This window comes from Streptomyces sp. NPDC005728, assembly GCF_040630895.1.
GTDB lineage: Bacteria > Actinomycetota > Actinomycetes > Streptomycetales > Streptomycetaceae > Streptomyces.
This window is the reverse complement of the sequence record NZ_JBEXYL010000003.1, coordinates 1-111,612: the sequence shown is the minus strand read 5'-3', so window position 1 is coordinate 111,612 and position 111,612 is coordinate 1. Positions and strand designations below refer to the sequence as shown.

Sequence of the window (111,612 nt, the reverse complement as noted above, 5' to 3'; positions counted from 1 at the left end):
GCACTCCACACCCTCGACCACTCCGATCCCGGTGACCAGGGAGGCGCCGACCGTGTAGTCGCTGCCCCAGGCGGCCAGCGGGGACAGCTCCAGGAACGGGGTGTCCGGGTCGAGGAGCAGCTCGATGCGCTCCCTGGCGAGCAGCTTGCCGCGTTTGCGGTGCCGTGCGACGTACTTCTCGCCGCCGCCCGCGAGCGTCTTGGCGTGCTCGGTCTCCAGGTCGGCGAGCTTGGCGAGCATGGCCTCGCGGTGGGCCAGGTAGTCCGGGCCGTTGGTGTCCAGGGCGGAGGGAAGGACCGTCACAGCAGGGTCTCCGGTATGTCCAGGTGGCGGGAGCGCAGCCATTCGCCGAGGGCCTTGGCCTGCGGGTCGAAGCGGTGCTGGGCGGCGACGCCGGCGCCGAGGATGCCTTCGACGACGAAGTTGAGGGCACGGAGGTGGGGCAGGGCGTGCCGGGTGACGGGCAGGTCGCGGCTCTCGGGGATCAGCTGCCGGAACCTTTCCGCGGTCAGCTCGTGCGCGAGCCACCGCCACGCCTCCTCCGACCGCACCCACACCCCTGCGTTGGCGTTTCCTCCCTTGTCCCCGCTGCGGGCCCCGGCGACCAGGCCGAGGGGCGCCCGGCGGGTCGGTCCGGCCGGGAGGGGCTCGGGCAGGGGTGGCTGCGGTACATCGGCCAGGGCGCCTGTCTCCTGGGGCGGGGGCACAGGGATACGGCGTCCGTCGTGGAGGACGGCCACATGGTCGACGGCACCATGGGGCGCATACACATCCTCGAAGACCCCATAAGGCGCGCCCTTTCCGGGTGGCGCCAGCACATGGAACCCGGGGTAGCTGGCCAGGGCCAGCTCGACGGCGGCTCCGGTCAGTGCGCGCCCCACGACCTGCTGGTCCGGGTCCCGTACGACGAGCCGCAGCAGGGCGCCGGCCGTCTCCTCGGTGTCCGCGTCGGCCCGGTCGGTGCGGACGAGTTCCCACCGCACCTCGGCGGGCGGCGCCTTGGCGAGCGCGTCGGTCAGCTGCTCCCGTACGAGGGCCGCCTTGGCCTCGATGTCGAGCCCGGTGAGGACGAAGGCGACCTCGTTGCGGAAGCCGCCGAGCCGGTTGAGACCGACCTTGAGCGTCGGCGGCGGAGCCTCTCCGCGCGCGCCCTCGATCCGTACCCGGTCCGGCCCGTCCTGGCTCAGCCGTACGGTGTCCAAGCGGGCCGTGACGTCGGGGCCGAGGTAGCGGGCGCCGCCGGTCTCGTAGAGCAGCTGCGCGGTGACCGTGCCGACGTCGACGAAGCCGCCGGTGCCGGGGTGCTTGGTGATGACGCTGGTGCCGTCCGCGTGGATCTCGGCGAGCGGGAAGCCTGGGCGGCGTACGTCCCCCTCGCCGAAGAAGGAGTAGTTCCCGCCGGTCGCCTGCGTCCCGCACTCCAGCACGTGACCGGCCACGACGGCACCGGCGAGGCGGTCGTAGTCCCCGGGCTGCCAGCCGAAGTGGGCGGCGGCCGGCCCGGTGACGAGCGCCGCGTCGGTCACCCGGCCGGTGATCACGACGTCCGCGCCGGCCCGCAGGCACTCGGCGATGCCGAACCCGCCGAGGTAGGCGTGGGCGGCGAGGGCGCCGGGGTGGGCGCCGGTCAGGTCGTCGCCCTCGACGTGCGCGACGCGCACCGGGATGCCGAGCCGCTCGGCTGACTGCCGTACGGCGTCGGCGAGTCCGGCCGGGCTGAGGCCGCCCGCGTTGGTGACGATCCGCACCCCGCGCTCGTGCGCGAGGCCCAGGCAGTCCTCCAACTGGCGCAGGAAGGTGCGAGCGTATCCGGCGGCCGGGTCCTTCAGGCGGTCGCGGCCGAGAATGAGCATGGTGAGTTCGGCGAGGTAGTCGCCGGTGAGGACGTCGACCTCGCCGCCGGTGAGCATTTCGCGCAGGGCGTCGGCGCGGTCGCCGTAGAAGCCCGAGAAGTTGCCGATGCGCAGGACCGTCATGCCGGGTCCTCCTTCGGCGGGCGGCCGGTGCCGGGCGGGCCCGCGAAGGCCTGCGCGATGTCGAGCCAGCTGTCGGCGTCCGGGCCCACGGCCGTCAGGGCGAGGTCGGCGCGGTGGGCGCGCTGGGTGACCAGGAGACAGAAGTCGAGGGCGGAGCCGGTGACGCGCTGGCGGGCGTCCTCGGGGCCGAACGTCCACATCTCACCGTCGGGTGCGGTCAGTTCCACGCGGAACTCGTCCGCAGGCGGGGTGCGGCCGTGGACGGTGTAGGCGAAGTCGCGGGTGCGCACCCCGAGCCGGGCCACATGCCGGAGCCGGTCCGTGGGTGGGTACGCCACACCCAGAGCGTCGGCGACATCCAGTGCGTGGGCCCAGGTCTCCATGAGACGGGCAGTGGCCATGGAGGCGGCGGACATGGGCGGGCCGTACCAGGGGAAGCGGGCGCCGGGTGGTGCGGTGCGCAGGGCGCGGTCGAGGGCGGTGCGTCCCGTACGCCACGACGCCAGCAGTTCCGCGGTCGGGAGTTGTGCGCCCTCCTCCGCCCCTTCGTCCACGAACGAGTCGGGGGCGGCGAGCGCCTTCTCGACCAGCGTCCGGAAGCCGTCGGCGTCGGTGACGGACAGCAGCGCGGAGCGGTCGGTCCAGGCGAGGTGCGCGATCTGGTGGGCGACGGTCCAGCCGGGCGCGGGAGTGGACAGAGCCCACTGGTCGGGACTCAACTCGGCCACGAGCTGGTCGAGTTCGTCGCTCTCGGCACGCAGGTCGTCGATGACGGGCGTCGGGTCGGCCATGAGGGGGAGCATGGCAGCGAGGGAAGAAACAATCAAGCATGCTTGCATTAATTTGTGGCCGCAGCCCGACCGAATCAGCCCTCCGCCGGTGACCGGCGCAGGGCTGAGACAGGGGCTGCGGCGTACGGCGGCGGCGCCTACGAGTGGTACAGCACCCTGACCACCATCGTCTCGGGCGGCAGGGAGTCGAGGTAGGTGTTGAACAACCGGCGGTACTCCGGCCCGCCCTCCTCGATCCACCGGCCGTCCAGCGTGAGCAGTGCGGGCGTTGGCAGCACCCGCGAGACGCAGTCCGCCACGAACTCGTCCCGGTCGGGGCCGAAGAAGGCGATCGGATCGTACGGGAACCGTTCCCGCAGCTCAGGGTCCTCGGACATGGCCCGGATCAGCGGCTGGGCGGCGTACTCGGCCCGGGCGCGCTGCTCGGGGTAGCCGACGGGATCGAGATATGCGCGGTCGAGGTAGTGGCCGGCGGGCAACGCCGGCGGGTGGCCGGCGGCGAACCGTGACCAGTCGTCCCACCGCCCGGCTGCCTCCTGCGCGGCGGTCACCCGGTCGGCGTCCAGGTCGAGGAGGGCTCGAGGCCCGCCGTGGCAACGGTCCCAGGGAAGTTCCTCCGACGATTCCTTCCACTCGTCGTACCGGACCAGCCGTGGGTCGTCCTCGTGACCAGGGAGAATCACGAAGCCGCAGTTGGCGCCGGAGATGAACCAGTAGTCCCACTCGCCCACCCAGCCGGGGTGAGGAATGTCCTCCCGGTCGTAGCAGTACGGCGCCATGGCCTCCCCGATCGCCCGGCGCAGGGCGTCGGGGCCGGCAGGGCCACCAGGCGGCTGGATGCAGACGGTCATGCGCTGTTTACCCATGCTGTTCTTCTCGTGTCGTCGGGACGGGTGCTGGGCGGGGGCCCGGCCCTCGGGGCCGCCCGCCCTGCATTCTCGACCGAACGTCTCAACCGGTGGGCGCCAGATCCAGCTCGACCCGCTGCCGCGTGCCCCAACCGGTGCGGTAGCACGTCGCCATGGCGTACCAGCGGACCACGCGGAAGACGGTGAACGCGAAGATCTGCGCCACCGGCGCCGCCGCGAACGTCAGGAGCTGGGCGGCGAAGGGGTCGTCGCTCCGCCGGAAGCTCAGATACCTGAGCGATTGGCCGTATCCCACGAGAACGGGGATGAGGAGCAGCTCCCATGCCCAGACACCGCGTACGAGCGGCAGGTACAGGAAGAGGGCGACGAAAATGACGGTGGAGAGCGCCATCTGGATCCAGCCGATGAGGTGGCCCCAGTAGGCGTAGTTGTTGAGCCGCAGGTAGCGGAAGCGCCAGAACGTCCGGATGAAGGCTCCGCGCATCCAGCGGGTGTACATGCGGAAGAGCTGCGAGAAGTTGTCCGGCATCAGGGTGGTGGCGAAGGCCGTGGGCTGCTGGACCGCCTTGCCGTGCTGCAGGGCGTAGATGGTCAGCATGGAGTCGTCGGAGAACTCGACCTTCCGGCCGAGGAAGGTCTCGTTGAGATAGCCGTCGAGGTTGTCCTCGACGACGTGGGCCCGGTAGGCGGCCAGCACACCGGAGTTGACCAGGACACCGCCCAGGGCCGACTGCGCCGATCGGTCCACCAGCTGCCCGACCACGAACCACAGGTCGGTGAGCCGGACGAGCGCGTCCCGCCAGCGCCTGCGCTCGCCCTTGGCGTTCACGTTGCCACGCAGGTTGGAGGCGAGCACGATGCCGGCCACGGACTGGATCGCACGGTCCGCGAAGGGCTTGAGGATCTCCGCGATCGCCTCGCAGTCCAGGTTGGCGTCGGAGTCCACGGTGACGTAGACGTCCGTGACGATTCCGGCCCGCTGTGCGGCCGCCAGGGCCATGCCCTGTGCGTGGCGCTTGCCCGGCACCGGCGTGCTCTCCCAGAGCAGGGGGACACCCCGCTCCGCACACACACCCTCGAACCAGGAACGGACCGCCGTGTAGTCGACGGAGTTGTCGTTCTCCACCACGACCACACAGTGCGGAAGGCGCGTCTGATCGACGATGGACGCCAGGCAGGCCTTGAAGGCGTTGGGGCCCTCGTTGCGCACCGGCACGGGTACGGTGACCCGCAACGCGTCCAGCTGTGTCTGCTGCTCGGGCGTCACCTTCCTCGGCCGCTCGCAGAAGTAGAGCATGCACTGCCACATGAGCAGCAGGAACGCGAGGGCGTACACCGTTGCGAAGTGCTGCCCGTGCCCCTCCCATGTGCTGATGCCCGAGTAGATGTGCCGGACCAGCCAGACGGAGAGGGCCGCCACGGAGAGGGCGGCCCCCACCAGAATGCGGGTCCGGGTACGGCGCACCCGGATCGTGTTCATCGCTCGTGTACCGCCTTCCCCCGGCGGAACGACGTGCGGACGAGCACGGCACCGAGGCCGACCACGACGGCCGCCAGGCCCAGCAGCCACAGCTGCTGGAAAGCGATCCCCCCGATCGTGATGGCCCCGGCCCCCGTTGCGGCGAGTGAGCCGCTCCCCCCTGTGTAGTTCATCCAGCAGCCTTTCTTCGGTGTTCTTGCTCGAAACACAGAGTCAGGCCAGGGCCATGGGCGTGTCCGGCTTTTCCCCTTTCGCGCGAGGACTGTCGATCAAGTTCGAGACGCATTTCGATCATGCTCCAGCCGGGGAGCCGGAGCGGCAGCGGATCCTGGAGCGCGCAGATCCGCGGGCGGGAGAAGCCCGCCGGCTGAGCCCGAAGGGGGCGGTCAGGCCTCGGGGGCTCGGACCGGCGCCTTGCCGCGTCCCACCTGGGTCCGCACCGCGCCGATGCTCGCCGCGATGACGAGGGCGATCGCTGCGGCCTCCGTGGCGGACAGGGCCTGGCCGAGGATCAGGAACCCGGCGGTGGCCGCGATGGCCGGCTCCAGACTCATGAGGACGGCGAAGGTATGGGCGGGCAGGCGGCGCAGGGCCAGGAGTTCGAGCGTGTACGGGAGCACCGAGGAGAGCAGGGCCACCGCCGAGCCGAGGGCGACGGTGGTGGGGTCGAGGAGCCGGGTGCCTGCCTCGGCAATGCCCACGGGGAGGAAGAGCAGGGCCGCCACGGCCATCGCGAGGGCCAGTCCGTCCGCCTGCGGGAAGCGGCGGCCCGTACGGGCACTGAAGACTATGTAGGCCGCCCACATGGCGCCGGCACCCAGGGCGAGGGCGACACCTATGGGGTCGAGGTCGCCGAAGCCTCCGCCGCCCAGTAGGAAGACGCCCGCGAGAGCCAGGCCCGCCCACACCGCGTTGACCGCGCGGCGGGACGCCAGGACGGACAGGGCCAGCGGCCCGAGCACTTCGAGGGTGACCGCGGTGCCGAGCGGGATACGGGCGACGGCCTCGTAGAAGAGGCCGTTCATCGCGCCCATGGTGATGCCGAAGACGACGACCGTGCCCCAGTCGCTGCGGGAGTGGCCGCGCAGCCGGGGGCGACAGACCAGAAGAAGGACCACGGCCGCGGCGAGGAGCCGCAGGGTGACGACGCCGAGCGCGCCCGCCCTCGGCATCAGGGTCACTGCGAGCGCCCCGCCGAACTGGACCGAGATCCCGCCGGCCAGCACCAGCCCGACGGGCCCGAGCGAGCCGAAGCGGTGCGGGGCGCCACCCGCGGGTACGGGCGCATGCTGCGTCGAGGGTGCGGTGGCGCTGTCGGTGCTCACGGGCGGTCCTGGGGGCTGGCTCGGATCGAGTCATGTTCATCTCGATGTACTACCGAGTCCAGGGTAATGGACCCCGTCAGGAGTGTGAACCCTTTACGTAACTGTCCTGGATGGTGAGATGCGCCGCGGTCAGATGCCGGGCCAGGGCTCCTCGTCCCGGAACAGGGGGTGCCCGTCGGGGAGTGTGGTGGGGACCGACATGGGGGCCTCGTACACAGGCTGGGGCCAGGAAGTGGGGTCGGCCGCGTACGGGGCGGCGGCGTACGGGGCGTAGCCCTGCTCCCCATAACCCGGCGCGTATGCATACGCAGGCGCCGGCGCGGGGGCCTGCGCCTCCTCGAACAGGGGCAGGCGCAGCTCGCCGGTGTCCATGGACGCGTTGTTCTGCGAGCGGTGCAGCCGCGCGTACGCCCCGCCCCGCGCGAGCAGTTCCTCGTGGCGGCCCGCCTCGACGATGCGCCCGCGGTCCACGACGAGGATCCGGTCGGCGTCCGGGGCGAGGTTGAGGTCGTGGGTGATCATGATCGTCGTACGGCCCGCCATCAGCCGGCGCAGCGGCTTGACCACCCTGCGGGCGGCCATCGCGTCCAGGCCGGTCGTCGGCTCGTCCAGGACCAGCACCGGGGCGTCGCGCAGGATGGCGCGGGCGATGGCCAGGCGCTGGAGCTGGCCGCCGGACAGCCGGGCCGAGTGGGGGTCGACCCTGGTGTCGTAGCCATCGGGGAGCCGGACGATGAAGTCGTGGGCGTCGGCCGCCCGCGCCGCCTCCTCGATCGCCTGGTCGCTGGCGCCGGGCCGGCCGCAGGCGATGTTGGCGCGGACGGTGTCGTGCAGCACCAGGGTCTCCTGCGGCAGCAGGGTGACGTACTCGCGCAGCCGGGCCAGCGGAAAGTCGCGCAGGGGTACGCCGTCCAGCAGGACCTCGCCGGCGTCCGGGTCGTAGAAGCGGAGCAGGAGCTTGGAGACCGTGGACTTTCCGGCGCCGCTCGGGCCGGTGATGATCACCAGTTCGCCGGGGCTGACGGTGAAGGACAGCCCTTCGAGGGCCGTGCGGTCGGCGCCCGGGTAGCGGAAGGAGACGTCCCGGGCCTCGACCGTGCCGTCCGGGCGGCCGTACTCCGTGCCCCGCCGCGGGTCGGCGACCGAGGGCCTCACGTCCAGGATCTCGATCAGCCGCTCTGCGCCCGCCGTGGCCGCGGTGACCGTGAGCCCGAGCTGGGCCAGGCCGCGCACCGGCGGGTAGAGGTAGCCGAGGAACGCGGCGAAGGCGAGCAGCTGGCCGAGTGTCATCCGGCCGGTGGAGATCTCCCAGGCGCCGATGCCGATCACCGCGAGCACGCAGACCGTCTCGATGACCTGGACGAGCTGCTCGTAGGCCTCGTTGAGCCGGGTCGAGCGGACCGAGGCGCGGAACCAGGCGTTCGCCTCCTCGCGCAGCCGCCGGCGCTCGGCGTCCCGGCGGTCGTAGGCCTGGGTGAGCACGATGTTGCCGAGGGACTCCTCGACCACGGAGGTGATGGCCCCGTCGGCGACCCGGCCCTCGCGGGAGACGTCCTTGATGGAGCCGGAGAAGCGGCGGGCGGCCAGCCAGAACAGGGGCGCGAGGACGAAGGTGGCGGCGGCCAGGTCCCAGCGCAGCCAGAACGCGGCGGCCGCGTAGAAGAGGGCGGAGAAAGCAGCCGAGGCGGCGCCCACCAGACCGGACACGACCATCGTCTCGATCGCCTCGACGTCGCTGGTCAGCCGGGAGAGCAGATCGCCCTGGCGGTGGCTCTGGAAGAAGTGCGGGGGCAGCTGCTGCACATGGTCGAAGACGTGCTCGCGCAGCCGCATCACGAAGCGCTCGGTCACCCACGCGGCCAGGGAGTTGCCCGCGTACGCGACGAGCGCGCCGACCACGGCGATGCCCAGCCACTGCACGGCCGGACTCCAGAACGCGGCGAGCGAGCCCTTCTGCAGGGCGTGGTCGGTGAGGTCGCTGAAGAGCAGGATGGCCGCGGTCTCGGCGAGCGCGGCGAGCACCGTGCACACCCAGATGAGGACCAGCCAGCGGCGCAGTCCCCTGGTCAGCGGCCAGAAACGGCGGAACGCGGTGCGGGCCGGAATGGTCGGGGTGTCCTCGTGTTCGAGTTCCTCGTCCTCATCGATCCGATCGATTTCCATTCACGTTCCCTCCGCTTTCCATCACTCGTCCCGCCAAAATTCAGAAACTCATGGGAAAAGGGGCCGACGGTGCACCATCGACCCCTTTCTGATCAGCTTCGGATCACTGGTCCCGGCCGGGCAGCGGCTTGGGAAGCGGCTTGTGCGCGTGCTTCTTCGGCTTCGGCTTCGGCGGCGGCGGGAGCTGCTTCGACTTGGGCTTGGGGGGCAGCGGGGCAAGCTTCTTGAAGCTCATTCCGACTCCTAGAGTTTCGCAGTTCTGTGGTCCGTGAATTCCGCGTCCGGAACCCGACATCGAAGAACCTACACGCCACCCGGGCGACCGAACGGCAAAAAAGGCAAAGGGGCGCTGTGAGTACCTTTGCGATTCCTGAGGGACGCCCCCGAACCTGAGAATTCTCTTATGAACCTGAGAGCCGCCTTACGAATCCGGGCCGCCGGCGAAGTCAGCCCCTGCCGTCCCTGGGTCCGAACACCGCCAGCGCCTCCGTGTCCGTCACACGGGCGTTGAGGTAGAAGTCGGCCCACTCGGCGATGTCCGGGTAGGCGCACTCGGCGGTGAGCCGGGTGATCGCCGACGGGATGTCGTACGACGTCACACGCAGGTCGGCGCCGGGCCCGAGGAGACACCAGTGGGCGCCCGAACGGCCGTAGGGCATGCCCACGCTGCCGGGGTTCACCACCAGCCGGCCGTGAGCCAGGCGGACGTAGGGCATGTGGGTGTGGCCGCAGACGACCGTGCCGTTGTCGGGGCCGAGGCCGGCGAAGACCTCGGCCCAGCGCTCGGGACGGGAGTCGACCAGCACCACCTCCTCGTCGTCACGCGGGGTGGCATGGCAGAACAGGACCGTGCCGAGACCGCGGACGCGCAGGGTGTGCGTCCTGGGCAGGGCGGCGAGGAAGTCCACCTGGTCCTCGCGGAGCGCCCGGGCGGCGAAGGGGCCGATGGGGTCCGGTATCTCCGTCCGCTCGCCCCGCCGGTACTCCACCAGCTCCCGGTCCGCGTTCCCGCCGACCCACAGCACGCGGTCGCCCTGCGCGCGCAGCAGGTCCAGCACCTCGGCCGGCTGCGGGCCCGCCGTGATGTCCCCGGTGAGGACGATCCGCTCGGCGGCGACCACCTCGGGCTCCGCGAGCACGGCCTCCAGGGCGGGGAGTACTCCGTGGATGTCGGAGAGAACCGCCAACCGGCCGTATTCCTCGGTCACTTGCCCATCTCCGCTTCCTTCTCCAGTCCCTCGGCCAGCACCTCCGCCAAGTGCCGCCCCCGCACCCCGGCCAACTGCTCCAACTGCGTCCGGCACGAGAAGCCGTCCGCCAGGACCACCGTTGCTTCGGTCCTGCCCCCTACCGAGGGCAGGAGCTGCTCCTCCGCGCAGGTCTTGGACACCTCGAAGTGGCCTTTTTCGAAGCCGAAGTTGCCCGCCAGGCCGCAGCAGCCGCCGCTCAGTTCGCCGGTCAGGCCCGCGGACTCGCGCAGTCTGCGGTCGGCGGTGTCGCCGAGGACCGCGTGCTGGTGGCAGTGGGTCTGGCCGACGACCGGGCGGTTCACGGCGGGCGGGGTCCAGTAGGGGGCGTGTTGCTCAAGTGCCTCGGCGAAGGTGCGGACCGCCGACGCCAGCCGGGCCGCGCGCGGGTCGTCGTGCAGCAGTTCCGGCAGGTCGGTGCGGAGGGCGGCCGCACAGCTCGGCTCCAGGACGACGACCGGGACCCCGGCCCGCAGCACCGGCTCCATCAGGTCCAGGGTGCGGCGCAGCACCGCGCGGGCACGGTCGAGTTGGCCGGTGGAGACATACGTCAGCCCGCAGCAGACGTTGCCCCGGCGGGCCGTCAGCAGGGAGAGCGGGGACCTCGACCTTCCGTCGGCCAGGGCAGGGCCGCGCAGGTGCAGGGTGGGCGGGAGTGCCACCTGCAGGCCGGCCGCCTCCAGCACGCGGACGGCGGCCCGGCCTACGGACGGCGAGAGATGCTCGGTGAAGGTGTCCGGCCACAGCACGACCAGGTCTCCGGAAGCCGAGCCGGCGGGCCTCCTTCCGCGCCACCACCGGGTGAACGGCTCCCTCGCCAGCTCCGGGATCTCCCGCTCCGGCGCGATCCCGACCAGCCGTTTCCCGGCTCGTGCGAACAGCCCCACGGACACGAGCCTGTTGAGCAGCGGGGCCGTGCGGGTCCGTGCCACCCAGCGCAGCCACATCGGCAGCCGGCCCATGGAGTAGTGAGCGGCGGGGCGGCGGCGGCCCTCGTAATGATGGTGGAGGAACTCGGCCTTGTAGGTGGCCATGTCGACGCCGACCGGGCAGTCCGAGCGGCAGCCCTTGCAGGACAGGCACAGGTCCAGCGCGTCCCGGACCTCCGTGGACCGCCAGCCGTCCGTGACCAGCTCGCCCGCGAGCATCTCGTGCAGCAGCCTCGCCCGCCCGCGCGTGGAGTGCTCCTCCTCTCCGGTCGCCCGGAAGGAGGGGCACATCACGGCAGGTCCGGCCGCCGTGCTCGTACGGCACTTGGCGACGCCGACGCAGCGGCGGACGGCCGCGCGGAAGTCGCCGTCGTCGGCCGGATAGCCGAAGACAACGTCCACCGGGCGGCGGGGCAGGACGGCGAAGCGGAGGTTGCTGTCCAGCGGGGCCGGGCGGACCAGCATGCCGGGGTTGAGCAGGTCGTCGGGGTCCCAGACCGCCTTGGCCCGCTCGAAGAGCCGGACCGTCTGCGCGCCGTACATCCGCGGCAGCAGCTCCGCGCGGGCCTGGCCGTCACCGTGCTCCCCGGACAGCGAGCCGCCGTGGGCGACCACCAGGTCGGCCAGTTCCCCGGAGAAGCGCCGGAAGCGGCCGACGCCCGCCTCGGTGAGCAGGTCGAAGTCGATGCGGACGTGGATGCAGCCGTCGCCGAAGTGGCCGTACGGTGTGCCGCGCAGGCCGTGGGCGGCGAGCAGGGCGCGGAAGTCACGCAGGTAGGCGCCGAGCCGGGCGGGCGGCACCGCGCAGTCCTCCCAGCCGGGCCAGGCCTCGCTGCCGTCCGGCGTCCGGGTCGCCGTACCGCTCGCGTCCTCGCGGATGCGCCACAGAGCCCGCTGGGCGACCGGGTCCGTCACCACCAGGGAGCCGACGACGTCGGCCGCGCGGACGATCGCCTCCGCACGCGCGCGTGCCTCGGCCGCCGTCTCCCCGCCGGTCTCCACGAACAGCCAGGCACCGCCCTCGGGCAGCCCGGCCGGCGAGCGCACCAGGTCGGCCGCCATGCCCTCCACCGTCAGCGGCCCGAGCGGCAGCAGCCCCGCCGCGGCCTCGGCGGCCCCGCCCTCGTCGCCGTACGCCAGCACCGCGAGGGCACGCGCGCGGGGGGCCTCCACCAGCCGTACGACCGCCTCGGTCAGGATGCCGAGGGTGCCCTCGGAGCCGCAGAAGGAACGGGCGACGTCGGCGCCTGTCTCGGGCAGCAGGGCGTCCAGGGCGTACCCGGAGATGCGGCGGGGCAGGTCCGGGAAGCCGGTGCGCAGGCGGGCCAGGTCGCCCTCCACGAGGGCACGCAGCCCGTCCGGAGCGCCGCCCCAGCCCTGCCCGAGCCGCAGCCGCTGCCCGCGCGCGGTGATGACGGACAGCTCCCGCACGCTGTCCGCGGTGGTCCCCCAGGCGACCGAATGCGAGCCGCACGAGTTGTTGCCGATCATTCCGCCGAGGGTGCACCGGCTGTGGGTGGACGGGTCGGGGCCGAAGCGCAGGCCGTGCGGGGCGGCGGCTTCCTGGAGGCGGTCGAGGACCAGGCCGGGCTGCACGACGGCCGTGCGCGTGCCCGGGTCCAGCTCCAGCAGGCCGTTCATGTGACGGGTGAAGTCCAGCACCACGCCCGTGCCGGTGGCCTGCCCCGCGATCGACGTGCCCCCGCCACGCGCCACCACCGGCACTCCGCGTGCGCGGCACACCTCCAGCACCGCCGCCACGTCGTCGGCGTCCCGCGGGGCCACCACTCCCGCCGGGACACGCCGGTAGTTGGACGCATCCATGGTCACGAGCGCCCGGGCGGTGACATCGAAGCCGACCTCACCCCGGACGACCTCGCGCAGCTCCGCCTCAAGTCCGGAAAGACCCGCGTGATCCGTCATGGGTCCAGCATGCATCCGATCACACACAGTCACCGTGACTTTTCCACAGCGTCCCATTTTTCGTCGTACAACCTCACAAGTCCACGGCTTGGCGATCTTGTCTCATCGGACGGACACGGTTCCGTCCCGTTTCGCGTAGCGGATACCCTCCGACTCGTGGCCGACATCCAGATTCCCGCTGACATCAAGCCCGCCGACGGACGATTCGGCGCGGGCCCCTCCAAGGTGCGCACCGAGGCGCTCGACGCGCTCGCCGCGACCGGAAGCTCCCTGCTCGGCACCTCCCACCGCCAGGCCCCGGTCAAGAACCTGGTGGGCCAGGTCCGCGAGGGCATCAGCTCTCTGTTCTCCCTCCCCGAGGGCTACGAGGTCGTCCTCGGCAACGGCGGGTCGACCGCCTTCTGGGACATCGCCACCCACGGACTGATCGAGAACAAGTCCCAGCACCTCAGCTTCGGCGAGTTCTCCTCGAAGTTCGCCAAGGCCGCCAAGCTCGCTCCCTGGCTGGCCGAGCCCACCGTCATCGCCACCGACCCCGGCACCCACCCCGAGGCGCAGGCCGAGGCGGGCGTCGACGTCTACGCCTTCACCCACAACGAGACCTCCACCGGTGTCGCCATGCCGATCAAGCGCGTGGCCGGCGCCGACGAGGGCGCGCTCGTCCTCGTGGACGCCACCTCCGGCGCGGGCGGCCTCCCCGTCGACGTGGCCGAGACCGACGTCTACTACTTCGCCCCGCAGAAGTCCTTCGCCTCCGACGGAGGCCTGTGGATCGGCGTCTTCTCCCCGGCCGCCGTCGAGCGCGCCGAGCGCGTCCACGCGAGCGGCCGTCACGTCCCGGAGTTCTTCTCGCTCCCCACCGCGATCGACAACTCCCGCAAGAACCAGACGTACAACACCCCGGCCCTCGCCACCCTCTTCCTGCTGGGCCAGCAGCTGGAGTGGCTCAACGGCCAGGGCGGCCTGGCCTTCTCCACGGCCCGTACGAAGGACTCCTCGACCCGCCTCTACACCTGGGCGGAGGAGTCCAAGTACGCCACCCCGTTCGTCTCCGACCCGGCCAAGCGCTCCCAGGTCATCGGCACGATCGACTTCTCGGACGAGATCGACGCGTCCGCCGTCGCCAAGGTGCTGCGCGCCAACGGCATCGTGGACACCGAGCCGTACCGCAAGCTCGGCCGCAACCAGCTGCGGATCGCGATGTTCCCGGCGATCGACCCGGCGGACGTCGAGGCCCTGACGAAGTGCATCGACTACGTGATCGAGAAGCTGTAGTCGTTCTCGTACGACAGTGAGGGCGCCCGGTGTCGCACCGGGCGCCCTTCTTCAACCCCGCTGGATGCCGCTGGTGTCCAGCAGGAGCCCGCGGCTGCCGTCCTCGGTCTGCGCGATCAGAGCGGCACCGCGTTGATCGACGGCCAGGTACCAGGTCCCGGGCACAAGTTCCGCGAACGGGGTCACCGACGAGCCGTCCTCCTTCACCAGGGGACGAGACACCGGCACGGCGAACCAGAACGGCATGAAATCCGGCTCCGGCACGGCCCCGACGGCCTTGGCGAGTTGCTCGGCACTGTGCAGGTTCTCCCGGATGCGCGCCCGGGCGCTCATCTGCCTCGACCTCTTCGCAGCGGCACTGCCGGAGCCCGCAGCCTCCTTCGCCGCACCGGACGTCGATGTCGTCCCGTGCTGGATTCCCCCGGTGTCGAGCAGGATTCCCCGCCTGCCGTCCCCGGCCTGGGCCACGAGGGCATCACCGCGTCGCTCGACCGCCAAGTACCAGTTCCCTGTCGCCAGTTCCGCGACCAATGCCATCGACCCGTCCTCGCTCATGAGCGGACGAGGCACCGGCACGGCGAACCAGAACGGCGCGAAATCCGGCTCCGGCACGGCCCCGACGGCCTTGGCGAGTCGCTGAGCCGTCTCCAGCGTCTGCCGGGCGCGCAGCTCCGACTGCCGCAGCTCCTCGGTCTCCCGGCGCAACCGCTCGGTCCTGGCCTCCATCTCGGCAAGCCGCTTCTCGGCGTCGCTCTGCCGGGCGGCCGACGCCTGCGCATCGCTGCCCTGACCGCTCGCACCGCCCGGCTCGCCCGTCACCGGCGCAACCGGAACGGCCCGGTTACGGGCGATCGCTATCAGACCGCCGACGTTACGGTTCCGCTGCTGCGGCAACGGCCGCGCCTTGGCCAGCAACCTCTGGTAGAGGTGCCGGTAGAGGGAGTCCATGTCGAGCGGATCAGGGCGACCGGCGACGCCTTCGGTGAAGGTCGTGACGAGTTCGCCGGTGAACGCGGTGTACGTCTCTCCCGGCGGCGACAGCGCGGGGCGGGTCTCCGCGGAAGCGGTGATCACACAGGTTCCGTCCACCACGGCCCGGTCGGCGACATGCGCGCTCGCGCTCATCTGCCCGATCAGGGCACGTCCGCTGTAGCAGCAGTCGAGGATGAGCACGGTGCGCTGAGCGGACGCCGAGGGGTCCAGCAGGGTCCGCCGCAGGTACTCGTACCGGAGCGAGGTGTATGCGCGCTCCGGGTCCGAGTCGGGCAGCGCCAGGTACAGCTCGTCCGTGTGCGGGTCCGTCAGGCCGTGCCCCGCGTAGTACACGACCAGCGTGTCCTTGGCCAGGCGGGCCTTCTCCCGCACCGTGTCCAGCACGTGGCCGGCCGTGGCCGGCTGCGCGATCACCGTGCAGGCGTCGTCGGCCAGCCCCCACACAGCGGGATCGGTGAACGCCGTGCGAAGCCCTTCGAGATTAGCGGCGACCGACGGAAGGTCCTCCAGAACGGTGTAGCCGTGCACGCCCACCAGAACCGCCTGGGAGCGCGTCGGATCGGACAGTACGGCCTCGTCCACAGCTACTCGCCGTCTGCGTTCACGGCGGGCGGATCGAGGGGCGCAGCCGCGGGCGGATCAGTGGTCGCGTCGGGCCCCCCGGCCGCGTTCCACTCCCGCAGGATCCGCTCGACCAGTTCCGGTGAGCCGTCGTACAGGGTGACGAGCGAACCGTCGCGTTCCAACGTGAGCCGCGGCGGCCGCGGTCGTGAGCTGCGCCAGGTGAGCACAGCGGTGATCAGGGAACCCAGGGCGATGCCGTTGCTGAGCACGACGTTCACCACGTCCAGCGCCCCGCCCATCTGCCCCTGCTCCTGCACGGCGGGCCGGACGGAGACCACGGCGTGCCCCCGTAACGTCCGCTCCGCCATGAGCCAGCGGTGCAGCGAGGACGCGTCCGCAGAACCCTCGCCGCACGTGATGGTGATCTCCAACAGGCTCGACTCCCCCTTCGACGACCACCGACGCCGCTCATCGTAGAGGGGGCCGCCCGGCACGGTCGCGGTTCCGGGCGACCCCCGGAGCGCGGACTGGCCGCCGGGAGGGACGTCAGCCCCTGGACGGGGTCTCGAAGTCGAACCAGTTGATCCCGGCGATACGCACCGGCTGCCCGGCCGCGTCCAGGATCTGCCGGCCGCCGGTGTGCCAGTAGCCGGCTCCGGAGGTGGCGTCCGCCTGCGCCGCGTGCGCGCACGTCAAGACCGTCGGCGCCCGCCGGTTCAGCCCCTGCGCCGCAGCCGCCGCAGGCCGAAGAGGGCGGCTGCGCCGACGGCCACGATGACGGCGCCGACCTTGAAACTCCCGCTGCCGGCGCCGCTGTTGCCGTCACCGGAAGCGGAACTTCCGCCGCTGGAGGGCGTCTTGCTCGCCCCTCCTCCGGCCGGTGCGTCCTCCGCCTGCACCGCGCTGTCGGCCCCCTCGCTGCCGTACATCAGCCTGGTCCCGTCGGCGGAGTACGTGACGGACTCCCCCTGCCCCTGCAGGGGCACGTCGAGCCGGCCCACCCGCTTGATCGTCCCGCCGTTCCAGTCGTAGGAGATGCCGCCGAAGTACCCCCGGACCACCAGCCGCCGGCCGTTCGGCGAGAAGGCGGCGTCGGTGGCCCAGAGGTCGACGGGGGCGACGGGCTCGAAGATGTTCGCGCCGGACGTGGAGAGGTGCGCGGGTCCCTCGTACAGATGCCCGCCGTCCTCCTTCTTGTCGATGATGTAGACCCGCCCGGTCCGGGGATGCACGACCAGCGACTCGGCGTTCCTCGCTCCGTCGGAGTACTTCACGACGTACTGCGCCGCCGTGACCGTCCGGTCCTTCAGCACCTTCGGCTCGGGCAGCCGGTAGATCCAGACGTACGGCCACTTGCCGTCGAGGTTGTCTCCGATGTCGCCGACGTAGATCTGGTTGTCCGGCCCGATCGAGATGGCCTCGACATCGCGCGGGGAGCCGACACCGCGCAGGGTCAGCGTGGCGACGGTCTTCCCGGTCGCGCTGTCCACGGCGTAGAGGTACGGCCCGTCGTCGCTGTCGTTGTGCGTCCAGTAGATGCCGGGGTGCAGACGGGAGGCGGCCAGGCCGCTGGACTCGGTGATCCGGGGGTCCTTGATGGTGAACCCCTGGTCACCGGCACGGTCACCACCGGCGGCGGAGGCGGGCAGCACACAGGCACCCGCGAGCAGGACCCCGGCGAGCAGGGCGAACGGTCGGCGCATGCACCAAGCCTGCCATCCCCGGGGCGCGTTCACGGGGCGTGGTGGGCCTCACACCCCACGCACCTCCGTGATCGTCCATCATGACCGGATGCTTAGGTTCATGCCCGTGGGCGACTCCATGACGATCGGGAGCGCGGGCGAGCACACGTGGCGTTACCGGCTGTGGCGACACCTGTGCGACTCGTACGGCTGCGCGTTCACCTTCGTCGGCCCGCGCGAGGAGCTGTACGACAAGACGGCCGAGGCGCCGACGTCGTACGCGTACGCCGAACCCGGCTTCCCCCGCTCCCACCTGGCCGGCTGGGGCGAGGGCTGGCTGCACATGGCCCCGCTGATCGGGGAGGCGGTACGGAAGCACAGGGCCGACGTGCTGCTCGTCTCCCTCGGCCTGATCGACCTGGGCTTCTACACCAACGCCGAGCAGACGGCGGACAACGTACGGGCCTTCGTCGCGGGCGCCCGTGAGGCCGACCCGCGCATCCGCATGGTGCTGCTGCCGGTGATCCCGAACATCCGGGCCGCGGCGGACGCCTCCTTCGCCGAGCAGGTGGACCGGTTCAACGTCCTGCTCGCCAAGACGGTCGCCGACCTGGACGAGCCCCGGTCGCCGCTCCTGCTGGCCTCGCCGCCGGAGTCGTACGACATCCACGCCGACACGTACGACGGGACGCATCCCAACGCGAGCGGGGAGCACCGGATCGCGGAGGCGTTCGCGGGGGCGATGTGGGAGGCGTGGGGGGTCGGACAGGCGTACGCGGCTGGAACAGGCTGACCTGTTTCCGGCGTCTCCCGGTCACCGTGCGTATCGTTGTACTGCGCGGCTGCACCTGTCCGTGGGGCAGCCGGGGAGGAGCGCCACGATGACCGTCCTTGAAGACAGGATCGAGATGGCCGAGGAGAGCGGCGAGCTGACTCTGGACGACCTGTTCGAGTCGCTTGAGCGGACCACCCCCGAGGGATACAAGGTCGACATCGTCGAGGGGGCCATTTTCATGTCGCCGCAGCGGGACACCCACTGGGAGATCATCGCCGACATCTACGAGCAGTTGCGCACCAAGTACCCCCGCAAGCGCGTCAAGTCGGACGTCCGCATCGACTACCCGGGCCACCTCAACGGCTTCTGCTCCGACGTGACCCTGGTGGCCGAGGGCGCCGAGAAGACGCCCGGGGGCCTCTGGCTCTGTGACGACGTCGAGTTCGTCGCAGAGGTCATCTCGAAGGGCACGGGACACAACGACTACGGCCCCAAGAAGACGGCCTACGCCACTGCCGAGGTTCCCGTCTACCTCGTCACCGATCCCTACCAGGGCAAGTGCCACCTCTACAGCCAGCCGAAGAACGGTGAGTACATCAGCGAGCTGACGGTCGCCTTCGGAGCGGACATCGACCTGACCGCCACCGACCTGGGCCTCACCCTCAAAACCGACGACTTCCCCCGCGACTAGAACCCAAGTCGCTTGCATAGAGCGCACTCCAAGCCGTTGGCTGGTTGCCCATGAAGTACACGCAGCTAGGACGCACGGGACTCAAGGTCAGCCGACTCGTTCTCGGCACCATGAACTTCGGCCCGCAGACCGACGAGGCCGACAGCCACGCGATCATGGACGCGGCGCTGGACGCGGGCATCAACTTCTTCGACACCGCCAACGTGTACGGCTGGGGCGAGAACAAGGGCCGTACGGAATCGATCATCGGCAACTGGTTCGCCCAGGGCGGCGACCGGCGCGACAAGGTCGTCCTCGCCACCAAGGTGTACGGCAACATGGCCGCCGACGGCGACGCCTGGCCCAACCACGACAAGCTGTCCGCCCTCAACATCCGGCGGGCCGTGGACGCCAGCCTGAAGCGGCTGCAGACCGACTACATCGACGTCTACCAGTTCCACCACGTCGACCGCCGGACCCCCTTCGAGGAGATCTGGCAGGCCATCGACGTGCTCGTGCAGCAGGGCAAGATCCTGTACGTCGGCTCCTCCAACTTCCCCGGCTACAAGATCGCCCAGGCCAACGAGGTCGCCGCCCGGCGAGGCGGCACCATCGGGCTGGTCAGCGAGCAGTGCCTGTACAACCTGGCCGAGCGCCGCGCCGAGATGGAGGTCGTTCCGGCCGCGCAGGAGTACGGCCTCGGGGTCATCCCCTGGTCGCCGCTGCACGGCGGTCTGCTCGGCGGAGTGATCAAGAAGGAGGCACAGGGCGGGCGCCGCGCCTCCGGCCGGGCCGCCGACTCGCTGGCGAACACCACCATCCGCGCACAGATCCAGTCCTACGAGGACCTGCTCGACAAGCACGGTGTGGAGCCCGGCGAGGCCGCCCTGGCCTGGCTGCTCACCCGCCCCGGCGTGACCGGCCCGATCGTCGGCCCGCGCACCGCCGAACAGCTCGACTCCGCCCTGCGCGCGGTCGAGCTGGAACTGAGCGAGGAGCTGCTGGCCGGCCTCGACGAGATCTTCCCGGGCCCGGGTCCGTCACCCGAGGCCTTCGCCTGGTAGACGCCGGCGAGGGGAACGCCCTCCGGGACGGCGGGGCCGCATGCGCCGTGCGGCCCCGCCGTGGGGGCGCGACCGGTCGCACAGGCCGGGGAGCTACCTGACCGCCGCCGACAGGGCAACCACCACAAACATCAGCACAAGTACACCGGCCATGATCCGGTTCCGGGTTTTCGGGTCCACGTACCCGAGCCTAACCGGCGCCGCCGAGCGCCCAGCGGGCGACCGTCTCGTACCGGGGCTGTTCCCCGGGCACCCCGGACCTCGGCAGGTTGCTGCGCACCAGGGCGAGGTCGGCCACGGTCCAGGTGCGGCTCGTGAAGGCGGCGAGGGCGGTGACGTACGGCCGTACGTCCACCGCGTCACGGCTGCGCGCCACCGTCAGGTGGGCCTTGTAGCGCCGGTGCTCCCCCATCGGCACCCCGGCCTTCCGCGCCGCCGCCTCCGCCCGGTCGGCCAGCAGGCGCAGGGTCTCCAGATCGCCGGAGGCGCCCGCCCACAGGGCCCGCCCGTGCCCGAACTGCCCGCCGCCGGAGACGGCGAGGGGGAAGGAGGCGGTGCGGTGGGCGGCACGGGCCAGCCGGTCCGAGAGGTCCGGTACGAGTTCGTCGTCGACCTCGCCGTAGAAGGCGAGCGTGTAGTGCCAGCCGGGGCGGCCGGTCCAGCGCAGTCCGTCGGCGCCCGGCAGCCCGTGCAGCAGGGCCACCTCGGCGGCGACTTCGTTCGTCACGTCCTCCGGGGGCAGCACGGCGGCGAAGAGTCTCATGACGTCACCCTGCCAGGGAATTCGCCCTGCAAGGCACAAAGCCGCTGACCCGACCGGCCCGGCCCGGCATGATCGACTGCATGGAGAAGAACGGGAAGATCAGCATCAGAGAAGGCGGGCCGGACGACATCCCCGTGATACTCGGCATGTTCGACAGTGCCGTCGCGTGGCTCGTGGCGCAGGGGCGTACCCGGCAGTGGGGCACCACGCCCTGGTCGGAGAACCCCAGGGCGGTGGACATGATCACCCGGTACGTCACCGAGGGCGCCCCCTACATCGCCGAGTACGACGGTGTCCCGGCGGCCACGCTCACCCTCACCGACACGCCCGGCGACTACCTGGAGCCCGCCGACGAGCCCGAGCGGTTCATCCACATCCTCGCCTCCGACCGCCGCTTCCAGGGCCACGGCACCGGTGCCGCGCTGCTCGCCCACGCGGCCGAGGAGACCCGCCGGGCCGGGATCTCGCTCCTGCGCGTGGACTGCTACGCGGGCGACGACCGCAAGCTGGTCGCCTTCTACGAGCGCAACGGCTTCATCCCGACCGAGTCCTTCACCGTCAGCACGGTCGGCGACGACGCCTGGCCGGGGCAGGTGCTGGCCCGGAGGGTCCTGTAAGGACCCCCCGGAGGGCAGGGCCGCTCAGGCCGCCGTCGCCAGCTGCTCCCGCTCACGCGGGACGAACCGCACCTGCGGATGGCCGTGGTGCCATCCCACGGCCAGGCGCAGGTCGCCGATGCGGACGAGGACCAGTCCGATCGCGGCGGCCGCCACGGCGGAGATGACGCCGCCGAGGGCGAAGCCGACGCGGGGGCCGTAGGTGTCGGTGATCCAGCCGACGACCGGCGCGCCGAGCGGCGTACCGCCCATGAACACCATCATGAACAGGGCCATCACGCGGCCGCGCATGGCCGGGTCGGTGGCCATCTGCACGGCGGTGTTCGCGGTGACGTTGACCGTCAGGCCGAAGATCCCGATCGGGACCATGAGCAGGGCGAACAGCCAGTACGAGGGGGCCAGCGCGGCCACGACCTCCAGCGTGCCGAAGGCCACCGCGGCGGCGATCAGGACGCGCAGGCGGGCGGTGCCGCGGCGGGCGGCCAGCAGGGCGCCGCCGAGGGAGCCGACGGCCATCAGGGTGTTGAACAGGCTGTAGGCGCCGGCGCCGGCGTGGAAGACGTCGTCGGCGTAGGCCGAGAGCCACACCGGGAAGTTGAAGCCGAAGGTGCCGATGAAGCCGACGAGGACGATCGGCCAGATCAGTTCCGGGCGGCCCGCCACGTAGCGCAGGCCCTCCCTCAGCTGGCCCTTGCCGCGCGGGGCGCGCTCCACCACGTGCAGTTCGCGGGCGCGCATCAGGAGCAGTCCGGCGATCGGGGCGACGAAGGACAGGCCGTTGAAGAGGAACGCCCAGCCGGTGCCCACGCCGGTGATCATCAGGCCGGCGACGGCCGGGCCGACCAGGCGGGCGGACTGGAAGTTGGCGGAGTTCAGGCTGACCGCGTTCTGCAGCTGCTCGGGGCCGACCATCTCGGAGACGAAGGACTGCCGGGCCGGGTTGTCGACCACCGTGGCGAGGCCGACGGCGAAGGCGGCGACGTAGACGTGCCAGACCTGGACGTGGCCGGTGAGGGTCAGCGCGGCCAGCGCGAGGCCCGTGACGGCCATGGCGGTCTGGGTGACGAACAGCGTGGGCCGCTTGGGGAGGCGGTCGACCAGGACGCCGCCGTAGAGACCGAACAGCAGCATCGGCAGGAACTGGAGGGCCGTCGTGATGCCGACGGCCGCGGAGGAACCGGTGAGGCTGAGCACGAGCCAGTCCTGGGCGATGCGCTGCATCCAGGTGCCCGTGTTGGAGACGACCTGGCCCAGGAAGAACAGGCGGTAGTTCCGGATCCTCAGCGAGCTGAACATCGAGGACTTGCGGGAGGTGGGGGTAGTAGTGACCGGTGCGGGGGCGGAAGGTGCTCCGGGTCCCGTACTCAAAAGGGTTCGCCTCCTTGGGTGGCTTGCTTACAGATGCGCGAGTTTCTCCAGCACGGGGGCGGCGGCGCGCAGTTTGGCCCACTCGTCCTCGTCGAGGTCCTCGACCAGGCCGGCCAGGAACGCGTTGCGCTTGCGGCGGCTCTCCTCGAGCATCGCCTCGGCCTGCTCGGTCCTGCTGACGACCTTCTGGCGCCGGTCCTCGGGGTGTGGCTCCAGACGGACCAGCCCCTTGGCTTCGAGCAGCGCGACGATCCGGGTCATCGACGGCGGCTGGACGTGCTCCTTGCGGGCCAGCTCGCCCGGCGTGGCCTGGCCGCAGCGGGACAGGGTGCCGAGCACCGACATCTCGGTGGGGCTCAGCGACTCGTCGACCCGCTGGTGCTTGAGCCGACGGGACAGCCGCATCACGGCGGAGCGGAGGGAGTTCACGGCGGCAGCGTCGTCGCCATGGGTAAGGTCCGGCATGTTCTTTAGAGTAACTCATTACTCTCGCTAAAGACCAGCGCGACACGCCAGAATGCCCGTGACGCACGCCACTGAACCGCCCGATCACTCATATGAGTGAGTCGATTGCGGGAAGTGACACATCGGACGGCCGGATGTGGCGACCCTCATAGGCATGGGGACCAGTGTGCTCAGCCTGCGGATAGACGGGGAGCTGCTCGAGAGGCTCCGGCACCATGCGGCGAAAAGAGGAATGAGCGTGCAGGACTACGTGATCCGCACGCTCATTCGGGACGACTTCGACGAGCGGTTCCAGACCGCCGTCGAGGAGACGGAGAAGTTCTACGGGGTCACCTGAGGACTCACGTCAGACCCAGGGCCGGCATCAGGTAGTAGAAGGCGAAGACCGCCGAGACGACGTACATCGCCACCGGGACCTCCTTCGCGCGGCCGGCCGCCAGGCGCAGCACCACGAAGGTGATGAAGCCCATGCCGATGCCGTTGGTGATCGAGTAGGTGAACGGCATCATCAGCATCGTCACGAAGGCCGGGATCGCGATGGTGTAGTCCGCCCAGTCGATCTCCTTGACGGAGTTCGACAGGATCAGGAAGCCCACCGCGACCAGGGCCGGCGTGGCCGCCTGGGACGGGACCATCGTGGCGACCGGGGTGAGGAAGAGGGCCACCGCGAAGAGGCCGCCCGTGACGACGTTCGCGAAGCCCGTGCGCGCGCCCTCGCCGACACCCGCCGTGGACTCCACGAACGCGGTGGTGGCCGAGGAGGAGCTGGCGCCGCCCGCCGCGACCGCGAGGCCGTCCACGAAGAGGACCTTGTTGATGCCGGGCATGTAGCCCTGGGCGTCGGTCAGCTTGGCCTCGTCGCTGACGCCCATGATCGTGCCCATCGCGTCGAAGAAGCACGACAGCAGGACCGTGAAGACGAACAGGATCCCGGTCAGCACGCCGACCTTGGAGAAGCCGCCGAACAGGCTGAACTGGCCGATCAGGCCGAAGTCGGGGGTGGCGACCGGGTTGCCCGGCCACTTCGGGACGGTCAGGCCCCAGGTCGTGACCGTGGCGAGCGAGTTGATGATCAGTGCGAGGACGGTCATGGAGACGATGGAGATCAGGATCGCGCCCGGCACCTTGCGCACGATGAGCGCGAAGGTGAGCAGCGTGCCCAGGACGAAGATCAGCACCGGCCAGCCGTCGAGGTGACCGTTGCCGCCGAGCTGGAGCGGGACGGTGGTCTGGGCGGCGTCCGGGATGCGGGTGACGAAACCGGAGTCGACCAGGCCGATCAGCATGATGAACAGGCCGATACCGATGGAGATCGCCTTGCGCAGGCCGAACGGTACGGCGTTCATCACGCGCTCGCGCAGACCCGTGGCCACCAGCAGCATGACCACGAAACCGGCCAGCACGACCATGCCCATGGCGTCCGGCCAGGACATCCGGGGCGCCAGCTGGAGCGCGACGACCGAGTTCACGCCGAGACCGGCGGCGAGCGCGATCGGCACATTGCCGATGACACCCATCAGGAGCGTGGTGAACGCCGCCGTCAGGGCGGTCGCCGTGACCAGCTGGCCGTTGTTCAAGTGGTGCCCGTACATGTCCTTCGCGCTGCCGAGGATGATCGGGTTCAGCACGATGATGTACGCCATCGCAAAGAAGGTGGCGAAACCGCCGCGGATCTCGCGGGCCAGGGAGCTGCTGCGCTCGGAGATCCGGAAGAAGCGGTCGAGCGCACCGTACGTGGGAGCTCCGCCCGGCTGTTCGGGAGCGGGGACCTTGGCGGGAGCCGAGGTGGACATGCGGGACCTCATCACCAGCGGGGTTCCCCCGAGCCCTGTTGGAGTTTCATACGAGCAGAAGTGGACAAAGACAAACGGTTTCAGTATGAACGTATGAGTCAGAGATCGCTATCTCCGCGCGTAGACATTCCATCTCCCGACTCGCCTCGTAAGCTGTGCCCCATGGCTAAGTGGACCCCCAAGCACGAGGCGCCGGAGCCCCTGGAGGGCCCCGTGGTCGCCACCATCACCGGCGGCACGATCGTGTGGTTCGTCCTCTTCCTGGTCCAGCTCCCCTTCTACGGCTGGTTCGACGACCACGGCCACCTCTGGTGGGTGTGGACCTGCCTGGCCGGGGGCGGGCTGGGGCTGATCGGCATCTGGTACGTCCGTAAGCGGGACGCGGCGATCAAAAGGGACGCGGCGCTGAAGGCGGCTGCCGCCACGGAGTAGCCGGCGGCCCGGCTCTACAACCAGGGCACGACTCGGCTCCTCCCCAAGTCGGAACTTCCCCCCACTCGGCAGGTGAAGGCGCAAAACCGCACGTACCGTCGAATGCATGACCCATATCGACGCGGGCGCCGAACTCGACCCCGTGCATCCGGTGGCCCTGCCGGGTGTGCCCTCGACCGGTCTGACCGGCGCCCAGGTCGCCGAGCGCGTCGCGCGCGGGCAGGTCAACGACGTGCCGGTGCGCAGCAGCCGCTCCCTGGGCGAGATCGTCCGCGCGAACGTCTTCACCCGGTTCAACGCGATCATCGGTGTGCTGTGGCTGGTCATGCTGTTCGTCGCGCCGATCCAGGACAGCCTCTTCGGCTTCGTGATCCTCGCCAACACCGGCATCGGCATCGTCCAGGAGTGGCGGGCCAAGCAGACCCTGGACTCGCTCGCCGTGATCGGCGAGGCCCGGCCGACCGTCCGCCGCGACGGGAACGCCGTCGAGGTGGCCACGAACGAGATCGTCCTGGACGACCTCATAGAGACGGGCCCCGGGGACAAGATCGTCGTGGACGGGGTGTGCCGGGAGGCCGACGGGCTGGAGATCGACGAGTCGCTGCTCACCGGTGAGGCCGATCCGGTCGTCAAACACCCCGGCGACCAGGTGATGTCCGGCAGTTTCGTGGTCGCGGGCGGTGGCGCCTTCCAGGCGACCAAGGTGGGCCGCGAGGCGTACGCGGCCCAGCTCGCCGAGGAGGCCTCCCGCTTCACCCTCGTCCACTCCGAACTGCGCTCCGGCATCTCCACGATCCTCAAGTACGTGACCTGGATGATGGTCCCGGCCGCGATCGGCCTGGTCGTCACCCAGCTCGTCGTCAAGAACAACGACCTGAAGGACGCGGTCGCCCGCACGGTCGGAGGCATCGTCCCGATGGTCCCGGAGGGGCTGGTGCTGCTCACCTCCGTGGCCTTCGCGATCGGGGTCATCCGGCTCGGCCGGAAACAGTGCCTGGTCCAGGAGCTGCCCGCCATCGAGGGACTGGCCCGCGTCGACACCGTCTGCCTGGACAAGACGGGGACGCTGACCGAGGGCGGCATGGACGTCACCGAGCTGAGGACCCTCGACGGGTACGACGAGACGTACGTACGCAGGGTCCTCGGCGCCCTCGGCGAGTCCGACCCGCGCCCCAACGCCTCCCTCCAGGCGATCATCGACGCCTACCCGGACAGCGAGGAGTGGCGCTGCATCGAGTCGCTTCCCTTCTCCTCCGCCCGCAAGTACAGCGGCGCCGCGTTCAGCGAGGGGGACGGCGAGGCGAGCACCTGGCTCCTGGGCGCCCCCGATGTGCTGCTCACCGCCGAGGACCCGGCACTGGCCGAAACCGAGCGCCTCAACGAGCAGGGCCTACGGGTCCTGCTCCTCGCGCGTGCCACCTGCGACCTGGACGACCCCGAGCCGGCCCGGGGCGCCCGCCCCACCGCCCTGGTGGTCCTGGAGCAGCGGCTGCGGCCCGACGCCGGCGACACCCTGCGCTACTTCGCGGACCAGAACGTCCGGGCCAAGGTCATCTCCGGTGACAACGCGGTGTCGGTCGGAGCGGTCGCCGCCAAGCTGGGCCTGTCCGGTACGGCGGTGGACGCGCGCCGGCTGCCGGCCGACCGACCGGGGATGGCGCAGGCACTGGACCAGGGGACCGTCTTCGGCCGGGTCACCCCGCAGCAGAAGCGGGACATGGTGGGCGCGCTGCAGTCGCACGGGCACACGGTCGCGATGACCGGCGACGGCGTGAACGACGTGCTGGCCCTCAAGGACGCCGACATCGGCGTCTCGATGGGCTCGGGTTCGGAGGCGACCCGGGCGGTCGCACAGATCGTCCTGCTGAACAACAGCTTCTCGACCCTGCCGTCGGTGGTGGCCGAGGGCCGCCGGGTCATCGGCAACATCACCCGCGTGGCGACCCTGTTCCTCGTCAAGACGGTCTACTCGGTACTCCTCGCGGTGCTGGTGGTGTGCTGGCAGGTCGAGTACCCCTTCCTGCCGCGCCATCTGACCCTGCTCTCCACCCTCACCATCGGCGTCCCGGCCTTCTTCCTGGCCCTGGCCCCCAACAAGGAACGGGCCCGCCCCCACTTCGTCCGCAGAGTCATGCGCTACTCGATCCCGGGCGGGGTGGTGGCGGGAGCGGCGACCTTCGTGACGTACCTGGTCGCCCGCCACCACTACACCGGTCCGGGCGCCCTGGAGGCGGAGACCAGTGCGGCGACCCTGACCCTGTTCCTGATCTCCATGTGGGTCCTGGCGATCATCGCCCGCCCCTACAGCTGGTGGCGCGTCGCCCTGGTGGCCGCGATGGGCGCGGCCTTCGTGTTCGTGCTCGTGGTGCCCGCCCTGCAGAGCTTCTTCGCGCTGAAGCTGGTGGGCATGGAGATGCCGTGGACTGCGGTGGGGGTGGCGGTGGCGGCGGCGGCCGTCCTGGAGTTGCTGTGGAGATGGGTCGACCGCCGCTTCCCGGCCTGATGGTTCAGACCGAGGGCCACATGGTCCGGCCCGCCGCGAGCCCGCCCTTGCCGTCACCGGCGTACAGGCGCAGGTCGCCGCTGGAGGACAGAGCGGCGAGGTCGGCCTTGCCGTCGCCGTCGAAGTCGCCGCCGAGCACGCGGTCCACGGTGCCCCAGGACTTGTCGGGCCACATCGAGCGGCCCTTGTCGAAGGTGCCGTCGGCCTTGCCCGGGAAGAGGCTCAGGGAGCCGTCCGCGGCGACGGCGGCGATGTCGTCACGTCCGTCGCCGTTGAAGTCGCCCGTGGCGATGTGCTTCTTCTTCCAGGTCTTGTCCGGCCACATCGACTTCTTCTGGTTCACGAGATTGCCGTCGGCATCCCTCTTGTACGTGTAGAGGGAGCCGTCGGGCCACTGGAACAGCAGGGTGTCGCGTCCCGGGGTCGCGGTGTGCAGGGCGGCGACGGGCAGGCCGTCCTTCCAGGCGGCGTCGGTCCACAGCTTGGCCCGCGTACACACCGACGGAATCAGGGAGTGCTTCGAGGCCAGGAAGAGATCCCCGCCGTCCTCCACGGTGATCACTTCGAGCCCCTTTCCGGCCTCGAAGTCGCCCGCGACGAGTTCCTTCTGGCCGGTGCGGCCCAGGGAGTTCAGGTAACTGCCGTATTCCAGCGTGCCATCGGGGCGGCTGGTGAAGACGTGCGCGGTGCCGTTGACCAGGCGGGCCGCGATGTCCGTGCGCCCGTCGCCGGCACCGGCATCCGCCACTGGAAACAGTTGTCGGACAGCCAGCAGCAGCCGGCGGTGGACCACCTGTTCACCCTGCTGATCGCGTTCCTGTCCGAGCGGGACGCGTCTTAGCGCGACGGCCGCGCCACCGGTACGACACCGGTGGCGCGGCCGTTCGTCTTGCTGAGGGGACTTACTGCACGTCGACGTAGTCGCCCTTGGCGCTGACGGACGACGTGGTGGAGACGCCCGCGAAGCTGTAGCGGTAGTAGCCGTCGGAGCCGGCCGTGACCGTGGTCTTCAGGGCGCCCGTGGAGGACGTCGTGAGGGTCTTGACGGTGGTGTAGGTGGTGGTGCCCGCCTTCGCGAACTGGAGCTTGACCGACTGGCCGCCGAAGGCGATGTACTTGCCGGTCTCCCAGTTGGCGCGGGTCAGGGTGCCGGTGATGGTGAGGGTCTTGCCCTTCTTGACCGGCTCGGGGGTGGCGTCGGCGGTGAGCCTGGCGGCGCGGCGGACCGGGATGGTGCCCAGGTCGTTCTGCCACTTCGTGGCGTAGGTCGTCTTGTTGACGGCGAGCCCGCCGGTCTTCCAGGTGCCGGCGTCCGAGTTCAGCAGCTCGTCGGCGGGGAGGACGATCGTGGCCGAGCAGTTCAGGGTGGTCGAGGAGACCTTGGTGCAGGTGCCCGGCTCGTCGCTGATGACCTCCGAGTCGGCGCCCTTGGCCGATGTGCCGCGGTAGAGCACCGGGCCGGTGTCGATGTTGCTGACGGAGACGGTGGAGGGGTGCGTCAGGGTGTAGGTCGCCTTGACCTTGACCGTCGACGTCGCGCCGATGGTGATGGCCTTGCCGCCGTTGACCTTCATGTGGGAGAAGGTGACGTTCGGCGCCGTGGTGGCCGCGTGTGCGGCGGGGACGGCGAGGGCGGAGAGGGCCAGGGCGCCGGAGACGGCGGCCACGGTGGCACGTATGCGCATGTGCGTTTCCCCTGGAGGGAGAAGTGAACGTGGAGTCGGTTGACTCACGCGATCAGATCCGTGAGGGGTGTGGCTGGTTGTACGGCAAGAGCGCTTCCCAGCCAGATTTTGACCCTGGATTGCCACCCCATGGCACAAGCGAGAGGGAACGTTCCGGCCCCGAAAACGGAAGGTGTCCGGAGCCGGAACTCGGTGCTTACTGCACGTCGACGAAGTCACCCGTGACGTCGACCGCCGAGGTGGACGTGAAGCCCGCGAAGGAGTAGCGGAAGTAGCCGTCGGCCGTGGCCTTGGTCGTCGTCTTCAGGTAGCCCGTGGAGTCCGACTTGATGGTCTTCAGCGTGGTGTAGGTGCTGGAACCCTTCTTGCGGAACTGGAGCTTCACCGGCTGGTTGCCGAGGCCGGCGTACTTGTGCGACTCCCAGTTGGCGCGGGACAGCTTGCCCGTGACCGTGATGGTCCTGCCCTTCTTCACCGGCTCCGGCGAGGCGTTGACCGTCAGCGTGGAGTTGCGCTGCACCAAGGTGGTGCCGAGGTCGAACTGGACGGCGCTCTTCTCGCTGTCGAAGTCCAGCGCGACCGCGGCGGCGTGCCAGGTGCCGGCCTGGGAGTTCTTCAGCTCCGAGCTGAACTCGCCCGACGGGTAGATGTCGATCCGCCCCTTGCAGGTGGCGGTGGTCGCCGAGGCCTTCGTGCAGGTCGCGGGCTCGTCGCCGCTCAGGTCGTTGTCCGGGGCACTGGAGGAACCGCGGTAGAGGGCCGGGAGGCTGAAGAACGAGTCCGAGGTGATGTCGAGTCCGGCCTCGTGGGTCAGCGTGTAGGAGACCGCCACGGAGACGTGGGCGGTCGGGCCGACCTTGATCGCCTTGGCGATCTTGAAGTTGGAGAAGGAGACCTTCAGGTCGCCGACCGGGGCGGAGGCGGCGCTGAACGCGGTCCTGCCGGACGCGTGCTGCGCGAGGACGCTGGCGACCTCTGCGCGGTACGAGGTGCCCCCGCCGGCGGCCTGCGCGGCCGGCACGGCGAGGGCGGAGAGGGCCAGGGCGCCGGAGACGGCGGCCACAGTGGCACGAATGCGCATGCGTTCCCCTGTATGGAGAAAGGTGGACACGAAGTCCAAGTGATCGTGGAGTCAGTCGACTCGCGTGATCAGATCGCCGCCGCGCGGGAATAGTTGTAGAGGATTGGAAAATTTTGGATTGAACCAGTGAAGCGGTGCGCCAGGTGCGCCAGATGCGTCTGATGCGTCAGTCGAACCACCGATCCCGCGCCAGCTCCTCCGTCCGCGACGGGTCCTCCAGCAGTGCCGCCACCTCGAAGCGGCGTGGCCACTGGCCCGCCGCCCAGGCAAGGCCCGCGGCGACGCCCTCCAGGGTGGCCGCGTGCAGGACGCCGTCGTCGGTCAGCCGCCAGTCGATCTCCACGCCGTCCACGACCAGTTCCTCGTGCTCGACGTAGGTGGCGGGGGTCCGCGGACCGAGCAGCACCCGCACCGACTCCGGTACGTCGTGCTCGGCGCCCTCGGAGTGCACCGCGCCGGTGACGGACTCGCTCAGCCGCCGCACCTGGAACAGCTCCGCCAGCTCGGCGGCCCGGGAGGGGCGGACGGGCAGCAGCGGGACGCCGGAGGCGAACGGCAGCAGGTCGGGCGAGTCGACCACCACCGCGTCGGCCGCGTCCACCACGGTCACCCGACCGTCGGCCACGGCCCGCAGGTCGTCCGGCAGGGTCACCTGCTCCGGATCCAGCTCGGCCAGCGCGCCGTACAGGCCGTGCAACTGGGCCGGGGTGACCGACCGCTCGGGGTCGGCGAGGCGGTCCAGCAGTTCGGCGGCGCCGCCGGGCTCGTCCAGCAGGGCGGACACGGAGGTCCGTACGCCCAGCGCGCGCAGCACCTGCTCGTCGTCGAAGCCGGTGGCGTCGGCCTCGTCGTACAGGCCGTGCAGGAGCGGGTCCCCGCCGGCCGCGAGCAGGCCGGCCGGACGGCGGCCGTCGAGCACCGGGTGCCCGCGCAGCCACCACGCCGTGTACGGCCGTACGACCTCGTGGGTGCCGTCGGGCAGCAGGATCCGCACCGGCTGGGTGAGGGCGTCGCGCAGCGGCGGCCGGGCGAGCAGGGAGAGGGCCTCGGGCCAGTGGTCGTCGTCCACCAGGTCGAGGTCGCGTACGGCGACCAGTTCGGTGGCGACCGGAGGCACCGGGCTGTCGGGGAAGCGATCGAGGATGTCCTCGCACCACACGTCCACGGCATCCAGCAGGCCCGCGTCGTCCGGCTCGGCGAAGTCGCCCTCGCGGGGCTCAAGTTCGTCCGGGTCGAGGACGACGTCCGTGGCGCGGACGAGCGCGAAGTCCGCGAGGACACCGCACGCGGTCAGCGGCTGCTCGCCCCACTTCTCGGCCAGGTCGGCGTCCACGGCGGCCAGTTCGCCCTCGCGGATCACGCGGGCGAAGGGGCTGCCGGGAAGGACCAGCTCGCCCGCCGGGGCGAGTTCGCCGTCCTCGTCGGGCAGCGCCAGGGCGCCGAGCCAGGGCTCGTCACCGGGCTCCAGACCCGCGTCGCGCACCAGGGCGAGGACGGTGTCGGCCAGTTCCTCGGCGTCGGGGACGTCCTCCTCCCACAGCGCCCCGCCCTCGTCGTCCAGCGAGGCGGCGACGGCGGCCCGCACCTGCGGGGTGGTCAGCACCGCGCGCGGGCTCGCGGGCAGCGCGCCCAGCTTCTCCAGCAGCGGGTGCGCGGCGTCCGCATGGGCGACCTTGAGCCCCAGCCGGCCGAGGATGTCCGGGTCGATGAAGGCGGCGTCCGGGGTGGGCAGGAGCACCTGCCGGGGCCCGATGCTGGTCCTGCCGTCCGCGAGCGGCACCGGAAGTCCCGAGAGCCGGTCGGGGTCGACCCCGGCGAGGCTGTCGTAGAGCCGCCGCCACCAGTCGGGGTCCTTCTCCAGACCGGCGAGCCGGTCGACGGCATCGGCGAGCGGCAGCCGGGCGACACCGAGGGTGCGCAGCTCGGCGCGGCGTTCGAGCCCGGCGGGCAGGAGGGTGGGCAGCACCTCCGCGAGGACCCGTACGGTGTCCGCGCCCGCGCCCTCCACCACTTCGGCGTCCCTCGGCCGCAGTGCCTCGGGAAGCTCGTCGTCGCCCTTCGCGTCGACGGCCGGAGGCAGAAACGCCGTCCGCGGCAGCCGCTCCAGGACCGCCTGCCGCAGCGCGCCGTCCAGCTCACCCTTGCCCAGCGGTCCGGGTACGAGGTCGATCACGCCCTCGGTCACCGGCCGCCACTCGGCGAGGAGTTCGGTGTAGGCGTCCGCCGCCCGCTGCACCAGGAAGTCGGTCAGCGGACCGGGAGCCGCGTGCCGCCGGGTGGTGTCCAGCGGGAAGGAGGCGATGAGCAGGGCGGGAACGCCGAGGGGCTCGTCGCTGGGGGTGGGCGCGTGCACGACGGGGCTGGTGCGGGGACGGACGGGAGCGCCGTAGGCGTCGACGGGCACGGCCCAGGTGACGGACCAGTGGGGTCGCAGGCGCTCCTCGACGGGCCGGTCGGCGAGGAGGTCCGGCGTGAGGGGGCCGTGCGCGGAGACGGAGCGCCAGTGGGTGACGCCGTCGCGGGAGTCCTCCACGACGGTGAAGGCGCCGTCGGTGCGGCGGCTGAGGGTGCGCGGGGCGTCGTCGTTGACCTCCACGACTACTTCTTCCAGGCCCGGCAGGGCGAGGAGCAGGGCGTCGTCCACGGCGGTGAGGAGGCGCTCGGCGAGGTCGGCGGCGGCCGTGTCCCGCAGGGGCAGGATGACGGCGGTGTCGTACGGGTCCGGGGCGGAGCCCTCGGCGGCGAACGGGAGCCGGAGGAGGGGTACGTGCCCGTCGCGGCGCCGGATCTCGTCCCCGAGTCCGGGGCTGTGCCGGGCGGTGTCGACGGCCAGTTCACGCGCCTCGGCCAGAGACCAGCGGACCCCGCCGTGACGGCCGACGAGGGCGGGCTCGTCGGTGACGGCGATGACGGCGGCGAAGCCGACACCGAACCGGCCGACGGCGCCCTGCGTGTCCTGGGCGCCACGCTTGGCCGAGGCACGCAGAGTGGACAGCGACTCGACTCCGGCCGCGTCCAAGGGGGCGCCGGTGTTCGCCGCGACCAGCACGCCGTCGCGGAGAGTGAGCCGCAACCGCCCCGGCGTCCCGGCCCGTGCGGCGGCGTCGGCGGCGTTCTGGGCCAGCTCCACCACGAGCCGGTCCCGGTAGCCGCCGAGGACCAGGTCCTCCTCGGCGTTGGCGTCCTCACGGAACCGGGCGGGGCTGGTGGCCCAGGCGTCGAGGACACCGCGGCGCAGACGGGCGGTGCCGAAGGGGTCGGCGCCCTCGGCCGCCGGCCGCACGTACTTGCTCACGTTCACTCTCCTCGTCGACTTGAGGATGAAGGTACAGCGCGAGCGGGGTGGCCGGGGCTCGGGCGTCGGCGGGCGGCCGGGCGGGGGACTCCCTTCAGCCGCCGAGTACGGGCAGGGAGAGGCCGCACTGGACGGGCTGTGCGTGGGCCGGGTCGAGGGCGTTGCCGACGAGCTGGAGAGCGTTGCTGTCGTACGCGATCGACAGGTGCTCGGACTTGTCCTGAGGGCAGACCTCTTGGATCGTGATGTTCTTGACGGTCGCGCCGGGTCCCGCGGTCAGGAACTGATGCGTGTAGGGGGTGACGACCTCGTCGTACCGGGTGGCGATGACGGTGTAGTCGACCCCTCGCTGCGTGTCCCCGTCCCGGTCCAGCGCCGTGTTCACTCCGGACCCGACCATCTGGTCCGCGTACGCCTGGCCGGCGAGGAGGGACACCGGCTGGTTGAGACCCAGCTCGGTGGTGAGTGTGCCGAGGCCGGAGGCGGTCGTCCCGTGGTTGGACGGCGCCAGGCCGATGAGGCTGTGCACCTTGTTCCGTTCCGGGTGCGCGGTGTCCGTGCCGCCGGCGAACCGCAGGTACCAGCGGGGCGTCAGACCGCCGCCCTGGGAATGCCCGACGAGGTCGACCTGGTGGGCGCCGGTGGCCTTCAGTACGCGGTCGACGTAGGCGGCGATCTGCCGGGCGGAGTCCGGGACGTGTGCGGTGGCCTTGATCGGAGAGCCGGGCGCCCCGCCGTAGTTGGGCGCGAAGACGCAGTAGCCCGCCTCCTTCAGCCACGGGGCCATCAGGTTCCAGCTGTCATAGGCGTTCGCGAAGGTCCCGTGCAGCAGGACGACCGGGCGCGGATGCTCACGCGTGGGCTTGCAGCTCCAGTCGTCGGCTCCGGGCGGCGACGCATCCGGGTGGACGAGCGAGCCCACCGCCGCCACGGGAAAGTCGAGGATCTGCCCCCGCGGTACCGGAGGCGCGGGGCTGGCGGACGCGGCTGCCACGCCCTGCCCCACGGCCAGCGCCAGGGCGAGCCCCGCGCAGACCGCGGCCCCGCGGCGCCGCCGGTTCGACCGTTCTTCCGACATGGGGCCTCTCCTCGCCTCACCGCCGGCCGAGCGCCGACTTCGGTGATGATCGAGGAGCGGGGTCCTGCGGGGCTTGGCGACGGGGCGCAGCACCCCTTATGGAGCAGGCCGGTTCATCCGGTCAGCGGCTCATCGGGTCAGCTGTTAGAGGCGTAAGTCAGGAAATCCGACCAGGCGGTGGGGGTGACGGTGAGGATGGCTCCGCCGGTTTGCTTGGAGTCTCGGATGTGGATGGTTTCGGGGTGGGGGCGATCTCTATGCAGGAGTCGCCGTCGGGACCGCGCCCGGATGGTGCCGTACCGCAGCTCAAGGATGCGCAGCTGCCTCAGGTCCTCGACCGGGCGGCCATTGAAAGCGCCATCGGAACGCCCCACAGCCGTACCGTCATTGAACTTCAGCAACTCGATCCTGCCGCTCATTCCGGGGTGCGGCCCACTGTCCATCGGCATCAGCAGCGTGACGTTGCTCAACCGCCCCACTTCCAGTAAGCGTTCGAACTGCTGCCGCCGCACCATTGTGCCCCCCCACCGCTGCGGCGCAGTGTCGCCTCTTCCAGGAACTCAGGCCGGGGGATCCGCATCCCGCCCTCGATCTTGTGGACCATGTCCTCGCCATAGCCGACAACCTTGGCGAAATCGGCCGCACGCATCCCGACCGCCTCGCGCCGCAGCCTCAACTGCCGCCCTACGGTCGTCATGACCGCCACTCCCCAGTCATCGTCCGGGTCGACCTCCCAACCCGGCTCCTCCTCTTCGCTCATAGCGCGCCCCCTACCCGTCCGCACCGTTCCGACTGACCGGACACCACCGAACAAGCTCCGAACAGTGACCCTACGTATCGACAACGTCACTGTTCACGCTAGGCGCACGCCGCCACGCTGAGTGATGTGAACCAGGAAATCTCCACCCTCATCCCCCACTTCTGCGTGCGCCTGTCCCCCACGCCCCGCGGAGCCCGTCTCGCCCGACTCCTCGCCACCGAGCAACTGCGCTCCTGGGGACTCCCGTTGGACCAGGTGATCGTGGCCGAGTCGGCGGCGAACGCGGCCACGCCACCTGGCCCCCGGCGTCGCCTCCTGGCTCGAACGGGACGTGACACCCACGGCCGTACGACACGCCCTGACCACGGGCCTCCCGGATGAGCCCCTGTGCCGCCCGGCAGCCCTGCCGGCCCGCCGCCTGACGGATCAGCTGCCTCCCGTGCCCCCGTTCCGTGCCCCGGCACCCCCATCGACGGTCCGGCACCCCCTCCAGAACTGCGACAACTGCGACCGGGCGTTCCACTCGCCCGCGCCGGGCCACTGCCGTGACTGCCGAACCGATCTCCCGGAGGCCGCCTAGCACGAACGGGACGATCCTTGCCCCGGGCACATATGAGGAGCGAGCGCCATGACCATCGCCCCGGACAACGCGCAGCAGGGCGCTTCCCACCGGTACCGGGCCATGCGAGATTTCGTTCAGTCGATGGACGACACCCTGCCCGGCAAGTTCGAGGTCACCGAGGAAGGAATCGTCCACGACATGACGGCGCCCGTCGGTCCGCACGAGCTGACCACCCTGCACCTGCGGAAACGCCTCGAAGAACTGATGCCGGACGAGATCGTGGCCCATACCGGCGAGCCGGATTCGAGGACGAGCCCGAGGGCATCATGCGGCACCCCGACGTCATGGTGATCACCCTGGCCGACATGGAGGTCCCGGGGAGTGTCGCTCCCCGTACGCTCATCGCTGCCATCGAGGTCGTCTCCCGCTCCAACCCTGACAACGACTGGGTGAGCAAGACGCGCGACTACCCCCTCATCGGCATCCCGATCTACGCGATCTTCGACCCCCGCACCGGCACCGGTGCCGTCCTCACCGACATCCACCCCACCCCCGAGGGGCCGCGCTATGCGACCCGCAAGGACTTCGTCCACGGCGAGGCCGTCACCATCGGGGAATGGACCATCTCGACGGACGGCCTGCCGCTCTACGAGTGACCCAGTTCCGCCGTCTCCTCGTCGCCCGTCTCCGGAACCGAGCCCGAGTCGCGGGCCGGGCGGAGGGGGAACACATCGACCTTCAGCTCGTCGATCACCGGCGCGGCCGGCTGGGGCGGCTTCGGCATGACCGCCGCCTCCGAGTGGCCGCCGCAGCCGTACGCCAGCGAGACCACGCGGCCGTCGGCCGGGGAGAACTCGTTCGCGCAGACGCCGAACGCCTGGCCCAGGGAGCCGCCGATGGGGCTGAGGAAGCCGCAGGTCAGACATGTCGCCGGGGCCGCCTGGGCCATCGGCGTCTTGGGGCCGAACCCTTCCTCCCAGCGGTCGGCCGCGGTGTGCAGGCCGTAGCGGGACAGGACGCGGGCGCGGCGCAGGCCCAGTTCCTCGGCCACCGCGGCGATGGAGCCGCGGAGGGGGGCCGTCGGCTGGACGGCGGGTGCGCCGGGCCTCACGTCGGCGTCCTCCGCCTCCGCCAGTTCCACCATCTCCTCCGACACCACGGAGTTCGGCGGGGGCTCCTCCTCGCCCGTGTAGCCGGGCTCCAGACGCAGGTCCTCCTGGTCGGTGGGGAGCAGGTCGCCGGGGCCGAGGTCGCCGGGGCGCAGACGTTCGCTCCACGGGACCCACTCGGGGGCGAGGAGGGCGTCGGGGCCGGGGAGCAGGACCACCTCGTCCAGGGTCACGATCTTCGCGCGGGAGGCCCGGGCCACGGTCGCCGCCCAGCGCCAGCCGCGGTAGCCCAGCTCCTTGCACTCGAAGAAGTGCGTGACAACTCGGTCGCCCTCCGACACGAGGCCGACGTGCTCACCGACCACACCGGGCGCCGCTGCTTCCTCGGCGGCGGCGCGGGCGAGGTCCACGGCCTCGGCGCACAGACGGTCGGGGGTGCGGCTTCGCGTTGTCGCTGCGCTCACAGGTATCGCTTCTCTCCTACGCCGTCTCTGAGTGCGGCTGCCTCCGGCGGTGGAGCGGACGGAGCGGACCTGGGGACCGCATCAACGTCTGCACTCCGATCGCGCTCGGGCGCACCTCTGCCATCTATTCTGCTTGATGGCTGAGATACGCACGCTACCCCGTCGTCGGTCGTCGGGGACAGTCCGCCGCTTCGCGGCGATGTTTCCTACCCTCCCACCCGCCTCGCCCGGACGAGAAGCCGACCCGCGTGTCGCGGCCCGCTCGGCCGGGAAACCGGGCCCCGTGTCGCGGCTCAGGAGGCTGAGAAGGTGCTCCGTGTTCTGGGTCGGGCGGCTGTGAAAGCCGTGGCTCTGCCGACTCGCTTGGTTTCAAACCGCACTATGGGGCCGACTCTCGGGGCACTATGAACGACGTGGCAGCCGCGGACAGGGGGAGCGTTCGGGGAGGCGGTTCGGGCCGGGTCGGCGGTGCCGTCCGCGCGGTCGGGCGTGCCCTCCACTTCCCCGTGACCGGCACCGCCCGCGGGATCCGGAAGGCCACGCACGCCCATGGCGCCGGCGAGTCGGGGCTCGGCAAACTGATCGAGCTGCACGCGGTGAACGGCGCCGGGGACGTCATGATCACCGTGGCCCTCGCCTCAACGGTGTTCTTCTCCGTGCCGACCGACGAGGCCCGGGGCCGGGTCGCGCTCTATCTCGCCATCACCATGGCTCCCTTCACCGTCCTCGCCCCCGTCATCGGGCCGCTTCTCGACCGGCTTCCGCACGGGCGCCGCGCCGCCATGGCCGGGGCGATGCTGGCTCGGGCGCTGCTCGCGCTGATCATTTCCGGGGCCGTGGCCAGTGGGAGTCTGGAGTTGTATCCCGCCGCGCTGGGGGTGCTGGTGGCGTCGAAGGCGTACGGCGTGGTGCGCAGTGCCGTCGTGCCTCGGCTGCTGCCGCCCACCTTCTCCCTCGTGAAGGCCAACTCCCGGGTCACCCTCGCGGGGCTGCTCGCCACCGGTGTGGCCGCACCGGTGGCGGCGGGGCTGCATGCCGTCGGGGACCCCTGGCCGCTCTACGGCGCCTTCGTGATCTTCGTTGCAGGGACGTTCCTGTCCTTCTCCCTGCCGCCCAAGGTGGACTCCGCCAAGGGCGAGGACGTGGCGCTGCTCGCGGCCGACGAGCAACATCTGCACGGGCCGCGCCGGAAGGAGCAGGTCAAGCGGCGGCCCGGGCTGCGGACGGTGGGGCCCGCGGTGACCCATGCGCTCGGTGCCAACGCCGCCCTGCGCTGCCTGTCCGGCTTCCTGATCTTCTTCCTCGCCTTCCTGCTGCGCGAGCACCCGCTGACCGGGGAGAGCGCGGCGGTCTCGCTGGGGATAGTCGGTGTCGCGGCCGGAGTGGGGAACGCGCTCGGCACCGCGGTGGGGGCCTGGCTGAAGTCCAAGGCGCCGGAGATCATCATCGTGACCGCCGTCGCCGTGGTGCTCGGTACCGCGATCGTGGCCGCCCTGTTCTTCGGGGCCTTCCTGGTGACCTGCCTGGCCGCCGTCGCCGGGTTCGGGCAGGCGCTGGCCAAGCTGTCCCTGGACGCGCTGATCCAGCGGGACGTGCCCGAGCTGGTGCGGACATCGGCGTTCGCGCGCTCGGAGACGCTGCTGCAGATGGCGTGGGTGTTCGGCGGCGCCGTCGGCATCGTGATGCCGCTCAACGGCGCTCTGGGACTGGCCGTGGCCGCCGTGATCATGGCCGTCGGCTGGCTGACCACGCTGCGCGGTCTGCTCGCCTCGGCACGGCACAGCGGCAGGCAGCGGGCGCGAGTGGCGTAACGAACCGGGCACGCCGCACCCCACATGGGCGGGCGGCTCCTGGGGCCCGATAGCCTTCGGCCATGACCACGCTGCAATCCGCTGTGCGACGCCGCCGCGCCGTCGCCGCCGCCGGCGCCGTTTCCGCCGGACTGCTCGTCCTCTCGGCCTGCGAGAAGCCGACGCCCGTCGCAACGATCACCGTAGGCCGAAGCTCGGTCAACTCCGAGGCCCTCTGCTACAACGACGGCAAGGCGCTGGACGCCAAGTCGCTGGCGAAGTGCGCCAAGAAGGCCGAAGACATCGAGTCGATCAAGGTCGACCCGGACGAGACGGTCCGCTTCGGTGTCGATCCGAAGATCGCCGACAACGGCTGGATCATCCTGGTGAACGGCCGTCAGTTCACCGACGTGAGCAAGAAGACCTACACCACCATCCCGGGCAGCGCGTTCTTCAACGCCCAGTACGGCACCCAGGGCACCAGCAACACGGTCTCCATCCAGATGGGTCAGAGCCCGGCCAAGGGCCTGTGGTCCTTCAAGCTGAAGAAGGCCTGACCACGCCCCCCGCACGCGTTCTCGTAGCCACCGCCGTCCCGGCCGAACGGGACGCGGTGGCACGGGCGTTCCCGGGGGCGGCCGAGGAGGTGCCCCTGCCCGGGGGGTCCGTGCTGCGGACCGCCGCCGGGTACGACCTGCTGGCCGCCGGTGTCGGACCCGCCCTCGCCGCCGCCTCCACCGCCGGCGCACTCACCGCCGCCGCCCTCGCCCACAGCCCCTACGGCCTCGTCGTCTGCGCCGGGATCGGCGGCGGCTTCCAGCCGGAGGCACCGGTCGGCTCGCTCGTCGTCGCCGACGCGGTCACCGTGGCCGATCTGGGCGCCGAGACCGCCGACGGCTTCCTCCCGGTCACCGAACTCGGCTTCGGGACGGTCACCCATCGGCCGCCGAATTCACTCGCACGAGGCGTGTCCGAGGCCATCGGCGCCCGCCCCGGCACCATCCTGACCGTCTCCACCGTCACCGGCACCGCCGCCCGAGCCGCCGAGCTGCGCGCCCGCCACCCGCATGCCCTCGCCGAGGGCATGGAGGGGTTCGGCGTGGCCGAGGCGGCAGCCAGGCACGGCGTGCCCGTGCTGGAGATCCGCGCGGTGTCCAACCCGGTCGGCCCGCGCGATCGCGCCTCCTGGCGCATCGGCGACGCGCTCGCCGCCCTCACCGAGGGCTTCGGGAAGCTCGCACCCGCTTTGGAGAGTTGGAACACGCATGACCAGTGATGCGCTGCAGATCGCTTACTCGCCCTGCCCGAACGACACGTTCGTCTTCGACGCCCTCGCCCACGGCCGCGTCCCCGGCGCCCCCGCCCTGGACGTGACCTTCGCCGACATCGACATCACCAACGGCATGGCCGAGCGCGGCGAGTTCGACGTGCTGAAGGTGTCGTACGCCGTGCTGCCGTACGTCATGGACGAGTACGCGCTGCTGCCCTGCGGCGGCGCGCTGGGGCGGGGCTGCGGGCCGCTGGTGCTCAGCCGGGAGGCAGGGGCCGACCTCACGGGGCGTACGGTCGCCGTGCCGAGCGAGAAGTCGACCGCCTACCTGCTGTTCCGGCTGTGGGCCGCGGACACGCTGCCGGCGGGCGTCGGCGAGATCGTCGTCATGCCGTTCCACGAGATCATGCCGGCCGTACGGGACGGCAAGGTGGACGCCGGACTCGTCATCCACGAGGCCCGCTTCACCTACCAGAACTACGGGCTGCACAAGCTCGCCGACATGGGCGAGCACTGGGAGCGCACCACCGGGCTGCCGATCCCGCTCGGCGCGATCATCGCCAAGCGCTCGCTGGGCGCCGAGACCCTCGGCCGGCTCGCGGACTCCGTCAAGGCGTCCGTACAGGCCGCCTGGGACGACCCCGAGGCCTCCCGGCCCTACGTCATGGAGCACGCCCAGGAGATGGATCCGGCCGTCGCCGACCAGCACATCGGGCTGTACGTCAACGAGTTCACCGCCGACCTCGGCGAGGACGGCCGTGCGGCGGTCCGCGGGCTGCTCACGCGCGCGGCGGCCGAGGGGCTCGTACCGCCCCTCGGCCCTGATGCGCTCGCTTTTCCCTGAGGGTCACACGTCCAGCTGGTCGGCGACCGCGCGCAGCAGACCGGCGATCTTCTTGCCGGAGGCCTTCTCCGGGTAGCGGCCCTTCTCCAGCATCGGCGTGATGTTCTCGAGAAGGGTCGTCAGGTCCTGCACGATCGAAGCCAGCTCGTCCGGCTTCTTGCGCTGCGCGGCCGCGACGGAGGGCGTCGGGTCGAGCACGGTCACGGAGAGCGCCTGGTCACCGCGCTGACCGGCGACGACGCCGAACTCCACGCGCTGTCCCGGCTTGAGCGCTTCGACTCCGGCGGGGAGAACCGAGGAATGGACGAAGACGTCACCGCCGTCGTCGCGGGAGAGAAAGCCGAAGCCCTTCTCACTGTTGAACCACTTGACCTTGCCGGTAGGCACGTCTGTCCTCGTCCTCGTACTCGTCGGAAAACTACTTCGGAAACGGCTCTTGATAGCACTGAGCGGGTCGACCATGACCCGCCGCTACCAAGGCTAATGGTCTTCGGGCGGGTGACAAGACGTCCCCCGGTTGTTCTCTCGCGCTGGGAACTACCCTGGTCCGGTGCGTGACAAAACCCAAACGAATTCCGCCGGGCCCGGTGACCGACTGATCCGCGCCGGTGTCGTCGTGTTCTTCCTCGGGGCCGTGGCCACCCTCGTCACGGTGACCCCGCTCTTCCTCGGTGCGAAGCCTTTTCCGACGTACATGTTCGGCCTGAGCATGCTGATGGCCGTCGGCTTCCTCATCGCGGGGGCGGGTGTGCTGCGTTCGGTGGCCGCCGGCCGACGTCAGGCGCGGGGCGCCTCGCGGTAGCCGGCCAGCCAGGCCGGGAAGGCGGAGAGGTCGTCCAGTACGACATCCGCCCCTGCGGCGCGCAGTTCGTCGCCGTCGCAGGGCCCGGTGACCACGGCGACCGACAGCGCGCCCGCCGTACGGGCTCCGCGCACGTCCCCGACGTGGTCGCCGACGTAGACGCCCGCGCCGTACTCGCGCAGGGCGTCCGCCTTCTGCTCGGCCCACAGGTCACCCACCACCACGTCGGGCTCTATGCCCAGGTGGTCGAGGTGCAGCTTGGCGTTCGGCTCGTACTTCGCCGTGACCACCATCGTCCGGCCACCGGCCGCGCGCACCGCGTCGATCGCCTCCCGCGCGCCCGCCATCGCGGGTGTCGCGGCGATGGCGATCGACGGGTACATCTCCCGGTACAGGTCGGCCATCGGCGCGATCTGCTCCGCCGGGAACCAGTGAACAAGCTCCTCCACGAGCGGGGGCCCCAGCCGGGTGATCGCCAGATCGGCGTCGATGTACGTCCCCGTTCGCTCCGACAGCGCCAGGTAGCAGGCGTGGATGCCCGGGCGGGAGTCGATCAGGGTCATGTCGAGGTCGAAGCCGACGGTGAGGGCGGGGGTGGAGGTCATGGGGGACATTGTGCCGGGCGCAGCTGTGCGGCCGGCTAGCCCTTCCGCTGTGAGCGCCAGACCAGGAACAGGGCCGAGGCGACGGCTGCGCCGCGGACCGTCCAGGGCCAGGTCTCGGCCAGGGCGTCGTTCATGTGCCCCTGGGCGATGGGGGCGCCCCAGCGGCCGTGGTCCCGGCCCCACAGCCACAGCAGGCCGGCGGCCAGGGCGAGGCCGGGGATGCCCAGGACGGTCCACTTGGTCTCCGCCGGGGTCAGCCGACGGGAGCCGTAGGCGATCAGCCAGCCCAGGAGCAGCGCGAACCAGGTGCCGAGCACGGCGCCGGCGACCAGTGCGGCGGCGGCCAGGAGCAGAAGGGGATTGGTCCAGCCCGCGGCGGGGCGTGGCAGCAGGCGGCGGGCGGGCGCGGGGGCCTTGCGTGCGAACAGACGGCGGCGTGGGGCGGGCGGGGCCCCGGGCTGTTCCGTCGCGTCCGCCTGATCCTCCGGCCGGGGCTTCTGCTCCTCCTCCGTCTCCTTCCGGGGACGCCTGAGCAGGTCGGGGATCTCCACCCCGCCGACGAACCCCGGCACCGCGTCACCGGCCGCCGTACCGAACGGGCTGCCGTCCACGCGCCACCAGTCGGGCTGTGTCGCGCTGTCCCCGAGTTCGTGTGCGGCGGCGAGATGCGGCGGTGAGGGTGCGGGGCGCGGGGCTGGCGTCTGCGGCTCGGCGGGGCGCGGCCGGGGTACGACCCTGCGCAGCCCCTTGGGCCGGTCCTCCGCCTCCGTCTCCCGCTGCACGGGCACGGCGGTGGCCGGCGGCTGCGGCGTGCCCGCGGTGCCGCCCGCGGCCTCGACCACCTCGTCCGGGGTGCCGAGCCGGTCCAGGATGCGGCGTACGGCGGCGGGGCTGTCCACGGGCGCCTTGCCCCGGGCGCGGTCGATCTCGTTCCGCAGCTCCGACACCAGCCGCATCCGTGTGGACGACGGCAGTTGCCGCTGGTGCGCCACGTCTCCGACGCGGCTCAGATACTCGTAGACGACCTGGTCGCTTTCGATCCCCACGGAACCCCTCCGGGGCGACGCCGATGAACCCCGTGAGGAAGGTACCGCTTCCTCCCTGTTGCCCGGAGCCGCTGTGCCCGCCCCGAGGGCTGGGGTGTCGGCTACCGTTGGCCGGATGAGCCCCGAGGCCCCCTCAGCCCCCCGGTCCCTGGCGGAAGCGCTCCGCGCGAGGGACGACGCCTCGCTGGCCGCGCTGTTGCGCAGCCGACCCGATCTCATCACCCCCGTCCCCACCGACCTCACCCAGCTGGCCACCCGGGCCGGCACCCGCGCCTCGGTCCTGCGCGCGCTGGAGCGACTCGACCGGTTCGCGCTGCAGACCGCCGAGGCGCTCGCCGTGGCCCCGGACCCGGCGTCGTACGAGACCCTGCTCGGCCTGATGGCGGGGGACGCCCGGGAGGAGGCCGTCGCCGCCGCGCTGCCCCGCGCCGTCGCCACCCTGCGCGAACAGGCCCTGGTGTGGGGCGACGACGAACGGCTGCGGCTGGTGCGGACCGCGCGGGAGCTGCTCGCGCCGTCCGCGCAGCACCCCTCCCCCACCGGTCTCGGCCCGAGCGTGCAGGAGGCCACCGCGGGCATGTCCCCGGGACGGATCCAGGAGATCGTCGCGGCCGCCGGGCTGGCCTCGACGCACGACTCGGTGTCCGCCGTGGCCGCGCTCACCGCCCTGTTCGCCGACCGGAAGAGGATGGCCGCGCTGCTCGCCGGGATCCCGGAGGCCTCCCGCGAGGTGCTGTCGCGGCTGGTGTGGGGGCCGCCGTACGGGCAGGTCACCGCCGAGCCGGCCGCCCATCTGCGTCGGCTGCTGGACCTCGGCCTGCTGCTGCCCACCGCGCCCGGCACGGTCGTCCTGCCCCGCGAGGTGGCCCTGCACCTGCGCGAGGGCCGCGCGCACCGGGCGCCCGAGCCGCTGCCGCCCGCCGTCGAACCGGCCGCGACCCACAGCCCCAGGATCGTGGACGCCACGGCGGCCGGGCAGGCGTACATGGCGCTCGCCACCGTCGAGGAGCTGCTGAAGGACTGGGACGAGGGCGGTCCGGCCGTGCTGCGGGCCGGCGGGCTGAGCGTGCGGGACCTGAAGCGGACCGCCGTCGCCCTCGACGTGCCGGAGCCGGTCGCCGCGTTCTGGGTCGAGCTGGCGTACGCGGCCGGCCTGCTGGCCTCGGACGGCGAGGCCGAGGAGCGGTACGCCGCCACCCCCGCCTACGACGAGTGGCTGGAGCGGCCCGCCGCCGAGCGCTGGGCCCGGCTCGCCGAGGCCTGGCTCACGGCCACCCGGACGGCGGGGCTGGTGGGCGGCCGGGACGCGAAGGACCGTACGTTGTCCACGCTGGGCCCGGGACTCGACCGGTCCGCCGCGCCCGAGGTACGGCACCGGGTGCTGAGCCTGCTGGCCGGCCTGCCGCAGGGCGCCGCCCCCGCCGCCGAGTCGGTGCTGGCCCGGCTGGGCTGGGAACGGCCGCTGCGCGGTCCGCAGCGCGACGGCGAGGACGATCTGCGCACCCGGCTCGCCCGCTGGACCCTCTCGGAGGCGGAGCAGCTCGGTGTCACCGGGCGGGGGGCGCTGTCGGCGCAGGGGCGGGCGCTGCTCGGTGCCCCGGCCGCCGGGCCGGCCGCCGAGGCCCCGGAACCCTCCGGGCCGGGCGACAAGCTCCCCGTCCACCACCACCGCCTCGCCGCCCTCGAACCCCTCTCGGCCGCCGAGCAGGCCGTCGCCACCGCCGCCGCGTCCCGGCTCCTCACGCCCCTGCTGCCCGAACCCCTGGACCACGTCCTCCTCCAGGCGGACCTGACCGCGGTGGCCCCCGGTCCGCTCCAGCGTCCGCTCGCGGAGATGCTCGGGGTCCTCGCGGACGTCGAGTCCAAGGGCGGGGCGACCGTCTACCGCTTCACCCCGGCCTCGGTACGCCGTGCCCTGGACGCCGGCCGGACCGCCGCCGACCTGCACGCCTTCCTCACGGCGCACTCCCGCACGCCGGTGCCGCAGCCGCTGGCGTACCTCATCGACGACGTGGCGCGCAAGCACGGCCATCTGCGGGTGGGCGCGGCCTCGGCGTACGTACGCTGCGACGACGACGCCCTGCTGAACGAGATCCTCGCCGACAAGCGGGCGGCCGCCCTGCGGCTGCGCCGGCTGGCCCCGACCGTCCTCGCGACCGTGTCGGACCCGGCCACGCTGCTGGAGGGTCTGCGCGCGATGGGCTACGCGCCCGCCGCCGAGTCCGCGGAGGGCGATGTCCTGATCACCCGGGCCGACGCCCACCGGACCCCGCCGCGCACCGCGCCCGAGCCGGTGCCGGAGGGTCCGCCGCCGCCCGATGCCACGCTCCTGGCGGCCGCGATCCGCGCGATCCGGGCGGGGGACCTGGCCGCCACCGCCCCGCGCAAGCCCTCCGACTCCGCGCTCGCGGGCGGCGAGCTGCCCCGCACCAGCTCCGCCGAGACCCTGGCCACCATGCAGGCCGCCGTCCTGACCGGCGAGTCCCTGTGGATCGGCTACGTCAACGCCGAGGGCACCGCCAGCCAGCGCGTCATCGCCCCGATCCGCGTCGAGGGCGGTTTCGTGACGGCGTACGACCACACGGCCGACGAGGTACGGACGTATCCGCTGCACCGGGTCACGGGAGTCGCCGAGCTGGCGGAGGAATAGGGCCGGCCCGGTCCGCGGAAGAGGCCGGGTCAGCAGTCCTTGACCGGAGCGTCGGCGGGCAGGCCGAAGTGGTCGCGGGCGGCGGCCTCCAGGCCGGCGGACGGCATCTCGTCGGCGGAGCCCGGCTCGGCGAAGTAGCTGAAGTGGTCCTCCACCCACTTCCCGTACCCCTCGCCGTCCGGCGGTTCCTCCCGCGACACCACGCGATAGCCGCCGGGCGCGCCCGTGTCCCGTTTCAGGCGCACCACCTGCGGGCCCGCGGCGCCGGAGCACTCCACAAGAACGCCTTTCCGCACCCCGTACTCCACGCACAACGTGGTCACGCCCGCCCGGACGACGCCGTCGTGCTCGTCGAGGTCCCGTGCCTTCGCCCCGCAGAACCACTGCGCCCGCAGAGCGGGCTGCGTCTCCCCGTACCCGTCGCCCTTCGAGTCGGCCACCAGCCGGGCCTCGACCACCGGCCGCACCTCGCTCCACAGGTGCTCGTCGACGCCCGCCGGCCACACCGCCCAGGCCCCCGCCGCCACGAGCACCACCGCGGCTCCCAGGCCGGTCCCCCACCTGCGTACCGACATCGCCCCCGGCTCCTCCCCGGACCGCGCCCCCGCGCCGCCCCCGCGGATCAAGACCCGCGCCCGGGGCGCATGGTTGCAGCGGCCCCGCCCTGATCATCCGCCGGTAGGGCACACTGGACGTTTGGCCGTGCGGAAGGGAAGTGCGTAGGTGAACGGACCGCTGATCGTCCAGTCGGACAAGACTCTGCTCCTGGAAGTCGATCACGAGCAGGCCGACGACTGCCGTCGGGCCATCGCGCCCTTCGCCGAACTGGAGCGGGCCCCGGAACACATCCACACCTACCGGGTCACGCCGCTCGGCCTGTGGAACGCGCGGGCCGCGGGGCACGACGCCGAGCAGGTCGTGGACGCGCTGGTGCAGTACAGCCGCTATCCCGTGCCGCACGCGCTGCTCGTGGACATCGCCGAGACGATGGACCGGTACGGGCGGCTCACCCTCAGCAAGCACCCGGCGCACGGACTCGTCCTCACCAGCACCGACCGGCCGGTGCTGGAGGAGGTGCTCAAGTCCAAGCGGGTCATCCCGCTGGTCGGGGCGCGGATCGACCCGGACACCGTGGTCGTGCACCCCTCCGAGCGCGGGCAGATCAAGCAGATACTGCTGAAGCTGGGCTGGCCGGCCGAGGACCTCGCCGGGTACGTGGACGGCGAGGCGCATCCGATCGAGCTGCTGGAGGACGGCTGGGCGCTCAGGCCGTACCAGAAGCAGGCCGTGGAGAACTTCTGGCACGGTGGCAGCGGCGTGGTCGTGCTGCCCTGCGGTGCCGGTAAGACGCTGGTCGGCGCCGGGTCCATGGCGCAGGCGAAGTCCACCACCCTCATCCTCGTCACCAACACCGTCTCGGCCCGGCAGTGGAAGCACGAGCTGGTGAAGCGGACCTCGCTGACCGAGGACGAGATCGGCGAGTACAGCGGGACGCGGAAGGAGATCCGCCCGGTCACCATCGCCACCTACCAGGTGCTGACGACCAGGCGGAAGGGTGTCTACCCGCACCTCGAACTCTTCGACTCCCGGGACTGGGGGCTCATCGTCTACGACGAGGTGCACCTGCTGCCGGCCCCCGTCTTCAAGTTCACCGCCGACCTCCAGGCGCGCCGCCGCCTCGGTCTGACCGCGACCCTGGTCCGCGAGGACGGCCGCGAGTCGGACGTGTTCTCCCTCATCGGGCCGAAGCGGTTCGACGCGCCCTGGAAGGAGATCGAGGCGCAGGGCTACATCGCACCCGCCGACTGCGTCGAGGTACGGGTGAACCTGACCGACTCCGAACGGCTCGCTTACGCCACGGCCGAGACCGAGGAGAAGTACCGCTTCTGTGCCACCACCGCGACCAAGCGGAAGGTCACCGAGGCGATCGTCCGCCGGTTCGCCGGGCAGCAGATCCTCGTCATCGGCCAGTACATCGACCAGCTGGACGAGCTGGGCGAGCATCTGAACGCCCCCGTCATCAAGGGCGAGACGTCCAACGCCCAGCGCGAGAGGCTCTTCGACGCCTTCCGTGAGGGCGAGATCAGCGTCCTCGTCGTCTCCAAGGTCGCCAACTTCTCCATCGACCTGCCGGAGGCGACGGTCGCCGTCCAGGTGTCCGGCACCTTCGGTTCGCGCCAGGAGGAGGCCCAGCGCCTCGGCCGGGTCCTGCGCCCCAAGGCCGACGGGCACCAGGCCCACTTCTACTCGGTCGTCGCCCGCGACACCATCGACCAGGACTTCGCCGCCCACCGGCAGCGCTTCCTGGCCGAGCAGGGCTACGCCTACCGGATCGTGGACGCGGACGAGATCCTCTCCGAGGGCTGAGCGGCAAGGACCTGGTGCCCGGCCACGGCCGACACCAGCAGCGCCAGGCCCAGCAGCGGGTACGGCGAGGCCAGCGGCTGCTCCCACCAGGGCAGGTGCAGGTCCCGGTCGCCCTCGTGGGGGACCAGCCACAGGGTGCGGGCGGTGAACACCGCCGCCGTCACGGCGGCCAGATGCCGACGACCGCCGGCAAGGAGTACCGCGAGGAGCGGTACGCACCACACCCAGTGGTGGGACCAGCTGATCGGGGAGATCAGGAGGGCGGTGAAGGCGGTCAGGAGGATGCCGTGGCCGTCCTGGCGGGCGCGGGTCGCCAGGTAGAGGCCCGTCACTCCCACGGCCGCCGCCGGGAGGGCCCAGGCGAGGCCCGGTGCCGGGTCGCCCAGCGCCCTCGCGATCAGTCCCCGCAGGGACTGGTTGTCCACGAGCCATGTCTTGCCGACCCTTCCGGTCTCGTAGAGGCGCCGCGTCCAGAAGCCGGCGCTCGCGGAGGGGAGCAGCAGGGCGCCGAGGAGAACGGTGGCGGTGAAGGCGGCCGTGGCCGTCGTCGCCTCCCGTCTGCGTCCGCGCAGGAAGAGGTGGACGATGAACACCGCCGGGATGATCTTGATTCCGGCCGCGAGGCCGAGGGCCAGGCCCTGGGCGCGGGCGCCGGGTGAGCGTGTGAGGTCCCACAGCACCAGGCAGGTGACGGCCAGGTTGACCTGGCCGAACAGGAGCGTCTGGAAGACCGGTTCGAGCCACAGGGCGACAGCCGTGGCCGCGCACAGCCACGGCATGGGGAGCGGACGGCCGGCGAGGCGGGCCGAGAGCACGACGAGAACACCGAGCAGGAGCGCGTTGCCCGCCAGGAAGGCCGTCTTCAGGACCGGGACGGGGAGCCAGGTGGCCGGGATGAACAGGATCGCCGCGAAGGGCGGGTACGTTGCCGGGAGCCGCCACTCGGTGACCGTGAAGCCGTACAGGTCGCCGCCGTGGGCCGCGGCGGCACCCTCGGCCCGGTACACCAGCAGGTCGGCCATCGGGGTCCGCTGGAGGACGCACAGGGTGGTCAGGGAGCAGAGAGAGACCGCGAGGAAGAGGATGGACACCGTCCGTTTCGGCACGGAGGTGACCCTATGTCGCTACTTGCGGCGTATGCCCGCTTCCTCGCCGTACTCGCCGAGGATCACGACGCGGAACGCGGCCTCCACGAACACCTTGATGGCGCGTAGGGCGTTGCCCAGGAGGTGGTGATGGGGGCCGCCCACGGCCGTGGCACCGGACGGCGGCCGGACAGGGACCGGAGAGAAGGTTGCTGCGCTCATGTCTCCATGGTGGAACTTCGGGCAGGCATCCGGCATCGGTCTGCGGGTCCAATCCCGAAGACCCTCGCGTAGGCCTCCGGGTGGACGCCCGCCCTACGCCTGAAGGGCCGTGTCCCCTAGGGGTCCACATCCGGGATCGCGGCCCGGCGGGCGGAGCACGCCCCCGCAGATCCTCCCGCGCCCCCTCCGGTCCGGGCATCGTCGCCGGGTCCACGGTCCATCTGGAAACGTTCCTTCGGCACACACCCCCGGCACCTGCGGAGTGCGCGCGGCCATCGGAGCGGCTCCCGCTCAGCGGTCGAACAAACCACCAATGAAGAGAATTTACAGACAATAGGATCGTTTGTTTTCATCTTGCCGGGTCGCTGCTTTTCCTCGCTAGCTGGTGACACGCCGCCCTCGGTGGGCGGAGAGACAATCCGCGAGGAAAAACAGGTCATGAAGAAGGCATACGAAGCACCGACTCTCGTCCGTCTGGGGTCCTTCCGGAAGGAAACCGGACTCCTGCAGCGCCACGGCAACGACCGACTCATCCTGAGCAAGAACTGAACGGCGGACGAGCGACGAGCTCCACTGCGACGTCATGACTGATCTGCACTCACGTGCGGGGACGGGCCACGGCGACGCGCACTTCGCGGTCTTCGCCGACCGCGCGGACGCGGCCGCCGTGGCCCGCTCCTTCGCCCGCCCCGACACCCGCAGCCTCGACCACGCCTCGGGCCGGCCCTGGCTCGTCGGCCACTGGAACGACCAGGAGATCGTCAGCGCGCGTGTCGGCTCCGCCGCCCTCGCCCTCATCGGCTGTGTCCCGGTCGACAGCACCGAACTGGAAAAGGTCGCCCGTGCACCGCGCGACCTTGTCGCACTGGACGCATGGACCCGTTCGCTGCCCGGCAGCTGCCATCTCGTCGCCGCCCTCGACGGACAGATCCGCGTGCAGGGCACGGCGTCCGGTCTCCGGCTGGTCTTTCACGCCCAGGTGCACGGCACCCGGGTGGCCGCGACGCGGGCGGACGTCCTGGCCACCGCGCTCGGTGCCGAACCGGCGCCGGAGCGCCTGGCAGCGCGGCTGCTCTGGCCCGCTCCGCACCCCCTGCTCGACGAGCCACTGTGGCCCGAGGTCACCGCCGTCGCCCCGGACGAGGCGCTGATCCTCGCGCCGGACGGACGAGGCGCACGCCACACCCGGTAGTGGACGCCCCCGGAACCGGTCGTTCCGATGCGCACGGGCGCTCCCCTGGTCCGCGAGGCCCTCAGCGCGGCCGTCGGCGCCCGCACCCGGCACGGCACCACCGTCAGCTGCGACCTCTCCGGCGGCCTCGACTCCACCTCCGTCTGCTTCCTCGCCGATCGCTCACCGTCCCACGTCGTCGCCTCCACCTGGCCCGGACGCGACCCCGCCGACACCGACCTGCACTGGGCCAGGCGGGCCGCCGCCGCTCTGCCGGACGTCGAACACATCATCTGGGACGCCGAGGCCTCTCCGCTCGTCTACAACGGACTGCTCGCCATCGACGACGTACTGGACGAACCCACCATCGGCGTCATGGATCGCGCGCGTGTCCTGCACCATCTGGCTGCGCGCGCTCGGCCGTACGGCGCACGACGTACGGAACTGACCCCGGAACCCCGGGAGACACGGACAGGACCAGAGACTCCCTGCCACGGAACTCGGCCGCGGCACCTGCCGGACGCACCTCGCGATCGTGGACCAGAACAGCCATGTCGTCCGGGGCACGCTGCACGACAACATCACCTACGGCCGGCCGGACGCCGCGGAGGACGAGGTGCGCCGGGTCCTCCGGCTCGCCCGGCTGGAGGAGGTGGCCGAGCGGCTGCCCGGCGGCCTGCACGGCACCGTCGGGGACCACGGCGCCACCCTGTCGGGCGGCGAGCGCCAGCGCGTCGCCCTGGCCCGCGCCCTGCTCAGCCGCCCGGCGCTGCTGCTCCTCGACGAACCCACCTCCCACCTCGACGCCCTCAACGAGGCCGCGCTCACCGCCGCGCTGAGGGACATCACCCGGGAGTGCGCGGTCCTCGTCATCGCGCACCGGCTCTCCACGGTCCAGCACGCCGACCGCATCGTCGCCCTGGACGAGGGCCGCGTCACCGCGTGCGGACGCCATGACGAGCTGCTCACCGCCAATTCGGTGTACCGGCGGCTGGCGGCGGCCCAGATGGTCCGGTCGGCGGGTGCCTCCGCCACGGCCTCCACCCCGGCCGGGTGACACCGGAAAATCCATTCGCCCGCCTTACGGCACCTCCTCTAGAATCTCCGCTCTTGCCCGCCTCCCTCACGGAGCGCCGCCGCCCGGACGGAAACCGGGCGGCCCAGTCATGCCCCAGTCATGGAAGAGCAGATCCGGAGGCACCCCCTTGTCCACGCCCGCCCACGAACCGCTCGACGCCCCCCTCGCCCGGGAGCGCTCGCACCTCGCCGAGTCCCGGACCGCCCTGCGCGCCATGCGTGAGGACGTCGAGGCGCTGGACATCAAGGACGTCGCCGCGAACTGGGTCAACGCCCAGGTCCTCGCCCGCCAGATGGACGAGCGCATCAAGGCGCTGGCCGACCTCAGCGACACCCCCCTCTTCTTCGGGCGGCTCGACTATCTGCACGCCCCGGGCGCCGAACAGGCCGAGGGGGCGGAAGGGGAGCGGTTCTACATCGGGCGGCGGCACGTCCACGACGCCGGCGGCGACCCCATGGTCATCGACTGGCGTGCCCCGGTCTCGCAGCCGTTCTACCGCGCGTCCAAGAAGGACCCGATGGACATCGGGCTGCGCCGCCGCTTCGGCTACACCGGCGGCGACCTGACCGCGTACGAGGACGAGCACCTGTCCGACCCGGTCGAACCGTCGGGGGCCACCACCAGCAAGCTGCTCCAGCAGGAGATCGAGCGGCCGCGCGTGGGCCCGATGCGGGACATCGTGGCGACCATCCAGCCCGAGCAGGACGAGATCGTCCGCAGCGGGCTGGGCGGGACCGTCTGTGTGCAGGGAGGCCCGGGCACCGGGAAGACGGCCGTCGGCCTGCACCGCGTCGCCTACCTGCTGTACGCCCACCGGGAGCGGCTCGCCCGCACCGGCACGCTCGTCATCGGGCCGAACAAGTCCTTCCTCCACTACATCGAGCAGGTCCTGCCGGCGCTGGGCGAGCTGACCGTGCAGCAGGCCACCGTGGACGACCTGGTCGCGCACGTGGAGGTGCGCGGCACGGACGACGCGGCCGCCGCGATCGTCAAGGGCGACGCCCGGATGGCCGAGGTGCTGCGCCGGGCCCTGTACTCCCACGTGACCCTGCCCACCGAGCCGGTCGTCGTCGTGCGCGGCTCGCGGCGCTGGCGCGTCGCGGCGTACGAACTGGAGGAGATCGTCCGCGAGTTGCTGGACCGGGACATCCGCTACGGCGCCGCCCGCGAGGCGCTGCCGCAGCGGATCGCGCACGCGGTGCTGGTGCAGATGGAGCGGGCCGGGGAGGCGCCGGACGACCGGGTGCAGGACGCGGTCGCCCGCAACAGCGCGGTGAAGGCGGCCGTGAAGGAGGTCTGGCCGGCCGTCGATCCGGCGAAACTGGTCCTGCGCCTGCTGACGGACGCCGCCTTCCTCGCCGAGCACGCCGAGGGGAGCCTGGACGAGGAGGAGCAGAAGACGATCCTGTGGGTGAAGCCCGTGCGCAGCGTGAAGTCGGCGAAGTGGTCGGCGGCGGACGCGGTGCTGATCGACGAGGCGACCGACCTGACCCAGCGCACGCACTCGCTCGGGCATGTCGTCCTGGACGAGGCGCAGGACCTGTCCCCCATGCAGTACCGGGCCGTCGGCCGCCGCTGCACCACCGGCAGCGCGACCGTCCTCGGCGACCTGGCGCAGGGCACGACGCCCTGGGCGACGCGGGGTTGGGACGAGGCACTGGCCCACCTCGGCAAGCGCGAAGGAGTCGTCGAGGAGCTGACGGCCGGCTTCCGTGTCCCCACGGACGTCATCACGTACGCCTCCCGTCTCCTCCCCCACATCGCGCCGGGCCTCACCCCGGTCGCCTCGGTCCGTGAGAACCCGGGCTTCTTCGAGGTCCGTACGAGCACGGGGACGGCCGAAGTGGTCGCCGCCTGCGCGGAGTTGCTCCGCAACGAGGGCTCGACCGGCCTGATCGCGGCCGACGCCCGGATCCCCGCACTCGCCGAGGCCCTGACGGCGGCCGGGATCGGCTACCTGGCCCCGGGCGAGGAGACGACCCGCGAGACCCGTCTGACCCTCGTCCCGGCCTCCCTCGCCAAGGGCCTGGAGTACGACTACGTGGTTCTGGACGAGCCGCAGGCGGTGGTGGACGGCGAGCCGGACGAACGCACGGGCCTGCGGCGCCTGTACGTGACCCTGACCCGAGCGGTGTCGGGCCTGATCGTGACCCACGCGGCACCGCTGCCCCCGCAGCTCGATCAGTAGGGTGCTGTGCCGTCCCGTCATGTCCCCCTCGGGAAAGGCCTTCGTTGAGCTACCCGCCGCACCCTCCGCCCCAGCAGTCCCCCGGGCCGTACCAGCAGTCCCCCGGGCCGTACGCCCAGCCCTCCGGGCCGTACGCGCAGCCTTCCGCTCCCTGGCCCCAGCAGTACGGCGGCGCGATGCCGGTGGGCGGGCCGCCGGGGCTGTGCGAGGCGTGCGGGGCGTCGCCCGCCGCGCCGGTGACCGTACGCGGCCATCAGGGCATGCTGGTGATCATGCGGTTCCTGCGGCGCCAGGGAACGTTCTGCCGCACCTGTGCACTGGCCGTCTTCCGGGACATGCAGGCGGACACCATGGTGCTGGGCTGGTGGGGTCCCCTGTCGGTCCTCATCACACCCTTCACCCTGCTGGCCAACCTCAGCGCTTTGTCCGGCATCAAGAGGATCCCGGCGCCGGTCACGGCCGGCTGGCGGCCGCCGCTGGACCCGGGCCGGCCGGTGTTCCGGAGGCCGGCCGGGGTGCTGGCGCTGCTCCCGCTGGGCGTACTCGGCCTGCTGGTGCTCGCCGTTCCGGTCCTCTTCCTCATCGGTCTGGTGGCCGGGTCGAGCGACGGTGACCACCCGACCCTGACGGTCGGGTCGTGCGCCCGCAACGACGCCGACTGGCCCGACCAGGACCTCGAGGCCGCGGACTGCGGCTCCGCCGAGGCACAGTTCCGCGTCACCGGCCCGCCGAGCGGCGAGTGTGCGCCCGGGGACTACATGGCCTACCCCGAGTACAGCAGGAGCGGCGACGTCTCGCTCTGCCTGCACCCCCTCAAGTGAGGGAACGCTAGGAGGCCTCGCCGTCCAGCACCGCCCGCCACTGCGCGACCGCCTCGGCCGAGACCGGCGACTCCCAGCCCACCGTCCGGGCCGCGCCCCCGATGTGGAAGGCGTCGATGCCGGCGTGGCGGAGGGCGGGTACGTGGTCGAGGCGGAGGCCGCCGCCGACCAGGAGCGTCTGGTCGTAGCCGGGCTCGCCCCGCCGCCCCACCTCGGCGACCAGCGTCTGCAGACCCTCGTCGACGCCGGAGGCGGAGCCGGCGGTGAGGTAGGTGTCCAGACCGGGCAGGTCGGCGAGCTGCTTGCGCAGGGCGTCGCGGTCGGCGGCGCGGTCGATGGCCCGGTGGAAGGTCCAGCGGCAGCCGCCCAGCGCGGCGACGACCCGCTCCACCGCGTCCAGGTCCACCCCGCCGTCCGCATCGAGGAACCCGAGCACGAACTGATCGGCCCCGGCCTCCCGCAGCTCGCCCGCCACCCGGACCAGACGCTCCACCTCACCGGCCGCGAACCCGTCCGCCAGTCGCAGCATCACGCGCAGGTCGATGTCGACGGCGGCCCGGATCCCGGCGACGGTGGCGGCGGACGGGGTGAGCCCGTCGGCCGCCATCTCGGTGACCAGCTCCAGACGATCCGCGCCTCCGGCCTGGGCGGCGACCGCGTCCTCCACGTCGAGGGCGATCACCTCCAGGACTGCACGCTTGCTCATGGCACCCCATTCATCGGCGACTACAGGTCTAGTCCAATTCAAGACTACGCCGGTTTCTGTACCCGCCCGGGCCACCCTTCACCCGAAGATGTTCAGTTCCCCCTCCACCGCGCCGGCCAGCTCATAGGCGGCCCCATCCAGCGGCCGCCCCGCATACAGCCGTACGAGCGTGGCGGCGTCGCCGATGTACCGGGCGGGCGGACCTGCCGCGACCGCGGCCCCCAGCCGCAGCGGCTCGTCCTCCCCCACTGCCCCAAAGGCGTGGGAGGTGCCCCCATCGTCCAGGTCGGCGTGCAGCGGCAGGTGCTTCTTCTCCCGGGTGACGCGGACCAGCAGCGTCAGCGCGTCGGGCAGGCCGGCCCCCGCGTACGCCTCCGGCGCCCCGAGCACCTCCCGCACGTCACCCGCGTGCACCCACTCCCCCAGAGCCACCATGTCGAGCACCCCGCCGGCCTTGGCGATCACCGGCCCCGCCTCGGTCATCCCGCGCTCCAGCTCGTCCACGACCTGCGCGTTCGTCCACCCGGCGCGCTCGGCGATGTCCCGGTCGTTCGACTCGGGCGAGAACACACCCTTCTCGAACCGGCTCTCCACCACCCGCATCAACGCGGCGGAACAGTGCGCCAGCACGTCCCGTACCGTCCACCCCGGACACGCGGCGGTCGGCAGCGCGAAGTCCGCTTCGGCAAGCGAACGCAGCAGCGGTATCAGGGCGTCCCGCTCGACGGCCAGCAGCCGGCCGGGGAGTTCGGGGTCCCGTGCTTCCTGTACGTCAGTCATGGGGCCAAGCTAGGGCAGGCCCTGGGGCGCCGTACGGCCCGCGTCACGGAAGAATGAGCACATGGCCGACCTCGACGCCCTGCGCCTCCGCTTCGCCCGCGCCCTGGAAGGGGCCCGCGCCCCAGGCGGCGGCCCCGACCCCGGCCCCTACGCCGACAACCTCCTCGCCCGCTGGCAGGAGCCGCAGCGCCGGTACCACACGCTGACCCACCTCACCGCGGTCCTCGACCACATCGACGTCCTGGAGAAGTACGCGGCCGACCCGGACGTCGTACGCCTGGCCGCCTGGTTCCACGACGCGGTCTATCTGCCGGACCGCTCCGAGAACGAGGAACGCTCCGCGCACCTCGCCGAGCGGGCCCTGCCGGAGGCCGGGGTGCCGGCTCCGAAGACGGCCGAGGTCGCCCGCCTGGTCCGCCTCACCGTCACGCACGACCCCGCCGACGACGACCGCGACGGCCAGGTCCTGTGCGACGCCGACCTGGCCGTCCTCGCCGCGCCCCCGTCGGTGTACGCGACCTACACCACCGAGATCCGCGAGGAGTACCACTTCGTCCCGAACGACGCCTTCCACACGGGCCGCTCGGCGATCCTGCACCAACTCCTCGGCCTGCCCCGCCTGTTCCGCACTCCGTACGGCCGTGAGCACTGGGAGCCGACCGCGCGCTACAACCTGGCGGCGGAGCTGGAAATGCTGTCGCCCTGAAGGGGCCACCGCCCTAGGGTTCGCCCATGCGAGCGATGAGCGGGGACGATGTGACGGCGGCCGTCGAGGGCTGTGTGGCGGCGCTGGGAACGGCGGTGGACCGGGACTGGAAGGGTGTCGGGGCCGGTCGGCTGGAGTGGAGTTGCCGGCAGACGGCCGAACACATCGCGAACGCCCTGTTCGGGTACGCGAGCCGCCTGGTCACAGGCGCCCAGGACTACCTTCCCTGCGTCCTCGCCTTCGACGACCACGCACGCAACACCGGTCTGCTGGAGGCGATCCGGTCGACCGGCGGCCTGCTCGCCGTCACCGTCCGCACCACCCCGCGCGGCACACGCGCCGTCCACCGGCAGCCCTTCGGCAGTGCCGACCGCGAGGGCTTCGCCGCGATGGGCGTGACCGAGGTGCTGCTGCACACCCATGACATCGCCCAGGGCCTCGGCATCGCCTACGCACCGTCGGAGGACCTCGCCGAGTCCGCCCTGACCTGGCTCTTCCCACACGTCCAGCCCGGCCCCGCGCCCTGGCCGACCCTGCTGTGGGCGACCGGCCGCGGCGACCTGCCCGGCCGTGCCCCGGTCACCGACTGGCGCTGGCGCAACAACCTCGTCATCCCCGCCGAGCGCCTCACCCTGGCCGGGGTCCGCCCGGCCGCCGCCCGCGACCTCAGCCTCGGCGGCGACGGCGGTTTCGAGTGGCTGGAGGGCGGGCCGTTCGAAGGCACCCGAGTGGCATCCTCCTCCCTGGTGAAGGCGTACGAAGCGGGCGTGCACCGGCCCGAGTTCGGCGTCTTCGCCCTCGTCCGGCACGAGGACGGCCGCGCCGTCGGCGGCATGGGCTTCCACGGTGTCCCGGACGAGGAAGGCCGGGTCGAGGTCGGCTACGACCTCGTCGAGGGCGCCCGCGGCCAGGGCTACGCGACCGAGGCCCTGCGCACGCTGACGGAGTGGGCCCTGGCCCGCGACGACGTCGACACGGTGTTCGCGACCATCGAGGGCGACAACCTCCCCTCGCAGCGCGTGGTGGCCCGGGCGGGGTTCACCCGGGCCACCGTGGAGGAGGAGCAGACGGCGCGGGACGAACACGGCATGGAGAGCGGGCTCCAGCTCCACATTCGCCGGAGCTGAGCCGGGCCCGGCCACCAAGGGCCCCAACGGCCACTCCTCTCGTTCAAGCACGAGCTTCGCGTGGACCGGAAGGTTCCGCTGCGCTTCGTGACCGCAGCGTCCCGCCACCTCAACCACCCGGCGCGCGCCGTCGCCGACCGGCTCCGGCAGCTCGGCTACCCGGTGGCCGACGTTCCCGAGGACGAACATCTGCCCTCGCAGGAAGAGATCGTCTTCCTCGGTACCGACTCCGGGATCGCAGATCTGGACCGCCCGGTTCCCCTCGCCCGTGTCGCACGGGCCGCAAATGCGGCCCGTATCTCCCTCGCCGAGGCAGCCGACCGGATGGCCCGCCTGGGACACCGCTTCACCTTCGCGCCCGAGGCCGTCGCGTCCCTGAGGGTCCAGGACGCCAGGTGTCTCTACTTCTCGGGGGGTTCGGTGCCGGAGACGTTCGGCCGTGTCCGTCCCGACACCGTCCGCGCCGTCGCCCACCACACCGGCCGCGAGTACGACGAGATCGCCGACTCCCTCGCCGGTCTGGGCTTCGACGTCGTACTTCCCACGGAGGAGTGGACCAGGCAACGCAGCCTGGAGGACTCGCTGTTCGAAGCGCTCAGCACCCCCGACCAGCACCCCATCCCCTTCGGCCGCGACAGCCGCACCATCTCGCTCGTCACCCTGGCCATGGCAGCCATGCGGGCCGGCTCCTCACTGCGCGCCGCGGCCTCGATGGCCACGGAACTCGGGATGCGCCACGAGGCGGAGACCTGGTTCAGTGAGCCGCCGGGGGAGCCGGCCGCCCCTTGGGCCGCCGCAGTCCCGCCTGGGTGAGCCTGCGGACCAGTTCCTTGGAGCCGATCTCCACCGCCCCGGCCGCCACCGCGTCCGCGTACCGGTGGGACGGGACGTCGTAGTGGTCGCGCTCGAAGGCGCGGAGGGGCATCCCCAACTCCGCTGCGAACAGGTGCAGTTCGTCGTACGAGACGTCGCTGACCAGGTGCGACCACATGCGTCCGTGGCCGGGCCAGGACGGCGGGTCGATGTACACCGTCACGGGAGCCTCACGAGGACTGCATCCCGCCCGCGGCCCGGCCCAGCGAGCCCACCGCGGCCACCTTCACGCCCGCCTTGTGGCACACCCAGTGCGGGTCGGGTCCCAGTTCCGGCTCCACGTCCAGCGCATGCGGGTCGCCCGAGGGGCACACCGGGCACAGCGGCCAGCGGCCGTACCGCTCCAGCAGCGCGTCCTGTACGTCCTGCGCGACCAGCCCGGCCACGTAGTCGACGCCGTCCGGCCACTGCTCGACCCACCAGCGCCGCTGTGCGACGGAGTCCTCGACCATCGAGACCACGTCGGCCTCGGCGACCTGGCCCGCGACGAGATCGGCGAGCACCAGCGCGCGGGCGGCGTGCAGCGCCTGCTCAAGCGGGGTTGGGGACTCCATGGTCCCATTGTGCGCACTCTTGACCGCGAGACCGAAACGAAAATATCTTTCATTGGTGACCCAGGACGTGAAGGAAATTTTCGGCAGTCCGGGCGGCTCTCTCGCCGCCAAGGTACGTACCCTCGGCCCTTCCATGACGCGGTCCATGCATCGCGTCGCCGAGGCGGTCGCGGGCGACCCGGCCGGCTGCGCCGCCCTCACGGTCACCGGCCTGGCCGAACTGACCGGCACCAGCGAGGCGACGGTCGTACGCACCGCCCGTCTGCTCGGCTACCCCGGGTACCGCGACCTGCGCCTCGCCCTCGCCGGGCTGGCCGCGCAGCAGCAGTCGGGCCGAGCACCCGCGATCACGACGGACATCGCGGTGGACGACCCCATCGCCGACGTCGTGACCAAGCTCGCCTACGAAGAACAGCAGACCCTCGCCGACACGGCCGCCGGACTCGACACCGCGCAGCTGGGCGCGGCCGTCACCGCGCTCGCCGGTGCCCGCCGTACCGACGTGTACGGCATAGGGGCGTCCGGACTGGTCGCCCAGGACCTCATGCAGAAACTGCTGCGGATCGGGCTCATAGCCCACGCGCACAGCGATCCGCATCTCGCGGTGACCAACGCGGTGCAGCTGCGGTCGGGCGATGTGGCGATCGCGATCACGCACTCCGGCTCGACGGGGGACGTCATCGAGCCGCTGCGGGTCGCGTTCGAGCACGGCGCGACGACGGTGGCCATCACCGGGCGGCCCGACTCACCGGTGACGCAGTACGCCGACCATGTGCTGACGACGTCCACGTCCCGGGAGACCGAGCTGCGACCCGCCGCGATGTCATCCCGGACCAGTCAGCTGTTGGTGGTGGACTGTCTGTTCGTGGGTGTGGCGCAACGGACTTACGACAGTGCGGCACCTGCGTTGGCGGCGTCGTACGAAGCGTTGGCTCATCGGCACCGTAGTTCGCCTCGATAGAACGTACCTAGGGAACTGACCAGCCCTGAACTGGAGAAGAGCCGCCCCCCATGACCTCCACCCCCCATCGGCTCCAAGCCGAACTCGCCTCCCTGACCACCGAAGCCTTCCGGCCGGAACTCTCCGAGATCGATCAGCTGCCCACCCTCGACATCGCCCGCCTCATGAACGGTGAGGACGCGGGGGTACCCGCTGCCGTCTCCGCCCGGCTGCCGGAGATCGCCGCCGCCATCGACGCCGTCGCCGCGCGCATGGCCCGCGGTGGACGGCTGATCTACGCCGGTGCCGGTACCGCCGGCCGGCTCGGCGTGCTCGACGCCTCCGAGTGTCCGCCCACCTTCAACACCGACCCGGCCCAGGTGGTCGGGTTGATCGCGGGAGGGCCCGAGGCCATGGTCACCTCGGTCGAGGGGGCGGAGGACTCCAAGGAGCTGGCCCGCGGGGACCTGGACGCGCTGAAGATCGGCGCGGACGACACCGTCGTCGGCATCTCCGCCTCCGGCCGCACCCCGTACGCCATCGGCGCCGTCGAGCACGCCCGTTCGCTGGGCGCCCTGACCATCGGCCTGGCCTGCAACGAGCACAGCGCACTCGCGGCCGCCGCCGAGCACGGCATCGAGGTCGTCGTCGGCCCCGAGCTGATCACCGGCTCGACGCGGCTGAAGGCGGGCACGGCGCAGAAGCTGGTGCTCAACATGCTGTCGACGATCACGATGATCCGGCTCGGCAAGACCTACGGGAACCTGATGGTCGACGTCCGCGCCTCCAACGACAAGCTGCGGGCCCGCTCCCGCCGGATCGTCGCGCTGGCCACGGGGGCCTCCGACGAGGAGATCGAGCGGGCGCTCACCGAGTCGGACGGCGAGGTGAAGAACGCCGTCCTGGCCGTCCTCGCCGGTGTCGACGGCCCGACGGCCGCCCGCCTTCTGGAGGAGTCCGGCGGTCATCTGCGTGCCGCGCTGGCGATCGCGGGCACCTGACCCGCACGCTCGGGTGGTGCGCAACGACCCCGCCTCCACCGCAGCCGCCGTCCTCGCCCGGGTCGGCGGCCCCGCGAACATCACCTCCGTGGCCCACTGCATGACCCGGCTCCGACTGGGTGTCGCGGATCCCGCGGCGGTGGACGAGGAGGGGCTGCGCGGGCTGCCCGGAGTGCTGGGGGTGGTGGCGGACGGGGAGTCGTCGTTGCAGGTCGTGCTGGGGCCGGGGGTGGTCGGCGCGGTCACGGCAGCGGTGCAGGCCCAGGTCGGCGAGCCACCGGCCGCCACCGGCGCCCGCCTGCAGGAGCAGCTCCGGCAGCGCAACACCACCCCCTTCAAGACCGCGCTCCGCCGGATCGCCGCCGTCTTCGTGCCGCTCATCCCCGCCCTGATCGGCTGCGGCATCCTCGCCGGGATCAACGGGCTGCTGGTGAACGCCGGATGGCTGCCCGCTCTGACGCCTGCCCTGGCCGCCGTCGCCTCCGCGTTCATGGCGCTGATCGCGGTGTTCGTCGGGTACAACACGGCGAAGGAGTTCGGCGGCACGCCGGTGCTGGGCGGGGCGGTGGCGGCCGTGGTCGTGTACCCGGGTGTGGCGAAGGTGACGGCGTTCGGGGTGCAGCTGGCCCCCGGCCAGGGCGGCGTGCTCGGCGCGCTCGCGGCGGCGCTGCTGGCGACACGGGTGGAGAGGTGGTGCCGGGGCCGGGTGCCGGGCGCGCTGGACGTGCTCCTCACCCCGACCGTCACCGTCCTCGTCTCCGGCCTGGTCACGCTGTACGGCCTGATGTACGCGGCCGGTGTGGTCGCCTCGGCGATCGGCACGGCGGCGAACTGGCTGCTGGCCACGACCGGGGCCGTGGCCGGACTGGTCCTCGGCGGCCTGTTCCTGCCCCTGGTCATGCTGGGCCTGCACCAGGCCCTGATCCCCATCCACACCACGCTCATCGAGCAGCAGGGCTACACGGTCCTGCTCCCCCTGCTGGCCATGGCGGGCGCGGGCCAGGTGGGCGCGGCGCTGGCGGTGTACGTCCGGCTGCGCCACGACACCTCCCTGCGTACGACGATCAGGTCGGCGCTCCCGGCGGGGCTGCTGGGCGTGGGCGAGCCGCTGATCTACGGGGTGTCCCTGCCGCTCGGCCGGCCGTTCGTGACGGCGTGTGCGGGCGGGGCGGCCGGCGGGGCCTTCGTCGGGTTCTTCGCGATGCTCGGGGACAAGGTCGGGGCGACGGCCATCGGCCCGTCGGGCTGGGCGCTGTTCCCGCTGCTGGCGGGGAACAGAAGCGCGGGGGTGACGGCGGCCGTCTACGGCGGCGGCCTGCTCACCGGTTACGCGGTGGGGTTCGCGGCGACGTACCTCTTCGGCTTCCCCCGCCGCGCCCGTGCGGCCGCACCGGCGTGACGCACCGTCGGCAGGAGTCTCGGCGCGGCGGGAATCAGCCGCGCCACACCAGCGTGTAGCGCCAGAAGAGCCGACGCCGCAGCCGGGCACCGGGAAGGATCCGGCGGGCCTCGCGGGAGATCTCGGCGAAGGACATCTCCGGGTCACGGACGCGGGCGGTCATGGAGACCGGACGGGTCCCCGGCCCGCCTCGGTTCCTGGCCCATCCGACGGCCGCGTTGAGAGGTACGGCGAGCAGCCCGAGAGCGTGATCCCCGAGGCTCGCGGCGCGCGCACACCCGACGACGACCAGGGTGCCGCCCGGGGCCAGCTCCGCGCGGAAACGGGCGAGCGTGTCGGCGAAGCGGAGGTGGTGGAGGACGGCGACGCAGGTGATGACGTCGTAGGGGCCGGCGGGAAGCGCGTGCGGCGCTTCGGCGACGGCGTAGGTGACGGGGGCGCGGGACCCGGTCGACTCCCTTGCCCGTCCGACGATTCCCGCGTCCGAGTCCATCCCCTGGACCGCGTCGGCCCGCGTGGCCAGCAGCCGCACCAGATCGCCGCTCCCGCATCCCACGTCCAGCGCCCTTCCGAATCGGCGGGGCAACTGCCGTAGCAGCCAGGGGTGGTAGTGGGCGTTGTGATCCCACGGGTGCGCCGCGTTGAAGCGGTTCAGAGCCTCGAGGAGGCGGTCCGCGAAGGTCCTGGTCACGGCCCCAGTCCATCACGACCATGGCCGGCCGGCGGTACGGCGGCCGAGCCCGGAAGGCAGAGGTGCGAAGCTGGTAGGCATGAATCACGCCCAGCTCACCGCCCTCGGTCGGGCGCTCCGGCTGCTCGGGGAGCACGGGGACGCTCTCACGGCCGACACCCCGGACGCCCGGCTGCACGAGATCAAGGCCGATCTGCGGCGCGCTCTCGACCTGCTGGACGAGAGCGTCGCGGCCGGGGCGCCCACGACCCGGTGCCCGGAGCACCCGCACGGGCCCGTGGACGAGGCCGCCCCCGATCTGTGTCTGCTCTGCGAGACCCGGCGCCGGGCCGCCCGGCGGTCGGAGTTCCAGGGCAGCAGGCCGCACGCGGCCGAGCCGGTCGCCGCCGCCCCCTCACGTTACGGCGTGCGTGCCGACCGCCCCCAGCCCCAGCAGCGCTGGCTGCCGGAGGCGTGGAACGGGCGCGAGTGGCAGCTGTGCGGGACGCCCCGGCGGGACCGGCGCGAGGCCGAGGCGTATCTGGCCGCCCAGCGACACGGGTCCCGGCCCGCCATGGCCTACCGGCTCGTGCACGAGTTCACCGACTACGAGGTGCTGCGGATCTGGGGAACCCCGGTGCAGGTCGACATCGAGCCCCTGGGCAACCTCTAGGGCTTGTCGAGCAGCGGCAGGGCCGGGAAGTCGTACCCCTCCCACAGGCGTCTGCTGCGCTCCTCCGGATAGGCCGTGACCTGCGGTTCCGCGTCCAGGATCTGTACCGGGCGCGCCTCGGTGCCGTACACCGGCCAGCCCGGGTCTCCCGTCCGGGCGAACGACGTCCAGGAGCGCCGGAAGAAGGCTGACAGCTCCTCCGCCTCGGCCGGGACGTCCGTCCCCGCGAAGAACAGGTTCCCGAGGTCGGCGCGGAACGTGCCGAAGAGCAGGGGGATGTCCAGGCCGTGGCAGGCGCCCAGGGCTCCGCCGCCGGCCGGTGCCGCCCAGGTCAGTTCGTAGACGTGGGCCCTGCCGCCGCCCGCCAGCTGGGCCTCGGCGAGATGCAGCGTCGGCATCGCGAACAGCCAGTCCGTCTGGACCCGTTCGAACAGCTCGGACGGGGAGGCGTCCGGGAAGGCCGCCCGGTAGGCCCGCTCGCCCGCCTCGCCGCCCGGGGCCAGCAGCCGCAGGGCCCCCGCCACCCGGTCCGCCGTGATCTTGCCGAGCATGCCGCCCATGGCCAGGAACAGCCGGAACTCGTCGCGGTTGTGGCCGACCAGGAGGTCCACCTCCCGGGCCTCGCCCGCCGCCAGGGCCTGCCAGGGGGTGGTGGGCAGTACGTCGCCGTCGACGACCGGGGAGAAGGGGGTGACCGTCGGTGCCGCCTGGCCCCATCGGTCCGCGTACTGGAGCATCTTGGCGCTCAACGCCTGCCCGGCGTCCGTCAGTTGACGCGGGTCGACGGTGGCCAGGTCCGCGGCCGTGGGCTTTCGGCCCGCCTCCGCCGCCAGCGCAGCGGCCATGTCACGTGCCAGCTCGTCGGAGAAGAAGGTACCCGGCACGCTCTGCGCCACCGCCCGCCGGAACAGGCCGCGGGCCCTCGGCATCGCCAGCAGCGAGGCCACCGAGCCCGCTCCGGCCGACTCACCGAAGACGGTGACCTGGTCGGGGTCGCCGCCGAACCCCGCGATGTTCGCCCGCACCCACTCCAGAGCGGCCACCTGGTCCAGCAGGCCCCGGTTCGCCGGTGCGCCGTCCAGGCGGGCGAATCCCTCGGTGCCCACCCGGTAGTTGAAGGTGACCACGACGAGGTCGCCGTCCCGGGCGATGTGCTGGGCGTCGTACCCCGGCTGGCCCGCGTGGCCGAGTTTGTACGCGCCGCCGTAGATCCACACCATGACCGGGCGGGCCGCCGCGGGGTCGGGCTCGGGCGTCCACACGTTCACGGTCAGCCAGTCGTCACCGGTGGGGCCGGGCACCACGCCCGTGCGGCCCTGGATGCCCGCCTCCTGCGGGGGTGGCGGCCCGAAGGCGTACGCCTCCCGGGTGCCGTCCCAGGGCCGGGCCGGGCGCGGGGCCTGGAACCGGGCCTCGCCGACCGGGGGTTCGGCGAAGGGGATGCCCCGGAAGACCGCCAGACCGTCCTCGTGGCGGCCGCGCACCGCGCCGGAGGCGGTGCGCACCACGGGTCCGGCGGTCTCCGTCGCCCGGACCCGGGACTCGCTCGTCGTCATGCTCGCTCCTCACTGGTCATCAGGGGAACGGACGGGAACGATCACGAGTGCCCGGCGGCCGGGAAAAGGGAACGGCTCAGCTGAGGGTCTTCAGCGCGGCCGCGTCGTACGGCTTCAGCTCGTCGAAGCGGTCGCCGAGCACCTTCGCCGCCCACTCCGGGTCCTGGAGCAGCGCGCGGCCGACGGCGACCATGTCGAACTCCTCGGCCTCCAGGCGGTCCAGCAGGTTGTCGATGCCCTTGACCGGGGAGCCCTCGCCCTGGAAGGCGCCGATGAAGTCGCCGTCGAGGCCGACCGAGCCGACGCTGATGACCGGCTTTCCGGTGAGCTTCTTCGTCCAGCCCGCGAGGTTCAGGTCGGAGCCCTCGAACTCGGGCAGCCAGTAGCGGCGCGTGGAGGCGTGGAAGGCGTCGACGCCGGCGGCGGCCAGCGGGGCGAGGATCGCCTCCAGCTCCTCGGGGGTCTCGGCGAGGCGGGCGGAGTAGTCCTGCTGCTTCCACTGCGAGTAGCGGAAGAGGACCGGGAAGTCGGGGGAAACGCGCTCGCGGACGGCCGCGACGATCTCCGCCGAGAACTTGGTGCGGGCCACCGGGTCGCCGCCGTACGCGTCCGCGCGGCGGTTGGTGCCCGCCCACAGGAACTGGTCGAGCAGGTAGCCGTGGGCGCCGTGCAGCTCGACACCGTCGAAGCCGATGCGCTCGGCGTCGGCCGCGGCCTGCGCGAACGCCTCGATGACGTCGTCCAGGTCCTGCTGGGTCATGGCCTTGCCGGTGGGCTCGGCGCCGTCGGTGACCAGGCCGGACGGGCCGACCGCGGGAGCGTCCGCGAACGGCGGCTCGCCCTGCTTGCGGACCATGCCGATGTGCCACAGCTGGGGCACGATCGTGCCGCCCGCCTCGTGCACCGCCGCAGCGACCTTCGCCCAGCCCGCCAGCTGATCCTCGCCGTGGAACCGGGGCACCCGGTCGCTCTGCCCGGCCGAGTCGTGCCCGACGTACGTCCCCTCGGTGACGATGAGGCCGACACCGGCGGCGGCGCGGCGCGCGTAGTACGACAGCACGTCCTCGCCCGGGATGCCGCCCGGGGAGAACATCCGGGTCATCGGCGCCATCGCGATCCGGTTGGGCACGGTGAGCCCGTTGAGTGCGATCGGGCGGGAGAGGATCTGGGCCGCGCGGGAGGCGGGAGGCGTCGTGACGGTCACGTGGGGGCTCCTGGTGGGTGACTCGGTTGACCGGCTGGTATGTGCACGCGCATTGTTGCACCTCCTCAAGGAACTGCCCAGCCGGTCCCGATATTCCGTGACCCCGGACACAGCCCTGGCCTCACCTGATGAGGGAATCCCGGTTCAGCCGCCGCACCCGCTCCCGCAGCACGGCGTCCGATGCGGCCTCCTCCAGCCCGTCGGGCGGGCAGTCCCACTCCCGCCCGCCGCCGACGGGCCGCAGCTGCACGCAGCCGCCGACCCGCCCCATGACCTCGCCGATCCGCCCGTCCCGCAGATCCACGGCGTAGACGGGAGTACGGCTCACGCGTCAGCACCCCCGGCCCGGAGAGCGGCTGCCAGGCGCGAGGCGACGCCCAGGTTGCAGCGGCCCAGGCAGACCAGCGCGTACGGGTGGCCGTGCGCGCCGGACACCGGGTCGACCCGCAGCGAGGGCAGGATGATCCCCACGCCGTGCAGGGCCGCGCGCAGCCGCTCGACAGCCTCGTCCGCCGACCGGGCGGGCCGCTCGTCCGCGGTCGTTTCCTTCATTTCCATTGCGCCATTTCCTCCACGGTGAGTGTTCGCGTTCACCACACAGCGTGGCCACCACGCCTCTAACCTGGCCAGACACGGCGCCCCAACAACCTCGTCTGTCGGACCGGGAGAGGCACATGGCAGGACCGAAGGATCTGGACCCGTCGTCGTCACCGCGCGCCCTACTGGGAGCGGAACTCCGGCACGCACGCGAGAAGGCCGGCCTGAGCCAGGAAGAACTGGGCCAACGGCTGTTCGTGAGCGGTTCGTTCATCGGGCAGCTGGAGGCGGGGACTCGGCGGATGCAGCAGGAGTTCGCGCGGATGCTGGATGAGGTCCTGGAGACGGGGGGCTTCTTCACGCGGAACTGCAAGGCGGCGGCAAAGTCGAAGTATCCGGTGCCCTACGAGGTGGTGTCGGAGTCGGAGGCTCCAGCCACTGCGATCAGGCAATACGCCCCGCTCCTGATCCCCGGGCTACTGCAGACAGCCGCGTACGCACGGGCCGTGAACCGCGCGTACGACCCGACGACGCCGGAGGAGACTATCGATGAGTGGGTGACCGGCCGGATGGAGCGAACCCGCCTGCTCGACCACCCAACAAAGCCGCTGTTGTGGACCGTGCTTGACGAGGCGGCCTTGCGCCGGCTGACCGGTGGCCGGGCGGTGATGGCGGAAGCCCTGCGCCACATCGTCGGCCTGGCCCGCCGGAACCGGGTCATCGTGCAGGTGCAGCCGCTCAGCGCGGGCGCGCACTCGGCGATGCAGGGTTGCCTCAAGCTAATGGAGTACGAGGACGCCCCTCCGCAGGTGCATTTCGAGGGGGTGCACAGTTGGCGACTGGAGGACGACCCTGCCACCGTCGCCCAGGTGAGGTTCACCTTCGACCTCCTCGTGGCCTCTGCACTCTCACAAGAGAAGTCCCTGGCCCTGATAGAGGCGTTGGCGGAGGATTACGCCCATGAGGAACATCCCTGACTGCGACCTGAACACGGCCGTTTGGCACAAGTCGAGCTACAGCGGGGGCGGCGGTGGCAACGACTGCCTGGAAGTCGCCGGCGGCCACCCCACCCTCGTCCCCGTCCGCGACTCCAAGGCCCCCCACGGCCCGAAGCTCGTGTTCCGGGCGGAGGCCTGGTCGGCGTTCGTCGGAAACCTCAGAAGCCTCGGCGCTTGAGCCTCGGGCACCGAGCCCCGAGCCCTCTTTGCATGGAATGGGTGGAGGGTTCAACCCACCCTCCCACCCCGCGAGTTGACTTGCCGCGACCGACTTGCGACAGACAGTCACGGACCTCTAACGTCCCGCATAACGAACAGCCCCCGCCAGGTGCGCCAACACCTGCGGGGGCTTGACCAACGAGACCGGACGAGGACCCGATCCCGTGGCTGAAGCCAACTTTAGTGCTGCCCCCCTGCCCGCGCACGCGACCCCGCACCCGATGGCCAATCCGGGTTACGGCAAGCGCTCCGCACCGGACCAACTCCCCCGTACCAACCACGACTTCGCGCACTTACCCGCCCGCGAAGCCGCCATCGCCGCGTACCTCGACCGCCTCCCCGACGGCGCCGACATCTCCGTGAAGACGCTGGCCAAACAGCTCCCGTACGGTCAGTGCGCACTCCGCACAGCCCTCAACCGCCTCCAGGCAGCCGGGCACTTACGGCGAGGTAGGGAGCGGCTGGAGACGGAAGGCGGCGGCTCGCGCTGGATCACCCGATCGTGGTGGACCCGTACCGCGCGTGACGACACCTGGTGGGCAGCCTTCACGCGCGGCGACGTACCGGAGGACCCACCCGAACGGCCCCGCCCCACCCGCTCCCGCGCCCACATCCTCCTCGCCGCCCTGGGTCGTACGGCCCCGGTGCTGTCCCTCTCCGCCGCCGACTGCGCCGCGCTCGCCCCGCTGGCGGAGGAGTGGTTCGCACGCGGGGCCACCGAGAAGACCCTCCTGGCCGCGCTGACCGCAGGCCTGCCCACGCCCGTCCATAGTCCGGCGGCCCTGCTCCGCCGACGCCTGACCGACAAACTCCCGCCGGAACCACCCGCCCCGTGCCCGCCCCGCCGGGTCCTGGAGTGCGCGGAGTGCGGAGTACCGGGGCGCCCGGAAGCACTGCCGGGGGGCTTGTGCGGCGGCTGCCGGGGCGAACGCGCTCCCGCGCACCCCCGCACGCCTCTGCCCGCTCCCGCAGTCCATGCCCGCGTGGGCGAGATCCGGGCTGCGATGTCCCTACGACGACGAGAGAGGACACCCGCATGACCGCTCCTACGGTCCGACGACACCATCCCGGGGCACGATGGGGGAGAGGAGGCGAAGCCATGACCCCCAGCACCGCTGAACGCCCGCAGATGTCCGCCGAGGACTTCGAGGAACTCGCCGGCGCGGCCCCGGAGAACGTGCACCTCGAATTCGTCGACGGGCGGGTCCGCACCAAGGACCCGCTCAGCGTCGAAGACTTCGAGGAGCTGGAGCGCCGGGCGCCGGAGACCGTCCGCCTCGAGTACATCAACGGAAAACTAGAGGTCAAGGCGATGCCGGACGGCAACCACCGGGAGATCCTGGTCTGGCTGCAGGAGCAATGCATGCAGCACCGCCCTGAGCTCCGTGTCTACGGCGAGTCTGGTGTGAGGACCGAGGCGTATCGCAAGGGCCGCGCCCGCACGGATGCGGCCGTCGCTCCCAAGGGCCACTTCACGGGACACGGCGAGTGGTCGGGCTCCGACGGCATTTTCATGGCCGTAGAGATCACCTCCCACGACAGGGACACGCACCAACGTGACCGCGTCGACAAGCCCGTCGGCTATGCGGCGGTCGGCATCCCCGTCTATCTCCTCATCGACCGCGACAACAGCACAGTCGTCGTGTACAGCGAGCCGAAGAACGGCCGCTATCAGCGGTCCCCGTCCTACCCCTGGGGAGCCACCGTCGTGCTCCCCTCCCCCGTCGACGTCATCCTCGACACACAGGAACTCAAGGACTACGCCGACTGAGCCTCACGAAGCGCCCGAGGGCGGCACCCCCAGCCAGAAGCTGGAAGCACCGCCCTCGGTCCGAAGGACAGGCGATCAACCGTCAGGTCGATCAGAAGTCCATGTCACCGCCCGGCATGCCGCCCGGAGCGGCCGCGGCGGCCTTCTCCGGCTTGTCGGCGATGACGGCCTCGGTGGTGAGGAACAGCGCGGCGATGGAGGCGGCGTTCTGCAGGGCAGAGCGCGTCACCTTCGCCGGGTCGATGATGCCCTCGGCGATCATGTCGACGTACTCGCCGGTGGCGGCGTTCAGACCGTGGCCGACGGCCAGGTTGCGCACCTTCTCCACGACGACGCCACCCTCGAGACCACCGTTGACGGCGATCTGCTTCAGCGGGGCCTCGAGCGCGAGCTTCACGGCGTTGGCGCCGGTCGCCTCGTCACCCTCCAGGTCCAGCTTCTCGAAGACCGAGGAGGCCTGCAGCAGGGCCACGCCACCACCGGCGACGATGCCCTCCTCGACGGCGGCCTTCGCGTTGCGGACGGCGTCCTCGATGCGGTGCTTGCGCTCCTTGAGCTCCACCTCGGTGGCGGCACCGGCCTTGATGACCGCGACACCGCCGGCGAGCTTCGCCAGGCGCTCCTGCAGCTTCTCGCGGTCGTAGTCCGAGTCGCTGTTCTCGATCTCGGCGCGGATCTGGTTGACCCGGCCGCCCACCTGCTCCGAGGAGCCGGCGCCGTCGACGATGGTGGTCTCGTCCTTGGTGATGACGACCTTGCGGGCGCGGCCCAGGAGGTCCAGGGTCGCGTTCTCCAGCTTGAGGCCGACCTCCTCGGAGATGACCTCGCCGCCCGTGAGGATGGCGATGTCGCCGAGCATGGCCTTGCGGCGGTCACCGAAGCCCGGGGCCTTGACGGCGACGGACTTGAAGGTGCCGCGGATCTTGTTGACGACCAGGGTCGACAGGGCCTCGCCCTCGACGTCCTCGGCGATGATCAGCAGCGGCTTGCCCGACTGCATGACCTTCTCCAGCAGCGGGAGCAGGTCCTTGACCGAGCCGATCTTGGAGTTGGCGATGAGGATGTACGGGTCCTCGAGGGACGCCTCCATCCGCTCCATGTCGGTGGCGAAGTAGGCGGAGATGTAACCCTTGTCGAAGCGCATGCCCTCGGTGAGCTCGAGCTCCAGACCGAAGGTGTTGCTCTCCTCGACGGTGATGACGCCTTCCTTGCCGACCTTGTCCATGGCCTCGGCGATCAGCTCGCCGATCTGGGTGTCGGCGGCGGAGATGGACGCCGTGGAGGCGATCTGCTCCTTGGTCTCGACGTCCTTCGCCTGCTCCAGCAGGGCGGCGGAGACGGCCTCGACGGCCTTCTCGATACCGCGCTTCAGGGCCATCGGGTTGGCACCGGCGGCGACGTTGCGCAGGCCTTCCTTGACGAGGGCCTGGGCGAGCACGGTCGCGGTGGTCGTACCGTCACCGGCGACGTCGTCCGTCTTCTTGGCGACTTCCTTGACCAGCTCGGCGCCGATCTTCTCGTACGGGTCCTCGAGCTCGATCTCCTTGGCGATGGAGACACCGTCGTTGGTGATCGTGGGGGCGCCCCACTTCTTCTCGAGGACGACGTTGCGGCCCTTGGGGCCGAGCGTCACCTTCACGGCGTCCGCGAGCTGGTTCATGCCGCGCTCGAGGCCGCGCCGCGCCTCCTCGTCGAACGCGATGATCTTGGCCATGTGAAGTGGTCCCTCCAGGACTGGGGGTGATTCCTTCGGACCGCGCCCGCGCCCGCGACGGACGGCTCGCCGACCTGTGGTTCCTTGCCCCACCTGGCCTGCGGGCCTCACCGACCCGGTCCTTCTTTGTCACTCTCACCTTCAGAGTGCTAACGCCAATGATTAGCACTCGGCATGGTCGAGTGCAAGCGCCTTCGAGGAACAGCCTGGGGCGAACGGGACGAAGGGCCCACGCCCCGGTGACGGGGTGCGGGCCCTTCGGCAACAAGAAACGTTCAGGCGCTGAGGCGAACCATGTCGGCCTGCGGGCCCTTCTGGCCCTGCGAGATCTCGAACTCCACCCGCTGGCCCTCTTCCAGGGTGCGGTAGCCGTCCATCTGAATGGCGCTGTAGTGGACGAAGACGTCCGCACCACCGTCGACCGCGATGAAGCCGTACCCCTTCTCCGCGTTGAACCACTTGACGGTGCCCTGAGCCATGCCTAACTCCCCTATTACTGGCCCTTGCACAGATCCACACTTCGCGGACCCGGGTCAGACCTCACCCCCCATTGGTCGGGGGCGTGCGCCGGAACGCGTCGACCGCGGCTGAATGTATCTGTCCAACTGCCGTCTGCAACAGGTCAATCGGACGAGAATTCTGGACGAGCCCGGTCCGGAATCTGCCGAGAATTCGTGCGAATTCAGGGCAAGTCGGGCTACACAAAAGGCGCAAAAGCCGCATACAACCCGTGCACTTTGGCTACTTCTTATCGGGCGTACGACATGATTCCGAGGTCTACGACCCGCAGACCCGGAACGCGTTCCCCAACTGTACCGCGCTCAATCACACAGAATTGCCCCCTCCGCTTCTCTCACGGAGGGGGCAATCTGTTGAACAATCGGTAACCTGGGTTACCGAAGGTAATGATCGGTCATTCTGTCAGCCGCCGGCGACGGCCGGAATGATGGAGACACCGGCACCTTCCGGGGTCGCGGTCTCCAGGCCCTGCTCGAAGCGGACGTCGTCGTCGTTGACGTACACATTGACGAAGCGGCGCAGCTTGCCCTGGTCGTCCAGCACCCGGGCGGCGATCCCGGTGTGGTTCTTCTCCAGGTCCTCGATGACCTCGGCGAGGGTCGCGCCGTCGGCGGCGACCTCGGCCTGTCCGCCGGTGTAGGTGCGCAGGATGGTGGGGATGCGAACGGTCACGCTCATGCGAGGCCAGCCTCTCGGAAGGAGTCCAGGGTCGGGCGGATGGTGGCGGTGAGGCCGGTGCCGGCCACCGCGTCCAGCGTCTTGAGGCCGTCGCCGGTGTTGAGGACGACCGTGGTGAGCGACGGGTCCAGGACACCGTTCTCGATGAGCTTCTTCGCCACGCCGACAGTCACTCCGCCGGCGGTCTCCGCGAAGATGCCCTCGGTCCGGGCCAGCAGCTTGATCGCGTCCACGACCTGCTCGTCGGTCACGTCCTCCACCGCACCGCCGGTACGCCGGGCGATGTCGAGGACGTACGGGCCGTCGGCCGGGTTGCCGATGGCGAGGGACTTGGCGATGGTGTTCGGCTTCTGCGGGCGGACCACGTCGTGGCCGGCCTTGAAGGCCGTCGACACCGGCGAGCAGCCCTCGGCCTGCGCGCCGAAGATCTTGTAGGGCCGGTCCTCGACGAGCCCGAGCTTGATCAGCTCCTGCAGCCCCTTGTCGATCTTCGTCAGCTGGGAGCCGGAGGCGATCGGGACCACGATCTGGTCCGGCAGCCGCCAGCCGAGCTGCTCGCAGATCTCGTACGCCAGGGTCTTGGAGCCCTCCGCGTAGTACGGCCGCAGGTTGACGTTGACGAAGCCCCAGCCCTCGCCGGCCGGGTCACCGATCAGCTCGGAGCAGAAACGGTTCACGTCGTCGTAGTTGCCCTGGATGCCGACCAGTTCCCCGCCGTACACCGCGGCCATGACGACCTTGCCCTGCTCCAGGTCGTGCGGGATGAACACGCAGGAGCGGAAGCCGGCGCGGGCCGCGGCGGCGCCGACGGCGCCGGCCAGGTTGCCGGTCGAGGAGCAGGAGAGCGTGGTGAAGCCGAAGGCGCGCGCGGCCTCCAGTGCCTGGGCCACCACCCGGTCCTTGAAGGAGTGCGTCGGGTTGCCGGAGTCGTCCTTCACGTACAGCCCGCCGGTGACGCCCAGCTCGCGCGCCAGGTTGTCGGCCTTGACGAGCTGGGTCCAGCCCGGGTTGATGTTGGGCTTGCCGGCCACGTCGGCGGGGACGGGCAGCAGCGGCGCGTAACGCCAGATGTTCGCGGGACCGGCCTCGATGCGCTTACGCAGCTCTTCGGCGTCGTAGGCGGAGAAGTCGTACGCGATCTCCAGCGGGCCGAAACACTCCTCGCAGGCGAACACGGGCCCGAGGGGAACCCGGTGGCCGCACTCGCGACAGCTCAGGGCTGCGGCGGGACCGAGGTCGACGGCGGGATTGCTGGTGCTTGCAACTGTCTGCACAGCCATGGAGGCGAGGCCCTTTCTCCTCATCTTCCTCACGACGCATCTCGCCGTGAGACGGATTTGGCACCTTCCCTAGCCGGGAGCCTCGCCACGTCAACGTGACAAGACCGGCTGGAGGGTTGCCGGGGCTTCAACGGGCCGTATCCCTCTGCCCCTCTGGATGAGCGGTATTCGGTTGTCAACGCGTCTTGACCCCTCGACATGCGATGGTCATCGGCGTTGTTCAAGACTGTAACCGAAGGCCAGGACAGTTGAGATAGTCGTCCGAACCGCGAGATGGATCACACGGTCACCCCCTGTGATCACGACAGTGAGGAGCCGCAGACCGTGCTGGAAGAAGTCGAACACTGGCTGACCACCCGCTCCTGGTCCGCGACCGACCGTCCGCTCCACCGGATACTCGCCGCCAAGCAGCGCACGGGTCAGTCCGTCTCCGTCGTCCTGCCCGCGCTGAACGAGGAGGAGACCGTCGGCGACATCGTCGCGGTCATCCGCCACGACCTCATGCAGCAGGTCCCACTGGTCGACGAGATCGTCGTCGTCGACTCCGGGTCCACCGACCGCACCTCTATGGTCGCCGCCGCCGCGGGCGCGCGGGTCGTCCACCGCGACGACATCCTCCCGCGCATCCCGGCCGTCCCCGGCAAGGGCGAGGTGCTGTGGCGCTCCCTGCTGGTGACCAGCGGCGACATCATCTGTTTCATCGACGCCGACCTGAAGGACTTCTCCTCCGACTTCGTCTCCGGGATCGTCGGCCCGCTGCTCACCGAACCGGGCGTCGACCTGGTCAAGGCGATGTACGACCGTCCGCTCGCCGGCTATGAGGAGGTGTACGCCGAAGGAGCTCCGCAGAAGGGCGGTGGCGGGCGACGGGTGGGACAGGGCGGCCGGGTCACGGAACTCGTGGCCCGCCCGCTGCTGAACCTGCACTGGCCGCAGCTGGCCGGATTCGTGCAGCCGCTGGGCGGCGAGTACGCGGCCCGCCGCTCGCTGCTGGAACAGCTGCCGTTCCCGGTGGGCTACGGCGTGGAGCTGGGCATGCTGGTCGACGCCCTGCACCTCGTCGGCCTGGACGCCCTCGCCCAGGTCGACGTCGGGGTGCGCAAGCACCGCCACCAGGACGGGCAGGCCCTCGGCCGCATGGCCGCGGCGATCTACCGCACGGCCCAGCTGAGGCTCGCCCGCGGCCACCTCGTCCGGCCCTCCCTCACCCAGTTCGAGCGCGGTGAGGACGGGTTCGAGCCGCGCACCTATTCGGTGGACACCGAGGAGCGGCCGCCGATGGCGGAGATCGCGGAGTACGCGGCGCGCCGGGTGGCGTGAGGGGCGCACGAAAACGGCTGTATACAGCCCCCTTCCGGGGCGGACCGTACGTTTGAGCGTTTCGGGGCCGGGCTAGGTTGAGGCGTATGGCTTCCACCCACGGTGCTGAGGTGCTGGTCGCGTCCAATCGCGGCCCGGTTTCGTACGAGGTCCTCGAGAACGGCTCGCTGCACGCCCGACGGGGCGGCGGCGGGCTGGTCTCGGGTCTGTCGGCCATCGGGCCGGACACGGACGCGGTGTGGGTGTGCGCCGCGCTGGGCGACGGCGACCGGGAGGCGGTACGGCGCGCGGGCGGCGGCCTGCTGCCGGCCGAGGAGACCGGCGGGCAGCGGGTGCGGATGCTCGGCATCGACGCGACCGTGTTCTCCGACGCGTACAACGGCATCGCCAACTCGGTGCTGTGGTTCGTCCACCACATGCTGTACCAGACGCCGCTGGAGCCGATCTTCGACGCGGAGTTCCGGCGGCAGTGGGCGTCGTACGAGGCGTACAACCGCGCCTTCGCCGAGGCGCTGGCGGAAGAGGCGGCGGACGGCGCCGCGGTACTCATCCAGGACTACCACCTGGCCCTCGCCCCCCGGATGCTCCGGCAGCTCCGCCCCGACCTGCGCATCGGCCATTTCTCGCACACCCCGTGGGCCCCGCCGGACTACTTCCGCCTGCTGCCCGACGACATCGCGGCCGAGCTGCTGAGCGGCATCCTGGGTGCGGACCGGGCCGCGTTCCTGACCCGGCGGTGGGCGGACGCGTTCACCGACTGCTGTCACACGGTGCTGGGTCCCGGCATCCCGTCCGGAACCCGGATCGGGGTGCACGGGCTGGGGGCGGACGCGGACTTCCTGCGGGAGCGGGCGCACCGGGCGGACGTGACCGAGCGGATGGCCGTGCTGCGGGAGGAGATCGGCGAGGGGCGCCGGACGATCGTCCGGGTGGACCGCACCGAACTGTCCAAGAACATCGTGCGCGGCCTGCTGGCGTACCGGCAGCTGCTGGAGGACCACCCCGAGTGGCGCGAACGGGTGGTCCATGTGGCCTTCGCCTATCCGTCCCGGCAGGACCTGGCCGTCTACCGCGACTACACGGCGGAGGTGCAGCGGGTCGCGGAGACGATCAACTCCGTGTACGGGACCGCGGGTTGGACCCCCGTCGTGCTGCACGTCAAGGACGACTTCGCGCGCTCCCTGGCCGCGTACCGGCTCGCGGACGTCGCCCTGGTCAACCCGATCCGGGACGGCATGAACCTGGTCGCCAAGGAGGTACCGGTCGTCTCCGACGAGGGGTGCGCGCTGGTGCTGTCCCGGGAGGCCGGGGCGTACGAGGAGCTGGGCGAGGACGCGATCGTGGTGAACCCGTACGACATCGGGGGGACGGCGAGGGCGTTGCACGAGGCGCTGAGCCTGCCGGGAGGTGAGCGGGCGGAACGGTCGAAGAGGCTGGCCGCGGCCGCCACGGCGCTGCCGCCCGTTCAGTGGTTCCTGGATCAGCTGCACGCGCTCGACGGCTAGGGCGTGTGTTCCGCCAGAGCTCGCAGGAGCGCCACGACCCCTCCCGGGCCGTCCACCACGACGTCTGCGCGTTCTGCCAGTTCCGTGACCTCGCTGCTGCCGCTGCAGACCAGCAGGCCGGGGGTGCCGTCGGAGCGGAGTTCGTCCACGGCCGCGAAGGCGGGGAGGTCGCCGAGGTCGTCGCCGGCGTAGAGGACGGACTCGGCGCCGGTGGCGCGGACGTGGTCGAGGAAGGCGACCCCCTTGTCCGTGCCCGGCGGGCGTAGTTCTAGGACCAACCGGCCGGGCTCGACGATCAGGCCGTGCCGGGCGGCGAGGTCGGCGAGGGGTTCGCGCAGGGCCTCGAAGGCGGCCTGGGGGTCGTCGGCGCGGCGGGTGTGGACGGCGACGGCGCGCCCTTTCTCCTCGATCCAGGTGCCGTGCCAGGCGCCGACCCGGTCCAGGAGGCCCGGCAGCTCGGCGCGGACCGCGGCCACGCCGGGGTGGGGCGGGGGCGCGGTGACGGTGCCGGTCACGGCGTCCCAGCGCTCGGCGCCGTAGTGGCCGAGGACGACCAGGTGTTCCAGGCCGGGCACGCCCGCGAAGCCGCCGTACCGCACCGCGACCCCGGCGGGCCTGCCGGTGATCACGGCGACGGAGGCCACCTTGGGGGCGAGCGCGGCGATGGCGGCCACGGCGTCGGGGTGGGCGCGGGCCTGCTCGGGGTCTTCGACGATCGGGGCGAGCGTGCCGTCGAAGTCCAGCCCGATCACTGCTGAGCCGGGCTTCGCGAGCAGCGCCTGCAGTCCGTCCCGGCCGGCCTTGGTCGCCGGAGTCGGCAGAAGGTCCATACAGCGACAGTATCCAGCGCGGGCTCCGGTCACTCCTGGGGCTCAGCGCTCGGATCGGCGTGCCTCGCGGACGCGGCGCAGGCGGTTCACCGTCACCGGATCCAGCGCGAGCGCCCGCTCGTCGTCCAGCAGGGCGTTGAGGAGCTGGTAGTGGCGCACCGGTGCCAGGCCCAGTTCCTCGCGTATCGCCCGTTCCTTCGCGCCGGGGCCGGGAAAGCCCCGGCGCTCCAGCGCGAGGATGGCCTTCTCACGGCTGCCCAGTTCCATGGGGGCAACCGTAACGCCGGCCACGGACAGCCGGCTCAGTTCACGTCGCTGCTGTCCGCCGCCGTCGCCGTCGACTGGAGGCGGGTCAGTATGCCGATGGGGCTGCCGCCGGGGGCGACCGCCTGGCCTATGTCCTTCTTCACGGCCGCGCTGACCGCCGCCCAGGAGGTCTTGCCGACGGGATACAGCTCGGAGGTCGGCAGCTGGTCGAGGAAGGGGTGCAGGTCCTTGTCCGCGGCCGCGCCCGACTGGGTCATGGTGTCCGACGCGGAGCCGGTGACCGGCAGCAGCCCGTACTCGCGGGAGAAGGCGAGGACGTTCTTCTCGTTGTAGACGAAGTCGAGGAAGTCACCGATCTGCCGGGCGTGCCCGTTCTGCCGGAAGCCCATCATCCAGTCGGCGACGCCCATCGAGGCCTTGGCCTTGCCGGCCCGGCCCGGCATCGGGACCATGCCGAACTTCACGCCCTTCTTGGCGGCCTGCTGGATCAGCGTGGGATGCCCGTTGAGCATGCCGACCTGGCCGTCGGCGAAGGAGGCGAAGGCGGCCGCGCGGTTGAGCCTGCCGGGTGCCACGGGTCCGGTCAGTCCCTTGCCGACCAGCTCGTCCTTGAGCCAGGTGAGGGTCTGGATGTTCTGCGCCGAGTCGATCGTGTAGGTGCCGAGGGCGTCGGTGTAGCCGGTGCCGTTGCCGCCGCTCAGCAGCCACTGCATGGTCTCGGCCTGGGCCTCCTCGGAGCCGAGCGGCAGCGCGTAGGGGTACTTCACGCCCTTGGCCTTGAGCGCCTTCGCGTCGGCGGCCAGCTCGCTCCAGGTGGTCGGCGGGGTGATGCCGGCCTGGGTGAAGAGGGTCTTGTTGTAGAAGAGCACCCGGGTGGAGGCGGCGAACGGGATGCCGTACTGCACGTGCTTCCACTCGCCCGCGTCGGAGAGCTGGGAGAGGAAGTCGGCCTGGGTGCGGATGGAGAGCAGGTCGGAGGCCTGGTACAGCTTGCCCGCGGCCGCGTAGTCGGCGTAGGCGCCGATCTGGGCCAGGTCGGGGGCGTGTCCGGCGTCGACCATCTCCTTGACCTTGCGGTCGACGTCGTTCCAGGAGTAGACGCTGACCTCGACCTTCACGCCGGAGTGCTGGGACTCGTACGCGTCGGCCAGCTTGTCCCAGTACTTCTGCGAGCTGTTCGCCTTGGAATCGCCGTAGTCGGCGGCGACGAGTCTGAGGGTCACGTCGGAGGACCCCGTGCTCCCGCAGCCGCCGAGGACCGCCGTCATGCCCAGTGCGGACACCACCGCGATCGTTCCTGCCGTACGCCGAAGCACCGTCAAAGCCCCAACCCTGCTGTCTGACCGTTCAATATGTGGACACATAAGGTCTACACCACGTGAGTGGACTAGACCTCTTGTGGGTCCGGGGGTCACACTGTCCCCCGTGAGACATGTCATCGCCCTGGACGTGGGCGGTACCGGGATGAAGGCGGCCCTCGTCGGCGACGACGGCGCGCTGCTGCACCGCGCCCGCCGGGCGACCGGTCGCGAGCGCGGGCCCGAGGCGGTGGTCGAGGGCATCCTCGGCTTCGCCGCCGAGCTGCGCGCGTACGGCGTGGAGCGCTACGGCGAGCCCGCCGCCGCGGCCGGCCTCGCGGTCCCCGGCATCGTCGACGAGGAGCACGGCGTCGCCGTCTACGCGGCCAACCTCGGCTGGCGGGACGTACCCCTGCGCGAGCTGCTCGCGAAGCGGCTCGGCGTGCCCGTGGCGCTCGGCCACGACGTGCGCACCGGCGGGCTCGCCGAGGGCCGGATCGGCGCGGGCAAGGGCGCCGACCGGTTCCTGTTCGTGCCGCTGGGCACCGGCATCGCCGGGGCCATCGGCGTGGACGGGCGGGTGGAGGCGGGCGCGCACGGCTTCGCCGGCGAGATCGGCCATGTCGTCGTACGGCCCGGCGGGACCCCGTGCCCCTGCGGGCAGCGCGGCTGCCTGGAGCGGTACGCCTCCGCGTCCGCCGTCAGCGAGGCGTGGGCGGCGGTCTGCGGGGACCCGGACGCGGACGCGGCCGACTGCGCGAAGGCCGTCGCGTCCGGTGACCCGAACGCCGTCCGGGTCTGGCAGGAGGCGGTGGACGCGCTCGCCGACGGGCTGGTCACCGCGCTCACCCTGCTGGACCCGCGCACGCTGATCATCGGTGGCGGCCTGGCCGAGGCGGGGGAAGTGTTGTTCCAGCCACTGCGGGACGCCGTCCGGCAGCGGGTCACCTTCCAGAAACTGCCGTCCATCGTCCCCGCCGCCCTCGGCGACACCGCCGGCTGCCTGGGCGCGGGACTTCTCGCCCGGGATCTCCTCGACTCCACGGACCCTACGGAGGTAACCGCCTGATGGCTCCCAGCTTGGTTCTCGCAGGTGCTCGGGTGGTGCTGCCCGGCGGGGTGGCGGACGACGGGCGTGTGGTCGTGGAGGGCACGAAGATCACGACGGCCGCGGCGGCCGGCGCCGAGGGCACGGCGGCCACGGGCGCAGCTCCCGCGGCCGCCGAGGTCCTCGACGTCCGCAACCACTGGCTGGTCCCCGGCTTCGTGGACATCCACAACCACGGCGGCGGCGGAGCCTCCTTCTCCGGTACGGCCGAGGACGTCCTGACCGCCCTGCGCACCCATCGCCTGCACGGCACGACCACGCTGGTCGCCTCCACGGTCACCGACGAGATGGACCTGCTGGTGCAGCAGGCCGGACTGCTGAGCGAACTGGCCGAACAGGGCGACATCGCCGGCATCCACTTCGAGGGGCCGTTCATCTCCCCGTGCCGCAAGGGCGCCCACTCCGAGGAGCTGCTGCGCGACCCGGAGCCGGCCGAGGTGCGCAAGCTGATCGACGCGGCGCGCGGCCGGGCGAAGATGGTCACCCTCGCCACCGAGCTGCCGGGTGGCATCGACTCCGTACGGCTGCTGGCGGAGCACGGCGTGATCGCCGCCATCGGCCACACGGACGCCACCTACGAGCAGACGGTCGAGGCCATCGACGCGGGCGCCACCGTCGCCACCCACCTCTTCAACGCCATGCCCACCCTCGGCCACCGCTCCCCCGGCCCGATCGCCGCCCTGCTGGAGGACGAGCGGGTGACGGTCGAGCTGATCAACGACGGCACCCACCTCCACCCCGCCGCACTGGAGCTGGCGTTCCACCACGCGGGCGCCTCCCGGGTCGCGTTCATCACCGACGCGATGGACGCGGCCGGCATCGGCGACGGCCGCTACATGCTCGGCCCGCTGGAGGTCGAGGTCAGCGAGGGCGTGGCCCGTCTGGTGCACGGCGGCTCGATCGCGGGCTCCACGCTCACCCTGGACCGCGCCTTCAAGCGGGCGGTGACCGTCGACCGCCTGCCCGTCCAGGACGCGGTGGCGGCCCTCTGCGCCAACCCGGCCCGCCTGCTGGGCCTCTTCGACCGCATCGGCTCCCTGGAGCCCGGCAAGGACGCGGACCTGGTCCTGCTGGACGCGAACTTCGACCTCAAGGGCGTGATGCGCCGGGGTGAATGGGTGGTCACGCCCCAACTGCCCTGATCCGTGCCCTGCTTCGCCGGACGGCGGCCGATCCTCGCACTGGGCCGGCCGCCGTCTCTTTGGCATGATCGTGCCCCCGGAAACCGATGGCGCACGGACTTCGAGGGAGGTCGGCCCGGGTGATCCTCACGGTCACACTGAACACCGCTCTCGACATCACCTATCGCGTACGGTCCCTGCGGCCGCACGCTTCGCACCGCGTCTCGGACGTCATCGAACGGCCGGGCGGCAAGGGCGTGAACGTGGCCCGGGTGCTCGCGGCCCTCGGCCACGAGGTGACGGTCACCGGGTTCGCCGGCGGTGCCACGGGCCGCGCGGTGCGCGACCGGCTCGCCGGGACACCCGGGGTGACGGACGCCCTGGTCCCGGTCACCGGGGCGACCCGGCGCACGATCGCCGTCGTCGACGAACTCTCCGGCGACACGACCCAGTTGAACGAACCGGGCCCCCACATCTCCCCCACCGAGTGGGGCGCCTTCCTGGACCGCTACGAGGAACTCCTGCCCTCCGCCTCGGCGGTGGCCCTGTCCGGCAGCCTGCCGCCGGGGGTGCCGGTGGGCGCCTACGCGGGCCTGATCCGCACGGCACGCACCCTCGGCGTCCCCGTCCTCCTGGACACCAGCGGAGAACCCCTGCGCCGCGGGGTGGCCGCCCGCCCCGACATCATCAAGCCCAACTCCGACGAACTGGCCGAACTCACCGGCTCCCACGAGCCGTTGCGTGCCACCCAGGACGCCCGCCGCCGAGGCGCCCACGCGGTGATCGCCTCCCTCGGCCCGGAGGGCCTGCTCGCGGTCACCCCCGAGGGCCGCTGGCGCGCCGCCCCACCCGCCCACGTCCACGGCAACCCGACGGGCGCGGGCGACTCGGCGGTGGCGGGCCTGCTGTCGGGCCTGGTGGAGCACCTCCCGTGGCCGGACCGCCTGGCCCGCGCGATCGCACTGTCGGCAGCGACGGTACGGGCACCTGCGGCGGGCGAGTTCGACCGGGCGGCGTACGAGGAGCTGCGGGGGCGGGTGGCGGTGACCGGAGTGGTCAGCGCGGCGTGATCCTCGCGAAGAGGACTGCAACTGGCGTGCCCCTGCTCGGTGTTGCGTAAGTCACTGTCCGACAGACGGGCGGCGCGTCCGCATCGCGGGCGAAGCAGTGTGCGTGTGAGATACAGATACAAGTGCAGACGCATGACATGTGTGTGGCAGGTACGTGTCGCGACCGCATATCAGCAGGTCACCGCCATCGAGTTTCACTCATTGAAGGCTCAATATGCGCCAAATGAAAGGGTTTGATTGCATTCGGCGGCGCATTCCATGAAGCATCGTTGACTGTGCGTCCAGGCGAGTTGACGTCGGCGCATGAAAGAGCACGAACCTGGGGGGAGAGGCACATGGGTCACCCACGTCCCGCACGGGACGCGAGTCCCATAATACGGACTGCGCTGGGGAGCATCCCGGCGTACCGGCCAGGGCGGTCCACGCCACAGACCTACAACACGCCACAGACCTACAAACTGTCGTCGAACGAGAACCCCTTCCCGCCTCTGCCAGGCGTCATCGAGCGCGCGGCAGCGGCGGCCCAGCGGCTGAATCTCTACCCGGACCTGCGGTGCACCGGACTCGTCCACGAACTGGCCACACGGCTGGACGTACCGGAGGAGCATCTCGCTACGGGCACCGGATCGGTCGGCGTGACCCAGCAGCTTCTTCAGGTCACCTGCGAACCCGGCGACGAAGTCCTGTACGCCTGGCGGTCCTTCGAGGCGTACCCCGTGCTGACCCACGTCGTGGGGGCGCGGCCTGTGCAGGTGCCGTTGACCGACGGAGAGGCGCACGACCTCGACGCCATGGCGGACGCGATCACCGAGCGGACCCGGCTGATCTTCGTGTGCAATCCCAACAACCCCACCGGCACGATCGTGCGCCGGGCAGAGCTGGAGCGGTTCCTGGACCGGGTGCCGGCCGACTGTCTGGTGGTGCTCGACGAGGCGTACATCGAGTTCGTCGACGACCCGGACTACCCGGACGGCATCGAGCTCTACCGGGACCGGCCCAACGTCTGCGTACTGCGCACCTTCTCGAAGGCGTACGGTCTCGCCGGACTCCGCGTGGGCTACGCCGTGGCGCACGAGCCCGTCGCCACCGCGCTGCGCAAGGTGGCGGTGCCCTTCGGCGTGACCCAGTTCGCGCAGGACGCGGCCGTGGAGTCACTGCGGTCCGAGGAGGCGATGCGGGAACGGGTCGCAGCCGTGTCGGCCGAGCGCGAGCGGGTGTTCGGCACACTCGTGGAGCAAGGGTGGCGAGTGCCGCCGTCGTACGCCAACTTCGTCTGGCTGCGCACGGGGGAGCAGACCGACGCGTTCAGCGAAGCCTGCGAGAACGAGGGCATCCTCGTCCGCGCGTTCGGCGGCGAGGGCGCCCGGATCAGCCTGGGCACCCCGGCCGCCAACGACCACTTCCTGTGGGCCGCAGAGCGCTTCCTCAAGCAGTGTCCGGACGTCCGGCGGGATCACCGGTAGCTCCCCGGGCGCGGATCGCGCCGCGCAGAGCCCACTGGCCGACGGCGGCCAGACAGCACAAGCCTGCGCACACGTACCAGAGAAGCGAAGCACTGATCGTCAGCAGATGTGTGCCACCGAGTGGTGCGGTGAACGAGCCTAGACCCCAGGCCAGTCCGTACCACCCGTTGTAACGGCCACGCAGCTCCACGGGGGCGAGATCCGCCACCACTGCCGCGCCGATCGAGGTCAACAGGACCTCGCCCACCGTCCACACGACGACGGCGGCGGCATATCCGGGAGTCGAGGAGACCCACGCGGTCACCGCGTTCCCGGCGGCCATCAACAGCATTCCGGCCACCAGCCCATGGGTCCGATCGAGGTGACTCAGGCGGTGTCCGAGCAGCGGCTGGAGCAGCACGATCGTCAGCCCGTTCAGGGCCATGACGAGTCCGTACGACGAGGTGGGCAGGGAGTCCTGCTCCATGGCGAGAGGCAGGGTCGTGAGGGCCTGCATGAACACGAAGGCGCAGAGCAGCGTGACGACGACGAAGGCGACCATCACTCGGTCCCGCAGGACGTCGGTGGCGCGTCCGCCGGCCGCTCCGGGGGCCCGGTCGACCCGCTGTTCGGGCACGCCCCGCCACACCAGCACGCCGAAGAGCACACAGGTCATGGCGTCGATCCAGAACAGGGTCAGGAAGCCCTGCCGGGCCAGTGCCCCGCCGATGGCCATCGACAGGGAGAAGCCGAGGTTGACCGCCCACAGCAGCATGCCGAAGGCCCGCGGCCGGTGCTCCGCCGGGATCAGGTCGGCGACGATCGCCTGCGAGGCCGGCCGGAAGAGATCCATGGCGACACCGAGGGCGAAGGCCAGGACGACGATGACCGCCGTGTGCCGCGCGTAGCCGAGACCGATCATCGCCGCCGCGGTGACGAGCATCCCTCCGGTGAGCGCCACCCTGCGGCCGAACCGGTCCGCGATCGCACCGCCCACGGGCTGTGACACCACCCCGCCCGCACCGAGCACCGCGAGCACGGCCCCGACCTCGGTGGCGGAAAAGTTCCGGCCGCCGCTCAGGTAGTAGGAGAGAAAGGGAATCACCATGGTCCCGAAACGATTGATCAGCGTTCCGGACCAGAGAATCCAGAAAGGTCTCGGAAGACCTCCGAATCGCGTGTCTATTAGCGTCCGCGTGGCCTGAAACCGACCTTTGGTTTGTGCGGACTCGATCTCTTCAACCGACATGGGACCAGATCTTCGCACGTCCCCGTCGACGGAAACAACAGACCTAATTGACCGGCAAGCAGAGAACACAAGGGGAAACCGTGAGGATTCATCCGCCCGAGGGCGGGAACGAGGCAGCGAACGAGACCGTGAACGCAGGGCACGTCGTCCTCGTCGACACGTACGAGACCGCGTCGCACGGCGTTCCGCAGACCGCCCGGCACATCGCCCCGGCCTTCCGGCGCGCCGGCTGGTCGTGCGTCCGGGTGCAGAGCGCGCCGGAGCCGCCCGCCGTCTACCGCTCGGCCCGGCCGACGCTGGAGAACTACGTCGCCAACATCACCCACGACGGCGATCTCGCCCGGACCGTGGAGCAGTTGCGGCCGTACGCACCGGTGGCCGTGGTCGCCGGCGGCGAGTACGGCGTGGCCTTCGCCGACACCCTGAGCGAAGCACTGGGCGGCACCGTCCCGACCAACGGAACCGCCCTCAGCCGGGCCCGCCGGGACAAGGCCGAGATGGCGGAGAGGGTCCGCGCCGCCGGACTGCGCACGGCCCGGCAGCTGCGCGCCGAGACCGAGGCGGAGCTGGTCGAGTGGCACCGCAAGACCGGTGGCCGGATCGTCGTCAAGCCGCTGAGCAGCGCGGGCGGCGACGGCGTCTCGTTCTGCGACACCCCCGAGGAGTCGGCCGCCGCGTTCCGCTCCCTCGTCGGCGCGCCGGACATCTTCTCGCTGCCCAACACCGCCGTGCTGGCCCAGGAGTACCTGGTCGGCACCGAGTACATCGTCAACACGGTCAGCCGGGACGGGCTCCACCACGCCGCCGAGATCTGGTCCAGCTCCCGCTACAGCGTCAACGGCGTACGGGACCTGTCCGGGGCCTGCTTCATCGTCGAGCGGCAGGGCAAGGTCCAGGACCAGCTGGTCGAGTACGCGTTCGGGGTCCTGGACGCGCTCGGCATCCGGCACGGCCCGGCGCACGTCGAGCTGAAGCTGACCCCCGAGGGCCCCTGTCTCATCGAGGCCGGCGCCCGGCTCTCCGGCGGCGACCTCCCCCACTACGCCCACCTGGCCACCGGCGAGTCCCAGCTCGACTGGACCGTCGACGCCTACGTACGGCCCCGCCGGTTCGCCGCGCGCCGCGGACAGCCGTACACGATCGACCAGTACTTCGCCTGGGTCGCCCTCATCTCCCCGCTGGCCGGGAAGCTCAGGAAGTACCGGAACACCGACGAGATCCGCTCACTGGAGAGTTTCCGCGAGATGTGGGAACTGGTGCGCCCCGGCGGCGAACTCGTTCGCACCGTCGACGACACCACATATCCAGTGATCATCAATCTGATGCACGACACCGAAGCAGTTCTGCAGCGCGACATGGGCACCATACGATATCTGGACGGGACGGGATTTTATGAGCTTGCGGACTGAGAACCTGACGACCCCGAATTCGCCCGCCGACGCCTCCGCGGCGGCGCCCGAGGGAATTTCCCCTCGTTTCCACGCCGACATTCCGGCGGCCCCGCGCTATGCGTCCGTCGCCACCCTCGCCGACGATCCCGCGGGGCTGACGTGCAGTGTCACCGTCGGTCTGCGGTGGGGCGCGAGCAGCGGGAAGGCCGGACGGCTCCTCGGGTACCCCTCGTTCGAGGAGGCGGCCGAGTCGGTGAAGGACGGCCGCCACGACGCCCTGCTGGTGGCCGGCGCCTATCCGGAGATCCGCACGTTCTTCTTCGACGCCGGCCTGTCGGCGGTGGAGAGCTTCATCAGCCCCCTGCCCGACATGGTCTTCGCCGCGCCGGAGCACAACGCCGCGCTGGAGCGGTTCGACACCGTGCACTACCACCCGGCGACCAGGGTGCTCTTCGAGACACACGTCCAGGGCCGTACGAACGACGCCGTGCAGGCCACCTCCAACAGCGCCGCGTGCCGTGACGCCCTGGAGAACCCCGGCCAGGCGGCGGCGATCACCAACCGTACGTGCGCCGACCACTACGGACTGACGACCCTCAAGGTCCTCTCCCGGGGAACCCCCATGAGCTTCGTCGTCTTCGAACCGAAGAACCGCAGGAACCAGCAGAGTTAGAGTCAGCCGAGTAAGCCGAGTTCAGCAGAGACACCGAGGAACCGCATCACCATGCCCGAACTGCTTCGCACCGTCATCGCCGTCGACAAGAACCTCGAAGCGGGGGCCGTCGCCAACGCCTCGGCCGTCGTCATGGGCCAACTGGCCCGGCTCAACGCCGAGATCTACGCCGACGACGTCCACGACGCGGACGGGGCGCTGCATGCCGGGATCCGGTTCAACACGGTGATCCTCTCGGGCCGCAGCAGCCATCTGCTGCTCCTCGCCGAGGCGGCCCGGGCCGAGGGCCTCCGACCAGTGCTGTTCGGGACCCGCGGCCAGGAACTCAGCAACCGCTTCGACGACTACCGCGCGATGTGCGCCGAGTCGCCCACCAGCGACCTCGGTGTATGCGCAGTGGGCGTCACAGGCGAACACGAACACATCCGCACCCTGACAAAGCGCTTCAGCGTGTACAAGGGGTAGCCGGCATTCCGGAGATCAGCGCGGCCTAGCTGTCCCGCTTGACCTGGCCCTTCTTGATCCAGAGCTGGTCCAGCAGGACGTTGCACTTGTCGCCGGCCTGGCAGGAGATGGAGATGGTGTTGGGGCCCTTGTTCAGGGTCGGCCACACATAGGAAGTGGTCCAGCCCTTGGCGAAGTCCCCGTCGGCCGCATGCCGGTAATTGTCCAGGCCCAGCTTGCTGCCGAACTCCTTGCCGTTGACGGTGACCGTCATCGACTGGTCCTCGCCGGTCGCGCTGTAGTTCACGAAGAGGGTGTACGGACCGTCCTCGGGAATGTTGTCGACCGTCCAGGTCACCGAGGAACCGACCGTGTTGAGGCCGCCCACGTAGGCACCACCGGAGGCCTGCGCGCCGCTGACGTCCGAGGCCGTGGCCGCACCGCCGGACAGCTGGACGGACTTGTCCGCGGCATCGGCCTTCGGCAGCTCCCCCGCAGCCGCCGAGCTGCTGCCCGACGGGCTCGGCTTGCTGCTCTGGGACTGGGTCGGGGACGTGCCCGAGACGGTGTCGGACTTGTCGTCGTCCGAGCCGTTGATGATGGCGATGCTGATGCCTACGACGACCGCGGCGACCACCGCGATGGCGCCGATCAGCAGGCCCTTGGTGTTGGGGCCTCGGCGGCCGGCGGGCGGTGCGGGCTGCCGGCTGGTCGGTGCGCCGCCGGAGAGGGTCTCGGGGGCCTGGTAGTGGGCGTTCGGCTGGCCGTAGGTGCCCTGCTGCTGCGGGATGGTGGGCTGCTGACCGTAGGCACCCTGCTGCTGGCCGTAAGGGCCCGGCTGCTGGCCGTACTGGCGCTCGCCGACCGCGCGCACCCTGCTGCTCCTGCTGACCGAGTTCGGGTAGCCGTAACCGCCGGACGGCGGCTGGGCACCTCTGGCCTGGCCGTCGGCGTACAGATAGCCGAACGGGTCGTCGTCCTCGGGCGTGCTCGCGCCGTTGTCGCCGGGCGTCATCCCTGGTACTCCTCAGCAGGTGGTGCGGGCGGATGCGATACAGGTGTGGAATGGCGAGCCTACCCGCTCCGGCTGACCCAAACGGGTGACTCAGACCGCATCAGCTCACTGACCTGCAGATCATCCGGCGCGTCGATGCTGTTTGGGACGAGATCGTTTCTCTACGTACATCCGCTCGTCGGCTGACTTCAACACTTCGTCCGCAGTCATGCCGCAGTGTGCCCACCCGATGCCGAAGCTGGCGCCCACCCGGACCGCCCGGCCCTCGGCGCGGATCGGCTGGATGATCTCGTTGCGCAGGCGTACGGCGAGGTCCTGGGCGTCGGCCTTGCCCAGGCCGTCGGCGAGGATCACGAACTCGTCGCCGCCGAGCCGGGCGACCGTGTCCCCGTCCCGCACGCCCCTGCTGAGCCGGCGGGCGACCTCGATCAGGACCGCGTCGCCCGCGTTGTGGCCGAAGCGGTCGTTGATCGACTTGAAGCCGTCCAGGTCGCAGAAGAGGACCGCGAGGCCCTTGGTGCCGTCGTCGCGGCCCTCCTCGGGGGCGACGGTGTGGACGTGGTGGTCGAAGCCCTCGTACGACTCCGCGCCCGGGGCGAAGTCGAAGCCGTGGGCGGTGGGGGTGTCGAAGGCGGGGTGTCCGTAGGCCGCGTCCAGGGACTCCAGGGCGCCGGGCTGGGCCGCACGCTGGCACAGCCGGGCCGCCAGGCGCGAGCGCAGCTCGGCGGAGTTCGGCAGGCCGGTGAGGGAGTCGTGGGAGGCGCGGTGGGCGAGCTGCAGCTCGCGGCGCTTGCGCTCCTCGATGTCCTCGACGTGGGTGAGCAGGAAGCGCGGGCCGTCGGCGGCGTCGGCGACGACGGAGTTGCGCAGCGAGACCCACACGTAGGTGCCGTCGCGGCGCCCGAGGCGGAGTTCCGCGCGGCCCCCCTCGGCGGAGGTCCTCAGCAGCGTGCCGATGTCCTCGGGGTGGACGAGGTCGGAGAAGGAGTAGCGGCGCATCGCGGAGGCGGGGCGGCCCAGCAGGCGGCACAGGGCGTCGTTGGTGCGCAGGATCCGGCCGTGCTGGTCGCCGCCCATCTCGGCGATCGCCATGCCGGAGGGGGCGTACTCGAAGGCCTGCCTGAAGCTTTCCTCGCTGGCTCGCAGGGCCTGCTGCTCGCGCTCCAGGCGGACCAGGGCACGCTGCATGTTGGCTCGTAGACGCGCGTTGCTGATCGCGATGGCGGCCTGGAAGGCGTACATCTGGAGGGCCTCGCGGCCCCAGGCGCCGGGGTGGCGGCCGTTGCGCGGCCGGTCGACGGATATGACGCCGAGCAGTTCGCCGCAGGAGCCGCCCTGCACGCCGGGCGTGTACATCGGCGCGAAGAGCCGGTCGGAGGGGTGCCACTCGTCCTCGAAGCGCGGCGCGGGCCCGTCGGTGTACCACTGCGGGACGTCGTCGTCGTCCAGCACCCAGCCCTCGGTGTGCGGTATGAACACCAGGTCGCCCCACTGCTCGCCCATGTTCAGCCGCCGCAGCCAGGATTCGCGGGAGCCGACCCGGCCGGTGATCAGGGCCTCGGCCGCGGAGTTGCCGGAGAACGCGGCGACCACGAGGTCCCCGTCCGGGCGTACGAGGTTGACGCACGCCATCTCGAACCCGAGGGCGCTCACCGCGCCGTCGGCGACGGTCTGCAGTGTGTCCGCCAGGCTGCGCGCCGTGTTCATGTCAGCCATGACCTGGTGCAGCTGCCGCAGGGACGCAAGGCGGACATACGGCTCCGACTCGGTCTCCATGCTCGCCCTCCCCCCGAGACCTCGCAGCGAATCAAGGGTTGTCTTCGGCGCTTCCTTACGCTGGTGCTCTTGTGTGCTCTTACAGCTTCCCGCCACTGAATCACAGCGCGCTGCCCACTCGGTACACAGGGTCAACAATTCCTGTCCCTTGTGACTCAAGTCACAGGGGAACATGAACAATTGAGTGGAGTTTCTGCGTTTTCCCTGTGTGATTACTGAACGCAGTCTTTGTCAGTGTGTTCGGATGATGCACACATCGGCGGCGCTTCCTGGTCCCGCGGTCCTAGGACCCGGCTCGGGCCAGGGTCCGATGCGGCGCGCAGGGTACGGAGATTAGCGTTTCCGGCGTGCTGAAGACTCCCTCACCCACCGCCGCACCCCCGTCCGGGCATGCTGAGGGGGTGAGCAACGACGAGTTCCGGGCCGCGATGTCCCGGCTGGCCGCGGGCGTGGTCCTGGTGACCGCGCAGGAGCCGCCGCTGGACCCGGACGACCCGACCGCGCCGGGCGTCGAGGACGTCGGCATGACCGCCACCGCCTTCATGTCCGTCTCGCTGGACCCGCCGCTGGTCCTGGTCAGCCTGCGCACCGGCGCCCGCATGGACGACCTGCTCGACGAGCAGCCGCTGTGGGCCGTCTCGGTCCTCTCCGAGAGCCAGCGTCACATCGCCGGCCGCTTCGCCATGAAGGGCCGCATCAGCGACCGCCTGCTCTTCGAGGACCTCCCCTACGTCCGCGGCGAGGCCACCGGCGCCCCGCTGATGGGCGGCGCGCTGGCCACCCTGGAGTGCCGCACCGAGCAACGGGTGACGGCCGGCGACCACACCCTCGTCATCGGCCGGGTACTGACCGCGCGGGTGCCGAGCGCGGAGGGCGGGGCGCTGCTCTATTTCCGGGGCCGTTACCGGCAGTTGGGGTAATCGGGCACCGCGGAATTCCGGCCGTGCCGTGAACGCCCCGCCTAATGTGCGCGGATGACCGCTCGCCCGGAAGAAATAACCCCGCGGAATCCCGAAGCCGCTCTCACCATCCGCGCCATGATGAGGCGCCGTTGGGCCGGCCTGACCCGCCGGACAGGCCCTAGACGGGCTCGACGGTGAGCGTGGCCAGCCGTGCCGGATCGGACACGACCTCGATCACCGCGATCCGGTCGCGTACGAAGGTGAAGGTCAGGACGCGCTCGGGGCGGCCGTCGGCGGCCTGGGCCACCAGGCCGGGCACACCGTCGATCAGCGCCGGGTGCGCGATCTGGCCCAAGCGGGCATAGCCGGTCGCGCCGGCGGCGACCGCGGCCGCGCCGGCGGTCACACCGGCCTCGCTGCGGGCCACCACGTCCGGGTCGAGCACGGCCAGCAGACCCTCGAAGTCGCCGTCCCGCGCGGCGGCCAGGAAGGCGTCCACGACGTCCCGCTGCCGGGCGAGGCGGGCGTCCGGGACCTCGGCGCCGCGCACCCGCCGCCGGGCCCGGCTGGCGAGCTGCCGGGCGGCCTCCGGGCTGCGGCCGAGAACGCCGCCGATCGCCTCGAACGGCACCGCGAACAGGTCGTGCAGCACGAACGCGAGCCGCTCGGCGGGCGTGAGGGTGTCGAGGACGACGAGCAGGGCGACCCCGACCGAGTCGGCGAGCAGGGCGTCCTGAGCGGGGTCCGGCTCGGCGGACGGCTCCGGGTGCCAGGTGTCCAGGGGCTGCTCGGCACGCGAGCGGCGGGAGCGGAGCATGTCCAGGCAGACCCGGCCGACGACCGTGGTCAGCCAGCCCCCGAGGTTCGCCACCTGCCGCTCGTCGGTCCGGCTGAGCCGGAACCACACCTCCTGCACGGCGTCCTCGGCCTCGGCGGTGGACCCGAGCATGCGGTGGGCGACGGCACGGAGACGGCCCCGGTGCGTCTCGAAGCGCTCGGCGAGAAAGTCGTGGTCACTCATGGGCGGGCCGCCCTCTCCATCCCGTTCCGTCTGCGGTCGGTGGGATGACGGATCAGGGAGCGGAGATGTGACATCCGCCCGCGCACCGACGCCGGGCGCGGCTACCCCCAGTCCCGCCCCGAGCGGCCCCGCTTCGTGTCCGAGCGCTGCTTCTTCTCGCGCAGCCGGCGCTCGTTGATCCCGCGCGGGATACGGGTCGGTCTGCGGGGCTTGGGCGGGGGTGCGGTGGCCTCGGCGAGGAGGGCGGCGAGGCGGACGGCGGCGGTCTCGCGGTTGCGCCACTGGGAGCGGTGCTCGGAGGACCGTACGACAACGACCCCGTCCACCAGGCGCCCGGCCAGCCGCTGCAGCGCCCGCTCCTTCCACACCTCGGGGAGCGCCTCGGTGTGCGCGAGGTCGAAGCGCAGCTCCACCTGCGAGTCGCTGGTGTTCACGTGCTGCCCGCCGGGCCCCGAAGACCTGGAGAAACGCCACGCCAGCTCGGCCTCGGGAAGCGAGACCGAGCCACGGATGATGTAGGGCCCGGACATGCGTCCCATGTTCCCGGTCCGGCCCGCCTCACGTCACCCGGTTTTCGCCGTCGGTAAAAAAGGTAAAGGCATCCGGAACCACCGGGACCCCCCTCGACGTTCTTCGGGGTGACGGTAGCTTCGTCGGCACAGAAACCTAAAGGGAAGGGACTCCCAATCATGGCTGTAAGCCTGTCCAAGGGTGGCAACGTCTCGCTCACCAAGGAGGCTCCGGGCCTGACCGCCGTCACCGTGGGCCTCGGCTGGGACGTCCGCACCACCACCGGCACGGACTTCGACCTGGACGCTTCCGCGATCGCGGTGAACACGCAGGGCAAGGTCTACTCCGACGGCCACTTCGTGTTCTTCAACAACAAGCAGACCCCGGACAACTCCATCGTCCACACGGGCGACAACCGTACGGGTGAGGGCGCCGGCGACGACGAGGCGATCAACGTCAACCTCGCAGCCCTCCCGGCCGACATCGACAAGATCGTCTTCCCGGTCTCCATCTACGACGCCGAGAACCGCGGCCAGAACTTCGGCCAGGTCCGCAACGCCTACATCCGCATCATCAACCAGGCGGGCGGCGCAGAGATCGCCCGCTACGACCTCTCCGAGGACGCCGCCACCGAGACGGCCATGGTCTTCGGCGAGCTGTACCGCAACGGCGCGGAGTGGAAGTTCCGCGCGGTGGGCCAGGGCTACGCCTCGGGCCTGGTGGGCATCGCCCAGGACTTCGGTGTGAACGTCTGACGCGCGCTGCGCTGAGCGGGAGCCCCTGGCGGTGGTGTGCTGCGGCCGGGGGCTCCGGCGTTCGGTCGGTTCGCGGACGCGTACGGAACGAAGTTCGCCCAGGCGCCGTGCGAAGGCCGGGCGGGGGCCGGCGGTCGACGACGCTGCGGAGCCCGGGCAGTAGCGATGAGCACGCGCAGGCTCCCGGCCAACCGGGCCCTGTCAGCCCATCGGCCGGTAATAGCCCAGCACAGCAGCCAGTTGGGTGAACCACTCCCCCAGCCGCGCCCTCGGCTTCGCCTCGACCACGCACTCGTAGACGCTGCCGTCCAGGAGGACCACCGCCACCATCAGGTCCTTGCCGGACGGGCTCGCCTTGTAGTGGACGCGGCTGATCTCCTGCCAGGACATGTCGATGGACAGGCCGTGGTCCTCGAAGGCCACACCTGAGGTGTCGACCACGACCGAGTTGTGGCGGTCGACGGCCATGAACTCCGGACCGCCGGCAGGTGGTGGGGGCGGGGCCGGCGCGTAGGCGTTGGCGTAGTGGGGTGGCGGTGGGCCGAAGCCCGGCGGTGCAGTCGCCGGTGGCGGCGGTGGCTGTTGGCCGTACGGGGGCTGGTTGCCGTACGGCGGTGGCTGCGTGGTCATCGTCTTCCGTCCCCCGATCGTGGTGTGGCTCCTGGGGAAATCTACCCAGTGCGCGGGAGACGCGAAGACCTCGGCCCCCTGCGAAAGGAGACAAAACAGCAGGTAGCGGCAGCAGGTCTGCCTCAGGTCAGCGGATACCGTCGTGCCATGATTCTCGAACAGCTCACCCCGACGGACGGTGCCCTCCCCGGTGAGCTGCTCACCGAACTCACCTCGCTCTACGCCGCCAACCGCGAGTTCTTCGCGCTCAGCGGTGACTTCCCGGATCCGGACGACATCCGGCCGGAGCAGGTGGCGGCGGAGCTGGCCGCGGAACTGGCCCACCCGGACGCCGAGGTGCTGCTGGCCCGTGCCGAGGGGCGGCTGGTCGCGGTCGTGATCACGCTGACCCGCCATCCCGACCCGGCCGACCCCGATCCGTGGATCGGCCTGCTGATGGTCGACGCGGCCGCGCAGGGCAGGGGGTACGGCCGGCGGGTCGCCACGCTGGTCGAGGAGCGCTTCCGCACCGCCGGGCGCCGGGCCGTACGTCTGGCCGTCCTCGACAACAATCCCCAGGGCCTGGCCTTCTGGACCGCCCTCGGCTACGAGGTGATCGGCCACCGCCCCGACCGCACCCTCGGGCGCCCCTGTGCCGTGCTCCGCAAGGTGCTGCGCACCCCCCGGCAGGCGGCCCGCGTCGCCGTCGTCGACCCGGACGGGTCCGTCCTCCTCTTCCGGTACGACAACGTCGAGGTCGGCGTCCACTGGGCGCTGCCCGGCGGCGGCCTGGAGGCGGACGAGGGCCCGCGCGAGGGCGCCCTGCGGGAGCTGTGCGAGGAGACCGGCTGGGCTGATCTGGAGCCGGGCCCCCTCCTGTGCACCTGGGAGCACGACTTCACCCACACCGGCACCCCCGTCCGCCAGCACGAGCACATCTACGTCACCCACGGCCCGCACCGCGAACCCGCCGGGCCCGGTCTGGCCGCCGCCCACGCCGACGACGGCATCCTCACCTGGCGCTGGTGGAGCAGACAGGAGCTGGCCGAGGAGGCGGAGCCGGTGTGGCCGCCGGACCTGGCCCGGCTGCTGGACGAGTGGGAGGGCTGAGCCCGGCGCTCCGGGGCAGGTGTGACGTCAAGGGCTTCGAGTGCGCTTGATTCAGGCGGAGTTGAATACCCCCACCCTGTCCGGATAACGGATTCCGCAGCACGCCTTTCGGATACAAGCACGTAAAGTCTTGTCGGCGGCCTGTCAAACAGGCCGTTCTTGCTGTCACTCTCTCCTCGCCGCCGCAACTCTGTGCATCCCCTGTGTCCCGCCTGCGTCTCCAACCCCACGGAGACCAGCCTGAAGGAGATCGAGTGAGCCAGCAGCCCCACGCTCCCCGCACGTCCCGCAAGACCGCCGTACGCGCCGTCGCCCTGGTCGGCTCGGCCGCCATGGTCGTTCTCGCGCTGCAGAACGGCGCCGCCGCCGCCCCCACGCACACCCCCGGCGCCGCGGCTCTCCAGCTCAGCACCACCGCCCGCGCCGCAGCCCTCGCGTCGGCCCAGCACAACGCCGGCGCGGCAGCCGGCGAACTCGGCCTCGGTGCCAAGGAGAAGCTGGTCGTCCGGGACGTGGTGAAGGACATGGACGGTACCGTCCACACCCGTTACGAGCGGACGTACACCGGACTTCCCGTCCTCGGCGGCGACCTGGTCACCCACGTGGCCAAGAACGGTTCGCTCAAGGGCGTCAACAAGGCGACCAAGGTCCGGATATCCGTGCCGACCACCACCGCGGCCGTCTCCCCCTCGAGCGCGAAGAAGAACGCCCTCGAGGCCGCCGACTCCGCCAAGGCCACGGCCGCCACCCCCCGCAAGGTCGTGTGGGCCGCCGGCGCCAAGCCGGTCCTCGCCTACGAGGCCGTCGTCAAGGGCCTCCAGCACGACGGCACCCCGAGCGAGCTGCACGTCATCACCGACGCGCGGACCGGTAAGGAGATCTACTCCTACGAGGGGATCGACACCGGTACGGGCACCAGCCGGTACAGCGGCACGGTCCCGCTCGGCACCACCGCCTCCGCCTCCGGCGGCTTCGACCTCATCGACGGCGGCCGCGGCGGCCACAAGACGTACGACCTCAACGGCGGCACCAACGGAACCGGCACCCTCTTCCACGACGCCGACGACGCCTGGGGCGACGGCACCGTGACCAACCGCCAGACCGCCGCTGTCGACGCCGCCTACGGCGCCGCCGTCACCTGGGACTTCTACAAGTCCGCCTTCAACCGCAACGGCATCGCGGGCGACGGCAAGGCCGCCTACTCCCGCGTCCACTACGGCAACGCCTACGTCAACGCCTTCTGGAACGACAGCTGCTTCTGCATGACGTACGGCGACGGCGCGAACAACGCCGACCCGCTCACCTCGCTGGACGTGGCCGGCCACGAGATGAGCCACGGGCTGACCGCGGCCACCGCGAAGCTCAACTACAGCCGAGAGTCGGGCGGCCTGAACGAGGCGACCTCCGACATCTTCGGCACCTCGGTGGAGTTCTTCGCGAACAACTCCTCCGACCCCGGTGACTACCTCATCGGCGAGAAGATCGACATCAACGGCGACGGCACCCCGCTGCGCTACATGGACAAGCCCAGCAAGGACGGCGGCTCCGCCGACTACTGGTCGAAGACGGTCGGCCGCCTCGACGTGCACTACTCGTCGGGCGTCGCCAACCACTTCTTCTACCTGCTGAGCGAGGGCAGCGGCGCGAAGACGATCAACGGGGTCTCCTACGACTCCCCGACCTACAACGGCTCCACGGTCACCGGCATCGGCCGGGCCAAGGCCGACCAGATCTGGCACAAGGCCCTGACCACGTACTTCACGTCGACGACCAACTACGCGGGCGCCCGCACCGGCACCCTGCAGGCCGCAGCCGACCTGTACGGCTCGGGCAGCGCGGAGTACAACGCGGTGGCGGCGGCCTGGACGGCGGTCAACGTCAAGTAGCCGCAGGCGCAAGGCAGTACGGCGGCCGGCCGCCCGTCACGGGTGGGCCGGCTTGCCGTCCCCGTACAGCCAGTCCTTCCAGATGCCGGCGAAGTCCTTGTCCGGGGCCGCCTTCTCGACGTACGCGGTGAAGTCGGCGGTGCTCGCGTTGCCGTAGCGGTGGGCGGCGGCCCAGCCCCGGATGATGTCGTAGAAGGTGTCGTCGCCGACCTTCTGGCGGATCTTCTGCAGGACCATCGCGCCGCGCTCGTAGACGGGGCTGTCGGAGACGTGCGCGGCGCTGGAGGGCTTCGCCGGCGGGAAGGCCCACACGGCCTCGTCGTCGTCCTCGTACAGCTCGGTGAAGGTCTCCTGGGCGCTCTTGCCGCCGTTGTCCTCCTCGTACAACCACTCCGCGTACGTCGCGAAGCCCTCGTTGAGCCACATGTCCCGCCAGCTCTTCGGGGTGACCGAGTCGCCGTACCACTGGTGGGCGAGTTCGTGCACGAGGGTGCTGGTGTCGGTGGCGCCGGGGAAGACGGGCCGGGTCTGGGTCTCCAGGGCGTAGTCGAAGGCGTCGGACGGGGCGATGATCGCGCCGGTGGAGGAGAACGGGTAGGGCCCGAAGTTGGTCTCCTCCCAGTCGATGATCTCGGGGATCTTCGCGAGCACCTTCGCGCTCGCCTCGACCTGGGTGGGGTCGACGGCGGTGAGGACGGGCAGACCGTGCGGGCCCGTGCTGCGGGTGATCTTGTAGGGGCCTACGGCGACGGTGGCCACGTACGTCGCCATGGGCTGGGCGGTGTGCCAGGCGAAGGTGGTGCGGCCGCCCTGGGTGCTCTGGCTGGTCAACTCGCCGTTGGAGACGGCCTTGAGGCCCTTCGGGACGGTGACCTTGATGTCGTACGTCGCCTTGTCCGAGGGGTGGTTGTTGCCGGGGAACCAGGTCATGGAGCCGACCGGCTCGCCGAGGGCGACCGCGCCGTCGTCGGTCTCCAGCCAGCCCTCCTCGGAACCGTCCGCGTCGGTGAGGGTCTTCGGGGTGCCCGAGTAGCGGACGGTGGTGCTGAACGTCTCGCCCTTACCGAGGTCGTCGTGGGGGCGGACGGTGAGTTCCTGGCCGGTGCGGTTCCAGCGGGCGTCCTTGCCCTCGACGGTGACCGAGTCGACGTCCAGCCCGGCGAGGTCGAGGTCGAAGGCGGACAGGGCCTTCGTGGCGCGGGCGGTGATGACCGCCTTGCCGGTGAGGTGGCCGGAGTCCGGGGTGTAGTCGAGGGTCAGGGCGTAGTGGGTGACGTCGTAACCGCCGTTGCCCGCTTTCGGGAAGTACGGGTCGCGCACGCCGGAGCCGCCCGGGGTGCCGTGGACGCCGCCGTCGCACGCGCTGCCGGTGAGGGCCAGGGCGAGGACGGCTGCGGCGGACGGGACAAGACGCGCGGATCTGGACATGTCAGCGATCTTAGGCGGGCGGGGCGCCCCGGAGGAGGGCCGGGGTGTACCGGAACAGGGCCGGGGCGGTCGGCGTGACACCATCTCCTCCGTGCTCGACATCGGCTACGCCCTCTCCAACCGCTTCCCGGACCCGCCGCAGACGGACTACCGGCGCGCGGACGTCCACGCGCTGCGGCACGACCTGTTCTGCGGGGACGTCTACCTCGCGGACACCAAGGCGGACCGCGAGCTGTCCACAGCCTGGGGATGGGTGCCCGTGCTGGACTTCGCGTGGGCGCTGTGCGACATCGTGGAGCAGCTGGACCGGGATCCGCTGGGCTCCCGCGCCTCCCGGCCTCAGCAGGCGGAGCTGGACTTCACCGAGTCCACCGACCGGATGCTCTTCGAGCGCCGCTTCGGCTGGGTGGACATCGAGGCCGACTGGATGCCGGCCGAGGAGGCGCCGCTCACCTTCTCCCATGCCGAACTGCGCCGCGAGGCCCGCGACTTCCTGCACGACCTGATCGCCGACCTGACCGACCTGCACGAGTCCCTGTCGGAGAACCCGGCCCTCTGGACACTCCAGTCCCGCTTTCCCCGGCTGCCGTGATGCCGCTCACCGTTCCTGATCAGTGGGCAGGAGTGAGTCTTGGACCCATTCCTGGTCACTGCGGACATCCCGAACGGTTTTGGGTGTCCTGGTCGCCCGCGTTCGCTCCGCGTCCGGCGGCACGGATCGTGTCCGTGGTCCGGGGATGCGGGGGCGGGTCTCCTCACGCCCGAGAGCACGCCGGTCGGCCTGGACGGTCCGATGCCCCTGTTCATCACTCCGGTGAGCAGGGGGCGGTGTCGTCCGTCGCCGGATCGGGTGCCCTTGAGCGCGTCGTCCGATCGCGATGCCCGCGGCATCGTGACGGGTGGTCTTGCGGTTCTTGCTGGTGAGGGGCTTTCGCCAGTGCTGGGCGCCCCACCGGCTGGTGTAGGCCGGGTCGACGGCGATGATGCTGATGCCGGTGGCATCGGCCATCGAGGTCAGGCGGGCGCGGAGCCTGCCGGTGGGCATGCCGGAAATCAGTTGCCGGAACCGCTTCTTACGGCCATGTTTCTCGCGGGTCTTCTCCGCACCGAAGTCCAGGTCCTCGACCGCGATGGCGGCGACGCCACAGGTCTTGGCCCAGTTCAGCAGCCGGATCAGGGCGTGCCTCACCTGGGCGTCGCGATGCGAAGCGGTGCCGGACAGGTCGTAGCCGAACCGGCGCGGTTCGCCGACGGGGTTGCCGTGGGTGTCGAGGCGCCAGGCGGCAAGGTGGTCGGCGTTGGTGTCCACGCCGATCAGACCGCCCGCGCGGACCGCCGCCAGCGGCACCGTCCGGGCCGGCGGGATCGTCCACGCCGCGGACAGATACCAGCGGCCTCGTGCGGTGTCCTCGGGGATGCGGTAGGCGACCGCCCGGTTGGCCTCCACCCGGTCACGCCACTGCTCCCCCCCGGTGGGCGAAGCTCACCCGGGCGGTGAGCAGGTACCGGCCGTGCGGGGCGTTGGCCAGGTGCGCCAGCGGCGTGGGGAGCTTGATCGAGACCTCGCCGTCGGGGGTGACGCGGATGGTCTCGTTGCCGTACCGCTTGCCGGACTCACCGTCCGCCTGCAGGAACCGGCGCCCGGCCTGCCACCGCCGCCGCCACTCGGCCTCGGTGAGCCCGGCCGCATCAAGATGGTGCCGGGTGGCCAGCAGCCGCCTGCCGCCGCGCACCACGCGCACCACACCCGCATCCCAGTCGGCCCGCGCCGCCCGAAGCCGGTCTTCGAGCACGTGCAGACGACGGGACTTGGCATGCCATTCCCCCCTGCTGCGGTAGCCGCCCGGCGCGTGTCTGCTGCCCTTCTCCCCGACCGGCAGGGACAGCCGGTGCGCGATCGTGCGGACACCGGCTTCCAGGCTGTGGATGTACGCGAGGTGTCCACGCCGGGCCAGCGCCCACTGATCATGGGTGGCCTTCGTGACCGACCCCGCCCACCGCGAGGAGGACTCCCGGGTGAGGGCACGCTTGCGCTCCGCCCACTGCTCGCTGTCGTGGTCCAGCCCGGCTGCGCACCGCGCCTTCAGATCCCGGCAGGCCAGTGCGCCCAGATGGTCGCCAACGAGGCGAAGGACCTCCTCGTCCCTGACGGTCAGGTGCTTGAGCCGGTCACGGACCGCAACCCCCGCCGGGCCCGGCACCACGAACGGTGCCGCCACCTCCCGCAGCCCGCCCACCCCATCACCCCCGACCCCGCCCGCAAACCGAAGACCCTCCCATCGCATCCAACGACCACCAGCCGCGAAGGTCACGCATTCGACGGGCGAACACGCACTCCCCTTCCCGCAGTGCCCACACACCGTGACCGACAGACTTACTCATGCACGCAGTCAACAGACAGCAGTTGCCAACCCCTCCACCCGGATGCCCAGCTCCGCCGCCAGCACCGGCGCCAGGTCGAGCAGCTGCCCGGTACTGATCACCGCCCCGGACAGCCGGTCCAGGCCTCGGGTGATCTCCAGTGGAGCGGCACCGCGCAGGTCCACGTCCTTCAGGGTCGCGCTGCTGAAGTCGGCCTCCTTCAGGGCGCAGTCGACGAACTCGACCCGCTCCAGGCGGGCTCCGGCGAAGTCCGGTTCGAGCAGGACGCAGGAGTCGAAGACGACGTCCTTGAGGCGGGCCTCGCGGAGGTTCAGAAAGTCGATCTTGCCGCCGCGGACGACGACCCGCTCCAGGACGGCGCCGTGGAGCTGGGTGCCGCCGAGGCGGGGGTCGAGCAGCTCGACGTCGCGGAACGTGGACTCGGCAAGGTACGTGCCGACACCCCGCAGGCCGGTCAGGACCGAGTCCAGGAACCGGGCCCGGCCCAGTGCCGTCTCGTCCACCGCGCAGTCCGTCAGCGCACAGTCCATGAAGCGGGCGCCCGCCCCGTCCTGCCGGGCCAGGTCCGCCTCCCGGAACTCCAGCCCGTCGTAGTCGCCGTCCGGCGCCAACTGGCCGTCCGTCCAGGGTTCCAGTGCCGGCAGCCGCATCTCCGGCCGCCGTGCGCCCTTCACTCCTGCCCGCTGCGTGCCCGTCGCTCTCCTCGCCATGCCCCCATGCTGCACTGCGCCACCGACAATCGGCCCGACCTGCGGAAACCGGATCCGCGGCCGGCCGATGTCACATTTCAGGGGGCTGGTGCGGTCTTACTCACGGACGAGGCGAACCGACCCGAGGGAGACCGCACCCCATGCACCGCATCACCGTCGTCGGCGGCGGCTTCGCCGGACTCACCGCCGCGATCACCGCCGCCGAGGCAGGCGCCAAGGTCACCGTGTACGAGGCCCACCACACCCTGGGCGGCCGGGCCCGCACCGCCGAGGGGCCGTACCGGACCAACGAGGGCCCGCACGCCCTCTACAACGGCGGCCCGCACTGGACCTGGCTCAAGCAGCGCGACCTGATCGGACCGCTCGCCCCGCTTCCGCCATTGGAAGCGGCCCGGCTGCGGCTGCGCCACCACGGCGTCCTGCGCCGCACCCCGCCCTTCGCGATGCTCAAGCTGCTGCGCCCGGGCGTCCGCCAGGCCCCCGTCGACGCCGACTTCCTCGGCTGGGCGACCGGCATCGCCGGCGAGGAGGGCGCCCGCGCCGCCGCCCACTACAGCGCCGTCGCCCTCTTCCACCACGACCCGGGCGCCCTGTCCGCCGCCTTCGTGCAGGAGCGCCTGCGCCGGGCCACCAAGCTGCCCCCGGAGGCGCACTACCCGCGCGGCGGCTGGGCGAGCGTCATCGACCGGATGGCCGCGCGGGCCTGGAACCTCGGCGTGCGGATCGAGACGCTGGCGCGGGTCGACGCCCTGCCGACCGGCACGCCCGTGGTCCTCGCCACCTCCCTCCCCGCGGCCCGGCGGCTGCTCCGCGACGACTCGCTGACCTGGCCCGGCGGCCGTACCGTCCTGCTCGATCTCGCGCTGCGCACCCGGCGCGGGGACGCCTTCGCCGTCTCCGATCTCGACGCGCCCGGCTGGCTGGAGCGGTTCACGGCGCAGGACCGGACCCTGGCCCCGGCCGGGGAACAACTGCTCCAGGGACAGTTCCCGATCGGGCCGGACCAGGTGCGCGCCGACGGTCTGGCCCGGGCCGAGGAGCTGCTCGACCTGGCCTTCGAGGGGTGGCGGGAGCGGGTCACCTGGCGGCGGGAGGCCGTGGCGGAGGGACGTACGGGGGCCGTGGACCTGCCGGGCAGCAGCTGGCGGGACCGGCCGGCCGTGGACCGCGGCGACGGCGTCTACCTCGCCGGCGACCAGGTGGCGGCGCCGGGCGTGCTGTCGGAGGTGTCCTTCAACAGCGCGGTCACCGCGGTCGCGCTGATCCTCGGCCGGCCCGTCCTTGACCTCAAGCATGCTTGAGGTCGAAGAGTGGGCCTCCGGAAACGAAGACACATCACTGGGGGTCCCATGCATGCCGTGCGTCTGTACGCCTTCGGGCCGGCCGAGAACCTGATCCTCACGGAGGCCGAGGACCCGGTCCCCGGGCCGGACGAGGTGCGGATCGCCGTGGCCGCCGCCGGGGTGCACCTGCTCGACGCGGCCCTGCGCGAGGGGCACCAGGGCCCGTTGCCCGAGCCGCCCGCCCTGCCGACCGTCCCCGGCCGCGAGGTCGCGGGGACCGTGGACGCCTGCGGCGACGGTGTGGACGGCGCCTGGCTCGGCCGGCGGGTGGTGGCCCACCTCGGGTTCGCGCCCGGAGGTTATGCCGAACTCGCCGTCACCGGCGCCGAACGCCTGCACGAGATACCGGAGAGCCTGGGCTTCGCCGAGGCCGTCGCGATGATCGGCACGGGGCGTACGGCCCTGGGGATCGCGCAGTTCGCGGAGCCGGGGCCGGACGACGTGGTCGTCGTACCGGCGGCCGCCGGCGGCATCGGCACGCTGCTCGTGCAGTACGCCAAGAACGCCGGAGCCGTGGTGATCGGCCTGGCGGGAGGGCCGGAGAAGACCGCCCGCGTGCGCGCGAACGGCGCCGACCTGGCCGTGGACTACACCGACCCCGACTGGCCGGCCAAGGTCCGCGCCCACCTCGGCGGGCGGCCCGCCACCCTGGTGTACGACGGTGTCGGCGCCGCGGTCGCCCGGGAGGCCGTGGCCCTGCTCGGGCCCGGCGGCCGGCACCTCGTCTTCGGCTGGTCGGCGGAGGGCATCGGGGAGGGCCGGCAGGGCTACCACGTCGAGGGCGTCTCCGAGTCGGTTCTCGGCCCCGCCATGCTGCAGCGGGCGGGCGGTCTGCGCGCGCTCGAACTGCGCGCCCTCACCGAGGCCGGCCGGGGCCGCCTGCGCCCCGCCGTCACCCGTTTCCCGCTCTCCGAAGCGGCGGCCGCGCACCGGGCGCTCGAGACGCGCGGCACGATCGGAAAGGTGGTGCTGGAGCCATGAGGCACCCTGTCGGTGATCAGTCGGCCGACCGGCCCGGCCCGGCCGCTGCCCCGTAGGTGATCAGTCGGCGTTCCGGCCCAACTCCGTGAGCGCCCCGTCCGTGAGCCGGTACACGGTCCACTCGTCCTGCGGGCGGGCGCCGAGGGCCTCGTAGAAGCCGATCGCGGGCCGGTTCCAGTCCAGCACCGACCACTCCAGGCGCTCGTAGCCGCGCTGCACGCAGATGCGCGCCAGCTCGGTCAGCAGCGCCCGGCCGTGGCCCCCGCCCCGGGCGGACGGGCGGACGTACAGGTCCTCCAGGTAGATGCCGTGCACCCCGCGCCAGGTGGAGAAGTTCAGGAACCACAGCGCGAACCCGACGGGCTCGCCCGTCCCGTCGTCCACGGCCATGTGCGCGAACGCCGCGGGCCGCTCCCCGAACAGCGCCTCCCGCAACTGCTCCTCGCTCGCCCGCGCCTCCTGCGGGGCCTTCTCGTACTCGGCCAGCTCACGGACGAGCGTGTGTATGACGGGGATGTCTGCGGGTGTCGCGGTGCGAATCATGAGGGGGAGGGTAGCGCCGTGCCCCTGGTGCCGGCCGTGGCGGTGCCGGTCGCCCTCGGGTGTCTCAGTGACGCCCCGCCACCCGGTCCGCGAGTCGGGCCAGCCGGGAGGAGTCCGTGCTCGGGTGGAGGCGTTCACGCTGGTCGGCGGCGCGGTAGGTGGCGTACATGCCCTGCACGCCCAGCCAGCGGAAGGGTTCCGGTTCCCACTTGCGGACCCTGTGGTTCACCCAGGGCAGGTCCGTCAGCCCGGTGCGGCCGGCCTGGCCGGAGTCCTGCTGGACGAGGTCGCGCAGGGTGCGGGCGGCCAGGTTGGCGGTGGCGACGCCGGAGCCGACGTAACCGCCCGCCCAGCCGAGTCCGGTGGCGCGGTCGAGGGTGACCGTGGCGCACCAGTCGCGGGGCACGCCGAGGACACCGGACCAGGCGTGCTCGACGTGCACGCCCGCGAGGGCGGGGAAGAAGCGGGTCAGGATCTCCCGCAGCGCCTCGATCGTCTCCGGCTGGGTGCGGCCGTCGTTGTCGGTGCGCGAGCCGAAGCGGTACGGCACCCCGCGCCCGCCGAGCGCGATCCGCCCGTCGGCCGTGCGCTGCGCGTACATGTAGGCGTGCGCCATGTCGCCCAGCGTCTCCCGGCCGTCCCAGCCGACGGTCGCCCACTGCTCCTCGGTGAGCGGTTCGGTGGCGATCATCGAGGAGTTCATGGGCAGCCAGGTGCGCCGCTGGCCCTTCAGGGAGGCGGTGAAGCCCTCCGTGCAGCGCAGGACGTAGGGGGCGCGGACCGTGCCGTAGGGGGTCACGGCGTGCTTGGGGCGGATCTCGGTGACGGGGGTCGACTCGTGGATGGTCACGCCGAGCGCCTCGACGGCCGCCGCAAGTCCCTTGACCAGCTTCACCGGGTGCAGCCGGGCCCCATGCGGGGTCCAGGTCGAACCGACCGCGCCGGCCACCCTGATCCGCTCGGCGGTCTGCCGGGCGCCGTACAGCTCGCGGTCCTTCTCGCCGTACGACAGCTCGTGCTCGTGGAACGCCTTCAGGCGGGCCAGCTGGGCGGGCGTGGTCGCCACTTCCAGCACCCCGCCCCGGTGCACATCGGCGTCGATGTCCTCCGTCTCGGTGACCGCGACGACCTCGGCCACGGTGTCGTTCATCGCCCTCTGCAGGCGCACGGCGGCCTCGTGGCCGTGCAGCTTCGCGTACCGGTCGCGGCCCGCGATGCCGTTGTACAGCCAGCCGCCGTTGCGGCCGGAGGCGCCGTAGCCGCAGAAGTTCTGCTCCAGGACGGTGATGCGGAGGAAGGGAGCGGCTTGCTTGAGGTAGTACGCGGTCCACAGTCCCGTGTAGCCGGCGCCGACGATGACGACATCGGCGGACGCGTCCCCGCACAGCGGCTCCCGCACCGCCGGGAGACCGTCGTCCGCGTACCAGAAGGAGATGCCGCCGTTGACGACACTGCTTGCCGAGCTGCTCATGCGCGGACGTTAACCCACAGCGCAGCCAGTGTCTCCTTCGGATTCCATGCTTTTCCGCAGCCTCTGACCAGCGGATAACAGCCGAGACCGATCAGTACGGACAGAAAGTGCCCGAAGTCGGTGAAGGTGCGGCTGCCGGCCAGCGGGACCGTGTAGATCGCGAACAGGGTCGCCAGGTACAGGTATCGCCAGGGGGGCGCGATCCGGTAGGCGAGCACCGCCACCACGCCTGCCAGCGCGTAACTGACGCCGATGTCCAGGGTGTTGACCGCGGACTGCGGCGCATGGGCGTCGTGGATCGCCTTCAGCAGGGCCAGCTCGCTGATCAGCGTGGCGAGCACGTGCGCGGCCGCGCACACCGCGAGCCAGCGAAGGGTGCCGAGCCAGCGTTCGGCCTGGGCGTGGAAGACGGTGTACAGCACGGCGTACGGAACCCAGTGCCCGCCGTCGATCCACATCGCGCTGGTGATCAGCACCCGCACGGGGTTCTGCGACAGCTCGTGGATGTTGGTCGACCGCCGCCGCAGGAAGTGCTGCTCGAACTCGGGCGACATGTGGTGCAGGGCGACCGTGGTGACGAACAGGATCAGCAGCCAGACGTAGGTGCCCGGGGCGCTGCGGACATAGACCGCGGCCGCCCCGAGCCCACGCCGAAAGGGGATGACCCGGTTCACAGTCGTCAGTATGGTCGGCAAGGTGATCGAGGTGCCTGGCGAGCTGGCCGCTTCTCAGGAGAAATTCAACGGGGCCGCGGGTCGGGCGTTCGTCGCGGACCTGCCGCGGCGGGCCGAGGAGTTCCTCGGGCGCTGGGAGCTACGGGTCGACGGGCCCGCGATGTTCGGGGTGACCGCGCTGGTCCTGCCGGTCGTGCGGACCGACGCGAGCCCGGCCGCGCTGAAGCTCCAGCTGCTCGACGAGGAGAGCGCGGGCGAGCCCGTGGCGCTGCGGGCGTGGGCCGGGGACGGGGCCGTACGGCTGCTGGAGCACGACGGGCCGACATGCACCCTGCTGCTCGAACGGCTGGACGAGAGCCGCATGCTGACCGGCCTCCCGGAGGCGCGCGAGGCGGTCCTGGTCATCGCCGGTCTGCTGGCCCGGCTGACGTCCGTGCCGGCTCCGGCGGGGCTGCGCCGTCTGGGCGATGTCGCGCAGGCGATGCTGGACCAGGTCCCCTGGGCGCTCGGCCGGATTCCGGACGCGGCGGACCGCCGCCTGGTCGCGGACTGCGCGGCCGCGGTGCGCGAGGTGGCCGCCGAGCCCGGCGACCGGCTGCTGCACTGGGACCTGCACTACGACAACGTCCTGGCGGCCGACCGGGCCGAGTGGCTCGCCATCGACCCCAAACCACTGGCCGGCGACCCCGGCTTCGACCTGCTCCCCGCGATCGACAACCGGTACGACTCCGCCGAGACCCGCTGGCGCTTCGACGCACTGACGGAGGCGCTGGGCCTGGACCGGGCGCGGGCGCGGGCGTGGACGCTGGGGCGGGTGCTGCAGAACTGCCTGTGGGAGCTCGCAGACAACACGGACGGCAGGCCTCTTGACGACGTGCAGCTGGAGATCGGGCGGGCGCTGCGCGGCGCCTGACACGCCGCCGGATGGCGTATCCCCCAACACGGGATTAATCGGTCATACCGTACGCGATATGAAGAGATGTCACATCGCCTATCTCGCGTGCACCGCCGCCCTCCTCGGCGCCGGACTGGGCGCGGCTCCCGCAGCGGCCACCCCCAGGGTCCTGGTGGTCCACCCCGGTGAGTCGATCCAGAAGGCGGTCGACGCCGCGCAGGCCGGAGACACCGTTCTCGTGCTCGCCGGCACCTACTACGAGAGCGTCAAGATCAGCACGCCGAGGGTGACTCTGCGGGGCGTGGGCGCCCGGACGGTGATCAGGCCCGCCCGCACGAAGGCCTCACCCAAGGTCGCCAACAGCTGTGCCGAGGGCGGCAACGGCATCTGCGTGGTGGGCGAGAAGACCAAGAACATCGAGGGCGTCACCGTCGCCGACCTGACGGTGACCGGCTTCAGCCGGACCGGTGTCTTCGGCATGGCGACGGACACCATGACCGTGCGCAGGGTGTACGCCTACAAGAACGACGTGTGGGGCATCGCCCAGGAGCGGTCCGTGCACGGGATCCTCCGGAACAACTACGCACGCGACAACGGCGACGCGGGCCTGTTCCTCGCCAACACCATCAAGGAGGAGGCGGGCGCCTACGACGCCGGGCAGACGCTGGTCCAGTACAACCGCGTCGAGGGCAACCGGATCGGCGTCACCGTGCGCAGACTGCGCAATGTCAGCGTCATGGCGAACCGCGTCACCGGCAACTGCGCCGGGGTGTTCCTCGTCGGCGACGAGAACAAGCCCAAGACCGGCGACCTGAGCGTGATCGGGAACCGCGTCACCGGCAACAACAAGTCCTGCCCGAAGACCGAACGGCTGCCCCGGCTGCAGGGCTCCGGCATCGTCCTGACGGGCACCGAGAGGACCCTGGTGACCGGGAACCGGGTCTCCGGCAACACGGGCACGTCCCCACTGTCGGGCGGCATCGTGCTCTTCCGGAGCTTCGTGGGCGTGACCAGCGACCAGAACCGGATCGCCGCGAACGCGCTGGGGAACAACTCCCCGGCCGACCTCGTGAACACGGACCCGGGCAAGGGCAACACCTTCGAACGGAACTCCTGCCGGGCCTCCAAGCCCGCGGGCCTGTGCTGACCGCCCGACCGCTGCCTCTGTTGGACAGATCGAAGGCCGAAGAAAGAGAGGGCGGCAGATGACGTCCGCTGAAACAGCCCCACCGCCACCCATGCGGCTGCGCGAACTCGTGTTCGGCGCGGCCTGTGCCGCCGCCGTCCGGGCCGCCGCCCGGCTGGGCGTCGCCGACGCCCTCGAGACCGAGCCGATGGCCGTCGAGGACCTCGCGGCCGCGGTGAAGACCGAACCGAAGCCGCTGCGCCGGCTGCTGCGGGCCCTGTCCTGCTACGGCGTCTTCGCCGAGCAGCCGGACGGCACGTTCGCGCACACCGCCATGTCCCGGCTGCTGCGCGAGGACGACCCGGACAGCCTGCGCGCCATTGCCCTGTGGTGCACCGAACCCTGGACCTGGGACGCCTGGCCCAGGCTGGACGAGGCCGTGCGCACCGGCAGGAACGTCGTGGAGGACCTCTACGGCAAGGAGTTCTTCACCTACCTCAACGAGGACGCCCCGCAGTCCGCTGACGTCTTCAACCGCGCGATGACCCGCTCCAGCGAGCAGTCGGCGCGTGAGGTGGCCGCCCTGCTGGACCTGTCCGGCAGCAAGTCGGTCGCGGACCTCGGCGGCGGTCAGGGACATGTGGTGGCGTGCCTGCTGGACAAGTACCCGGCGATGTACGGCAGCCTGCTCGACCTGCCCCGGGTGGTCGAGAACGCCCTGCCGCGGCTGCGCGAGGGCGGCGATCTCGCCGGCCGCGCGCGGATCGTGCCCGGCGACGTCCGGGAGGCCGTGCCGGTCCGCTCCGACGTCTACATCATCAAGAACATCCTGGAGTGGGACGACGAGAGCACGGCCCGCCTGCTGCGCAACGTCGTCGAGGCGGGCGGCCCGGGCACCCGGGTCGTCGTCATCGAGAACCTGGTGGACGACACCCCCTCGATGCGCTTCAGCACCGCCATGGACCTGCTGCTGCTCCTGAATGTCGGCGGGGCCAAGCACACCACCGACTCCATGGTGAGCAGGCTGACCACGGCAGGCCTGAAGGTGGACGACATCCGGCCGGTCAACCCGTACCTGCACGCGTTCGAGTGCCACGTGCCGGGGTGACGGGGCACCCGGGCACGGAACACCGGCCAGCAGCAGCTCTCCGGTCGACGGGGACAGCGTCGCCGCCACCACCCGTTCGTCCTCGTCCACCGCGAGGGACACCA

109 protein-coding genes, 6 pseudogenes and 1 riboswitch (1 of these 116 only partly in view) are annotated in these 111,612 nt (G+C 71.4%); of the genes and pseudogenes, 54 read left to right on the top strand and 61 right to left on the bottom strand.

Translation table 11 applies throughout. The annotated features are described in order from the left end of the window. The 11 genes from ABZ471_RS03735 to ABZ471_RS03685 form a co-directional block, all read right to left on the bottom strand. Positions 1-303, bottom strand: the 5' portion of a protein-coding gene (locus ABZ471_RS03735) for a carboxyl transferase domain-containing protein (protein WP_359062005.1). 1,296 nt of this gene lie to the left of the window's left edge; only the first 303 of its 1,599 coding nucleotides appear in the window; its start codon is at positions 301-303; its stop codon lies off the left edge, out of view. After that, positions 300-1,976 carry an acyclic terpene utilization AtuA family protein gene (locus ABZ471_RS03730; RefSeq protein WP_359062003.1) on the bottom strand — a complete coding sequence of 559 codons (1,677 nt, stop codon included), beginning with the start codon at positions 1,974-1,976 and terminating at the stop codon, positions 300-302. The genes ABZ471_RS03735 and ABZ471_RS03730 overlap by 4 nt, the downstream gene beginning before the upstream one ends. Further along, positions 1,973-2,767 (bottom strand): TIGR03084 family metal-binding protein, encoded by a 795-nt coding sequence (locus ABZ471_RS03725; RefSeq protein WP_359062001.1) that lies wholly within the window; start codon positions 2,765-2,767, stop codon positions 1,973-1,975. Before ABZ471_RS03725 ends, ABZ471_RS03730 begins: the two co-directional genes overlap by 4 nt. A gap of 137 nt (positions 2,768-2,904) precedes the next feature. Continuing rightward, positions 2,905-3,633: a hypothetical protein gene (locus ABZ471_RS03720; RefSeq protein WP_359061999.1), complete on the bottom strand. Its 729-nt coding sequence runs from the start codon at positions 3,631-3,633 to the stop codon at positions 2,905-2,907. An 85-nt stretch (positions 3,634-3,718) separates the two neighbouring features. Next, positions 3,719-5,116 (bottom strand): glycosyltransferase, encoded by a 1,398-nt coding sequence (locus ABZ471_RS03715; RefSeq protein WP_359061997.1) that lies wholly within the window; start codon positions 5,114-5,116, stop codon positions 3,719-3,721. Next, a complete protein-coding gene (locus ABZ471_RS03710) occupies positions 5,113-5,289 on the bottom strand; it encodes a hypothetical protein (protein ID WP_359061995.1) in 177 nt (58 codons plus the stop codon). Before ABZ471_RS03710 ends, ABZ471_RS03715 begins: the two co-directional genes overlap by 4 nt. Before the next feature lie 213 nt (positions 5,290-5,502). Further along, positions 5,503-6,441 (bottom strand): EamA family transporter, encoded by a 939-nt coding sequence (locus ABZ471_RS03705; RefSeq protein ID WP_359061993.1) that lies wholly within the window; start codon positions 6,439-6,441, stop codon positions 5,503-5,505. Between the two features lie 129 nt (positions 6,442-6,570). Continuing rightward, positions 6,571-8,604, bottom strand: a complete 2,034-nt coding sequence (locus tag ABZ471_RS03700) for an ABC transporter ATP-binding protein (RefSeq protein ID WP_359061991.1) — start codon at positions 8,602-8,604, stop codon at positions 6,571-6,573. A 103-nt stretch (positions 8,605-8,707) separates the two neighbouring features. Then, on the bottom strand, positions 8,708-8,839 hold the full coding sequence (locus ABZ471_RS03695) for a hypothetical protein (RefSeq protein ID WP_359061989.1): 132 nt from the start codon (positions 8,837-8,839) through the stop codon (positions 8,708-8,710). Between the two features lie 211 nt (positions 8,840-9,050). Then, positions 9,051-9,812, bottom strand: coding sequence for a metallophosphoesterase family protein (locus tag ABZ471_RS03690; RefSeq protein ID WP_359061987.1), 762 nt, complete (start codon positions 9,810-9,812; stop codon positions 9,051-9,053). After that, entirely contained in the window at positions 9,809-12,703 is a 2,895-nt protein-coding gene (locus ABZ471_RS03685; RefSeq protein WP_359061985.1) for an FAD-binding and (Fe-S)-binding domain-containing protein, read from the bottom strand. The genes ABZ471_RS03690 and ABZ471_RS03685 overlap by 4 nt, the downstream gene beginning before the upstream one ends. A 156-nt stretch (positions 12,704-12,859) precedes the next feature. Here ABZ471_RS03685 and serC point away from each other — a divergent pair, with 156 nt between their 5' ends. Further along, complete coding sequence (gene serC, locus ABZ471_RS03680; RefSeq protein ID WP_359061983.1) at positions 12,860-13,978, top strand: phosphoserine transaminase; 1,119 nt, start codon at positions 12,860-12,862, stop codon at positions 13,976-13,978. A 51-nt stretch (positions 13,979-14,029) separates the two neighbouring features. Here serC and ABZ471_RS03675 read toward each other — a convergent pair whose 3' ends face one another. The 4 genes from ABZ471_RS03675 to ABZ471_RS03660 all read right to left on the bottom strand — a co-directional run bounded on the left by ABZ471_RS03675 (position 14,030) and on the right by ABZ471_RS03660 (position 17,238). Beyond that, a complete protein-coding gene (locus ABZ471_RS03675; protein ID WP_359061981.1) occupies positions 14,030-15,553 on the bottom strand; it encodes a caspase family protein in 1,524 nt (507 codons plus the stop codon). A gap of 2 nt (positions 15,554-15,555) precedes the next feature. Further along, positions 15,556-15,966 carry a hypothetical protein gene (locus ABZ471_RS03670; RefSeq protein ID WP_359061979.1) on the bottom strand — a complete coding sequence of 137 codons (411 nt, stop codon included), beginning with the start codon at positions 15,964-15,966 and terminating at the stop codon, positions 15,556-15,558. A 115-nt stretch (positions 15,967-16,081) separates the two neighbouring features. Further along, on the bottom strand, positions 16,082-16,231 hold the full coding sequence (locus ABZ471_RS03665) for a hypothetical protein (RefSeq protein WP_359062287.1): 150 nt from the start codon (positions 16,229-16,231) through the stop codon (positions 16,082-16,084). Positions 16,232-16,251: 20 nt separating this feature from the next. Next, positions 16,252-17,238: a WD40 repeat domain-containing protein gene (locus ABZ471_RS03660; RefSeq protein ID WP_359061977.1), complete on the bottom strand. Its 987-nt coding sequence runs from the start codon at positions 17,236-17,238 to the stop codon at positions 16,252-16,254. A gap of 88 nt (positions 17,239-17,326) precedes the next feature. Here ABZ471_RS03660 and ABZ471_RS03655 point away from each other — a divergent pair, with 88 nt between their 5' ends. From ABZ471_RS03655 to ABZ471_RS03645, 3 genes are all read left to right on the top strand, one after another. Beyond that, complete coding sequence (locus ABZ471_RS03655; RefSeq protein WP_359061975.1) at positions 17,327-18,010, top strand: SGNH/GDSL hydrolase family protein; 684 nt, start codon at positions 17,327-17,329, stop codon at positions 18,008-18,010. An 88-nt stretch (positions 18,011-18,098) separates the two neighbouring features. Beyond that, positions 18,099-18,683 (top strand): Uma2 family endonuclease, encoded by a 585-nt coding sequence (locus ABZ471_RS03650; protein ID WP_359061973.1) that lies wholly within the window; start codon positions 18,099-18,101, stop codon positions 18,681-18,683. A 50-nt stretch (positions 18,684-18,733) separates the two neighbouring features. Beyond that, positions 18,734-19,726 (top strand): aldo/keto reductase, encoded by a 993-nt coding sequence (locus ABZ471_RS03645; RefSeq protein ID WP_359061971.1) that lies wholly within the window; start codon positions 18,734-18,736, stop codon positions 19,724-19,726. Between the two features lie 190 nt (positions 19,727-19,916). Here ABZ471_RS03645 and thpR read toward each other — a convergent pair whose 3' ends face one another. Next, the gene (gene thpR / locus ABZ471_RS03640; protein WP_359061969.1) at positions 19,917-20,489 is read right to left on the bottom strand and encodes an RNA 2',3'-cyclic phosphodiesterase; all 573 of its coding nucleotides are present in this window, start codon (positions 20,487-20,489) and stop codon (positions 19,917-19,919) included. An 80-nt stretch (positions 20,490-20,569) separates the two neighbouring features. On the opposite strand from thpR, the gene ABZ471_RS03635 reads away from it, so the two are divergent. Further along, a complete protein-coding gene (locus ABZ471_RS03635; RefSeq protein ID WP_359061967.1) occupies positions 20,570-21,106 on the top strand; it encodes a GNAT family N-acetyltransferase in 537 nt (178 codons plus the stop codon). Positions 21,107-21,130: 24 nt separating this feature from the next. Here the strand turns inward: ABZ471_RS03635 and ABZ471_RS03630 are convergent, their stop codons facing one another. Then, positions 21,131-22,402: an MFS transporter gene (locus ABZ471_RS03630; RefSeq protein WP_359062277.1), complete on the bottom strand. Its 1,272-nt coding sequence runs from the start codon at positions 22,400-22,402 to the stop codon at positions 21,131-21,133. A 99-nt stretch (positions 22,403-22,501) separates the two neighbouring features. Continuing rightward, positions 22,502-22,939 carry a MarR family transcriptional regulator gene (locus ABZ471_RS03625; protein WP_359061965.1) on the bottom strand — a complete coding sequence of 146 codons (438 nt, stop codon included), beginning with the start codon at positions 22,937-22,939 and terminating at the stop codon, positions 22,502-22,504. A 154-nt stretch (positions 22,940-23,093) separates the two neighbouring features. Between ABZ471_RS03625 and ABZ471_RS03620 the strand changes: the two genes are divergently transcribed. Next, on the top strand, positions 23,094-23,276 hold the full coding sequence (locus tag ABZ471_RS03620; RefSeq protein WP_359061963.1) for a ribbon-helix-helix protein, CopG family: 183 nt from the start codon (positions 23,094-23,096) through the stop codon (positions 23,274-23,276). A gap of 4 nt (positions 23,277-23,280) precedes the next feature. Here the strand turns inward: ABZ471_RS03620 and ABZ471_RS03615 are convergent, their stop codons facing one another. Then, the gene (locus tag ABZ471_RS03615) at positions 23,281-24,732 is read right to left on the bottom strand and encodes an NCS2 family permease (protein WP_359061961.1); all 1,452 of its coding nucleotides are present in this window, start codon (positions 24,730-24,732) and stop codon (positions 23,281-23,283) included. Between the two features lie 162 nt (positions 24,733-24,894). Between ABZ471_RS03615 and ABZ471_RS03610 the strand changes: the two genes are divergently transcribed. Then, positions 24,895-25,164 (top strand): DUF2530 domain-containing protein, encoded by a 270-nt coding sequence (locus ABZ471_RS03610; protein WP_359061959.1) that lies wholly within the window; start codon positions 24,895-24,897, stop codon positions 25,162-25,164. Positions 25,165-25,270: 106 nt separating this feature from the next. Beyond that, complete coding sequence (locus ABZ471_RS03605; RefSeq protein ID WP_359061957.1) at positions 25,271-27,667, top strand: HAD-IC family P-type ATPase; 2,397 nt, start codon at positions 25,271-25,273, stop codon at positions 27,665-27,667. 4 nt (positions 27,668-27,671) lie between these two features. On the opposite strand, the gene ABZ471_RS03600 is transcribed toward ABZ471_RS03605, so the two are convergent. The 7 genes and pseudogenes from ABZ471_RS03600 to ABZ471_RS03570 all read right to left on the bottom strand — a co-directional run. Continuing rightward, positions 27,672-28,415, bottom strand: coding sequence for a VCBS repeat-containing protein (locus tag ABZ471_RS03600; protein WP_359061956.1), 744 nt, complete (start codon positions 28,413-28,415; stop codon positions 27,672-27,674). A 154-nt stretch (positions 28,416-28,569) separates the two neighbouring features. After that, positions 28,570-29,352 carry a hypothetical protein gene (locus ABZ471_RS03595; protein ID WP_359061954.1) on the bottom strand — a complete coding sequence of 261 codons (783 nt, stop codon included), beginning with the start codon at positions 29,350-29,352 and terminating at the stop codon, positions 28,570-28,572. 196 nt (positions 29,353-29,548) lie between these two features. After that, positions 29,549-30,433 (bottom strand): hypothetical protein, encoded by an 885-nt coding sequence (locus ABZ471_RS03590; RefSeq protein WP_359061952.1) that lies wholly within the window; start codon positions 30,431-30,433, stop codon positions 29,549-29,551. Positions 30,434-30,599: 166 nt separating this feature from the next. Next, positions 30,600-33,728, bottom strand: a complete 3,129-nt coding sequence (locus ABZ471_RS03585; RefSeq protein ID WP_359061950.1) for a molecular chaperone Hsp90 — start codon at positions 33,726-33,728, stop codon at positions 30,600-30,602. Between the two features lie 94 nt (positions 33,729-33,822). Next, entirely contained in the window at positions 33,823-34,806 is a 984-nt protein-coding gene (locus ABZ471_RS03580; RefSeq protein ID WP_359061948.1) for an alpha/beta fold hydrolase, read from the bottom strand. A gap of 137 nt (positions 34,807-34,943) precedes the next feature. Next, the gene (locus tag ABZ471_RS03575) at positions 34,944-35,033 is read right to left on the bottom strand and encodes a DUF397 domain-containing protein (protein ID WP_359062275.1); all 90 of its coding nucleotides are present in this window, start codon (positions 35,031-35,033) and stop codon (positions 34,944-34,946) included. A gap of 48 nt (positions 35,034-35,081) precedes the next feature. After that, a pseudogene (locus ABZ471_RS03570) lies at positions 35,082-35,566 on the bottom strand (Scr1 family TA system antitoxin-like transcriptional regulator); the annotation flags it as partial. Between the two features lie 126 nt (positions 35,567-35,692). Here ABZ471_RS03570 and ABZ471_RS03565 point away from each other — a divergent pair. The 3 pseudogenes from ABZ471_RS03565 to ABZ471_RS03555 all read left to right on the top strand — a co-directional run. After that, positions 35,693-35,854 (top strand): annotated as a pseudogene (locus tag ABZ471_RS03565) (ATP-binding protein); the annotation flags it as partial. 4 nt (positions 35,855-35,858) lie between these two features. After that, positions 35,859-36,146, top strand: a pseudogene (locus ABZ471_RS03560) (helix-turn-helix domain-containing protein); the annotation flags it as partial. Between the two features lie 48 nt (positions 36,147-36,194). Next, positions 36,195-36,784, top strand: a pseudogene (locus ABZ471_RS03555) (Uma2 family endonuclease). Here the strand turns inward: ABZ471_RS03555 and ABZ471_RS03550 are convergent. Continuing rightward, positions 36,775-37,701 carry a DUF3027 domain-containing protein gene (locus ABZ471_RS03550; protein WP_359061946.1) on the bottom strand — a complete coding sequence of 309 codons (927 nt, stop codon included), beginning with the start codon at positions 37,699-37,701 and terminating at the stop codon, positions 36,775-36,777. The pseudogene ABZ471_RS03555 and the gene ABZ471_RS03550 overlap by 10 nt on opposite strands. Positions 37,702-38,105: 404 nt before the next feature. Between ABZ471_RS03550 and ABZ471_RS03545 the strand changes: the two genes are divergently transcribed. The 4 genes from ABZ471_RS03545 (at position 38,106) to ABZ471_RS03530 (ending at position 41,605) form a co-directional block, all read left to right on the top strand. Next, a complete protein-coding gene (locus tag ABZ471_RS03545; RefSeq protein WP_359061944.1) occupies positions 38,106-39,512 on the top strand; it encodes an MFS transporter in 1,407 nt (468 codons plus the stop codon). A gap of 62 nt (positions 39,513-39,574) precedes the next feature. Then, the gene (locus tag ABZ471_RS03540; protein WP_359061942.1) at positions 39,575-40,048 is read left to right on the top strand and encodes a DUF2771 domain-containing protein; all 474 of its coding nucleotides are present in this window, start codon (positions 39,575-39,577) and stop codon (positions 40,046-40,048) included. Then, on the top strand, positions 40,021-40,767 hold the full coding sequence (locus tag ABZ471_RS03535) for a futalosine hydrolase (RefSeq protein ID WP_359061940.1): 747 nt from the start codon (positions 40,021-40,023) through the stop codon (positions 40,765-40,767). Before ABZ471_RS03540 ends, ABZ471_RS03535 begins: the two co-directional genes overlap by 28 nt. Then, on the top strand, positions 40,757-41,605 hold the full coding sequence (locus ABZ471_RS03530; protein ID WP_359061938.1) for a 1,4-dihydroxy-6-naphthoate synthase: 849 nt from the start codon (positions 40,757-40,759) through the stop codon (positions 41,603-41,605). Before ABZ471_RS03535 ends, ABZ471_RS03530 begins: the two co-directional genes overlap by 11 nt. Positions 41,606-41,608: 3 nt before the next feature. On the opposite strand, the gene ABZ471_RS03525 is transcribed toward ABZ471_RS03530, so the two are convergent. Beyond that, entirely contained in the window at positions 41,609-41,992 is a 384-nt protein-coding gene (locus ABZ471_RS03525) for a cold-shock protein (RefSeq protein WP_359061936.1), read from the bottom strand. A gap of 163 nt (positions 41,993-42,155) precedes the next feature. Here ABZ471_RS03525 and ABZ471_RS03520 point away from each other — a divergent pair, with 163 nt between their 5' ends. Then, complete coding sequence (locus ABZ471_RS03520; protein WP_359061934.1) at positions 42,156-42,407, top strand: hypothetical protein; 252 nt, start codon at positions 42,156-42,158, stop codon at positions 42,405-42,407. On the opposite strand, the gene ABZ471_RS03515 is transcribed toward ABZ471_RS03520, so the two are convergent. Next, on the bottom strand, positions 42,383-43,021 hold the full coding sequence (locus ABZ471_RS03515) for an HAD family hydrolase (RefSeq protein WP_359061932.1): 639 nt from the start codon (positions 43,019-43,021) through the stop codon (positions 42,383-42,385). The two genes, ABZ471_RS03520 and ABZ471_RS03515, sit on opposite strands and share 25 nt — an antisense overlap. Positions 43,022-43,047: 26 nt before the next feature. Beyond that, positions 43,048-44,058, bottom strand: coding sequence for a hypothetical protein (locus ABZ471_RS03510; RefSeq protein ID WP_359061930.1), 1,011 nt, complete (start codon positions 44,056-44,058; stop codon positions 43,048-43,050). Between the two features lie 115 nt (positions 44,059-44,173). Here ABZ471_RS03510 and ABZ471_RS03505 point away from each other — a divergent pair, with 115 nt between their 5' ends. Further along, entirely contained in the window at positions 44,174-46,708 is a 2,535-nt protein-coding gene (locus tag ABZ471_RS03505) for a helicase C-terminal domain-containing protein (protein WP_359061928.1), read from the top strand. Positions 46,709-46,737: 29 nt separating this feature from the next. Here ABZ471_RS03505 and ABZ471_RS03500 read toward each other — a convergent pair whose 3' ends face one another. After that, complete coding sequence (locus ABZ471_RS03500; RefSeq protein ID WP_359061926.1) at positions 46,738-47,283, bottom strand: hypothetical protein; 546 nt, start codon at positions 47,281-47,283, stop codon at positions 46,738-46,740. 148 nt (positions 47,284-47,431) lie between these two features. On the opposite strand from ABZ471_RS03500, the gene ABZ471_RS03495 reads away from it, so the two are divergent. Then, positions 47,432-49,075: a DNA repair helicase XPB gene (locus ABZ471_RS03495; protein ID WP_359061924.1), complete on the top strand. Its 1,644-nt coding sequence runs from the start codon at positions 47,432-47,434 to the stop codon at positions 49,073-49,075. Here the strand turns inward: ABZ471_RS03495 and ABZ471_RS03490 are convergent. Continuing rightward, entirely contained in the window at positions 49,033-50,097 is a 1,065-nt protein-coding gene (locus ABZ471_RS03490) for a glycosyltransferase 87 family protein (protein ID WP_359062273.1), read from the bottom strand. The genes ABZ471_RS03495 and ABZ471_RS03490 overlap by 43 nt on opposite strands. A 102-nt stretch (positions 50,098-50,199) precedes the next feature. Next, the gene (locus tag ABZ471_RS03485; RefSeq protein ID WP_359061922.1) at positions 50,200-50,382 is read right to left on the bottom strand and encodes a hypothetical protein; all 183 of its coding nucleotides are present in this window, start codon (positions 50,380-50,382) and stop codon (positions 50,200-50,202) included. A 438-nt stretch (positions 50,383-50,820) separates the two neighbouring features. On the opposite strand from ABZ471_RS03485, the gene ABZ471_RS03480 reads away from it, so the two are divergent. The 6 genes and pseudogenes from ABZ471_RS03480 (at position 50,821) to ABZ471_RS03455 (ending at position 55,640) form a co-directional block, all read left to right on the top strand. Beyond that, positions 50,821-50,931, top strand: a complete 111-nt coding sequence (locus tag ABZ471_RS03480; protein ID WP_228624525.1) for a keywimysin-related RiPP — start codon at positions 50,821-50,823, stop codon at positions 50,929-50,931. Between the two features lie 34 nt (positions 50,932-50,965). Continuing rightward, complete coding sequence (locus tag ABZ471_RS03475; protein WP_359061920.1) at positions 50,966-51,574, top strand: hypothetical protein; 609 nt, start codon at positions 50,966-50,968, stop codon at positions 51,572-51,574. Between the two features lie 27 nt (positions 51,575-51,601). After that, positions 51,602-51,955: pseudogene (locus tag ABZ471_RS03470) on the top strand (asparagine synthase-related protein); the annotation flags it as partial. 133 nt (positions 51,956-52,088) lie between these two features. After that, positions 52,089-52,610 carry an ABC transporter ATP-binding protein gene (locus ABZ471_RS03465; protein WP_359061918.1) on the top strand — a complete coding sequence of 174 codons (522 nt, stop codon included), beginning with the start codon at positions 52,089-52,091 and terminating at the stop codon, positions 52,608-52,610. A gap of 148 nt (positions 52,611-52,758) precedes the next feature. Further along, positions 52,759-54,819 (top strand): UvrD-helicase domain-containing protein, encoded by a 2,061-nt coding sequence (locus ABZ471_RS03460; RefSeq protein ID WP_359061916.1) that lies wholly within the window; start codon positions 52,759-52,761, stop codon positions 54,817-54,819. Positions 54,820-54,863: 44 nt separating this feature from the next. Further along, on the top strand, positions 54,864-55,640 hold the full coding sequence (locus ABZ471_RS03455) for a hypothetical protein (RefSeq protein ID WP_359061914.1): 777 nt from the start codon (positions 54,864-54,866) through the stop codon (positions 55,638-55,640). A gap of 7 nt (positions 55,641-55,647) precedes the next feature. On the opposite strand, the gene ABZ471_RS03450 is transcribed toward ABZ471_RS03455, so the two are convergent. Together ABZ471_RS03450 and ABZ471_RS03445 are read right to left on the bottom strand one after the other, a co-directional pair. Further along, on the bottom strand, positions 55,648-56,346 hold the full coding sequence (locus tag ABZ471_RS03450) for a copper homeostasis protein CutC (protein ID WP_359061912.1): 699 nt from the start codon (positions 56,344-56,346) through the stop codon (positions 55,648-55,650). 78 nt (positions 56,347-56,424) lie between these two features. Continuing rightward, positions 56,425-57,126, bottom strand: a complete 702-nt coding sequence (locus ABZ471_RS03445) for a maleylpyruvate isomerase family mycothiol-dependent enzyme (protein WP_359061910.1) — start codon at positions 57,124-57,126, stop codon at positions 56,425-56,427. A 61-nt stretch (positions 57,127-57,187) separates the two neighbouring features. Between ABZ471_RS03445 and ABZ471_RS03440 the strand changes: the two genes are divergently transcribed. The 3 genes from ABZ471_RS03440 to ABZ471_RS03430 all read left to right on the top strand — a co-directional run bounded on the left by ABZ471_RS03440 (position 57,188) and on the right by ABZ471_RS03430 (position 59,772). Beyond that, positions 57,188-57,832 (top strand): hypothetical protein, encoded by a 645-nt coding sequence (locus tag ABZ471_RS03440; protein ID WP_359061908.1) that lies wholly within the window; start codon positions 57,188-57,190, stop codon positions 57,830-57,832. Between the two features lie 26 nt (positions 57,833-57,858). Beyond that, positions 57,859-58,959, top strand: coding sequence for a GNAT family N-acetyltransferase (locus ABZ471_RS03435; protein WP_359061906.1), 1,101 nt, complete (start codon positions 57,859-57,861; stop codon positions 58,957-58,959). 87 nt (positions 58,960-59,046) lie between these two features. Further along, positions 59,047-59,772 (top strand): hypothetical protein, encoded by a 726-nt coding sequence (locus ABZ471_RS03430; protein ID WP_359061904.1) that lies wholly within the window; start codon positions 59,047-59,049, stop codon positions 59,770-59,772. Here the strand turns inward: ABZ471_RS03430 and ABZ471_RS03425 are convergent. Further along, positions 59,714-59,995, bottom strand: a complete 282-nt coding sequence (locus ABZ471_RS03425; RefSeq protein WP_359061902.1) for a DUF4031 domain-containing protein — start codon at positions 59,993-59,995, stop codon at positions 59,714-59,716. The genes ABZ471_RS03430 and ABZ471_RS03425 overlap by 59 nt on opposite strands. A gap of 7 nt (positions 59,996-60,002) precedes the next feature. Further along, positions 60,003-60,386 carry a hypothetical protein gene (locus ABZ471_RS03420; protein ID WP_359061900.1) on the bottom strand — a complete coding sequence of 128 codons (384 nt, stop codon included), beginning with the start codon at positions 60,384-60,386 and terminating at the stop codon, positions 60,003-60,005. A 55-nt stretch (positions 60,387-60,441) separates the two neighbouring features. Between ABZ471_RS03420 and ABZ471_RS03415 the strand changes: the two genes are divergently transcribed. The 3 genes from ABZ471_RS03415 to ABZ471_RS03405 are packed head-to-tail and all read left to right on the top strand — an operon-like array spanning position 60,442 to position 63,726. Continuing rightward, the gene (locus ABZ471_RS03415; RefSeq protein ID WP_359061898.1) at positions 60,442-61,347 is read left to right on the top strand and encodes a MurR/RpiR family transcriptional regulator; all 906 of its coding nucleotides are present in this window, start codon (positions 60,442-60,444) and stop codon (positions 61,345-61,347) included. 50 nt (positions 61,348-61,397) lie between these two features. After that, positions 61,398-62,327: an N-acetylmuramic acid 6-phosphate etherase gene (murQ, locus tag ABZ471_RS03410; protein WP_359061896.1), complete on the top strand. Its 930-nt coding sequence runs from the start codon at positions 61,398-61,400 to the stop codon at positions 62,325-62,327. A 16-nt stretch (positions 62,328-62,343) separates the two neighbouring features. Then, on the top strand, positions 62,344-63,726 hold the full coding sequence (locus tag ABZ471_RS03405; RefSeq protein ID WP_359061894.1) for a PTS transporter subunit EIIC: 1,383 nt from the start codon (positions 62,344-62,346) through the stop codon (positions 63,724-63,726). Positions 63,727-63,760: 34 nt separating this feature from the next. Here ABZ471_RS03405 and ABZ471_RS03400 read toward each other — a convergent pair whose 3' ends face one another. Beyond that, positions 63,761-64,417: a class I SAM-dependent methyltransferase gene (locus ABZ471_RS03400; RefSeq protein ID WP_359061892.1), complete on the bottom strand. Its 657-nt coding sequence runs from the start codon at positions 64,415-64,417 to the stop codon at positions 63,761-63,763. 79 nt (positions 64,418-64,496) lie between these two features. Here ABZ471_RS03400 and ABZ471_RS03395 point away from each other — a divergent pair, with 79 nt between their 5' ends. Then, a complete protein-coding gene (locus tag ABZ471_RS03395; RefSeq protein WP_359061890.1) occupies positions 64,497-65,069 on the top strand; it encodes a hypothetical protein in 573 nt (190 codons plus the stop codon). On the opposite strand, the gene ABZ471_RS03390 is transcribed toward ABZ471_RS03395, so the two are convergent. The 4 genes from ABZ471_RS03390 to ABZ471_RS03375 form a co-directional block, all read right to left on the bottom strand. Next, on the bottom strand, positions 65,066-66,625 hold the full coding sequence (locus ABZ471_RS03390; RefSeq protein WP_359061888.1) for a carboxylesterase family protein: 1,560 nt from the start codon (positions 66,623-66,625) through the stop codon (positions 65,066-65,068). The two genes, ABZ471_RS03395 and ABZ471_RS03390, sit on opposite strands and share 4 nt — an antisense overlap. A 76-nt stretch (positions 66,626-66,701) precedes the next feature. Further along, on the bottom strand, positions 66,702-67,829 hold the full coding sequence (locus tag ABZ471_RS03385; RefSeq protein ID WP_359061886.1) for an NADH:flavin oxidoreductase: 1,128 nt from the start codon (positions 67,827-67,829) through the stop codon (positions 66,702-66,704). A 121-nt stretch (positions 67,830-67,950) separates the two neighbouring features. Next, entirely contained in the window at positions 67,951-68,157 is a 207-nt protein-coding gene (locus ABZ471_RS03380; protein WP_359061884.1) for a hypothetical protein, read from the bottom strand. Continuing rightward, a complete protein-coding gene (locus tag ABZ471_RS03375; RefSeq protein WP_359061882.1) occupies positions 68,154-68,387 on the bottom strand; it encodes a hypothetical protein in 234 nt (77 codons plus the stop codon). Before ABZ471_RS03375 ends, ABZ471_RS03380 begins: the two co-directional genes overlap by 4 nt. 116 nt (positions 68,388-68,503) lie before the next feature. Between ABZ471_RS03375 and ABZ471_RS03370 the strand changes: the two genes are divergently transcribed. From ABZ471_RS03370 to ABZ471_RS03355, 4 genes are all read left to right on the top strand, one after another. Then, a complete protein-coding gene (locus ABZ471_RS03370; protein ID WP_359061880.1) occupies positions 68,504-69,343 on the top strand; it encodes a helix-turn-helix transcriptional regulator in 840 nt (279 codons plus the stop codon). Further along, positions 69,327-69,542, top strand: coding sequence for a DUF397 domain-containing protein (locus ABZ471_RS03365; RefSeq protein ID WP_359061878.1), 216 nt, complete (start codon positions 69,327-69,329; stop codon positions 69,540-69,542). The genes ABZ471_RS03370 and ABZ471_RS03365 overlap by 17 nt, the downstream gene beginning before the upstream one ends. 262 nt (positions 69,543-69,804) lie before the next feature. Continuing rightward, the gene (locus tag ABZ471_RS03360) at positions 69,805-70,623 is read left to right on the top strand and encodes a hypothetical protein (protein WP_359062271.1); all 819 of its coding nucleotides are present in this window, start codon (positions 69,805-69,807) and stop codon (positions 70,621-70,623) included. Between the two features lie 59 nt (positions 70,624-70,682). Further along, the gene (locus tag ABZ471_RS03355; RefSeq protein ID WP_359061876.1) at positions 70,683-71,354 is read left to right on the top strand and encodes a Uma2 family endonuclease; all 672 of its coding nucleotides are present in this window, start codon (positions 70,683-70,685) and stop codon (positions 71,352-71,354) included. A gap of 91 nt (positions 71,355-71,445) precedes the next feature. Here ABZ471_RS03355 and groL read toward each other — a convergent pair whose 3' ends face one another. The 4 genes from groL to thrC form a co-directional block, all read right to left on the bottom strand. Beyond that, a complete protein-coding gene (gene groL, locus ABZ471_RS03350) occupies positions 71,446-73,068 on the bottom strand; it encodes a chaperonin GroEL (RefSeq protein ID WP_053657970.1) in 1,623 nt (540 codons plus the stop codon). Positions 73,069-73,343: 275 nt separating this feature from the next. Next, positions 73,344-73,547 carry a cold-shock protein gene (locus tag ABZ471_RS03345; protein ID WP_004929928.1) on the bottom strand — a complete coding sequence of 68 codons (204 nt, stop codon included), beginning with the start codon at positions 73,545-73,547 and terminating at the stop codon, positions 73,344-73,346. 442 nt (positions 73,548-73,989) lie between these two features. Next, complete coding sequence (locus ABZ471_RS03340; protein WP_359061874.1) at positions 73,990-74,265, bottom strand: MoaD/ThiS family protein; 276 nt, start codon at positions 74,263-74,265, stop codon at positions 73,990-73,992. Then, entirely contained in the window at positions 74,262-75,545 is a 1,284-nt protein-coding gene (gene thrC, locus ABZ471_RS03335; RefSeq protein ID WP_359061872.1) for a threonine synthase, read from the bottom strand. Before thrC ends, ABZ471_RS03340 begins: the two co-directional genes overlap by 4 nt. 17 nt (positions 75,546-75,562) lie before the next feature. Beyond that, positions 75,563-75,709: riboswitch (SAM riboswitch) on the bottom strand. Between the two features lie 160 nt (positions 75,710-75,869). On the opposite strand from thrC, the gene ABZ471_RS03330 reads away from it, so the two are divergent. Both ABZ471_RS03330 and ABZ471_RS03325 read left to right on the top strand, forming a co-directional pair. Further along, positions 75,870-76,865: a glucosyl-3-phosphoglycerate synthase gene (locus ABZ471_RS03330; RefSeq protein WP_359061870.1), complete on the top strand. Its 996-nt coding sequence runs from the start codon at positions 75,870-75,872 to the stop codon at positions 76,863-76,865. 86 nt (positions 76,866-76,951) lie between these two features. Then, a complete protein-coding gene (locus ABZ471_RS03325) occupies positions 76,952-78,370 on the top strand; it encodes a trehalose-6-phosphate synthase (RefSeq protein ID WP_359061868.1) in 1,419 nt (472 codons plus the stop codon). Here ABZ471_RS03325 and otsB read toward each other — a convergent pair. From otsB to ABZ471_RS03310, 3 genes are read right to left on the bottom strand one after another with little or no spacing between them, the layout of a single operon-like run. Next, positions 78,367-79,200 (bottom strand): trehalose-phosphatase, encoded by an 834-nt coding sequence (otsB, locus tag ABZ471_RS03320; RefSeq protein ID WP_359061866.1) that lies wholly within the window; start codon positions 79,198-79,200, stop codon positions 78,367-78,369. The genes ABZ471_RS03325 and otsB overlap by 4 nt on opposite strands. 42 nt (positions 79,201-79,242) lie before the next feature. After that, positions 79,243-79,467 (bottom strand): DUF3263 domain-containing protein, encoded by a 225-nt coding sequence (locus ABZ471_RS03315; protein ID WP_359061864.1) that lies wholly within the window; start codon positions 79,465-79,467, stop codon positions 79,243-79,245. Positions 79,468-79,502: 35 nt separating this feature from the next. Beyond that, entirely contained in the window at positions 79,503-80,753 is a 1,251-nt protein-coding gene (locus ABZ471_RS03310; RefSeq protein WP_359062269.1) for an extracellular solute-binding protein, read from the bottom strand. Positions 80,754-80,892: 139 nt separating this feature from the next. Here ABZ471_RS03310 and ABZ471_RS03305 point away from each other — a divergent pair, with 139 nt between their 5' ends. The 4 genes from ABZ471_RS03305 to hisC all read left to right on the top strand — a co-directional run bounded on the left by ABZ471_RS03305 (position 80,893) and on the right by hisC (position 85,527). Then, a complete protein-coding gene (locus tag ABZ471_RS03305) occupies positions 80,893-81,834 on the top strand; it encodes an ROK family protein (RefSeq protein ID WP_359061862.1) in 942 nt (313 codons plus the stop codon). Further along, positions 81,834-83,015, top strand: coding sequence for an N-acetylglucosamine-6-phosphate deacetylase (nagA, locus tag ABZ471_RS03300; protein ID WP_359061860.1), 1,182 nt, complete (start codon positions 81,834-81,836; stop codon positions 83,013-83,015). Before ABZ471_RS03305 ends, nagA begins: the two co-directional genes overlap by 1 nt. A 119-nt stretch (positions 83,016-83,134) precedes the next feature. Then, entirely contained in the window at positions 83,135-84,064 is a 930-nt protein-coding gene (locus ABZ471_RS03295; RefSeq protein WP_359061858.1) for a 1-phosphofructokinase family hexose kinase, read from the top strand. 335 nt (positions 84,065-84,399) lie between these two features. Then, positions 84,400-85,527, top strand: a complete 1,128-nt coding sequence (gene hisC / locus ABZ471_RS03290) for a histidinol-phosphate transaminase (protein ID WP_359061856.1) — start codon at positions 84,400-84,402, stop codon at positions 85,525-85,527. Here the strand turns inward: hisC and ABZ471_RS03285 are convergent. After that, positions 85,490-86,755, bottom strand: coding sequence for an MFS transporter (locus ABZ471_RS03285; protein ID WP_359061854.1), 1,266 nt, complete (start codon positions 86,753-86,755; stop codon positions 85,490-85,492). The two genes, hisC and ABZ471_RS03285, sit on opposite strands and share 38 nt — an antisense overlap. Before the next feature lie 80 nt (positions 86,756-86,835). Between ABZ471_RS03285 and ABZ471_RS03280 the strand changes: the two genes are divergently transcribed. From ABZ471_RS03280 to ABZ471_RS03270, 3 genes are read left to right on the top strand one after another with little or no spacing between them, the layout of a single operon-like run. Then, a complete protein-coding gene (locus ABZ471_RS03280; protein ID WP_359061852.1) occupies positions 86,836-88,164 on the top strand; it encodes an ATP-grasp domain-containing protein in 1,329 nt (442 codons plus the stop codon). After that, on the top strand, positions 88,148-88,819 hold the full coding sequence (locus ABZ471_RS03275; protein WP_359061850.1) for a hypothetical protein: 672 nt from the start codon (positions 88,148-88,150) through the stop codon (positions 88,817-88,819). Before ABZ471_RS03280 ends, ABZ471_RS03275 begins: the two co-directional genes overlap by 17 nt. Before the next feature lie 51 nt (positions 88,820-88,870). Then, positions 88,871-89,284, top strand: coding sequence for a DUF2000 family protein (locus tag ABZ471_RS03270; RefSeq protein WP_359061848.1), 414 nt, complete (start codon positions 88,871-88,873; stop codon positions 89,282-89,284). Between the two features lie 25 nt (positions 89,285-89,309). Here the strand turns inward: ABZ471_RS03270 and ABZ471_RS03265 are convergent, their stop codons facing one another. Both ABZ471_RS03265 and cdgB read right to left on the bottom strand, forming a co-directional pair. Beyond that, positions 89,310-90,278, bottom strand: coding sequence for a carbohydrate-binding protein (locus ABZ471_RS03265; RefSeq protein ID WP_359061846.1), 969 nt, complete (start codon positions 90,276-90,278; stop codon positions 89,310-89,312). Positions 90,279-90,398: 120 nt separating this feature from the next. Then, complete coding sequence (gene cdgB / locus ABZ471_RS03260; RefSeq protein WP_359061844.1) at positions 90,399-92,054, bottom strand: diguanylate cyclase CdgB; 1,656 nt, start codon at positions 92,052-92,054, stop codon at positions 90,399-90,401. Positions 92,055-92,401: 347 nt separating this feature from the next. Between cdgB and ABZ471_RS03255 the strand changes: the two genes are divergently transcribed. Further along, positions 92,402-92,974, top strand: a complete 573-nt coding sequence (locus tag ABZ471_RS03255; protein ID WP_359061842.1) for a flavin reductase family protein — start codon at positions 92,402-92,404, stop codon at positions 92,972-92,974. Between the two features lie 160 nt (positions 92,975-93,134). On the opposite strand, the gene ABZ471_RS03250 is transcribed toward ABZ471_RS03255, so the two are convergent. After that, the gene (locus ABZ471_RS03250) at positions 93,135-93,977 is read right to left on the bottom strand and encodes a sigma-70 family RNA polymerase sigma factor (protein WP_359061840.1); all 843 of its coding nucleotides are present in this window, start codon (positions 93,975-93,977) and stop codon (positions 93,135-93,137) included. Between the two features lie 101 nt (positions 93,978-94,078). Next, positions 94,079-94,516: an alternative ribosome rescue aminoacyl-tRNA hydrolase ArfB gene (gene arfB / locus ABZ471_RS03245; RefSeq protein WP_359061838.1), complete on the bottom strand. Its 438-nt coding sequence runs from the start codon at positions 94,514-94,516 to the stop codon at positions 94,079-94,081. A 150-nt stretch (positions 94,517-94,666) separates the two neighbouring features. On the opposite strand from arfB, the gene ABZ471_RS03240 reads away from it, so the two are divergent. Next, positions 94,667-95,242 (top strand): TerD family protein, encoded by a 576-nt coding sequence (locus ABZ471_RS03240; protein ID WP_359061836.1) that lies wholly within the window; start codon positions 94,667-94,669, stop codon positions 95,240-95,242. A gap of 201 nt (positions 95,243-95,443) precedes the next feature. Here the strand turns inward: ABZ471_RS03240 and ABZ471_RS03235 are convergent, their stop codons facing one another. Then, positions 95,444-95,872, bottom strand: coding sequence for a hypothetical protein (locus ABZ471_RS03235; RefSeq protein WP_359061834.1), 429 nt, complete (start codon positions 95,870-95,872; stop codon positions 95,444-95,446). A 147-nt stretch (positions 95,873-96,019) separates the two neighbouring features. On the opposite strand from ABZ471_RS03235, the gene ABZ471_RS03230 reads away from it, so the two are divergent. Next, positions 96,020-96,961, top strand: a complete 942-nt coding sequence (locus ABZ471_RS03230; protein WP_359061832.1) for a bifunctional GNAT family N-acetyltransferase/NUDIX hydrolase — start codon at positions 96,020-96,022, stop codon at positions 96,959-96,961. Positions 96,962-97,293: 332 nt separating this feature from the next. Continuing rightward, a complete protein-coding gene (locus tag ABZ471_RS03225) occupies positions 97,294-98,847 on the top strand; it encodes a M4 family metallopeptidase (protein WP_359062267.1) in 1,554 nt (517 codons plus the stop codon). Between the two features lie 36 nt (positions 98,848-98,883). On the opposite strand, the gene ABZ471_RS03220 is transcribed toward ABZ471_RS03225, so the two are convergent. After that, positions 98,884-100,275: a M1 family metallopeptidase gene (locus ABZ471_RS03220; protein ID WP_359061830.1), complete on the bottom strand. Its 1,392-nt coding sequence runs from the start codon at positions 100,273-100,275 to the stop codon at positions 98,884-98,886. 91 nt (positions 100,276-100,366) lie between these two features. On the opposite strand from ABZ471_RS03220, the gene ABZ471_RS03215 reads away from it, so the two are divergent. Further along, positions 100,367-100,867 (top strand): hypothetical protein, encoded by a 501-nt coding sequence (locus ABZ471_RS03215; RefSeq protein WP_359062265.1) that lies wholly within the window; start codon positions 100,367-100,369, stop codon positions 100,865-100,867. Positions 100,868-100,873: 6 nt separating this feature from the next. Here ABZ471_RS03215 and ABZ471_RS03210 read toward each other — a convergent pair. Continuing rightward, a pseudogene (locus ABZ471_RS03210) lies at positions 100,874-102,512 on the bottom strand (IS200/IS605 family accessory protein TnpB-related protein). Positions 102,513-102,665: 153 nt separating this feature from the next. Next, the gene (locus tag ABZ471_RS03205; RefSeq protein ID WP_359061828.1) at positions 102,666-103,367 is read right to left on the bottom strand and encodes a pentapeptide repeat-containing protein; all 702 of its coding nucleotides are present in this window, start codon (positions 103,365-103,367) and stop codon (positions 102,666-102,668) included. A gap of 140 nt (positions 103,368-103,507) precedes the next feature. Here ABZ471_RS03205 and ABZ471_RS03200 point away from each other — a divergent pair, with 140 nt between their 5' ends. Together ABZ471_RS03200 and ABZ471_RS03195 are read left to right on the top strand one after the other, a co-directional pair. Further along, the gene (locus ABZ471_RS03200) at positions 103,508-104,668 is read left to right on the top strand and encodes an NAD(P)-binding protein (RefSeq protein ID WP_359061826.1); all 1,161 of its coding nucleotides are present in this window, start codon (positions 103,508-103,510) and stop codon (positions 104,666-104,668) included. Positions 104,669-104,716: 48 nt separating this feature from the next. Next, positions 104,717-105,691 carry a zinc-binding dehydrogenase gene (locus ABZ471_RS03195; RefSeq protein WP_359061824.1) on the top strand — a complete coding sequence of 325 codons (975 nt, stop codon included), beginning with the start codon at positions 104,717-104,719 and terminating at the stop codon, positions 105,689-105,691. A gap of 60 nt (positions 105,692-105,751) precedes the next feature. Here ABZ471_RS03195 and ABZ471_RS03190 read toward each other — a convergent pair whose 3' ends face one another. The 3 genes from ABZ471_RS03190 to ABZ471_RS03180 form a co-directional block, all read right to left on the bottom strand. Continuing rightward, positions 105,752-106,234, bottom strand: a complete 483-nt coding sequence (locus ABZ471_RS03190; protein ID WP_359061822.1) for a GNAT family N-acetyltransferase — start codon at positions 106,232-106,234, stop codon at positions 105,752-105,754. 64 nt (positions 106,235-106,298) lie between these two features. Beyond that, positions 106,299-107,705, bottom strand: coding sequence for an FAD-dependent oxidoreductase (locus ABZ471_RS03185; protein ID WP_359061820.1), 1,407 nt, complete (start codon positions 107,703-107,705; stop codon positions 106,299-106,301). Further along, positions 107,702-108,379 (bottom strand): rhomboid-like protein, encoded by a 678-nt coding sequence (locus ABZ471_RS03180; RefSeq protein ID WP_359061818.1) that lies wholly within the window; start codon positions 108,377-108,379, stop codon positions 107,702-107,704. The genes ABZ471_RS03185 and ABZ471_RS03180 overlap by 4 nt, the downstream gene beginning before the upstream one ends. Before the next feature lie 10 nt (positions 108,380-108,389). On the opposite strand from ABZ471_RS03180, the gene ABZ471_RS03175 reads away from it, so the two are divergent. The 3 genes from ABZ471_RS03175 to ABZ471_RS03165 are packed head-to-tail and all read left to right on the top strand — an operon-like array spanning position 108,390 to position 111,508. Further along, positions 108,390-109,292, top strand: a complete 903-nt coding sequence (locus ABZ471_RS03175) for an aminoglycoside phosphotransferase family protein (RefSeq protein ID WP_359061816.1) — start codon at positions 108,390-108,392, stop codon at positions 109,290-109,292. A 58-nt stretch (positions 109,293-109,350) separates the two neighbouring features. Continuing rightward, a complete protein-coding gene (locus ABZ471_RS03170) occupies positions 109,351-110,421 on the top strand; it encodes a right-handed parallel beta-helix repeat-containing protein (RefSeq protein ID WP_359061814.1) in 1,071 nt (356 codons plus the stop codon). A gap of 58 nt (positions 110,422-110,479) precedes the next feature. Continuing rightward, positions 110,480-111,508 carry a methyltransferase gene (locus ABZ471_RS03165; protein WP_359061812.1) on the top strand — a complete coding sequence of 343 codons (1,029 nt, stop codon included), beginning with the start codon at positions 110,480-110,482 and terminating at the stop codon, positions 111,506-111,508. Positions 111,509-111,612 lie beyond the last annotated feature (104 nt).

Bases quoted from the DNA above. Each gene is read 5' to 3' on its own strand.
- ABZ471_RS03240 (WP_359061836.1), top strand. From the start codon at position 94,667: ATGGCTGTAAGCCTGTCCAAGGGTGGCAACGTCTCGCTCACCAAGGAG.
- ABZ471_RS03625 (WP_359061965.1), bottom strand. From the start codon at position 22,939: ATGCCGGACCTTACCCATGGCGACGACGCTGCCGCCGTGAACTCCCTC.
- ABZ471_RS03325 (WP_359061868.1), top strand. From the start codon at position 76,952: ATGGCTTCCACCCACGGTGCTGAGGTGCTGGTCGCGTCCAATCGCGGC.
- cdgB (WP_359061844.1), bottom strand. From the start codon at position 92,054: ATGGAGACCGAGTCGGAGCCGTATGTCCGCCTTGCGTCCCTGCGGCAG.
- ABZ471_RS03490 (WP_359062273.1), bottom strand. From the start codon at position 50,097: ATGGCCGACCTGCTGGTGTACCGGGCCGAGGGTGCCGCCGCGGCCCAC.
- ABZ471_RS03190 (WP_359061822.1), bottom strand. From the start codon at position 106,234: ATGATTCGCACCGCGACACCCGCAGACATCCCCGTCATACACACGCTC.
- ABZ471_RS03700 (WP_359061991.1), bottom strand. From the start codon at position 8,604: ATGGAAATCGATCGGATCGATGAGGACGAGGAACTCGAACACGAGGAC.
- ABZ471_RS03445 (WP_359061910.1), bottom strand. From the start codon at position 57,126: ATGACTGACGTACAGGAAGCACGGGACCCCGAACTCCCCGGCCGGCTG.
- ABZ471_RS03195 (WP_359061824.1), top strand. From the start codon at position 104,717: ATGCATGCCGTGCGTCTGTACGCCTTCGGGCCGGCCGAGAACCTGATC.
- ABZ471_RS03250 (WP_359061840.1), bottom strand. From the start codon at position 93,977: ATGAGTGACCACGACTTTCTCGCCGAGCGCTTCGAGACGCACCGGGGC.
- ABZ471_RS03500 (WP_359061926.1), bottom strand. From the start codon at position 47,283: ATGTCGGTACGCAGGTGGGGGACCGGCCTGGGAGCCGCGGTGGTGCTC.
- ABZ471_RS03375 (WP_359061882.1), bottom strand. From the start codon at position 68,387: ATGGAAATGAAGGAAACGACCGCGGACGAGCGGCCCGCCCGGTCGGCG.
- ABZ471_RS03720 (WP_359061999.1), bottom strand. From the start codon at position 3,633: ATGGGTAAACAGCGCATGACCGTCTGCATCCAGCCGCCTGGTGGCCCT.
- ABZ471_RS03545 (WP_359061944.1), top strand. From the start codon at position 38,106: ATGAACGACGTGGCAGCCGCGGACAGGGGGAGCGTTCGGGGAGGCGGT.
- ABZ471_RS03475 (WP_359061920.1), top strand. From the start codon at position 50,966: ATGACTGATCTGCACTCACGTGCGGGGACGGGCCACGGCGACGCGCAC.
- ABZ471_RS03725 (WP_359062001.1), bottom strand. From the start codon at position 2,767: ATGGCCGACCCGACGCCCGTCATCGACGACCTGCGTGCCGAGAGCGAC.
- ABZ471_RS03710 (WP_359061995.1), bottom strand. From the start codon at position 5,289: ATGAACTACACAGGGGGGAGCGGCTCACTCGCCGCAACGGGGGCCGGG.
- ABZ471_RS03650 (WP_359061973.1), top strand. From the start codon at position 18,099: ATGACCGTCCTTGAAGACAGGATCGAGATGGCCGAGGAGAGCGGCGAG.
- ABZ471_RS03695 (WP_359061989.1), bottom strand. From the start codon at position 8,839: ATGAGCTTCAAGAAGCTTGCCCCGCTGCCCCCCAAGCCCAAGTCGAAG.
- ABZ471_RS03265 (WP_359061846.1), bottom strand. From the start codon at position 90,278: ATGACGCCCGGCGACAACGGCGCGAGCACGCCCGAGGACGACGACCCG.
- ABZ471_RS03230 (WP_359061832.1), top strand. From the start codon at position 96,020: ATGATTCTCGAACAGCTCACCCCGACGGACGGTGCCCTCCCCGGTGAG.
- ABZ471_RS03395 (WP_359061890.1), top strand. From the start codon at position 64,497: ATGAATCACGCCCAGCTCACCGCCCTCGGTCGGGCGCTCCGGCTGCTC.
- ABZ471_RS03505 (WP_359061928.1), top strand. From the start codon at position 44,174: ATGAGCCCCGAGGCCCCCTCAGCCCCCCGGTCCCTGGCGGAAGCGCTC.
- ABZ471_RS03275 (WP_359061850.1), top strand. From the start codon at position 88,148: ATGAGCTTGCGGACTGAGAACCTGACGACCCCGAATTCGCCCGCCGAC.
- otsB (WP_359061866.1), bottom strand. From the start codon at position 79,200: ATGGACCTTCTGCCGACTCCGGCGACCAAGGCCGGCCGGGACGGACTG.
- ABZ471_RS03480 (WP_228624525.1), top strand. From the start codon at position 50,821: ATGAAGAAGGCATACGAAGCACCGACTCTCGTCCGTCTGGGGTCCTTC.
- ABZ471_RS03610 (WP_359061959.1), top strand. From the start codon at position 24,895: ATGGCTAAGTGGACCCCCAAGCACGAGGCGCCGGAGCCCCTGGAGGGC.
- ABZ471_RS03200 (WP_359061826.1), top strand. From the start codon at position 103,508: ATGCACCGCATCACCGTCGTCGGCGGCGGCTTCGCCGGACTCACCGCC.
- ABZ471_RS03590 (WP_359061952.1), bottom strand. From the start codon at position 30,433: ATGCGCATTCGTGCCACTGTGGCCGCCGTCTCCGGCGCCCTGGCCCTC.
- ABZ471_RS03630 (WP_359062277.1), bottom strand. From the start codon at position 22,402: ATGTTCAGCTCGCTGAGGATCCGGAACTACCGCCTGTTCTTCCTGGGC.
- ABZ471_RS03270 (WP_359061848.1), top strand. From the start codon at position 88,871: ATGCCCGAACTGCTTCGCACCGTCATCGCCGTCGACAAGAACCTCGAA.
- ABZ471_RS03340 (WP_359061874.1), bottom strand. From the start codon at position 74,265: ATGAGCGTGACCGTTCGCATCCCCACCATCCTGCGCACCTACACCGGC.
- thpR (WP_359061969.1), bottom strand. From the start codon at position 20,489: ATGAGACTCTTCGCCGCCGTGCTGCCCCCGGAGGACGTGACGAACGAA.
- ABZ471_RS03175 (WP_359061816.1), top strand. From the start codon at position 108,390: ATGGTCGGCAAGGTGATCGAGGTGCCTGGCGAGCTGGCCGCTTCTCAG.
- ABZ471_RS03165 (WP_359061812.1), top strand. From the start codon at position 110,480: ATGACGTCCGCTGAAACAGCCCCACCGCCACCCATGCGGCTGCGCGAA.
- ABZ471_RS03345 (WP_004929928.1), bottom strand. From the start codon at position 73,547: ATGGCTCAGGGCACCGTCAAGTGGTTCAACGCGGAGAAGGGGTACGGC.
- ABZ471_RS03615 (WP_359061961.1), bottom strand. From the start codon at position 24,732: ATGTCCACCTCGGCTCCCGCCAAGGTCCCCGCTCCCGAACAGCCGGGC.
- ABZ471_RS03220 (WP_359061830.1), bottom strand. From the start codon at position 100,275: ATGTCCAGATCCGCGCGTCTTGTCCCGTCCGCCGCAGCCGTCCTCGCC.
- ABZ471_RS03450 (WP_359061912.1), bottom strand. From the start codon at position 56,346: ATGAGCAAGCGTGCAGTCCTGGAGGTGATCGCCCTCGACGTGGAGGAC.
- ABZ471_RS03540 (WP_359061942.1), top strand. From the start codon at position 39,575: ATGACCACGCTGCAATCCGCTGTGCGACGCCGCCGCGCCGTCGCCGCC.
- nagA (WP_359061860.1), top strand. From the start codon at position 81,834: ATGGCTCCCAGCTTGGTTCTCGCAGGTGCTCGGGTGGTGCTGCCCGGC.
- ABZ471_RS03170 (WP_359061814.1), top strand. From the start codon at position 109,351: ATGAAGAGATGTCACATCGCCTATCTCGCGTGCACCGCCGCCCTCCTC.
- ABZ471_RS03620 (WP_359061963.1), top strand. From the start codon at position 23,094: ATGGGGACCAGTGTGCTCAGCCTGCGGATAGACGGGGAGCTGCTCGAG.
- ABZ471_RS03185 (WP_359061820.1), bottom strand. From the start codon at position 107,705: ATGAGCAGCTCGGCAAGCAGTGTCGTCAACGGCGGCATCTCCTTCTGG.
- murQ (WP_359061896.1), top strand. From the start codon at position 61,398: ATGACCTCCACCCCCCATCGGCTCCAAGCCGAACTCGCCTCCCTGACC.
- ABZ471_RS03285 (WP_359061854.1), bottom strand. From the start codon at position 86,755: ATGTCGGTTGAAGAGATCGAGTCCGCACAAACCAAAGGTCGGTTTCAG.
- ABZ471_RS03635 (WP_359061967.1), top strand. From the start codon at position 20,570: ATGGAGAAGAACGGGAAGATCAGCATCAGAGAAGGCGGGCCGGACGAC.
- ABZ471_RS03435 (WP_359061906.1), top strand. From the start codon at position 57,859: ATGCGAGCGATGAGCGGGGACGATGTGACGGCGGCCGTCGAGGGCTGT.
- ABZ471_RS03440 (WP_359061908.1), top strand. From the start codon at position 57,188: ATGGCCGACCTCGACGCCCTGCGCCTCCGCTTCGCCCGCGCCCTGGAA.
- ABZ471_RS03530 (WP_359061938.1), top strand. From the start codon at position 40,757: ATGACCAGTGATGCGCTGCAGATCGCTTACTCGCCCTGCCCGAACGAC.
- ABZ471_RS03315 (WP_359061864.1), bottom strand. From the start codon at position 79,467: ATGGAACTGGGCAGCCGTGAGAAGGCCATCCTCGCGCTGGAGCGCCGG.
- ABZ471_RS03715 (WP_359061997.1), bottom strand. From the start codon at position 5,116: ATGAACACGATCCGGGTGCGCCGTACCCGGACCCGCATTCTGGTGGGG.
- ABZ471_RS03685 (WP_359061985.1), bottom strand. From the start codon at position 12,703: ATGACGGATCACGCGGGTCTTTCCGGACTTGAGGCGGAGCTGCGCGAG.
- ABZ471_RS03515 (WP_359061932.1), bottom strand. From the start codon at position 43,021: ATGTCCCCCATGACCTCCACCCCCGCCCTCACCGTCGGCTTCGACCTC.
- ABZ471_RS03580 (WP_359061948.1), bottom strand. From the start codon at position 34,806: ATGTCGGAAGAACGGTCGAACCGGCGGCGCCGCGGGGCCGCGGTCTGC.
- ABZ471_RS03605 (WP_359061957.1), top strand. From the start codon at position 25,271: ATGACCCATATCGACGCGGGCGCCGAACTCGACCCCGTGCATCCGGTG.
- ABZ471_RS03420 (WP_359061900.1), bottom strand. From the start codon at position 60,386: ATGGAGTCCCCAACCCCGCTTGAGCAGGCGCTGCACGCCGCCCGCGCG.
- hisC (WP_359061856.1), top strand. From the start codon at position 84,400: ATGGGTCACCCACGTCCCGCACGGGACGCGAGTCCCATAATACGGACT.
- ABZ471_RS03485 (WP_359061922.1), bottom strand. From the start codon at position 50,382: ATGAGCGCAGCAACCTTCTCTCCGGTCCCTGTCCGGCCGCCGTCCGGT.
- ABZ471_RS03660 (WP_359061977.1), bottom strand. From the start codon at position 17,238: ATGCGCCGACCGTTCGCCCTGCTCGCCGGGGTCCTGCTCGCGGGTGCC.
- ABZ471_RS03235 (WP_359061834.1), bottom strand. From the start codon at position 95,872: ATGACCACGCAGCCACCGCCGTACGGCAACCAGCCCCCGTACGGCCAA.
- thrC (WP_359061872.1), bottom strand. From the start codon at position 75,545: ATGGCTGTGCAGACAGTTGCAAGCACCAGCAATCCCGCCGTCGACCTC.
- ABZ471_RS03595 (WP_359061954.1), bottom strand. From the start codon at position 29,352: ATGCGCATACGTGCCACCGTGGCCGCCGTCTCCGGCGCCCTGGCCCTC.
- ABZ471_RS03355 (WP_359061876.1), top strand. From the start codon at position 70,683: ATGACCCCCAGCACCGCTGAACGCCCGCAGATGTCCGCCGAGGACTTC.
- ABZ471_RS03365 (WP_359061878.1), top strand. From the start codon at position 69,327: ATGAGGAACATCCCTGACTGCGACCTGAACACGGCCGTTTGGCACAAG.
- ABZ471_RS03390 (WP_359061888.1), bottom strand. From the start codon at position 66,625: ATGACGACGAGCGAGTCCCGGGTCCGGGCGACGGAGACCGCCGGACCC.
- ABZ471_RS03655 (WP_359061975.1), top strand. From the start codon at position 17,327: ATGCTTAGGTTCATGCCCGTGGGCGACTCCATGACGATCGGGAGCGCG.
- ABZ471_RS03205 (WP_359061828.1), bottom strand. From the start codon at position 103,367: ATGGCGAGGAGAGCGACGGGCACGCAGCGGGCAGGAGTGAAGGGCGCA.
- ABZ471_RS03645 (WP_359061971.1), top strand. From the start codon at position 18,734: ATGAAGTACACGCAGCTAGGACGCACGGGACTCAAGGTCAGCCGACTC.
- ABZ471_RS03225 (WP_359062267.1), top strand. From the start codon at position 97,294: ATGGTCGTTCTCGCGCTGCAGAACGGCGCCGCCGCCGCCCCCACGCAC.
- ABZ471_RS03370 (WP_359061880.1), top strand. From the start codon at position 68,504: ATGGCAGGACCGAAGGATCTGGACCCGTCGTCGTCACCGCGCGCCCTA.
- arfB (WP_359061838.1), bottom strand. From the start codon at position 94,516: ATGGGACGCATGTCCGGGCCCTACATCATCCGTGGCTCGGTCTCGCTT.
- groL (WP_053657970.1), bottom strand. From the start codon at position 73,068: ATGGCCAAGATCATCGCGTTCGACGAGGAGGCGCGGCGCGGCCTCGAG.
- ABZ471_RS03730 (WP_359062003.1), bottom strand. From the start codon at position 1,976: ATGACGGTCCTGCGCATCGGCAACTTCTCGGGCTTCTACGGCGACCGC.
- ABZ471_RS03360 (WP_359062271.1), top strand. From the start codon at position 69,805: ATGGCCAATCCGGGTTACGGCAAGCGCTCCGCACCGGACCAACTCCCC.